Here is a 115343-nt window from a genome sequence, read left to right as displayed (position 1 = left end):
GGAGATCGGGGTGCTGGCGGCGGAACCGGCTGACGGCCTGGGGGAGCAGGGCGCTCGCGATGGTCGGGAACACGCCCATAGCGACGGTGCCGCGGCGCAGTCCCGCGAGTTCGGCGAGGTCGGCCTCGGCGGCGCTGAGCCTGCGCAGGACGTGGCGGGCGTGGCCTGCCAGCAGGGCGCCCGCCTCGGTGGGACGCACCCCTCTGGCCTGCCGGTGCAGAAGCGGCTGACCGGCCTCCACCTCGAGCCGGCGCAGCTGCTGGGAGACCGCCGACGGGGTGTACCCCAGCTGGTCCGCGGCGGCGGTCATGGAACCCGTGTCCACCACGGCCGCGAGCAGTGCCAGACGCCGGACGTCCAACATGGCCGCTCCTCTGCGAGAAAACTCAGGTTCGAAACTTCACTCATATGCACCTTCCGTGCAGCTTAGCTTCACGCTGAAGCGAGGCGTGCATCTGGGAAGTTCGCCGAGTCGACCTGTGCAGGCGCTTGTTTCGGGGCATCTGAGCGTGAAGCAAAGCTTCACGGGTGTCGAGTTTTCCGTGATTGTGTTCAAGGTCCGTGCGAGTCACCGTTGCCGTCGTCCCCTGGTTGTTACGGCGGTGTTGCACCGTCGCGAAGGAGTGGCTGTGCGAGAGATACCGGCGACCTGGATGCGCGGTGGTACCAGCAAGTGCTGGGTGTTCGAGCGCGAGGTGCTCGCGGTGCCCGGTCGCGACCTCGACGAGGTGCTGCTGCGGTTGTACGGAAGCCCTGACCCGCGCCAGGTCGACGGTGTCGGCGGGGCGACGTCCACGACCAGCAAGGCCGTCGTGCTCGCCAGGAGCGATCGGCCGGGCATCGACGTCGAGTACACGTTCGCCCAGATCGGGATCGCCGACGGGCGGGTGGACTGGACGAGCAACTGCGGCAACTGCTCGGCGGTCGTCGGGCCCTACGCGCTGCGGCGCGGCTGGGTGGTGCCCACCGGCGAGGTGACCACGGTGCGGATCAACAACACCAATACCGGCCAGCTGATCGTCGTGGACGTGCCGACGCCCTCGGGCCGGGTGACCGAGGAGGGCGGAGACCGCATTCCCGGGGTGGTCCAGCCCGGCCTCGGGGTGCGGCTGTGGTTCGTCGACCCGGCCGGCCGCACGACCGGGGCGTTGCTGCCCACGGGCAACGCGGTCGACGTGGTGGACGGGGTGCGCGTCACGCTGCTCGACGCCGGAGCGCCCGTGGTCCTCGTCCCCGCGGACGAGGTCGGGGTGGACGGCGAGGCGTCCCCGGCCGACCTGGACGCCCAGGAGGACCTGCTGGCCCGGTTGGACCGCATTCGGCGCGGCGCCGCGGTCCGCATGGGTCTCGCCGGCGATCCCGCCGGGGCCGCCCGCGCCACCCCCAAGCTCGCCCTGGTCAGCCCAGGCCGTCCGGACCGTTCCGACGTGACCGTGCGGATGCTGTCCATGGGACGGACGCACCCCGCACTGGCCATCACCGGCAGCGTCGCACTCACCGCCGCCGCGCACACGCCGGGTACCGTCCTGTCCGACTTCACCGCCGGTGAGCTGGAGGTGCTGCGCCTGGACACCCCGGCAGGAGTCGTGACCACGCGTGCCGGCACCCGCGACGGACTGCTCGCGATCGGGGTCACCCGAACCACCCGCCGCATCGGCGACGCGACCCTCGTGCTCCCCGACGACGCGCCGCTGGAGCCCTCTCTCCCGACACTGGCCGCCGCGGCCTCCTGACCCGTACCGTCCCGCCCGGACGGCAGCGTCGGGGCGGGCGCACGACCGAAGAGGACAATGATGTCATCACAGATGATCGCGATCCTGGTTCTCGGCGGCATGTTCGTGGTCGCCACGGTGCTGCCCATCAACATCGGGATCCTCGCGCTGGTCGCGTCGTTCCTGGTCGGCACGTTCGTGTTCGGTCTCGACGAGAAGGAGATCTTCGAGGGCTTCCCGGTCTCGCTGTTCATCACCGTCGTCGGGGTGACCTACCTGTTCTCCGTCGCCAAGCTGAACGGCACGATCGACCTGCTGGTGCAGGGTGGGATCCGGCTGGTGCGAGGCCGCGCGATCCTGGTGCCGTGGGTCCTGTTCGTCGTCGCCGCCACGCTGACCGCGCTGGGCACCTTCACCCCGGCGGCCGTCGCACTGCTGGTGCCGGTCGGGATGAGCTTCGCCTTCGCCTACCGCATCAGCCCGCTGATGATCGGCATGATGGTGATCTGCGGCGCCCACGCCGGGGCGTTCTCCCCGATGGCCGTGTCCGGGGCGCTCGTCTACGGCATCGTCGTCAAGTCCGGTCTGACGATCTCCCACGCCACGTTGTTCTTCGCGAGCCTCGGCTTCAACCTGTTGCTGGCCGCCGGCACCTACGCGTTGCTGCGCCGGCGCGGCGAGGAGAGCTTCGTCGAGCACCCGGACGACGCCGCGACCGGTGGTGCCGCGGGGAGCGCGGGTGGCGCACCTGAGCCGAGTGGCGGCGGAGTGGCCACCGCGGTCAAGCCGCAGGCGGTCGCGGTGGCCTGGCGCCAGCGCGCCACGCTGGCGGCGCTGGTCGTGCTCGTGGTCGGGGCGCTCGCCTTCCACCTGCAGATCGGGTTCCTGGCGCTGGCCGCGGGTGCCGTGCTCGCCCTGTTCGACCGGGAGAACCTCGGCAGGGCCGTCGAGGGCATCAGCTGGCCGACGATCCTCCTGGTCGCGGGAATGGTCACCTACGTGGGGGTGCTGGAGCACTCGGGCACCATCGACTGGGTCGCCCACGGCGCGGTCGGGCTGGGCGCGCCGTTGCTCGTGGCGCTGGTGCTGTGCGTCATCGTCGGCGTCACCTCGGCCTTCGCCTCCTCGACGGCGATCCTCACCGCGACCATCCCGATGGCGATCCCGTTGCTGCTCACGGACTCCCTGCCCGCTGTGGGGGTCATCGCCGCCATGGCCATCTCCACGACGATCGTGGACGTCTCACCGTTCTCCACCAACGGTGCACTGGTCCTCGCCAACGCCCGCGGTGTCGACCGGACCCGCTTCTACCGGCAGGTGATCTCCTACACCTGCGTCATCGTCGCGCTCGGACCGATCGCCGCCTGGGCGGTTCTCGTGCTGCCCGGCTCGTTCTGATCGTGGTGGCGGGACGACGGCGTTTGCCCCGTCCTCGCACGGGTAGGCCGTCCGGTTGAAGGCGCAGGAACCGGAGGAGGAGCCGTGGTGCGAGTCGGTGAGCCGACGTTCGGCGTCTTCGACGTGTTCCCCGGCGACACCGGTCGGAGACGGGACCCGGGGGTGCGCGGGAGAGGGGGAGTCCGGCCCGCGCCCGGTGACGAAGACGTCCAGTCCGCCCGCTGAGAGGAAGTCGCCGATGCCGTCCCTGCGCACCCGTCACCGCCTGCGAGGCGAGCTCTGGATCGTTCCCCTGCTCTGCGTGCTCGCCGCGATCGCGCTGTCCGTCGTCACGGTTGCGATCGACCGGGCGTTCGGCGACCGCATGATCCCGACCAGCATCACCGGCAAGCCGGACGCGGTGTCCACGATCCTCAGCACGATCGCGTCGGCCATGGTCACCCTGTTCCTCTACATGCACCACTCCGGGAACTCGCTGCGCGCCGCCGGCCTGATCGACCTGGTCGGCGACCACCTCCACGAACAGATCGACCGGCTCTACACGTCCGACGACTCGACGCCGGCCGCGCGTGACGTGGTCGTCTGCCCCGAATCCGGGATCGTGGACGACCTCGACCGCCCCGCCCTGGTCGCCGCCGCCCACGACGCCGGCTGCGTGCTCGAACTGGTTCCCATGATGGGTGACTTCGTGCCCGCGGGCGCGCCGCTGTTCCGGATCCGCGGCGACGCCGCCCGCCTGGACCACGGGCAGCTGGCCGGGCTCGTCGTCCTCGCCGCCGAACGCACCCACGGCGACGACCCGGCCTACGGCTTCCGCAAGCTCGTCGACATCGCCGAACGCGGCATCGCCCAGCCCTTCACCGACCCCACCACGACCGTCATGGTCATCGACCGCCTGCACGACGCCCTCCGCCAGCTCGCCACCCGGAGCTTCCCGACCGGCCGGCACGACGACGCCCACGGCGACGTCCGCCTCACCGAGCGCGTTCTCGGATGGGACGGCTACGTGCGACTCGCCTTCGACGAGCTCCGGCTGGCCGGAGTCGCCTCACCGCAGGTCCCGCGCCGGATCTTCGCCGCGCTGCACGACCTCAAGGCGGTCGCGCCACCGCAACGGCATCCCGCGCTCGACCGGCAACTGGCCCTCCTCACCTCCGCGGTCGAACACCACTACGACGACGGACCCGATCGGCGAGCCGCACTCGTGCCCGACCAGCAGGGTGTCGGATCCGGGGCCGACCTCAGCGGCCCGCCGCAGCCGGCCGGGCGTTCGGCGACTCCCGCACCGAACGGGAGAACCGGTTCGCGAGGGTGATCCGCCTGCAGATCTCTTCGCGGTCGTGCGAGGTGACCGGGACCCCGGCGGAGGGCGGTCCCGGCCCCCGCGGTCGTCATGCCACGGCCGTCCCTTCCAACTCCACCAACAGGTCCGCGAGCGCCAGCCTGTCGACCCCGAGCATCGTCGTCGGCGGGGCGACCCGCGCGGCGCCCAGCCGTGCCGCCAGCACGCCGTAGTGCTGGAAGAGCAGGTCGACGTCAGTGGTGTAGACGTTGAGCCGCACGAGGTTCGCCAGCGTCATCCCGGCCTTCGCCAGCACGGCCTCCAGGTTGTCGAGGCTCAGCGCGACCTGCGCCGCCATGTCGCCGGGGTGCTCGGGCTTGCCGTCGGCGTTCGTCGAGGTCTGCCCGGCGAGGTACAGCGTCCGGGTCTGCCCGGTCACGACCTCGCCCTGGTGGTAGCCCAGCTCTGCCGACCACGCCCACGGGTTGACGGGCGTTCGTTCCAGTGCCACTGCAGCTCCAATCTCGAGGTTGTCGCTGGTGAGCCTGCCAACGAATACGCGACATCCTCTGTCGTGTATTCCCGTAGGGTTTCCGCATGCGTGCCGACCGGTTGGTCTCGCTGGTCCTGTTGCTGCGGCGGCACGGGCGGCTGTCCGCCACCTCGCTCGCCCGCGAGCTCGAGGTGTCCACCCGGACGGTGCTGCGCGACGTCGAGGCGTTGTCCGCGGCCGGGGTCCCGGTCTACGCCGAACGCGGCCGGCACGGCGGTTTCGCGCTGCTGCCCGGTTTCCGGACCGAGCTGACCGGCCTGAACCACGACGAGGCGCTCGCCCTGCTGGTCGCCGGCTCGCGCCGCGGGGCGCAGGTGTTCGGTCTCGGTTCGGCGCTCGCCTCGGCGATGCTGAAGGTGGTCGACGCGCTGCCCGAGGGCTACCGGCAGACCGCGGCCGGTGCGGCGGAGCGCCTGCTCGTCGACCCGGAGATCGATCTGCTCGCCCGCCGTTCCGCCGAGGAGGAACTGCCGGACGCGGTCGTGGCGCAGGTGCGGCGCGCGGTGTTCGCGGGACGTCGGCTGCGCATCCGCTACGAGGCCTCGGGCAGCGCGGCGCGGTGGCGCACGGTCGACCCGATCGGCCTGGTCACCGCGCGGGGGCAGGGGTACCTGCTGGCGCGCAGGGCGGGGGAGGACCGGACCTACCGGCTGTCGCGGGTCCTGGCCGCCGAGGAACTGGACGAACCGGCGGAGCGTCCGGACCGGGTCGACCTCGACCGGCTCTGGCAGGAACGCAGCACGCGGTTCCGGACCGGCGGTGACCAGGTGGCGGTGGTGTTGCGGGTGGATCCGGCACGGCGCGAGGAACTGGTGAGGACCGCGTTGGCCGTGCTCGTGGAGGGACCCGACGGCGACCGGCTGCGGATGGAGGTCACGTTCCAGGACGCCCGGCACGCGGAGTGGGCGTTGTGGCAGCTGTCGACGGGGGCGGAAGCGCTGGAGCCGCAGTGGTTGCGCGACAGGGTGCGGGACCGGGCGGTGGCGGTGGCCGGCCGGTACGGGGAGGGATCGCAGTGACAGGAACCGAACACGACTTCCGCCGGTACCTCAACGCACGGGTGCTGTCGGTGACAGGTGCCGTGGTGTCGGCGGTGGCGCTGCCCGTCCTCGTCTACCAGCTGACGGGCTCGGTGGGCTGGACGTCGGCCGTCACGGCCGCGGAAGCGTTGCCGTACCTCGTGTTCGGGCTGCTTGCCGGTGCTCTCGCGGATCGGCTGGACCGCCGGCTGATGATGGTCGCGATGGACGTCACCGTCGCCGTGGTGTTGTTCAGCGTGCCGGTGGCCTGGTTGCTCGGCGGACTGACGGCGCCGCACGTCGTGGTGGTGGCGTTCGCGACGCAGACCGCGTTCGTGTTCTTCGACGCCGCGAACTTCGGCGCGCTGCCCACGTTGGTGGGCAAGGAGAAGCTGCCCGCCGCCTACTCGACCCTGTACGGGCGCACGACCGTCGTGGAACTCGTCGTGCCCGGCCTGACGGGTCTGCTCGTGGCGGTCGTCGCGCCGGCGGCACTGCTGGCGGTGAACGCGTTGACGGCGGTCGGGTCCGCGTTGTTGTTGCGCGCCATCACCAGCGTGCTGAGCACTCCGCGGCCGGTGCGCGGGGCGGGTGAGCTCACCGAGGACGTGAAGGAGGGGCTGCGGTTCCTCTGGCGCGAGCCGGTCATCCGGGTCCTCACCCTCGTCGGCGCCACGCACTCGGTGGCGAGCGGCGCGTGGATGGCGGTGCTCGTGCCGTTCGCCGACAAGGTGCTCGGGGTGGCGCCGAAGGGCGATCCGCGGCTCGCCGTGCTGTTCAGCTGCTGGGGCGTGGGCGCGGTCGTCGCCTCGCGGTTGTTCCCGAAGGTGACCCGGCGCTGGGGCAACGCGAAGGTGTCGCTCGCGACGCTGCCGCTGTCCCTGCTCTGCGGCTGCCTGGTGCTCGTCAGCGGGCACTGGACCGTCCTGTGCGTCACGGCCACGCTGTGGGGCGTCACCGGCGCCCTCGTCGTGATCAACGGGATCACCTACCGGCAGCAGGTCTGCCCGGAGGAGTTGCAGTCGCGGGTCAACACCACGGCGCGGATGGTCGCATGGGGTCTCGGCCAGCCCCTGGGGGCGGGGCTGGCCGGTGTCCTGTCGGTCGCCGCCGGTGATCCGCGGGCGGGACTCGCCGGCGGGCTCGCGGTGCTGTTCGCGGGAGTCACGACGGCCTGGGTGTCCCCCGTGCTGCGGCGTCAGAAGTACCGCAGCCAGACGTAGACCCACGCCATCGCGGTGCTGACCAGCGTCACGACGATGCCGTACCGGGTGAACTGCCAGAAGCTGATCCGGTGCCCGGCGCGGGCGGCGATGCCGAGCGCGACGACGTTGGCGCTCGCGGCGACCGCCGTGCCGTTGCCGCCGAAGTCCGCGCCGAGGGCGAACGCCCACCACAGCGACTGACCCGTCGCGGCGTCGGGGATCTCCGCGACCATGCCCTCGACCACCGGGGTCATCGTGGCGACGTACGGGATGTTGTCGAAGAACGCTCCGAGCACGCTCGAACCGAAGAGCAACGCGGTGGCGGCGGCGAAGTAGTTGTCGCCGAACGCCGAGACCGCCCACGTGCCCACGGTCTCGATCACTCCTGTGTGGACGAGACCGGCGACCATCACGAACAGGCCCATGAAGAACGTCAGCGTCGGCCACTCGACCTCGGCGAGCACGTCGTTCACGTCCGCCCGCGTCACGAGCAGCATCACGCCCGCGCCGACGAGGGCGACGATCGCGGGATCGACGTGCACCACCGCGTGCAGGCCGAACCCGATCACCACGCCGGTGAACACGATCAGGCACCGGCGCAGCATCGCCGGATCGGTGATCGCCCGCCGTTCCTGCAACGCCATCACGGCTTCGACGTTCTCGGCGTTGTACTGGAACGACCTGCGGAACAGGACTTTCGTGAGCAGCACGAACACCACGAACACGACGGCGACGATCGGCGCCATGTGCACCAGGAAGTCCATGAACGTCAGCCCGGCCCGGCTGCCGATGATGATGTTCGGCGGATCACCGATCAACGTCGCGGCGCCACCGATGTTGGACGCCAGCACCTCCGCGATCAGGTACGGCTGGGCGGCGATCTTCAGGCGGTTGCAGACCACGATGGTGACCGGCGCGACCAGCATGATCGTGGTGACGTTGTCCAGGAACGGCGACGCGATCGCGGTGATGATCATCAGCATGACCATCAACCGGTACGGGCGGCCGCGGGCCTTCTTGGCGGCCCAGATGGCCAGGTAGTCGAACACGCCGGTCTGCTTGACGATGCCGACGATGATCATCATGCCGAACAGCAGGAAGATGACGTTCCAGTCGATGCCCGCGTGTTCGGAGAAGAACACCTCCGAGCCCGGGACCAGCCCGAACACGGCCATCAGCCCGGCGGCGACGAGGACGACCTTGACCTTGTTCGCCTTCTCGGTGGCGATGAAGAAGAACGCGACGAGGAAGATCGTCAGGGCGAGTGCGGCGCTCACGGATCTCCCAACCCGATGGCTGTCACCGCCGGCGCGAGTTCAGCACGCCGGCGGTGACGGGGGACAGATGGTCCGGTGAACTCAGTCCTCGCCGGTGTAGACGGCGAGCGAGGTGATGAGGCGGTCGAGGGTGATCGCCCCGACGAGCACTCCCGCCTCGTCGACGACGGCGACGAGCGGGCTGTGCTGGCGTGCCATCAGCGCCGCGACCTCCAGCAGGGTCGCGTCGGCGCGGACGGTCGCGGGTTTGGCGCGCTGGTGCGGCGCCACGTCGCCGACGGTGCGGTCGCTCAGCTCCACCCAGAACAGGTCGGCGGAACCCTCGTCCAGGACGCGGGCGAGCGCCGGGTCCTCCTGGTAGGACTGGGGAACCGCGAGCCGCAGCACCTGGGTGCCGGGCAGCACCGTCCACGGCCGGGCGCGGTCGTCGACCACGATGAGCCCCGGCAGCCTGTTGACCGCCATCACCCGCACCGCCTTGGTGATCGGGTCGTCGACCGTCACGGTCGGGACGTTGATGGCGATGTCGCGTGCCTGCATGGCATCAGCCCGTTCGGTGCGTCCGGCCAGTCGTCCCGCTGTGGACATGTCGCCTCCCGTCTCCAGCCAGGTCGTGGTTCCCAGTCTGGGCGGGACGGCCGTCCGGAACTATCGGGTGCAACACCCATTTCGGACTTCGTGGACATGTAGTCAGGGCTTGCGGTGCAGGCCGATCAGACCGGCCAGGATGAGCCCGGCGGCGATCAGAAGTGCGTGCGGCGTGGCGATTCCAGCGATCAGCAGGGCCAGTGCGACCCCGAGCAGGACCCAGGGCAGCTGCCGTCGAGTGCGGGTGGTGTGGCCGGTGTGGACCATGGCGCCTCCCAGCGGCGGTCGGAGGGGTTGTGCCGTCCACGATGCCCGTCGCACGCTGTGCGGACGATCCGTCCGGGCACTCAACCTCCCGCCGTGGGCAGGGGTGGCGCGGGGCGGATTTGGGTGTTGCCACGGATTTACCGCGCGGCCGTGACACGCCAGCCTCGCAGGCGTGCTGGGCAGTGATCACAGAGCGGCGGAGCGGGCGCCGGGCCGGACCTATCGCGCGGAACTGCAGGGCCTGCGTGCGGTGGCCGCACTGCTCGTGGTCGTCTACCACGTGTGGCTGGGCCGCGTCTCCGGCGGTGTCGACGTCTTCTTCCTCATCTCCGGTTTCCTGGTGACGGGTCAGCTCGTGCGCGCCGCCGGACGCGGGCGGATCGACCTGCGCGCGACGTGGAGCAGGACGGCCAGGAGGCTGTTGCCCGCGGCGGTCGTCGTGCTCGGCACGACACTCGTGGCCGGTGCGCTGCTGCTGCCGGAGAACCGCTGGTCGCAGACCGTGCGCGAGGTGATCGCCTCCGCGTTGTTCGTCGAGAACTGGCAGCTGGCGTCGGATTCGACGGACTACTACGCGCAGCACGAGCACGCGAGCGTGGTCCAGCACTTCTGGTCGCTGTCGATCCAGGGGCAGTTCTACCTGCTGTGGCCCTTGCTCGTGCTGGTGGTCACGCTGCTGCGGGGCTCGCTTTCACGCGTTCTGCTCGCGGTTTTCGCTGTGTCGCTCGGTTTCTCCGTGTGGCTCACGGCCCTCGACCAGCCGCTGGCCTACTTCCACACGGCGACCCGGATCTGGGAGTTCGCCTTCGGTGGGCTCCTGGCGCTGGTGGTGTCGCGGATCGACCTGTCGCGTCCACTGAGGACGGTGCTGGGCTGGGCCGGGCTGCTGGGCTTGCTGGTCTGCGGACTGGTCCTGGACGTCGGCGCGGCCTTCCCCGGCTACCTGGCGCTGTGGCCGACGGCGTGCGCCGCCGCGGTGATCGTCGCCGGGGCCACCGGCAGCCGGTTCGGCGCGGACCGCTTCCTGTCCGCCGAACCGTTGCGGTACCTGGGGAACCTGAGCTACTCCCTCTACCTCTGGCACTGGCCGGTGCTGGTGGGGTGGCTCGTGATCAAGGGTCGCGGCGAGGTCGGCATGCTCGGCGGACTCGCCGTCATCGGCGCGTCGCTGCTGCTCGCGGCGGCCACGCACCACCTCGTCGAGGAACCCGTGCGCAAGTCGCGCTGGAGGGCCCGCACACTCGTCCCGCTGCTGCTCGTCCCGCTGCTCGCGGCGACCGCGTTCCTGCACCCGGCCGGCCCACGCGAGGTGGCCGCGCAGGTCGCCGCCACGGACTTCGCGGCGATCGACGGCCAGCACTGCGAGAGGTCACCGCGCAACCAGGACCTGGAGATCTGCCACGGCCCCGCCGGCGGCACCCCGGCCAAACGCGTCGTCCTCGTCGGCGACTCGCACGTCCAGCAGTACATCGCCGCGCTGGAGCCGATCGCGCAACGCCGGAACTGGCAGCTGGTCGCGATGCTCAAGGGCGCCTGCCCGTACTCCACGCGGTCGGAGAAGAACCCCGGCGACCAGTCGTGCGTGCGGTGGAACGAGGACGCCACCACCGAGATCCTCGACCTGCGCCCCGACTTCGTGTTCACCCTCGCCACGCGCAACGTCCAGGTAGGACTGACCGAGGTGACGCCGCCGGGCTTCGTCGAGCGCTGGCGCCAGCTCGACGACGCGGGAATCCCGGTCGTGGCGGTGCGGGACAACCCCCGCTACAGCTTCTCGGTGCTCGACTGCGTGCAGGTGCACGGCCCCGCGGCCCGGTGCGGCGCACCGCGGTCCGAACTGCTCTCGCCGGTGCCTCCCTACGCCCACCTCGACGTGCCGGGCAACGTGTCGTTCCTCGACTTCAGCGACGAGCTCTGCACCGAGGACCAGTGCCCGCCGGTGAAGGGCGACCTGCTGGTCAACTTCGACGACAACCACGTGAGCGCGACGTTCATGCGCTCGTTGTCGGAGGTGGTCGAGCAGGCGCTCGACGCCGTCACCGAGGCCCCGATCGAGTGAACCGACCGACTCAGTTCCCGAGCAGCTTCGCGACGCCGAACTCGAACCGTTCGTCGAAGGACTCCTCGGCGAGGAACGGCAGCGCGCGGCGCAGTGCCGGCCGTTCTCCCACGTCGAGCGTGGACGACCCGTTCGGCAGCGCCTGCTCCTCCTGCGCCAGGCCGAGAACGAAGTAGATGACGCCCCAACACGTCCACGCCGCGTCCTTGGCGGAGAGCCCGCCTTCGAGCAGTGAGGCGACAAGCGCCTCGGCGGTGTCCAAAGTGGCCGGTTCGGCGGCGTAGGTGCCCGCCACGAGCGCGGCGCCGTCGCGGTGGGCCAGCAACGCCCGCCGGTAGCGGCGGACGACCTCCGCCGCCCGCTCGCGCCAGTGCTCCGGCAGGCCGTCGAGGGACACGCCGGCCACGATCGCGTCGGCCATCAGCTCTTCGAGCCGCGCCTTCGTCTTCACGTGCCAGAGCACGGTGTTCATCCGCACGCCGAGCCTCTCCGCGATGGCCCGCATCGACACGGCCTCGGCGCCGCGCTCGTCGAGGATCTCCAGGGCGGTCCGCACCACGTCCGCTTGACTCTTGGTCACTGACCTAGTCTACTCGACGAAGTCGTATTGGTCAGTGACCAAGGGGAGTGGAGTCATGTTCGACGTCGTCATCGTGGGCGCGGGCCCGACAGGGCTGTGGCTGGCAGGGGAGCTGCGACTGGGAGGTGCTTCGGTCGTGGTCCTGGAGACGCGGCCGGCGCGCGACGAGAACTCGAAGGCGCTGACGATCCACCCGCGCACGATCGAGGTCCTCGACTGCCGGGGTGTCGTGGAGCCGTTCCTGGCGGAAGGCCTCCGGATCCCGAACGGGCACTTCGGGGGACTGCCCGACCGCATGGACTTCTCCGTGCTGGACACGCCGTACCCGTTCACGCTGGCCCTGCCGCAGGCCCGCACCGAGGAACTCCTGCAACGCCGCGCCGTGGAGTTGGGCGCCGTGATCAGGCGGGGCTGCCGTGTGACCGGCATGGCTCCGTCAGGCGTCGAACTGGCCGACGGCGAGGTCGTGGCCGGGCGCTACGTGGTCGGCTGCGACGGCACGCGCAGCACCGTGCGGGAGGCCGCGGGCATCGACTTCCCCGGCACCGACGCCACCACCTGGGGCTGGCTCGGCGACGTCGTCCTGGACTCCCCGCCCGGGCGGGGCTTCGCGAACGTCGCCGGACCCCGCGGCGGCCTGATGGTCGTGCCGCTGCCCGGTGGCGTGCACCGGATCGTGGGAGGTGATCCCGGGAGCACCCGCCCTGGCGAGCTGACCTTCGACGAGCTGCGCACGACGGTGCAGGCGATCGCGGGCACCGACTACGGCATGCGCGACCCGAGGTGGTTGTCGCGCTTCGGCAACGCCACCAGGCAGGCGGCGGTGTACCGGTCCGGCACCGTGCTCCTGGCGGGCGACGCCGCGCACATGCACTTCCCGACCGGCGGTGTCGGCATGAACGTGGGCATCCAGGACGCGCACAACCTCGGCTGGAAACTCGCCGCCGTCGTGACGGGCCGCGCCGACGACGCGTTGCTCGACACCTACCACGCCGAACGCCACCCGGTCGGCGCCGACCTGCTGCGGCACACCAGGGCCCAGACCGCGCTGATGACGGCCTACTCGCCGGAGGGGCAGGCGCTGCGCGCGGTGGTGAGCGGGCTGATCGCGTCCGCGCCGGACATGTCCCGCGAGCTCGCCGAACGGTTGTCGGGGCTGGACGTCGCCTATGCGACAGGTAGGCGGGTGCCGGAGCAGCGGCTGCCGGACGGGGGCACGCTGTTCGCGCGGCTGCGGGGTGGTGGGCACGTGGAGACGGAGGCGGGGTTGGTGCGGCCGGACGGGCACCTGGCGTGAGCTGTCCTCCCGACGGTGCGGCCTGACGGGCACTTCCTCAGTCGTGCTCCCCGAGCACCTCCAAGATCTCGTCCAACGCCTCCAGCCGAGCAGGACCGAGCCGTTCGAAGATCGACCGCAGCACCGCGTCGCCGGACGCCTCGCCGGCCGTGAGCGCGGCCAAGCCCGCCGGGGTGGCGGAGACCACCTTGGCCCGTTTGTCGGCGGCGTCGGAGGACCGCTTCACGAGCCCGTCCCGTTCCATCGCCTCGACGGCCTGGGTGATCGAACGCGCGGCCATCCCCAGTTCGGTGGCCAGCCGCGTCTGCTTGACCGGGCCCAGTCCGGCGAGGACCTGCAGGATCTTCGTCCGCGCGAGCGAGACCCCGCTCGCGGCCATGCGTTCGTCGACCGTCCGGCGGATCCTCGCGGACGTGGTCAGGTAGCGCAGGCCGAGCTCACCGGCGTCCATGAGCCTCCTTTGTGAGGTACCTCAGTTTTGTGTCATGCTGAGGTACCTCACGATATAGGAGAACCATGACCACCGCCGTCATCACCGGCGCGACGCACGGCCTCGGCAGGCTCGTCGCGCTCGACCTCGCCCGCCGGGGCTTCGACCTGGCCGTCATCGCCCGCGACGCCGCGAAGGTGGACGACCTGCGCGCCGAGATCGGTTCGGGCGTCACGGCGTTCAGGGCCGACTTGTCGTCGTTGGAGGACGTGCGCCGGGTGGCCGAGGAGGTCGACGCCCGGTACGACCGGATCGACGTGCTCGTCAACAACGCCGGCATCCACGCCTTCAGCCCTCGGGTCACCCCGGAGGGCATGCCCGAGATGACCGCGGTGAACTACCTCGCGCCGTGGGTGCTGACGAACGCCTTGCGCGACAAGCTGGTCGCCTCGGCGCCGGCCAGGGTCGTCATCGTCGCCTCCGAGGCGGCACGGCAGGTCCGTGAGTTCGACCCGGCGACGGCGCTCGCGTCCGCCGCCCACTACGGCCGGACCAAGCTGATGAACGTCATGTTCAGCCAGGAGTTGGCGCGGCGGCTGGAGGGCACCGGGGTCACGGCCAACTGCTGCGACCCCGGTTTCAACACCACGGGCCTCGGCCGGGAGCTGCCGTTCGTCGGACTGCTGGAGAAGGTGCTGCACGCGTTGCGCATCGGCGACCCCGCTCGTGGTGCCTCGATCATCACCCGGCTCGCGACCGATCCGGCCTTCGCGGACGTCACCGGCGGCTACTTCTCCGTGAGGAACGCCGCGCCCCTCCAGTGCCCTGGGCCGGGGCGCGGCGACGTGCAGCGCGAGTTGTGGGAGGCGACCGAGGAACTGCTCGTCAGCTGAGGTGGTGCACCTCCTGCAACCCGTACACCGGTGTCGGCACCCCCTCGAACCGCGCCTTCAGCTGCAGCGCCAGGAACAGCGAGTAGTACCGCGACTGGTGCAGGTTGCCGCCGTGGAACCACAACCCCGGCTGCCGGGTCGGCTTCCACATGTTGCGCTGCTCGCCCTCCCACGGACCGGGGTCCTTGGTGGTGCCGGACCCGAGGCCCCAGCACTTGCCGACGCGGTCAGCCATCTCCTGCCCGGCGAGGTCGGCGACCCAGCCGTTCATCGAGCCGTAGCCGGTGGCGTAGACGACGAGGTCGGCCTCCAGTTCGGTGCCGTCGGCGAGCACCACGGCGTTCCTCGTGAGGTGGTCCACCTGGCCGCGGACGAGCTTGATCTTGCCGTCCGCCACCAGTTCCGAGGCGCCCACGTCGATGTAGTAGCCGGAGCCGCGGCGCAGGTACTTGAGGAACAGGCCGGAGTCGTCGTCGCCCCAGTCGAGGTCGAAGCCCGCCTTCTCGAGGCGGTCGTAGAAGTCGGCGTCGCGCTCCCGGATCCGCTGGTACACCGGGATCTGGAACTGCGGCAGGATCCGGTAGGGCAGGGAGGCGAAGATCGTGTCGGCCTTGTCGGTCGTGACGCCGGCGGCCACGGCCCGTTCCGAGTAGAGGTCGCCCAGGGCTATGTCCATCAACGAGTCCGAGCGCACGATGTGCGTCGACGAACGCTGGACCATCGTGACGTCGGCGCCGTGCTCCCAGAGCGCCGCGCAGATGTCGTGGGCGGAGTTGTTGGAGCCGATCACGACGGCCCTGCGCCCGGCGTAGGCCTCCGGGCCGGGGTGCTTCGACGAATGGTGCTGGTCGCCCTCGAAGACGTCCGCGCCGGGGAAGCTCGGCACGTTCGCCTTGCCGGACATGCCCGTCGCGAACACGAGCTGCTTCGGGTGCAGCGTCACGGTTTCACCGTCCCGGTCGACCGTGACCGTCCACTGTGCACCGTCGTAGGTCGCCGACCTGACCTCCGACCGGGTCCAATAGGGCACCTCCATCACACGCGTGTACATCTCCAGCCAGTCCGCGATCTTGTCCTTGGGCGCGAACACCGGCCAGTTGTCCGGGAACGGCAGGTACGGGAGGTGGTCGTACCAGACCGGGTCGTGCAGGCAGAGGCTCTTGTACCGCTTGCGCCACGAGTCGCCCGGCCGGTCGTTGCGCTCCAGCACCAGCGCGGGCACCCCGAGCTGCCGCAACCGGGCGCCGAGCGCGATCCCGCCCTGGCCACCGCCGATGACCACGACGTACGGCTGTCGCGCGTACCCGAGTTCGGCCTGCTCGCGTTCGCGTTCCTCGGCCCACGACAGGCGTTCCTCGACCACGCCGTGCCGCACGCCCTTGGGTCGCGTCGCCTTCTTGCGCTCCTCGAAGCCCTTCAGCTCGTGCAGGCTCGTCAGCAACGTCCACGCGCCCTCGTCGTTCAGGCGCAGGTGCCCGCGGCAACGCCCGGCCGCCGTCTCGAACTCGAGCCACGCCTCCACGACCCCGTCGGCCTCGGCCGGCGGCTCGGTGGTGCGGAAGTGTCCCGGGTCGGTGCCGTCGAGGCACGCGCTGAGCAGGTCCGCGACGCCCTCACGCCCCTCGACGGTCTTGATGTTCCAGGTGAAGGCGACCAGGTCGCGCCAGTAGCTGTCCGTGGCGAACAGCCCGGCGGCCGCGTCGACGTCCCGTGCCCTGAGCGCGCCCTCGAACTCCCCGAGCCAGGCGTCGACCCTCGCCTGCGCCGTGCGGTCCATGGTCTGCGTCATCGCCGCTCCTCCTCGCTCGTCCTGCCCGCATTCACCTCCTTGCTCCAGGTCGGCGAAACCGTTGCACCGGATTGCACGCCTGGTTCATGCTCGTCCGGTGAGCGTGCCCAGGGCAGTGCCGCCCGGTCAGCACCTTCCCACGTATGCCCGTGAACTCGTGCGCATGCACGACGCGGTCATCGCGGGCAGCCGCTCCGCGCTGCGACCGCGGGCCCTGGTGTCGCGCTCCTGGAACCGCGTCCTCGGCCTGGGCCTGCGAGCCGACGACGTCAACACCCGCAACTGGCTCGGTGACGCCGAGATCGGCCGCCGCCAGGAGGCCTCACCACTGCGCGAGGTCGTCCCGGACCTGCGCGCCGTCGTCGGCTCCCTCGCCGACGCCTCCCAGCTGCTCCTGGTCGTGACCGACCCCGAGGGCGTCATCCTGTGGCGCTCCGGCACCCCCGCCGTCCGCCGCCGCGCCGACGCGCTGGGCTTCTTCGAGGGCGCCGACTGGACCGAACGCCGCGTCGGCACCAACGCCATCGGCACGGCGATCGCCGAGGCCGCCCCCGTCGAACTGCTCGCGGGCGAACACTTCGAGCAGGGCCAGCACCCCTGGTACTGCACCGCGACACCGGTGCACGACCCGCGCACCGGCTCGTTGCTCGGCGTGATCGACGTGAGCGGCCCGGCGCTGACCCTGCACCCCGCGATCGGTGCCCTGGTCGAGACCGGCCGCATGCTGGCCGAGTCGCGGCTCTGGCGCTACCACCAGGAGCGGTTGGAGCGGCTGCGGTCCGCGGTCCTGCTCACCGGCCCGTCGCTCGTCGTGGACGACCACGGCTGGGTCGCCGCATCGCACGGGGTGGCGGTGGGGTCGAGGATCGCGGTTCCCGTGGCGGGCCGGCCCGTCGCGGTGCCCGGCCTGGGAGCCTGCGTGCCGGAACGCCTCGCGGGCGGCTGGCTGATTCGTCCGTCCTCTGTGGACCGGACGGTGTCGCTGGAGCTCGACCTGACCCGCACCCCGCAGGTGCGGCTGTCCGGCGGCGACGCGGACTGGCGCCGCACGGTCACCCGGCGGCACGCGGAGGTCCTGGTGCTGCTGCACCGGGCCGGACGGGCGGGGATGTCCGCGGAGGCGTTGAGCAACGCTCTGTACGGGGACGCGGAGCACGTCGTGACGGTGCGGGCCGAGGTGTCCCGGTTGCGGCGGCTGCTGGGGGCGTTGGTGGAGACGCGGCCCTACCGGTTGTCGGGGGACGTGCGGATGACCGTGCTCGGCTAGCAGGTTCCCCTGGCGGCTCCGGACACCTGTTTCAGACCGAGCAGGGACGCCTTCGAGCCGTCCCAGTGGATCCGGCCGGTCCATTCGCGCAGGCAGAAGGACGCGCCCTGGTAGGAGTTCCAGGTGAGCGAGATGTCGCCGTCGGCGATGCTCATGCGGCTCACGACCGAGTGCTCGGCGTCGGTGATGACGTCGCCCAGGTCGATCGAGCCGAGGACCTTCGGGCCCGGTCCGTAGAGCACGACGTGGTTGGGCCAGCCGACCCCACCCCGGGAGCAGTCGAAAATCGCTGCCGCGTCCCGCGTGCCGTCACCGGTGAGGTCGCCCAGTTGGATCGTCTCGCTCTGGAGGCTGACGAAGCCGTCGTTCTCCGGGATCCCGGGAAGCTTGCCGTCGACGAGCTTCCCGGCGGGGTGCCGGCACATGCCCGGCACCGGCGCCGAGCGCAGATCGGCCGCGCTGACGGGCCTGCCGGTGCCGTTGAGAGCGATCTTGAACCTGTCGGTGCCCGTCAACGACATCAGCGCGCCCTGCAGCCCGCCGAACACCAGGGCGACTCCGCTCGACAGGACCAGCAGGACGAAGCCCGCCACGGCGGAAAGCCCACCGCCCAAGGCCTTCGCCACGGGTTCGAGGCACGTCAGCGCCGCCTTGGCGAGCGCGGCCACCGCGTCGGCACCGGGCTTGGCGTCCAGCTTCGCCGCCTCGACGGCGTCCCCGAGGCAGCCGAGCGCGGCGGCGTCGTCCGTCACGGCACCGAGGTCGACGTGGAACAGCGCCATGATCGCCTGCACCGCGAACACGAGGTCCATGACGAGCCACGTGCCGACGTCGACCTGACCTTCGACGGTCGCGGGCAGCGAGGACACCGGGAACGTGTGCTTCAGACCGCTGCCGGGGATCAGCAGACCCTCCGCGTAGGGGCGCTTGGTCGCCAGCGCGTGGTACCCGCCCAGTACCGCGGCCTTGGCGGGATCGATGGCGCCCTGGGGTTCCAGGGTCGCGGACGGGGCGGCGCGGACCCGCCACGGCAGCGGGGAGTTGCTCGTCAGCTCGACGGTCATCCGCCCGTTCTGGACGGTCACGCACGGCCACACGACGGGCTTCGCGGACGCCGAGTAGTCGCCGTCCATCGTGATCTTCATGCCGGACGGGTCGGTGGCGGGCGTTCCGGCGCACGCGGGGCGGGCGGAGGTGATCCCCAGCGCGTTGCCGACGACCTCGTCGACCACCCTGCCCGCCGCGCGGAGGTCGAGGAAGGCCGGCCAGAAGGAGCTGAGGTGGTCCGCTGTGGCGGTGATCGTGTTCCTGCCGGCGTCGAACGAGGCGGGCACCAGGCGCGCACCGGACCCGTCCGACGGCGTGGTGACGAGGACCGCGTGTCGGCCCTCCGGCGGCGTGCCGGTGACCGGGAACTCCAGCTCCAACGGCTTCTCGGGCTGCCGGCCGCCGAGCGAGATCTCGATGCCGGTACCGATGTTCGCGGTGATCGTCGAACTCAGGCCCGGCGCGGCGGCGGTGGTCGCGTGGGCGGTGAGGGTCGTGCCCTCCGGCGCGATGCCGGCCGGGCCGTGGATGCGCACACCGCCGACGGTGAGGTCGACGCCGTCCCTGCCGACCGCGGCCGAGTTCGCGTCGGACGAACTCGAGGCGAACCACCCCTGCCTGATCGCGACCACGGCGGTGGTGGCGCAGGCGAGCACCACGGCCAGCGCGATCCAGGTGGTCGTCCGGCGGCGGGACTTCGGTGTGCGGGGCGGCGTCACCCCTGCTTCATAGGACGGGACGGTCGCGCCGTTACTCCGTTGAGCCGATCGGGTGGCCGGATGCGATTGACCACCGCGTGGGCCGACTCGGGTCGTGCGCGGACAGTTGGTGTTGCGTTCGTGGAAAGGGTCGCGGCGCCCCGCGCTCGGACGGCGCCGCGACCCCCGATCAGCGGATCAGGAGTGCGGGCACGTGTCCCGGTACTCCTCGATCAGGGTGCTGCGCCCCGGCGCCGGGCAGAGGAACTGCTCGTACCGGGTGTCGTTGTCGATGAACCGCTTGAGCCACGAGATGCTGTACTTCGCGATCGTCGTGTTGTTCGAGTTCGGCGCGAAGTGCGACGCGTTGTTGAGCTCCAGGTACGCCTTGTCCAGGGTGGACGGCAGCGAGGTGTAGAACGGCTCGGAGTGCGAGGCGACCGGGGCGATGGAGTCGTCCTCGGCGCCCACGACCAGGGTGGGGACGCGGACCGAGGACCAGTTCTTCGTGGTGTGCCAGCCGGTGAGCGGGATCGCCGCCTGCAGGGCCGGGCGCTGGCTCGCGGCGCGCAGGGTGCCGCCGCCGCCCATCGAGTGGCCCATCACGCCGAGGCGCGACGAGTCGATCCTCGAGCGCACGCTGCTCTGGCCGGTGAGGTAGTCGAGCGCGGCCAGCAGCTGGGACGCGCGGCTGTCGGGCTGGTCGTAGATCGTGTTGGTGTCGATCGTGAAGACCACGAAGCCCTGGGACGCGAGGCGCGGGCCGAGCCACGAGATGCTCGACTGCGTGCCCGTGTAGCCGGGGGAGATGGCGACCGCGCCGAACGTGCCGGCGGAGGTGCTCGTCGGGTAGTAGATCGTGCCGCCGCCGAAGCCGCCGACCAGTGACGACACCGAGGTCTCCGACACGGCGAACGACCCGCGCAGTGCCTCGATGCTCGAGTTGGTGGGGGCGGGCCCGCGTTCGTAGGGGTTGTCGGCGGCCTGGGCGACTGTGCCGCCCAGGAGCGTCAGGGTCAGTGCGACGGGGAGCAGGGTTCGGAGTTGCACGGCGTTGTACACCTCATTCGACAGGGAGAACGGGGGGACGACCTCGACACTGCAACCCCGGTCACCGGGTGCGCATCGGTGCAACCACCGGTCTCGGTGAACAGCTTCGACCGAAAAACTAACGGTGGTAGGTGAATTTGCCCGTTCCCTCTTCCGGTGGAGCGGTTTCCGCCGTAAGACTGGGCCGATGTTGCGTGGCCGGGAGCCGCAACGCGTCGCCGTGGACGCGTTGGTGGACCGTGCGCGCGTTGGGCGCGGCGGAGTGCTCGTGCTGCGCGGAGAGGCCGGCTCGGGCAAGACGTCGCTGCTCAACGCCGTGAGGGGCACCTACGACGCGTTGTTGTGCGTAGAGGTGGCCGAAGTCGACGACGATCTGGTCGCGCTCGCTCGGGAAGTCGTCGACACACGGGCCGTGTTGCTCATCGCCACCGAGGGGGAGCCACGCGGGCTGCCGAGCGTCACGCTCGACCCGCTGGACGCCGAGACGAGCGTCCGGGTGCTGCACGACCTGAGGCCCGGACTGCCCTCCACCCTCGCCGCGGACCTGGCCGACCTCGCCTGCGGCAACCCGCTGGCGCTGGTCGAGCTGGCGGGATCGCTCACGTCCGCGCAGCTCGGCGGCATCGCGCCGGCGCCGGACGTGCTGCCGGAGAACAGCTCGCTGCGCCGGCGGTGGCGGGCCCGGTTCGAGTCGTTGTCGCCGCAGGCGCAGCACGTCGTGGCGCTGGCCGCGGTCGACGAGGAGGTCGACGCCGAGACGCTCGACCTGGACGCGGTGACCGAGGCCGGGCCGTTGTTCGACCGGCGCAGGCTCATCCGGTCCGCCCTCCAGCTCGACGTGCCGCTCCCGCAGCGGCGACGGGCTCACGCCGAGCTCGCGGAGACCCTGCCGCCGGGCAGCCGCCGCACCTGGCACCAGGCCGTCCTGACCCGTGACGCCGGGCTCGCGGACGTCCTCACCGCCCACGCCGAGCACGCCCGCCGGTGCGGCGACTTCGCGACGGCCGCCCGCGACCACGACCGCGCGGCCACCCTCACGACCGATCCCGAGCAGAAGGCGCACCACCTGCTCAGAGCCGCCGCCGACCACTGGGCGCACGGCGCGCCGCACCGGTCGCGGGCCGTCCTGCGCACGGCCACGAAGATGACCGCCACCCCGGAGCTCAGGGCGCTGATGGACCTCGTCGTCGGCGGCATAGACCTCGGCGAGAGCCTCCCGGACGTGGCCGCGGACCGGCTGATCCGCGCGGCGAAGGGCCTGGTTGGCACCCGGCGCGAGCTCGCGGTGGCCGCGCTCGGGTTCGCCGGTGAGGCGGCCAGCATCGCCGGGGACCACCGCCGCTACACCGCCGTCGCCGAGTTCGCGAGGGAGATCCGCGCGCACGACGAGCCGGCCGCGACCCGGCTCACGCTCGACCACCTCGTCGGGATGCTGGCGACGTTCGACGGCAGGCACGACGAGGCGTTGCCCGCGCTGCGCTCGGTGGTCGGCCTCGCCGACCAGGTGCCGGGACCGCAGGCGCGGATCTGGGGGAGTCAGGCCGCCTACGTGCTGGGGGACGCCACCCGGTCGTTCGAGATGGCGACCAGCGCGGTCACGGCGGCGCGGGAGAGCGGCTTCACCGCCCTCGTGCCGTGGGCGCTGGTGTACCGCGCGCTGTCCGCGTTGCTGCTGGACCAGCACGCGGCGGCGCTGACGGCGGCGACCGAGGGCGTGCACGCGGCGACGGCGATCGGCCAGCACAACGCCGTCGTCGACCACCTGACGATCCTCGCGCTGCTCGCGGCGCTGAGGGGCGACTCGGAAACGGCGCTCGACCGCATCGACACCGCGACCGAGCAGATCACCCAGCGCGGGCTCACGCGGCCCGGCACGTTCGGCGCGTGGGCCTTCGCGTGCGTCGACCTCGCCCGCGACCGGCCCGCCGACGCGCTGGAGCGGCTTCGGCTGAACCCCGGGCACGCGGGCATCAAGGTGATGGCCGCGCCGCACGTCGTGGAGGCCGCCGTCGCCTGCGGCAGACCGTCCACGGGGGACAGGGCGCTGGAGCCGTACGAGAGGTGGGCCGGGTCGACGGGGAGCACCGCGCGCCTGGCGTTGTCGCACCGCTGCCACGGCCTGCTCGAGAGCGGCACGGCGGACGAGCACTTCGAGGAGGCGATCCGGCTGCACCGGGCCAGCGGCACGGCGCTGGAGCTCGCCAAGACCGAGCTGCTGTACGGGAACCGGCTGCGGCGCGGGCGCAAGCCCAAGGCGGCGCGCGAACACCTGCGCGACGCCGTGCACATCTTCCAGTCCTACCAGGCAGACCACTGGGTCGACCGCGCCCGCGCCGAGCTGCGCGCTGCCGGTGACTCCACCGGCGAACCGAAGGACCACCCGAGCCTGACGCCGCAGCAGGCGCAGATCGCGCGGCTGGTCGCCGAGGGTGCCACGAACCGCGAGGTCGCCGCGCGGTTGTTCCTGAGCCACCGCACCGTCGAGCACCACCTGCGCAACATCTTCGCGCGGCTCGGCGTGCGGTCGAGGGTCGAGCTCACCAGGAGACTCGACGACAGCGTCTGACCTACGGCAGAGGATGGAAGCTTGCGCGAGAAGTACCGGCACTGGCAGCGGATTCCGACCCGGTGGGCGGACAACGACGTCTACGGCCACGTGAACAACGTCGTCCACTACGCGTTCATGGACACCGTGATCAACACGTGGCTGATCGGCGCCGGGCTGGACATCCAGGCCGGGCAGGAGATCGGGCTGTGCGTGGAGTCGCACTGCAACTACCGCGCCTCGGTCTCGTTCCCGGAGTCGCTCGACGCTGGCCTGCGCGTCGGGCACCTCGGCCGATCGAGCGTGCGCTACGAGGTCGGGTTCTTCTTCGACGGACGCGAGGACGTCGTGGCGGAGGGCCACTTCGTGCACGTGTTCGTGGACCGCGCGACCCGCAAGCCGGTGGAGATCCCCGCGACCCTGCGCACGGCGATGGAAGGACTGGTGGTGGCGTGAAGACCCGAGGCGCGGTGCTGACGGGTGTCGGCGGGCCGCTCGAGGTCGTCGACCTCGAACTCGACCCGCCGGGACCCGGTGAGCTGCTGGTGCGCGTGCACGCCACCGGCCTGTGCCACTCCGACCTGTCCGTGATTGACGGCTCGCGCATCCGGCCGCTGCCCATGGTGCTCGGCCACGAGGCGGCGGGCGAGGTCGTGGAGGCCGGTCCGAACGCCGAGTTCGCGCCGGGCGACCACGTCGTGCTGTCGTTCGTCCCCGCGTGCGGCGCCTGCCGCCGCTGTGCGTCGGGCCGCCAGGCCCTGTGCGAGCCGGGTGCCGCGGCCAATCGAGACGGAACCCTGCTGAGCGGTGCCCGCCGATGGACCCTTCCGGACGGCACGCGCCCGCACCACCACCTCGGCGTGTCGGGGTTCGCCGAGTACACGGTGATCTCCGACCGGTCCGCCACGAAGGTGCCGGACGACCTCCCCCTCGACATCGCCGCGCTGTTCGGCTGCGCGGTGCTGACCGGTGCCGGTGCGGCGTTCTACAGCGCCGACGTGAAGCCGGGCGAGAAGGTCGCGGTGTTCGGGCTCGGCGGTGTCGGCCTGGCCGCCGTGCTCGCCGCCGTGACGGCGGGCGCCACCCAGGTCGTCGCGGTCGACGTGGTCGAGCACAAGCGCGCGCTGGCCCTCACCCTCGGCGCGACGCACGATGCGGCGGGCGGCCCCGACGTGGTCGCGCAGGTCAGGGACCTGACCGGCGGCGGCGCGGACAAGGTCATCGACACCACGGGCGTGGCGGCCGTGCTCGAACAGGCCTACGCCGCGACGGCCGTCGGCGGCACCACCGTCACGGTCGGCCTGCCGCACCCCGACCGGACCGTCAGCCTGCCCGCGCTGAACCTGGTGGCCGAGGAACGCACGCTCAAGGGCAGCTACCTCGGCTCGTGCGTGCCGCGCCGGGACGTGCCGCGGTTCGTCGACCTGTATCGCGCGGGACGGCTGCCGGTCGAGGGCCTGCTGTCCGGGCGGCTCGGGCTCGGCGAGATCAACGACGGGTTCGCGAAGCTCGCGTCCGGGGAGGCCGTGCGCCAGGTCGTCGTGATGCGGTGATGCCCGTTTTCGCCCATTCGGTCAATTGTCGGGCAGGACAACTCCGGTAACAGGTGTTGACCACCGCTGCTTTCCTGCTGCACGGTGAGAGCGCTCTCATGTTCGTCGCTTCTCGCAACGGGGCGGAAGCGATCCCTGCACGGACAAGGAGAAGAGCATGCGCTTCACCGTGCCCAGAATCGTGCCCGCGCTGGCGCTCGTGCTGGTCGGGACGACGTTCACCGTTCCGGCCCAGGCGTCGGAGAAGGAACTGTCACCCGGCCTGCTCACCGCGATGAGCTCGGCGTTCGGGCTGACCGAATCCCAGGCGCGGCTGCGCCTGGACAAGGAGAACCGCGCGTCGCAGCTCGCGCCGCGCGCCGAAGGCGAGGCCGGTGCCGCACTGGCCGGCAGCTGGTTCGACGAGGCGACCAACCGCCTGGTCGTGGCCGTCACCGACCAGGCCGCCGCCCGCAAGGTGGAGGCCACCGGCGCCGACGCGGTCGTCGTCAGCCGCTCGGCGAACTCCATGGCGGCCCACAAGAACCGCCTCGACGCGCTGTCCGCGACCGGCTCCGTGCCGGCCGCGGTGGCGGGCTGGCGCCCCGACCCCCGCACCGGGACCGTCGTGGTGAACGTCGAGGCGGGCAAGCAGACCGCGGAAGTGGCTTCCTTCCTGGAGAAGGCACGTCAGTACGGTGCCATCACCGTGAACACCGAGGGCGTGCAGCAGCCGCAGACCTTCGCGGCCGGCACCGTCGGCGGCGACCCGTACTACACCGGCAACGTCCGCTGCTCCATCGGTTTCTCGGTGCACGGCGGCTACGTCACGGCGGGCCACTGCGGTGGCGGCGGCGCGGCGGTCTACGGCTGGGACCGTTCGTTCCAGGGCAACTTCGCCGGTTCCTCGTTCCCCGGCAACGACTACGCGTGGGTGCGCACCGGCGGCGGCTGGTGGACCGTGCCGGTCGTGCTCGGCTGGGGCACCGTGCCGGACGCGCTGGTCCGCGGCTCGTGGGAGGCGCCCGTGGGCACCTCCGTGTGCCGCTCCGGCTCGACGACGCGCTGGCACTGCGGCGTGATCCAGGGCCGCAACGAGACCGTGAACTACGCGCAGGGCGCCGTCTACCAGATGGTCGGCACGTCGGTCTGCGCCGAGGGCGGCGACTCCGGTGGTTCGTTCATCACCGGTGACCAGGCCCAGGGCGTCACGTCCGGCGGGTACGGCAACTGCTCGAGCGGCGGCCGCACCTGGTTCCAGCCGATCAACGAGATCCTGAACGTGTACGGCCTGAGGCTGCACACGGCCTGATGAGGAACTCCCGGCTGTCCACCGCTTCGCGCGGTGGACAGCCGGTGATCCATTAACGGGCGTTCACGTGCAACGCGAGCGCGGTTCCGGCGCCGAGCGTTGTGGTGAACCGGCCCTGCGAGTCGATCGTCACGCGCACGCAGCCGTTTTCCTGGACGTTGCAGTAACTCCCGGCCGGCAGCGCGGTCTGGAACGTGCGGGTCACCGCGAACGTCTCGCGGTTGATCGCGACGAAGCCCTTGTTGCCGCGGCCGAACGCGATCAGGTCGTACCCGTTGTCCTGCCAGTTGTTCACGTCCGTGCCCGCCACGGTGTTGCGGAACTGCACCATGTTCGCGATCTGCGTCCAGGCGTGCTGGCACTTCCAGCCGCTGTAGCAGACGTTGTTGCCGGGCGGGCCGGCGTCCTTGTCGCTGAACTCGTAGCCCGAGTACACCTGCGGCGCACCGTAGTTCCACGCCAGCATGAAGACGTTCGCGAGCGTGTAGGTCGAACCGTCCTTGTAGGTCAACGTGGAACCGTTGCGCTCGGTGTCCCAGTTGTCCACGAACGGCCGCGCCTGGCCGCTGGGCAGGAAGCCCCACGACTGCCCGAAGGTCTTCAGGTAGGCCAGGTTCTCGTTCTGGAAGATCCGCTTGACGTCGTAGGCGTAGCGGAACTCGTCCACGTCGCCCGAGCCCGTGTACTCGCCGGGCTGCACGGCCTCACCCGCGCCGTAGATGACCTCGTGCACCCAGAAGATGTTGGGGTTGCTCAGCTTCCCCTTGATCGCGGCGAGGTCGGCCGCCGCCATGTGCTTGGCCGCGTCGACTCGGAAACCGTCGACCCCCATCGAGATCAACCGGTTCAGGTACGCGGCGATGGTCGAACGCACGTAGTCGCTGCCCGTGTTCAGATCGGACAGGTTGACCAGCTCGCAGTTCTGGACGTTGTAGCGGTCCTGGTAGTTGCTGATGGCCGACCGGCACGAGTGGAAGTCCCAGTCGCTGTAGTAGCCGGGGTAGTTGTACTTGGAGTAGTTCGTGCCGCCGGTGCCCGTGCCCGACCCGGCGCTCATGTGGTTGATCACCGCGTCCGCGATGACCTTCACGCCCGCGTTGTGGCAGGTGGTGACCATGTTCCGGAAGGCGTTCTCGTCACCGAGGCGCCCGGCGATCTTGTAGCTGACGGGCTGGTAGGTGGTCCACCACTGCGGACCCTGGATGTGCTCGGTCGCGGGTGACACCTCGACGTAGCCGTAGCCCTTCGGGCCCAGCACGTTCGTGCACTCCGAAGCCACGCGGGCGAACGGCCATTGGAACAGTGTGACGGTGACGTCCTTCGCGCCCGGTGGCGCTGCAAGACTTTGCACCGGTGCGGACAGTCCGACGATCAGCAGCGCAGCCAGAATGGTGCGCAAAGCCGAGGAAACCACGTTGTCTCCTTGTTTGCAGGGTTCACCCATGTGGTAGCACCCGCGGACACACCGGGCAAAGCGTTGCAAGAACTTTCTGGCGCAATTCGGCCTAGTGCGCGCGGCGCGAGCGGACGTACGCCCATCCGGCGAGTGCCGCCGCCATCGCCGTCAGCGCCAGTCCGCCGACCGTGACCGCCTGCTCGAACCGCGCCGTTTGCCCGGCGCTCCAGCCCGGTTGCGCGATGCCGCCGGCGAACAGCACGGCGAGCACCGTCCCGCTGACGGCGACTCCCGCCGCCGACGTGACCTGCGACGCCGTGTCGACCAGGGCGGCGCCGATCGACGTCCGGTTCTCCGGCAGGCCTTTGAGGACGGTGACCCCCGCGACGGCGCCGACCACGCGGATTCCGATCGCGACCAGGACCAGGGCGGTGGCGACCGGCAGGTAGCCCAGGCGGCCGAACAGCGCGTACACGGCCAGTCCGGCCACGACGGCGAGAGACCCGAGCCGGACGCCGCGGTTCAGACCGGCCCACTCGACGAACCGGTTGACCACCGGACCGGCCGCGATCAGCACCACGACCTGCGGCAGCATCCCGGCGGCGGCGAGCGCGGGGGACCAGCCCCAGTCGAGCTGCAACTGGAGCGTCACCAGGTACGTGAGGCCGGCCGCCGCCAGCCCGGTCGCGGCCTTGTAGGCGAGACCTGCGGAAACAAGTGGATGCGCGACAAGCTTGAGGTCGAGCAGCGGATGGCTGGCCGTGCGTGCACGAACGACGTACGCCACCGCGGCGACGACAGTGAGCGCGGCGGCGGCCCACGCCAGCGAGGACCCCTCGACGAAGAGGGTCGGGACGGCGAGGGCGAGCACGATCGTCACGGTGCCGAGCACTCCGCCGAGGTAGTCGGCGGGCTCGCGGTGCAGGTCGGTGTCAGGCCCGACGCCACGACCGATGCCGGCGAACGCGAGCACCGCGATCGGCACGTTCACCAGCAGCAACGCCTGCCAGGGCGCGACGGCCAGCAGGAACCCGCCCAGCGGGGGACCGATCGCCAGACCGACCAGGCCGACGGTGGAGATGAGCGTCATCGCGCGGACGCGCAGATCGTCGCCCTGGAACAGGCGGAACGCCAGCGCGATCGAGCCCGGCGTGGTCATGGCGGCGGCGACGCCCATCACCGACCGCACGGCGATCAGCCCGCCCACGGACGTCACGAACAGCGTCGCGAGGCTCGCGGCACCGAGCAGCGCGAGCCCGGCGAGCATCACGCGGCGCCGCCCGAAACGGTCCGCCACGGCCCCGAACACCAGCATCAGGCCGCCGAACACGACCGCGTAGGAGTTCGACACCCACTGCAGAGCGGTCGTCGAGGCGTGCAGGTCGCGGCCGATCGTGGGCAGCGCGACGTTCAGGATCGAGTTGTCGAGCATCTCGAAGAGGAACACCGCGGACAGGCCGGCGAGGGCGATCCACGCCTCCCGCAGCGATCGCGGTGGGGTTACGACGTGAGTTGTCACGAACACTGTTCTACTCACGAACACTGTTCGGGTCAACTGGTAGGGTGGTGACATGAACAGGAAGGCCTCGTCCCGCGAGGAGTGGGCGACTCAGATCGCCTCGCTCGACCAGCAGACCCCGGCGCGCAAGGAACCGATCACGGTCGGGCGCATCGTCGCCACGGCGCTGGCGCTGGTCGAGGCGGAGGGGTTCGACGCGCTGACCATGCGCCGCGTCGCCGCCGCCCTGCAGACCGGCCCGGCCTCCCTCTACGCGCACGTGCGCAACAAGGCCGAGCTCGACGACCTGCTGATCGGCGCGCTGAGCAGGAACGTCGTCCCGCCGAAGCCCGACGCCGCCCGCTGGCGGGAGCAGGTCCTCGACGTGTGCGGGCAGCTGCGCGACCAGTTCCTGCGCTACCCGGGAATCGCGCGGGCGGCGCTGTCCGCGCCGCCTGCGAACCTCGACACCCTCCGGATCACCGAGGGCCTGCTGGCGATCTTCCTGGCCGGCGGCGTGTCACCGCGGGCGGCGGCGTGGACGATCGACGCCGTGCTGCTGTACGTGAGCGCGTACACGGTCGAGTCGTCGTTGCGCGGGGAGGTGGATCGGGGGGAGGTGCTGGAGCGGCTGCGGATGCTGCCGGCGAGCCACTTCCCGTGCATCTCCGCGCACGTGGACGAGCTGAACTCGGGTGAGGGGCACGAGCGGTTCGAGTTCGCGATCCGGTCGATGCTGGTCAGCGCCGGCTGACGACCAGGTAGCGCTCGTCCGCGATCGGCCGCCCCCACAGGTCCTCGTCCGTGAGAGGGGTGACCTCGGCCTCGGCGCGCACCCCGAGGACGAGCCTCCGGGTCTCGTCGGCGGTCAGCCCGGCCCCGGTCGACCACCGGCCCTCGACCAGCAGGAGGACGCCGCCGGTCCTCAGCACCGACACCCACCTCCCGAGCGCCGCGGCCGGGTCCGGCAACGCCCACAACAGGTGCCGCGCCAGCACCACGTCGAACGAGCCTCGCGGGTGGGCGGCGTCGCCGACGGCGAAGTCGATCGACAGGCCTGCCGCCGACGCCTTCGCCCGCGCGGCCTTGATCATCTCCTCGGACAGGTCCACGCCGTGCACGTCGTGACCCGCCTCGGCGAGCAGGACCGACAGGCTGCCGGTGCCGCACCCCAGGTCCAGCGCGGACGAGCCGGCGGGCACCAGCGGCAGGAGCAGGCGCGCCCAGGCGTCGCGCACCCGCGGTTCGCGCAGCCCGTGGTCCGGCTCGTCGTCGAAGGTCGCGGCGTGCCGGTCCCAGAACTCTCGCGTTGTCACGCTTGCAGTGTGGCTCAAGATCAACGGTAGCCCGGGTCCCGCGGAGCATGAAACGGTTTTGAGTCGATTTCGGGGGGTATCGCTGTCTTGTCACCCAGCAGCCAGGAGGAGAAGTCGTATGCCCCGGACCACCTGCTCGACGGCGGCCATGTCCGCATCGCCGACCACGCTCGCAAGTCCCACCGCGCCGGTGGGGGAGGTGGCGCGGTCATGAAGGCGCTGACCTGGCAGGGCAACGAGAAGGTCGAGGTCGTCGACGTGCCGGAACCCCGGATCGAGGAGCCCACCGACGCGATCATCAGGGTGACCTCGACCGCGATCTGCGGATCCGACCTCCACCTGTACGGGGTGCTCGGGCCCTACTTGAAGCCGGGTGACGTGCTCGGCCACGAGGCGATGGGCGTCGTCGAGGAGGTCGGCTCCGGTGCGAGCGGTCACCTGAAGGTGGGCGACCGGGTGGTGGTGCCGTTCAACATCTCGTGCGGTCACTGCTGGATGTGCGAGCGCGAGCTGTTCGCGCAGTGCGAGACGACGCAGGTGCGCGCCGAGGGCAAGGGCGCGAGCCTGTTCGGCTACACCTCGCTCTACGGCTCGGTTCCCGGCGGCCAAGCGGAGTACCTGCGCGTACCGCAGGCGCAGTTCGGGCCGATCGTGGTCCCGGACGGCACACCCGACGAGCAGTTCCTGTTCCTGTCGGACATCCTGCCGACGGCATGGCAGGCGGTGCGCTACGCCGACGTCCCACCCGGCGGCACCGTCGCCGTGCTCGGACTCGGTCCGGTCGGGCAGTTCGCCGTCCGGATCGCCCGGCGGCTCGGCGCCGGCCGCGTCATCGGCGTGGACCGGGTTCCCGAACGCCTGGCGCTGGCCGAGCGGCACGGGGCCGAACCCGTCGACCTCGACGACTTCGACGGCTCCGACGAGGTGGCGGCGGCGTTGATCGACATGGTCGACGGACGTGGACCGGACGCCACCATCGACGCCGTCGGGATGGAGGCCCACGGTGGAGGTCTGGTCGCCGCGGCGCAGAAAGCCGCCGGGCTGCTGCCCGACCGCCTCGCCCAGAAGGTGATCGACAAAGTCGCCCTGGACCGCCTCGACGCCCTGCACACCGCCCTGAAGGGTGTGCGCCGCGGTGGCACGGTGTCGGTGTCCGGTGTGTACGGCGGCGAGCAGGACCCGATGCCGATGATGGAGATGTTCGACCGCGGGATCCAGCTGCGGATGGGGCAGGCCCACGTGCGCCGGTGGACCGACGAGATCCTGCCGCTGGTGCTGGATCCGGCCGATCCGCTCGGCACGCTGGACCTGACCACGCACCGCCTCCCGCTCGCCGAGGCCGCGCGGGGTTACGACATGTTCCGCGCCAAGAGCGACGGCTGCGTCAAGGTCGTGCTGAGCCCATGACCGGCCGGGTGGTCCTCGTGGTGGGAGCGAGCAGCGGGATCGGGTTGGCCGCCGCGGTGGCGTTCAGCTCCCGCGGTGATGCCGTGGTCCTGGTCTCCCGCAGCGGTGAGGCGCTCGACGCCGCGGAGAAGGCGTGCCGGGAGACGGGAATCGCCGGGGTGGACGTCATCGTCGACGACATCGGCGATCCCGGCGGCGCCGGCCGGATCGTCGGTCAGACCCTCGAGCGCCACGGGCGGATCGACGTCGTCGTGCACAGTGCGACGACGATGGGTTATGGCAGCGTGGAAGGAATGCCACCGGATGTGTTCACCTCCGTCGTGGACACCGCGATCCACGGAACGCTGCACCTCGCACAGGCCGTCCTGCCGGTTCTGCGCCGCCAGCGCGCCGGTGTCTTCATCGGCGTGAACTCGCTGCTCGGCTCGATCACCGTGCCGCAGATGGGCGCCTACTCCACCGCGAAATGGGGACAACGCGCCGTGCTGCGCACGCTGCAGCAGGAAACGCGCGACGAGCCACAGGTGCACGTGTGCATCGTGAGTCCCGGCAGCGTCAACACGCCGGTGTACTACCAGGCCGCCAACTACACCGGTCACGCGGCGCGGCCGCCGGTCCCGGTCCTGAGTCCCGAACGGGTCGCCGCCGCGATCGTCCGGCTGGCCGACCGTCCACGGCGGAACGTCTCCGTGCGGGTCGGTCCGGGAAATCCGCTCGTCATCGCGGGATTCCGGTTCCTGCCCGGCCTGTACGACCTGCTCGTCGGGCCCCTTTTCCGCATCGCGGCGCTGACGAGGAAGGCTGTCGCGCCCACGCGGGGAAACGTGTTCGAGCCGCACCCGGCCGGAGAAGGGGCGCACGGGCGGTGGCCCGTCGACCAGTGAGCGCGCGCGACGGCGTCCGTCGAACAGCAGGCGTACACGGCCGTCCTTTTGGGTAGAGGTGGACATCGAGCAAGACGTTGTCACCGTCAGCGAAAGGGCATACCGATGACCGACAAGCACGTTCCCGCCGGTGCGGACGACCTGCGCGCCGAAGGCGCCCGGACGCGGCGGGATCTCGGTGACACCGGAAAGGGGACCGCTACCGGTTCGACCGTCCAGAAGGCGGCGGACGTCGCTTCCCAGGCCGCCGAGAAGGCCGCGCAGGTCGGCCAGAACGCGAAGACGATCGCCGGCCAGGTGAGCGAGAAGGCGACCGTCATCGCGGGTCAGGTCGGCGAGAAGGCGGGCGTTGTGGCGACCCAGGTCGGTGTGGCCGCGATCGAGGCGGTCGATGCGCTGCCCGAGCCCGTCCAGCAACGCGTGCACCAGGCTCGCCGGCACCCGGCGGTGGTCGCGGCCGGTGCCGCAGCGGTCGTGCTGCTGCTGTGGAAGCTCCTGCAGCGGAGGCGGTGACCGCGAACGTCACCGAGCTTGGTCAGCCACCGAGCAGACCGATCGACGTGACTCGGGCGCCACTGCGGCGGGAAGTCCGAAATGGAGTGTGCATCGAACCCACCCCGGACTTCCCGCCGCACTCGCCGGCACCGAAGCCGCCTCGTTCCGGGGGCGCTCAGAAAGGCGTCACAGCCCCACCCCGACCTGGCGCGCCAACTCGCCCGGATCCAGGTCGAGCCACCGGTAGTCGATGCTGCTCCACAGATCGCAGTGGTGCGCGGCGGAGAACTCCTCCGAGCTCACCGCCGAACTGCCACCGGTCCGCAGGACCATCACCTGCCCCTTCGGGATTCCCTGCCAGGCCGCGAGGCCCGGCGCGTCCGGGGTGCCCTGGCGGACGAACGAACCCCAGTACCGGACCATCTCGGCCGAGAGCCAGCGAGGTCGCCGAGCCCCTCCACCAGGACCTGCTCACACAGATCTTCGCGGAGGAGGCCGGCGTCACCGTGCCGCCCAGGGTGGCCCCGGTCGAGCCCGCGCCACCCTTCGACGTGACTCCACACGCGGGCGCCTACGAGCGCGCAGGCGTGCGCATCGACGTCACCGGAACCGACGACGGCCCCCGCCTGCGCATGACGGCGACCGGCGCGATGGCCGACCTGTACCCCGACCCCACCATCTTCGACGGCGAACTGCTGCCCGGCCCGGACGACCACTTCCTGGCGCGCCAGCGGTCCGGCACCTCCTGGCTGCCTGTGACGTTCTACCGGCTCCCCACCAAGGAGCCGTACGTCCACCTGGGCGGCCGCGCGACCCCGAAGGTCTGAGAGGTGGAGGGCGGCACCGGCTGCGGCGCGACGCCCGTGACCGCATGATCCGATCGAGTCGGCAGTCGACCGCGCAACTGCTCCGAACAACCCCCTGGATGATCTGTATGTATCGATCACTCTACGCTGAGTGGCGCAGCGACACCCAAGGGTGAGGACCTGAAATGCCTCGAATCGAACCTTTCCCCGTCCGCGTTCCGGAGCAGGACCTGACCGATCTGCGCCTCCGGCTCGATCTCGCCCGGCTCCCCACCCCGGAGCCGGTGGAAGCGGTGCACGACCGGCATCTGGACCGCCTCGAGATCCTCGTGGACGCCTGGAGGCAGCACGACTGGCGAAGCCTGGAGCAGCGGTGGAACGCGATTCCGCACTACCGCGCGCACATCGACGGGCTCGGCATCGCGTTCTGGCACGTGCCCTCCCCGGAGCGCACCGCCGTTCCCCTGGTCCTCACGCACGGCTGGCCGGGCTCCCCGCTCGAGTTCGAAACGCTCATCGGACCGCTCACCGACCCGGTGGCCCACGGCGGTTCCGCGGACCAGGCGTTCCACCTCGTGATCCCCTCCCTGCCGGGCTTCGGGTTCAGCGACCGGCCGCTGGGCCAGGACTGGAGTCCCTGCCGGACCGCACAGGTCTGGTCGGAGCTCATGACCGCGCTCGGCTACGAGCGCTTCGCCGCGCACGGAGGCGACTGGGGCGCGTTCGTCAGCATCGAGCTCGCCCGTCTCTTCCCCGAACGCGTGATCGGCCTGCACCTGACGATGCCCCTGGCCTCCGCGACCCCCGAGGACCGCGTCAACCCCCGGGACGCGGACCGCCGCGTGTTCGACCACCACCAGCGGCACCTGGTGGACGGCTTCGGTTTCGAGCCGATCCAGAGCATCCGGCCGCAGACGCTCGCCTACTCCCTGCAGGACTCGCCGGTGGGCCTGGCCTCGTGGCTCGGCGAGAAGCTCGTCGCGTCCTCCGACACACGGCCCGAGGCCGGCGGCGGCGTGAGCGTCGAGCAGCAGGTCGACAACATCGCCCTGTACTGGCTCACCGGCACCGCCGCCTCCACGGCCCGCTGCTACCGCGAGACGAAGCGGTGGGCTCCCGGCCTCGAGGACGACGAGACCGAGTCCCAGGTGACGGTTCCCACGGCCTGCACGCTGTTCCCGGCCGAGCCCTACCCGATCGCCCGGCAGTGGGCGGAACGGCGCTTCAGCAACCTCATCCAGTGGAACGAGGTGGACCGCGGTGGTCACTTCCCGGGATGGGAACAGCCGGAACTGTTGACCGGAGAGCTCCGGCGCGCGTTCCGCAGGGTCGACCGCACCTGCCCGCGGTACTCGTGGTTCGCGCTGAACGCGTCGTGAAAGCTTCGCCACGCCGGCGTCCCCCGGCGACGTGCACAAGCGGGACACCGACGTCAGGTCAGTCATGTGAAGGGATCTCACGGTGAACGCATTTCGAGGTTGGAGGCGGTGGGTCGTGGCGCCGTTGACCGCCGCTCTCACCGTCGCATGCCTGACCGCCTCGCCGGCGAACCCCGCGAGCGGTGCGGACCCGAGCGGGCCCGCCGTTGTGCCGCCACTGCCCGAGCGGTTCACCGGTCAGGCCGTCGAGTGGACGACGTGCTATCCGGCCGAGCCCAGGTTCCAGTGCGCCACCGTCGATGCGCCGATCGACCACCTCCACCCGCTGTCGGGCTCGATGAAGATCACGTTCTCCCGGTTCCCCACGGCCGTCGCGGCCAAGCGCCGCGGTGTGCTGTTCTTCAACCCGGGCGGGCCAGGACTCAGTGGTCTGAAGAATCCGTGGTTCTGGAGCAGCAACCTACCCCGGGACGTTCTCGACCAGTACGACCTGATCGGCTTCGATCCCCGAGGCGTCGGCCGCAGCTCACCGATCAGCTGCGGGCTGGTCGGGACCGAGGCGGTGTCCGACATCCCCTACGACGCGACGAAGTTCGCGCAGCACGCGGCCGCCGCGAAATCCGTCGCGGACAAGTGCGCCGCGGCCGGTCCTACCGCCGGTCACATCTCCACCCGTGCCACCGCCAGGGACATGGATCTGATCAGGGAGTTGCTGGGAGAGGACAGGATCTCCTACTTCGGCACCTCCTACGGCACGTACCTGGGCGCCGTCTACACCCAGCTCTTCCCCCAGCGGTCCGACAGGTTCCTGTTGGACAGCAACGTGGATCCCGCGAGGGTCTGGAAGAAGGTCTACGAGGAGCGAACCGCCGCGGCCGCCCAACGCTTCACCCACTTCACGGAGTGGGCCGCGGCACGCGACACGACCTACCGCCTCGGCGACACCCCGGCGGCCGTCGAGCGCACCTTCTGGGACATGGTGGACCAACTCGAGCGCACCCCGCTCATCGTGAAGGGGGCCAGGTTCACCGAGCAGCACGCCCGTTCCACCATGAACCTCCTCTCCGCGAGGGAGCCGACGGGTGCGAACTTCCTCCTCGACCTCAGGAGGGCCCTGGCGGGCGAACCCCATCAGCTCAGCGTCCCGACCGGGGCCGGCGAGGACGACAGCTACACCTCGGCGTTGACCTCGGTCCTGTGCAACGACACGACGACCTGGCCACGAGGAGAGCAGCCGTACCTCGACGACCTCGCCCGGCTGAGGAAGCTCTACCCGATCTCGTGGGACTTCGACGCCAACATCAGGGCATGCGCCTTCTGGTCGCTTCCGCCGACCGAGCCGGACCTGACCGTGGGCAACGACGTGCCGGCGTTGCTCCTGCAGAACGAGTGGGACGCATCGACCCCGCTCGCGCCGGGTGAGGGCATGCGCCGCGCACTGCGGGCGTCGCGCCTGGTGAAGGTCGAAGGCGCGCCTGAACACGGTGTCTACAAGGCCGGCAACACCTGCGCGACCGAGATCGCGAACACCTACCTGGCCACCGGCGTGCTCCCGGCAGCCGACGTGACCTGTCCCGCAAGGGCGGCCGTGCCTGGCCGACAGCGCGAGTAGCCGTTCCAGTACGTCCCATTTTCCAGTTTCGCTTAAGAGACCATCAAGCCTTCCCCAAATGAGATGCGGCGATCGTCGTACGGTCCCTAACCTCGATCCATGAGGCTTGTGCTCTGGATCACAATCGCCGGCGCGTGTGCGCTGAGCGGTGACCACGCGCTCGCAGCCGTCATGGCGATGCTCATCGTCGGCTGCGCGACGGACCGCGTCCGTCCTTGATCAGCCCTGGTCGCTGATCGGCTGGCAGGCGGCGGAAGTCGCGGGCCACGCCCAGTTGCAGCACGCGGATCATCAGGCCGTGCGCGAGGATCCGGTGCGTGCGAGTCGTCGTTGTCTCCGGGGGAGACCCCGGCCATGTGGTGCCGGCCATCGCGTTGTGCCTGCGGTTCGCGGAGGCCGGGGACACGCCGGTCCTGCTGACCGGGGACCGCTGGGTCGGGGCGGCCCGGTCCGAGGGGATCGCGGCCTCGCGCGTCACGGGTCTGTCGTTGGGGGACCTGAAGGACGCGCCGGACCTCGGGCTCGCGTTGCACGACCAGGCGGGCGAACTGGCGATGGCGCTCGTCCCGCACCTCACCGCGCTGGAACCCGACCTGGTGGTGTGCGACGTCCTCGCGCTGGGGGCGGGCATGGCCGCCGAACTCGTCGGGGTGCCTTGGGTTCAGCTGTCGCCGCACCCGCTCTACGAGCCGTCGAGGTGGCTGCCGCCGATGGGCAGCGGGCTGGAGCCCGGCACCGGCGTGCGCGGCAGGCTGCGGGACGCGGTGCTGCGGGCGTTGACGGCGCGGTCGTTGCGGCAGGGCGCACGGCAGCGTGCCGTTGTGCGGCGGCGGATCGGGCTTCCCGGCGAGGAGCCCGGCCCGGCGGCGCGGCTGATCGCCACGTTGCCCGCACTGGAGGTGCCGCGCCCGGACTGGCCGCGCGACGCGCACGTCGTCGGGCCGTTGCTGTGGGAGGCGAGCCGGGAGGCCCTGGAGCCGCCGCCCGGTGACGCCCCACTGGTGGTGATCGCCCCGTCGACGGCGTGGACCGGGGCGCGGGGGATGGCCGAGATGACGCTGGAAGCGTTGCAGGGACGGGACTTGCGTGCCGTGGTGTCGACCTTCGCGCCCGCGCCGGCCGGGCTTCCCGGGTGGGCGCGGTCGGGGCCGGGCAAGCAGGACGAGCTGCTCGGCCAGGCGTCCGTGCTGGTGTGCGGTGGCGGGCACGGGATGCTCGTCAAGGCGTTGCGCGCCGCCGTTCCCGTCGTGGTGGTGCCCGGCGGTGGGGACCAGTGGGAGATGGCCTGCCGGGTCGCGCGGCAGGGGAGCGGCCTCGTGGTCCGGCCGTCCACTGTGGAGGGTCTGCGGAACGCCGTGACGCGGGTGCTCGACGAGCCGGGGTTCGCCCGCTCGGCGGCTCGGGCGGCCGCGACGATCGCCGATGTTCGATGTCCTGTCGAGGTGTGTCGGACTTTGTTGGGTATTGCGCGTTGAGAGCGCTCTCAGTTCAATGAGCACATGCGCGTGTCAATGACGATGCTCGTGGTGGCGGCGTTGACGATCTCAACGACCCTGCCTGCGACGGCGGGCCTCGACCCGGTGACGGAGCGGGAGGCGCTCGCGGCGGACCTCTACCCGTCCGTCGGCGCGGGCACGAACTTCCTCAACCACGCCGAGCTGCTCGGAAACGTCCCGGAGTCGGCCTGGTACGAGGCCAACATCCCGTTCGTGGACCTGCCCGACCGCGAGATCCGCGACACCTACTACTACCGCTGGCGCACTTACCGCGAGGCGCTCAAGTACACCGGCCCGAAGGACGGCTGGATCGTGTCCGAGTTCCTCGGCCCGGTCGGCTACTCGGCACCGAACGGCGGCATCGTCGCCGCGGCGGGCCACCACGTCTACGAGGGCCGCTGGCTGCGCGACCACCGCTACCTCGACGACTACGTCGACTACTGGCTGCGCGGCTCGGGCGCCGGTCCCAAGCCCGCGACCGACTTCCTCAACGAGAACACCACGGACTGGGCGCACCAGTACTCGTTCTGGGCCGCCGACGCCGTGGCCGCGCGCGCCGCGGTCGACGGCCGCCAGCGGTTCGCCACCGACCGGTTGCCCGAACTCGTGCGGCAGTGGCAGCGCTGGTCGCCGCAGTTCAACCAGGACCTCGGCCTGTACTGGCAGACCCCGGTGTGGGACGCGATGGAGTACACGGCCAGCTCCTACCAGAGCCCGGACCCCTACCACGGCGGCGACGGCTTCCGGCCGACCCTCAACGCCTACCAGTACGGCGACGCACGGACCATCGCCGAGCTCTACCGGGCCCGCGGTGACGCGAACGCGGCACGTCAGTACGACCAGGCCGCCGACGCGCTCAAGGCCAACCAGGAGAAGTGGCTCTGGGACGACGCCGGCAAGTTCTACAAGCACGTCATGCGCGACGACAACCCGAACCGCGCGAAGCTCGCCGACCGCGAGTCGATCGGTTTCGTGCCTTGGTACTTCCACATGCCCCCGGCGGCGAACAGCGCGGCGTGGGCGCAGCTCACCGACCCGCAGGGGTTCGCGGCCGTGTACGGCCCGACCACCGCGGAACGGCGCAGCCCGTGGTTCATGAAGGACGCGCTCAACGGGTGTTGCCGCTGGAACGGTCCCAGCTGGCCGTACGCCACCAGCCAGACGCTGACGGCGCTCGCGAACCTGCTGATCGACTACCCGGCCCAGTCCTACGTCGACCGCGACGACTACCTGTCCGTGCTGCGCGGCTACGCGCTGACCCAGCGCAAGAACGGCCAGCCGTACGTCGCGGAGGCCCACCACCCCGACGAGAACCGCTGGATCTACGACGGCAAGGGCCACAGCGAGGACTACAACCACTCGACGTTCAACGACAACGTCCTGTCCGGACTCCTCGGCATCCGGCCGCAGCTCGGCAACACCGTGCGGATCGCGCCGCTGGCCCCGAGTTCCTGGAGCCACTTCGCCGCCGAGAACGTGCCGTACCACGGTCACAACCTCACGGTGCTGTGGGACAGGGACGGCAGCAAGTACGGCAAGGGCGCCGGCCTGCGCGTCTGGGTCGACGGCACGCTCAAGCACACCCAGACCGGGCTCACGGCCGTGAACCTGACGATCCCCGCGCGGACCGGTGCGGACCTGCAGGAGCAGGTCGACGACTTCGCGAACGTCAGCCGCACCGGGTTCCCCACGGCCCGCGCCTCGTACAGCTACAGCGCCGACCCGCCCACCAAGGCGATCGACGGCCAGGACTTCCACCTCGACGTGCCCGGCACGCGCTGGACGTCGTACGGCAGCCCGAACGCGGCCGACTGGCTGGAGGTCGACCTCGGCGCGCCGACGACGATCTCCGATCTGCGCGTGGCGTTCTACGACGACGGCGGAGGTGTGCGCGTGCCGACGACGTTCGACCTCCAGTACTGGGACGGCCAATGGCGTGACATTCCCGGTCAGCAACGAAGTCCCGCGCAACCGGTGGCCCGCCAGGTGAACCGCGTCCTGGTGCAGCCAGCGCTGACCACGTCCCGCGTGCGGATCCTGCCGCGCCGGGCGGACGGCGGGGCCGTGGGCATCACCGCCTTCTCGTCGTGGCGGTCACCCGTCACCGGACTGACCGCCGTCGTGCCGGACGACCTCGCGATCCGCGGCGGCGCCGTCGAGACGACCACGACCCTGACGGCACAACGACTCCTGCGCGGGGTCCAGGCCGCGCTCGCCGTGCCGCCGGGCTGGACGGCCACGCCGCTCACGTCGGCGTACGCGGCACAGCTCGCGTCCGGCCAGAGCCTGGTGACCCGGTGGCGCGTCACCGCACCCGGTCTGCGGCTGGGTGAGCGGGCGCCGATCCGGTTGCTGGCAACGGCTTCCGGTGAGAGCGGTGCAAGCTCCGCGGTGGGGTCGGCGCAGAGCGTGTTCGATCCCGCCGACTACGGCAGGGTGCTCTGGGACGACACGTTCGACACCGACCGCGGCTACCGGGTGGACGGCCCGTTCGGTGAGCCGGCACCGGCGTTGGGGGTGGCGAACGGGGTGCTGACCGCGAGCGCCGGGTCGCGTGCCGGCGCGGTGCTGGCCGCGCCGGTGGCCGGGGACGCGCGCGGGACCGCCGTGGTCGTCGAACCCCGGTCGTTCGCGGGGTCGGCGCCCGAGGACAGCCTGTTCCTCGGCCAGACCGCCGGCAACCGGGACTTCGCCCTGGCCTGGTTCAACAACGCGGGCAAGGCCTCGGGGGTCGACGTGACGGTGGGCGGTGTCCGGCGCGGTGACGAGGCCACCGGCGGCTGCTGCGCGACCCTGAACTGGGCGGCGGGCGACCGGCTCGCCGTCGTGGTCGAGGGCGGTCAGCTGACCAGCTGGCAGCAGCACGACAACCGGTGGACGCTGCTGCGGGCAGCGCCGATCGGTGCTGTCGTGGACCCGGCGGTGGTCGCGGGCTGGGCACCGGGTCTCGGCCTGCGCCTGGACGCGGGCGCGCTGACGATCGACCGCTTCACGGTGCGCGCCAGGAACTAACCGCAGACGCGCTCGACCAGCACGGTCCAGCCGGTGATCAGATCGGTCACCACGGACCGCTGGTCGAGCGCGTTCTCGTCCTGGCTGCGCAGGTAGAACAGGATCGGACCCTCCAGCGCCGCCACCAGCTGCACCGCCAGCGCGCCGCTCGCCGCGTCGGCGGGGCAGGCCTCGCTCAGCAGCATCTGCACGTGGAACCGCGAAGGGCTGTCCCCGGCGGGAACCGGCTGGCCGGGGTCGAAGGACGCACGGGCCAGCACGGTGTGCCGGACGAGGAACTCGATCCGCGCCCGTCCGAACGCGACCAGCCGCTCGACCGCGGGCGCTCCCGGCCCGAGTGGCGGTGGCCCGCTCATCAGCTGCTCCTGGAAGCGCGTCTCCTCCTCGTCGAGCAACGCGAGGAAGATGCCCGCACGGGTGCGGAACCGCCGGAACACCGTGCCCTTGCCGAGCCCGGCGCGTTCGGCCAGCCCGTCCATCGTGACCTTGTCGGCGCCGAGCTCCGCGACCATCTCCCGCGCGACCTCGATCAGGTGGGCGCGGTTGCGCGCGGCGTCGGCCCGCTCCTCGCGAGGACGGCCCAGCGGCAGCGCGACAGGTTCCACGACTCCGAACGCTACCGGGCCTGTCACAAAGCGCAGCGCCACCTCGTCCCCCTGGTGACGACGTCAGAGGAGGAGCAGCGATGCGCGTGGCAGTGGCCGGAGGAACGGGTGCCGTCGGCAGGCACGTGGTGGCGGAGCTGGAACGGACCGGTCAGGACGCCGTGGTCCTGTCCCGGTCGACCGGCGTGGACCTCACCACCGGGGCCGGTCTTGCAGAGCGGCTGAAGGGGTGCGACGCGATCATCGACGTCAGCAACCGCGTGGCGTTGCGGGAGAAGGCCGCGGTCGAGTTCTTCGGCACGGTCACGCGGAACCTGCTGGACGCGGGCGTGCGGGCCGGCGTCGGCCACCTCGTCGCCTTGTCGATCGTGGGCCTCGACGAGGTCGACACGGGCTACTACAAGGGCAAGCGGAAGCAGGAGGAGCTGGTCGGCGGCGGTCCGCTGCCGTGGACGATCCTGCGCGCCACCCAGTTCCACGAGTTCGCCGAGCCGTTGCTCGACGGGCGCGGGCCGTTCGTGGTGGTGCCGAAGATGCTGTGCCGCCCGGTCGCGACCCTCGACGTGGCGGCGAGGCTCGTGGAACTGGTGGAGCGGCCGGGCGGTCTGGTGCAGCCGATCGCCGGGCCCGCGGAGTGGCGGATGGAGGAGATGGCGAAGCGGATCGCCCGGGCTCGTGGGGACCGGAAGGTGCTGATCCCCGTGCAGCTGCCCGGGCGGGTCGGCAGGGCGATGACCGGTGGGGCTCTGCTGCCGCAGGGGCCGTTCAGCGAGGCGCCTCGGACGTTCGAGGAGCACCTCGCCGACCTGGAGGCCCGCGTCAGCTCCCGGCGTTGAGCCGTTCCCGGATCTCCGCCTTCAACACCTTGCCCACCTTGGACCGCGGCAGGTCCGGCCAGATCTCCACCTGCTTCGGCGCCTTCACCCCGCCCAGCCTCTCCTTGACGAACGCGATCAACGCGGCCGGGTCGGTGTGCCCGGCGGCCCGCAGCTGGACTACGGCGGTCACCCGCTCGCCCCACTTCGGGTCCGGCAGGCCGACCACCGCGCTGTCCTGCACCGCCGGGTGCGCCTGCAACGCCTGCTCGACCTCGGCCGAGTACACGTTGAAGCCGCCCGTGATGATCATGTCCTTGGCGCGGTCGACGATGAACAGGAAGTTGTCCGCGTCGAGGTACCCGATGTCGCCGGTGTGGTGCCAGCCGTGCGCGCTCACCTCGGCCGTGGCCGCCGGGTTCTCGTGGTAGCCGGCCATCACCAGCGGCCCGCGCACGACGATCTCGCCGCGTTCGCCCACCGGCAGCAGCTCCCCGTCCGGCGCCATGATCGCGACCTGCGTGAACGGCGTCGGCCGCCCCGCCGAGGACAGGCGTTCGGTCGCGATCGAGCCGTCGGGCCGGAAGTGGTCGGCGGGGGACAGGGTGGCGATCATGTTCGGGGCCTCGGTCTGCCCGAACAGCTGGCCCATCACCGGGCCGATCCGCTGCAACGCCTCCGTCAGCCGCACCGGGGACATCGGCGCGGCGCCGTACCAGAGGCATTGCAGCGAACTCAGGTCCGTCGAGTCGAGCGCGGGGTGGTCGAGCAGGCCGTAGATCACGGTCGGCGGCAGGAACGCGTGCGTGATCCGGTGGTGCTCGATCAGCCGCAGGAACTCGCCGAGGTCCGGTGCCGGCATGATCACCGTCTCGCCGCCCCGCGACATGATCGGGAACGTGAGCACGCCCGCCGTGTGCGTGAGCGGCGCCAGCGCCAGGTAGCGGGGCCGGTGGCTGATCGGGTACCCCATCAGGGTCAGGGCGGTCGCGGTCTCCAGGTTGTGCCCGGTCAGCCGCACGCCCTTGGGGCGCCCGGTCGTGCCGCCGGTTCCGGCCAGCACGCAGAGGTCGTCGTCGGACACCTCGACCGGCTCCGGCTCGCGTCCGTGCCGCGACAGCCAGTCGGTGAAGGTGACGGCGCCCTCCACCTCGCCGTCCAGGCACACCAGCGTGGTCAGCGCGGGCAGGTCGCCGCGGATGCGCTCGACCAGCGGCGCGAACTTCGCCTGGAAGAACAGGCACCGGCACCCGAACAGGTCGAGCAGCTCCCGGTTCTCCGCCGCCTCGTTGCGCGGGTTGACCGGGCACCACACCGCCCCGGCGCGGGAGATGGCGAACACGCAGGTGAGCGCCAGCGGGTCGTTCGCGGACAGCACCGCGACCCGGTCTCCCACGGCGATCCCGCTGTCCTGCAACGCCCCCGCGACGAGCGAGGAGCGCCGCTGGACCTCGGCGTAGCTGTGGGAGACGCCGTCGAAGGTGAGACAGGGCGCGTCGCCGCCGAGCGACGCGCCCTTGTCGAGGTAGTCGCTGAGACGCATCAGCGGTGCACTTCGACGATCGGGTCGAGGACCAGACCGAACGAGCGCAGCGCGCCCAGCAGTTCCCGGTGCCCGAACGCCTGGCAGCCCGAGGCGAACCCGACGCGGCGGGGCGCGTCCTGCAACAGGTGCACGGCGGCGTGCACGTTCAGCAACGCCGTCTGCTTGTAGTTGCAGTTGCCGTGGATCACGCAGGACGCACGGCCCAGCGGGCCCGACGCGTGCACGGAGTCGAGGGAGATGTTGATCCGCGGGTTCTCGCGCGGCGGCATCTCGCTGCGCACCTGGGCCGAGAACGCGTCGACGATCTGGTACTTCTCCTCGTCCGTCTTGCCCTCCATCTCGGCGAGCGCGGCCGTGACGATCTGCGGCACACCGAGCATCAACGGCCGGTTGAACACGCCGCCGAGCGCCCGCACCGACGCGACGCGCGGATCCCTCTTGAACCACACGGGATGCGCCGTCCCGCCCCACGGCAGCGCGAGGCCCAGCTCGTGCTGGCCGGGCACGACGAGCTCGTAGAGGCCCGCGTCCGGCGGCCATTCCACGTACTCGTTCTGCTCCAGGTAGTACGCCTTCGCGAACGCCGCGTTCGTGAGGATCGTGTTCGTGGAGGCGACCGTCGGATAGCCCTTCCAGAACACCCCGATGTCCAAGGTGTCCAGTCCGGGCTGCTCCAGACAGATCTGCGCCGCGATCTCGCCGACCGTGTACATCTGCGCGATGCCGGGGGAGAGCAGCAGGCCTTCCTTCGCGAACGCGGCGCCGTACTGCGCGTCGGCGTCGATCATCCAGTCCTGCTCGCCGTTGGTGTCGGTGTAGTGCGCGCCGACGTTCAGGCTCGCCTTCACCGCCTCGTGGCCGTAGCGGGAGAACGGGCCCACGGTGTTGAGCACGACCTTCGCGCCGGTGAAGGCCTCGGTGAGCGCCTCCTCCGAGTGCTCGACCTCCGCGACGTCGTAGGAGACCGTCTCGATGCCGGGCACCGCGTCGACGGCTTCCTTGACCCTCTTGCCGTCACGGCCGACGGCGAGGAACTCGATCCCGTACTCGCGCAGGTACTCGCAGATCAGGCGTCCGGTGTAGCCGGAGGCTCCATATACGACGACAGGCTTGTCCGTAGGCACGGTCACATCCCCATTCCGCCGTCGACCGGAAGCCCCGCTCCGGAGATGAACTTCGAGGCGTCGGACGCGAGGAACACCACCGCGTCCGCCATGTCGTCGACCTGCCCGAGCCGGCCGAGCGGCGTGAGTTCCACGACGGCGCCGACGGCGGCCTCGACCGAGGGGAACAGACCCAGCTCGGCGCAGTCGACGGCCAGCTGGTTGCCCATCGTGGTGGGCGTGAGGCCGGGGTAGATGCAGTTGACGCGCACGCCGTAGCCGAGCTTGCCCGACTCCGCCGCCGCGACCCTGGTCAGCCGGTCGATGGCGGACTTGGTCGCCGAGTAGACGCTGATGCCGGGGAAGGCGATGGTCGCCGCGACCGACGCGATGCTGATGATCGAGCCGCCGTTGCCCGCCGCACCGCCGGGGCGCATCGCCCGCAGGCCGTGCTTCAGGCCGAGCGCGGTGCCCAGCACGTTGACGTCGAGCATCTTGCGGACGTCGGCGGGGACGAGCTCGGTGATCAGGCTGGTGATCTCGATGCCCGCGTTGTTCACGAGGATGTCGAGCCCGCCGATCGCGTCGACCGCCGTGCTCACCGCGGAGGCCCAGCTCTCGTCGTCGGTGACGTCCAGCGGCACGAACTCCGCCGTGGCGCCCGAGTCGCGCAGGGCTTGGGCGGTCTGCTTGCCCTCGTCCTCCAGGACGTCGCCGATCAGGACCGACGCCCCGGCGGCCGCGAGAGCCGCGGCCATGCCCGCGCCCAGACCTCGTGCACCCCCGGTGACCAGCGCTTTTCGGCCTGTCAGCTGATAACTCGTCATTGAGTCGCCTCCTCGGTGAGATGGCTCACACACTAGCTATTCCTTGACAGTCGTCAAGTTTTTCCTTGACGACTGTCCAAGATTTTTTGGACGGGTGGTCAAGCTTTGTCGCAGTGAGCGGTAGGCTGCGAGGCGTGACAGAAGTCGCTTCGCGCAAGCAGGACCGCATCGCCCGCCGGCAGGTCGACAAGTTCGACGCCCGGCGGACCGAGCTCGCCGTGGCGACGCTGCACACGCTGGCCGAGCTCGGGTACGCGCGGACGAGCCTGCGGGAGATCGCGCAGAACTCCGAGTTCTCCCACGGCGTCCTGCACTACTACTTCGAGGACAAGCGCGACCTGATCACCGAGGCGGTCCGCCAGTACGAGGTGGTCTGCGTGACGCGCTACGACGAGGTCGTGGCCCGCGCGAAGTCCGCCGAGCAGCTGCGCGACGAGTTCGTCGCGATGTTCTTCGAGACCCTGGAACAGGACGCGACGCTGCACCGCCTCTGGTACGACCTGCGCAACCAGAGCCTGTTCGACGCGTCGTTCCGCGCCGCCGTGCTGGAGATCGACGGCCACCGCGAGGCCATGGTGTGGCGCGTGGTCCACCGCTACGCCGAACTGCTCGGCGGCACGCCCGCGGCCTCGGCGTCCATGATCTACGTGACGCTCGACGGCATCTTCCAGCGCGCTCTGTTGCACCACCTCTCGGGCAACGCCGAGACCGTGGCGCGGCTGCGGGCCGAGCTGCCCGAGGCGGTCGGCCTCATGGTCACCGTCGCCGAGTAGGAGCCCTGTCGTTCGCGTATCCGAAAGCGGATACGCGACGGCAACGCCGTGTTCCCTTGACTGGGCGCATGGCAACAGGCATCACGATCTACGGGTGCGGGCAGGACGAGGCCGCGCTGTTCCGGGACAGGGCGCCCCGCTGCGGGGTGACGCCGACGATCACCGGCGCGGCGGTGTCCGAGGCGAACGTCGGCCTGGCGTCCGGGAACCGGTGCGTCAGCGTCGGCCACCGGACCCCTGTGACCGCTTCGGCGCTCGTCGGGCTCAGCCAGGTCGGCGTGCGGTACCTCTCGACCCGCAGCGCGGGCTTCGACCACGTCGACGTCGAGTGCGCCGAGAGCCTCGGCATCACCGTCGGCACCACGGCCTACTCGCCGGACGGCGTCGCCGACTACACCGTCATGTTGATCCTCATGGCCGTGCGCGGCATGAAGTCGTTGCTGCGGAGGGCCGACCGGTACGACTACCGGCTGAACCCGGTGCGCGGCAGGGAGCTGCGCGACCTGACGATCGGCGTGGTCGGGACCGGGCGGATCGGCGTCGCGGTCCTGGACCGGTTGCGCGGCTTCGGGTGCGGCGTGCTGGCGTTCGACAGCCGGCCGCGCGACTCGGCGGACCACGTACCGCTGGACGAACTGCTGCGGGTCAGCGACGTCGTCACGCTGCACACGCCGTTGAACTCGGGAACGCACCACCTCCTCGACCGCGCCCGCATCGGGTCGATGAAGAGCGGTGCGGTCGTCGTCAACACCGGTCGTGGTGCGCTCGTCGACACCTCGGCGCTGGTCGAGGCGCTGGAGGGCGGCAGGCTCGGCGGTGCGGCGCTGGACGTGCTCGAAGGTGAAGAAGGGATCTTCTACACCGACTGCCGCGCAAGGAAATTCGACGACGAACCGGTGCGGCGGCTGCAGGAGATGCCGAACGTGGTCGTCAGCCCGCACACCGCCTACTACACCGACCACGCGCTGAGCGACGTCGTCGAGAACACGCTCATCGACTGCTTGAGCTTCGAGAACCGGGGGACGGCATGACCGAGGTGAGGATCGGGATCATCTTCGGCGGGGCGTTCGAGGAACATCCCGTGTCGGTGAAGTCCGCGCGGGAGGTCGCGCGGCACCTCGACACCACGAGGTACGACCTGTACTGGATCAAGATCACCCGCGGCGGCGACTGGAGGCTGTGCACGGGGCCCGACGCCGGGGACGGCCGCCCGGTCGTGCTGTCGCCGGAGGGGCTGCTCGTCCTGGACGGCGGCCGGTTCGAGGTGGTCGAGCTGGACGTCGTGTTCCCGGTCCTGCACGGCAGGCTGGGCGAGGACGGCGCGGTGCAGGGACTGCTGGAGCTGTGCGGCATCCCGTACATCGGTTGCGACGTGCAGAGCTCGGCGCTGTGCATGGACAAGGCACTCACCTACGTCGTCGCGCGCGGTGCCGGGGTCGCGACACCGAACTTCTGGACCGAGGTCCCCGCGGACCCGGCGTACCCGGTCTTCGTGAAACCGGCCCGGTCGGGGTCGTCGTTCGGCGTGACGAAGGTGTCCGCGGAGCACGAGCTCGGCGTCGCCCTGGAGGTGGCCCGCCAGTACGACTTGAAGGTCCTGGTCGAGGAAGCCGTGGTGGGCAGCGAGATCGGCTGTGCGGTGCTCGGCAACGGTGACGACCTCGTCGTCGGCGAGCTGGACAGGGTCGCGCTGACCCACGGGTTCTTCCGGATCCACCAGGAGGCGACGCCCGAGACCGGTTCGGAGAACTCGGCCTTCGTCGTGCCCGCGGACATCCCGGCGGAGTCGCGCGACCTCGTCCGGGAGACCGCGAAGACCGTCTACCGCGCGCTGGGGTGCTCGGGCCTGGCGCGGGTCGACCTGTTCCTGACACCGCGGGGGGAAGTGGTGCTGAACGAGGTGAACACCATGCCGGGCCTCACCTCGTACAGCCGCTACCCGAGGATGATGGCGGCCGCCGGGCTGCGCTTGGCCGACGTGATCGACCGGCTGGTGTCGTTGGCGCTGACGGGAAAGCTCAGGTGAACGCCGACTTCGCGTTCGTGGACGTGCCGGGGATCCGCTGGGACGCCAAGTACGCCACGTGGGACAACTTCACCGGCAAGCCCGTCGACGGCTACCTGGTCAACCGCGTCGCCGGCACTCGCGCGCTGGTGAACGCCCTCGAAATGGCGCAGGAGAAGGCCGAGTCGCTCGGCTTCGGCCTGCTGCTGTGGGACGGCTACCGCCCGCAACGCGCCGTCGACCGCTTCGTGCGCTGGGCCGCGGAACCCGACGACGCCCGGACCAAGGCCCGGTTCCACCCGCGCATCAGCAGGGCCGAGATGTTCTCACTGGGGTACGTGGCGGCCAGGTCCGGGCACAGCCGCGGCAGCACCGTCGACCTCACGCTCTACTGTTCGGCGACTGACGAGCTCGTGCCGATGGGCGGCGGCCACGACCTGATGGACCCGCTCTCGCACCACGGCGCCGCCGGGATCGGCGAGGCGGAGACGGCGAACCGGCAGCACCTTTGCTCGATCATGGAGGCGTGCGGGTTCCAGCGCTACGACAGCGAGTGGTGGCACTACACGTTGGTCGACGAGCCGTACCCGGACACCTACTTCGACTTCCCGGTCGCCTGAACGAGGTCGGAGACGACGTTGCCCTGCTCGTCGAGCACGCGGATGCCCGGCACGTCCTGCGCGTCCACCGAGATCACGATGCGCGGCCTGCCCTTCGAGTCGTTCAACGCGAGCACCGCGCCGTCCGCCGTCGACCAGACCAGCTCGACCCTCGTGGGCGTCGGCGGCGTCTGCTCGACGGGCAGGCTCGGGTCGGGCATCTGCTTGAAGAACAGGGCGGTCGCGCCGTGCTCGCCCTGCCAGCGGGTGGCGAGGGTGAGCGCCTGCGCGTTGGCGTAGTCCAGCGAGAGGCTGGCCTCCGACGCGCCCGCGACGATGCCGCCGCGTTCGGAGCCGTTCTCGTCGTTGAAGACGAGGTACGTGCCGTGCTCAGGTCCCTGGCGCTGCTCGGCGGGGATCACCTTGCCGCCGATGAGGATCGGGGGCCGCCGCGTGTCTGCGAGCAGCCGTTGCCTGCCCCTGTTGTCGCGCACTGTGAACGAGTGGTGGTTCGCGGTCGTTTCGGCGGCGTGGGCGGGCACGGCGACCGCACTCGCGGCGGCGGCGAGGGCGGCACCGCGCAGGGCGGTGCGCCGGGACAGGGGTGAGGTCATGCGGGCAGTCAACCGGTGATCGCCGTGATGATCACTGGGGCGGACCGGAGTCGTCGTGGTGGGGCTCGCCCTACGGCGCCGGGTGCAGGCCCGGTCCCGGTTCGGCGCTCGGGGCGATGGGGGTGGGGCTGAGCGCGGTGTCGTCCTCACCGTCCTCGAGCAGCGTGGCGGCGGCACCGACGACGCGCACGTCCGGCGTGCCGACCACGTCGGGATCCTTGTCGTCGTAGTCGAAGCGTGCCAGAACACTGCGCATGGCCTCGATGCGGGCTCGCTTCTTGTCGTTGCTCTTGACGACCGTCCACGGCGCGATCTCCGTGTCCGTGGAACGCAGCATCGCGACCTTGGCCTCGGTGTAGTCGTCCCAGCGGTCGAGCGACTTGATGTCGTTGGGGCTGAGCTTCCACTGGCGCACCGGGTCGATCTGCCGGATGACGAACCGGGTGCGCTGTTCGTTGCGGGACACGGAGAACCACAGCTTCACCAGCAGCACGCCGTCCTCGACGAGCATGCGCTCGAACTGCGGGGCCTGCTTCATGAACAGGTCGTACTCGGCCTGCGTGCAGTAGCCCATGACGTGCTCGACCACGGCCCGGTTGTACCAGGACCGGTCGAACAGCACGATCTCCCCGGCCGTCGGCAACTCGCGGACGTAGCGCTGGAAGTACCACTCGCCGCGCTCCCGCTCGGTGGGCTTGTCGAGCGCCACCGTGCGCGCGCCGCGGGGGTCGAGGTTCTCGGTGAACCGCTTGATGGTGCCGCCCTTGCCGGCGGCGTCCCGGCCCTCGAAGAGGATCACGATCCGCTGCCCGGTCTCGGCGACCCAGTGCTGCAGCTTGAGCAACTCGATCTGCAGCAACCGCTTGAGCCGCTCGTACTCGGGCCGCGCCATCCGTTCGGTGAAGGGGTAGTTCTCCTGCCACGTCAGCACTTCGCGGCCGTCGGCGTCACGGAGAACGGGCTCGTCGGCGTCGGGGAACTCCGCCGTGTAGCCCTCGACTAAGAGGTCCGCGGGGTCAACAGTCACGTCGGTCACGAAAACGTACATACCCGACGTAACGAGACCGAAAACTACGCCGAACGCGAGGCCGCGGCGCGGCCGGCGCGGGCAGGTCCGCCGGGCTCTGTCGTGCCGTTCCCGGCCCTGCCCCGACGGCATCGGCGGCGAGCTGTCATCCGAACTCGCGGGCGGGCGTCGCGCCGTCGATCCCGTTGTCGCCGAAACGCGCCGGGCCTCGCCGAAACCCGCCGGGCCTCACCGAAAGGCGCCGGGCCTCGCTGAACAGCACCGAACCCCGCTGGGTCTTGCCGAACCCGACTGAACCCCGCCGACGACGCTCATTCACCCCCCAGCCACCACCACACCGCACGCTCCCGCCGGACCGGGGCGCCGTCCGATCAGTCCCGTGTGGACGTCGCCGCCGCGATCAGCGCGATCAGCTGCCGCCGGAAGTGGTCGTAGTCCTCCACGGCGCCCAGCAGCGTGTCGGACTCGCGCTCCTCGCGGCGGGCGGCGGCGAGGGCGCGGCGGCCCGCCGGGGTGATCTTCACCGAGGTGCGCCTGCGGTCCTTGGGGTCCTGGCTGCGCACGACGTGGCCGCCGCGGTCGAGGTGCTCGATCGTGCGGCTCATGGTCTGGTCGGTGACGCGGCTGAGCACGGCCAGTTCCCGTTGCGAGCGCGGGCCCTCTGCCAGGTGGTGCAGGGTGATCATGCCGGCGTGGGTGAGGCCGCGGGTCGCCAGGAAGTCCTCGAAGCGCTTCTCGACGACGCGGGCCGCGACCGAGAGGAGCCTGCCCGTGGGCCAGGAGGCGACGTCCGCGCCCACCTGGTCCGGGCGGTCGGCCACCGCCAGCTCGTCTCCCTCGGCCACGGTCCCATCATCCCAGACCCACCCCGTCACCCCACGTCGGCACCGAAGGGCATGCCGGTCACCGGCGTGTCGCCGCTGATCGCCGCCGCGATGGCCGCGGCCGCGGGCGGGTAGGCCAGCTCGCCCAGGCCGCCGAGCGGGGCGGTCGACGGCACGATCGTCACGTCGACGTCCGGGGTCTGGCCGATGCGCGCCCACCGGTAGTCGCCGAACGAGGACTGCGCGACCTGTCCTTCCCGGACGGTGATCTGCGCGCCGAGCACCGTTGACAGCGCGTCGACCACGCACCCCTCCACCTGGGCGCGGACGCCGGACGGGTGCAGCGCCACGCCCACGTCCACGGCCGCGTGCACGCGCAGCACCCGGCGGGACGACGGCTCGGCGACGGCGATCACCGCGATCGCGGATCCGTACTCCTCCAGGCAGGCCACGCCGCGGGCCGTGCCGGGAGCCGGTGGCCTGCTCCACCGGGCGCGCTCGGCGACTTTGTCGAGCACCTGGTGCAGCCGCGAGCCCGCGGGCAGCAGGGACCTGCGCAACGCGACCTGGTCCAGGCCGGACCGCCTGCCGATCTCGCTGAGGAAGTTCTCCTCGGCGTACACGAACTGCCCCGCGTAGACGGACCGCCAGAACCCGGTGCGCAGGGGAGCGGGTCGTACCGCGACCGTGACGTCGCCGGGCACGGAGTAGGGGAAGTGGTCGCCGCTCGCCTTGATCAGGGCCGGGTTCGAGAAGATCGGCAGGACCGTCAACGGCCAGGTGACGACCTCGTGCGCCCTCCGGATGGGCAGACCATCCGGACCGATCTCCGCGGACAGCCGGTGCACCGACATCGGCCGGTAGGAGTCGTTGCGCATGTCGTCGGCGCGGGTCCACAGCACCTGCACGGGCGCTCCGGCCCTCCGCGAGCACGCCACGGCCTCCAGCACGGGGTCGGGCTCGATGCGCCGCCCGAACGCGCCGCCGGACGCCGTCGTCTCCACCCGCACAGAGCTGGCGGGCAGGCCGAGCTGGCGGGCCAGCTGGGTGCGCAGCGAACCGGGGTCCTGCGTCGGAGCCCAGATGGTCACGCCATCTGGACGGACGTGCGCGGTGGCGTTCATCGGTTCCATCGGCGCGTGCGCGAGCAACGGCATCTCGAACACCCGTTGCAGCCCGTCGACGGGGCTCTGCGCGGGCAACGCCGCCCTCAGGTCCGCGAGCCAGGCGCGGCTGTCCGCGGTGGGGGTGCCGCCACGCCACGTGACCCGCAACGCGTCGCGTCCGCGCAACGCCTGGTGGGTCGACCTCGCGATCACCGCCACACCGCCCTGCCCCTCGGCGGGCGCGATCAGCGGCAGCACGTCGACGACTCCGGGCAGCGCACGGGTGGCCGCGTCGTCGATCGTGTCGGGCACCGCGCCGATCCACGGCGGCCGCGCGACGACCGCGACCAGACCGCCGGGCGGTCGCGAGTCGATGCCGTACCTCGTGCGGCCGGTCGTGATCGCGCGGGCGTCCACTCGTCCGCCGCGGGTCTTGCCGAGCAGCCGCCACCGGTCCTGCGGGGTGAGCTCGACGGGCACGGTGGCGGGGTCGAGTGCGGCCGCGGCGCGCACGAGCGAACGGTAGGGAGCCCGTCCCCGGCGCGGGTGGTGGACGGCGCCGTCGCGCGCCGTGCACTCGGCGACCGGCACGCGCCAACGCTCCGCGGCGGCCGTCACGAGCAGGCAGCGCGCGGTCGCGGCGGCGGTGCGGATCGGGGTGGAGAGCTGCCGCACCGAGGTCGAGTTGGCCACGCCCTGCGCGCCGAAGCGTTCGGTGTCGCCGTGCGCCTGCTCCAGGGCGACGTCGCCGGGATCCACGGCCAGCTCCTCGGCGACCATCAGCGCGACCACCGTGCGCACGCCCTGGCCGGTGTCCGGACGCGGCACGGTCGCCGTGATCCGGCCCGCGGCGTCCATCCGCACGAAGACGTTCGGCACGAACCCCTCGGCGGCGAGCGCGGGCACCGGCACCGCGACCACCAGCGCTCCGATCCCCGCGCCGCGCAGCAACGTCCGCCTGCTGATCACCGTTCCTCCCTCATGATCCGGCTCGCCCGGCGCACGGCCGCGCGGATGCGGGGATAGGTGCCGCACCGGCACACGTTGTCCCGCAGGGCCTCCTCGATCGCCGCGTCGTCGGGGTCCGGGTCGCGGGCGAGCAGCGCCGCCGCGGCCATGACCTGGCCGGGCTGGCAGTAGCCGCACTGCGCCACGTCGAGCTCCCGCCACGCCCGCTGCACCGGGTGGTTCCCGTCGCGGGACAACCCCTCGATCGTCGTGATCGGGGTCTTCGCGCCGTCGGCCGCCGTACGCACGCAGGGGCGTGCGGCCTGACCGTCCACATGGGACGTGCAGGCGCCGCACAGGCCGACCCCGCACCCGTACTTGACCCCCGTCAGCCCCAGTTCGTCGCGCAACACCCACAGCAGGGGAGTGTCGCCCTCGACGTCGACCTCGTGCCGTTCACCGTTGACGCGCAACAGATATCGGGCCACCGCAATGCCTCCTGATTTGTTCAGTGCGCTGAACGTATCACGACGAACCGTGCATAATGCTCAGCATGCTGAACGAACTGAGGCGGTCCCGTCACGGCGTGGTCGTCTGGGGTGTGGTCGCGAGCGCGCTGCTCACCGGCCTGGTCTGGCTGCTGGGTCAGCGGCTGCACGGCGTAGTGCTGCTGCCCGATCAGGGGGCCTCCTGGTACTACTGGAAGCTGCCGGACCCCACCTTCTGGACCAGGGCGTCCGCCTGGGTGGGCTACGCCGCGCACCAGCTCGTGTCGTGGGGCCTGATCTACTACGCCCAGACGCGGATCCGGCGCTACACCACCGGCCTGCACCGCCTCAACGTCGTGGCGCTCGCCGCGAACGGCGGGTTCATCGCGCTGCACGCCCTGCAGACCCAGCTCTTCTACGACGGCCTGGCCCAGGACGTGTCGATCTTCAGCTCGCAGGGCTCGGTGGTCCTGCTGCTGGTCGTCGTCCTGCTGATGGAGAACCGCCGCCGCGGCCTGGTCCTGACCTGGTCCGCGCCGATCTCCGCGCAGGTCGTCGACTTCGCGCGCCGCTACCACGGCTACCTGTTCAGCTGGGCCGCGATCTACACGTTCTGGTACCACCCGATGGAGTCCTCGAGTGGCCACCTCATCGGGTTCTTCTACATGTTCCTGCTGCTCGTGCAGAGCAGTCTGATGTTCACGACATCCCACACGAACCGCTGGTGGACGCTGACCCTCGAACTGCTCGTGGCGGTGCACGGCACGCTCGTCGCCGTGATGAACTCCGGGCCGAACGGCATGTGGCCGATGTTCTTCTTCGGGTTCGTCGCGATCTTCGTGCTCACCCAGATGCACGGCGTCGGTCTGAGCACCACCACGCGGTGGTGGATCGGCGGCACGTTCGTGGTGGCCGCGCTCGCGGTCTACTCCTGGCGCGGGCTCGGCAGGATCGACGAGGTGGTGCGGATCCCGTTGATCGAGTACCTGCTGGTGGGAGTGCTCGCCGTGCTGATCTGGGCGGGGCTGAGGCTGGCTCGCGTGGGACGGTCGTGACCGGCGCGGGTCACCGCCCGCGCCGCCTCACCCCGAGGAACGCGTCGCCGAGGCGAGCAGCTTCGCGGCGACGTCGCGGAGCTTCGTGTTCGCGCGCTGCGACTGCTCCACGAGCATGTCGAACGCGTCGTCCGCGCTGCACGTGTGCACCGCCATCAGGACTCCCTTGGCCTGCTCGATGACGGCACGCGACTCGAGCGCCCGCTCGAGGTTCTCGACCTGGCGCTGCGAACGCTTCCACCGCTGCGCGTTGGTGATCGTGGCGGACGCCGCCGTGGTGAAGAGCCGCATGAGGCCTTCGTCGAACGGGTCGAAGGCCTTGGCGCTGTAGCTGTAGATGTTGAGCGTGCCGATGTGCCGCGCCTCGGCGTTGTTCGACGCGGGCAGCACGACCGGTACCGACAGGTGGGCGCGGACACCGGCGGCCTCCGCCGCGGCTTCGAACTCAGGCCACTGCTCGCGGTGCTCACCGATCACCGCGCGCACCGGGGTGAGTTCGTGCGCCGACTCGAGGCACGGCCCGCGGCCGGCGTCGTATTGCGTCTGGTCGAGGACGACGAGCGTCTCGTCCGTCGCCGCCACCGTGTATGTCTTTTCGTCCGTGACCACGGACACGGTCACCACGTCGGCGTCGGGCACGGCCCTCGACGCGGTGTGCGCGACCCGCTGCAGCGCGTCCTCGATCGACTCCTCGCCGGTGAACGCCTCGTGCAGCTCCGTCAACGCCTCGGTGGTCTCGTCCAGGCGTGCCACCGCGTCCGGGCGGTCCTCGTCGACCGGTCTCACGGATCCTGCCTGCACGTAGTCGGCCATGCCGCGGTGCCCCTTCGTCAGCTGTGGAGTCCACGGCGCCGGCTGCTCGACGCACGTGCAGCAGATCGTACGGCCACCCGCAAAGCGCGGTCGGATCCCGCGCAGGAACCGACGCCGGCGCCGGGCCGCTGCGATGTCTCAACAACCCGGTGCCGACGCCGGCCGGACCACCCGAGGGAGGTCCTCCGTGCGAACACACGCGCGTGTTCGGCGATCTCTCAGTACCCAGGCGAGGCAGAACTCACACCGCCCGGCGTGAGCCGGTGAGCCGGAGTGGAACCGTCCGGGTCGCGACCGCCGGACGCGAGTGTCGATGTGCACCTCGGAAACACCGACCTCACCGATCCGCGTGTGCCAGCCCACCACGTTCCTCGCGCGAGCCGGCCGCCCACGTCCGCGCGCCGAACCAGCGAGTCAGGTGGTCGTCCAGGTCCCGCTGGTCCTCGCCGATCCAGGCGACGTGGCCGTCGGGGCGCAGCAGGAGCGCGGGGGCGTCCACCTCCGCGGCCGGGTCGGCGACGAGGTCGACCCGGTCCGACCACTCCCCGGCGGACAGCGACCCGGTGCGGTCGAGCACCAGGCCGCGGCCGCGGTGGAGCCGGTCGTACAGGCGGCCCTGCCCGAGGGCGGCGTCGGGCAGCCGGCGGCCGAGCAGGTCCGGGCCCTCGCCGAAGTCGTAGCGGACGCCGATCGCGGTGATCTTCTCGATCAGGTGCCGGTTCACCCCGTCGAAGTCCATCAACTCGGTGAGCAGCCGGCGGACGGCGCGCGGGCCCGCCTCGGGGGAGGCGAGCAGCACCTGGGCGCGGGTGTTGTCCAGCACGTCCTCGGCGACGGGACGGCGTTCGGCCTCGTAGGTGTCGAGCAGCGTTCCCGGCGCCCAGCCGCGGATCTCCGCCGCGAGCTTCTAGCCGAGGTTGACCGCGTCCTGCAGGCCGAGGTTCAGGCCCTGGCCGCCGGCGGGCGGGTGGATGTGCGCCGCGTCACCGGCCAGCAGCACCCGTCCGGCCCGGTAGCGCTCGGCGAGCCGGGTGGCGTCGCCGAAGCGGGAGAGCCAGCGCGGCGAGTGCACGCCGAAGTCGGTTCCGGCGACGGCGCGCAACGCCCCCGAGAAGTCGGCGAGAGTGGGCGGCGGTGCCGCGCGGTGCTCCCTGACTCCTGTCGCGGGGACGATGACGCGGTAGACGCCCTCGCCGAACGGCCCGAAGGTGAACACCCGGACCGTCCGCTGGACTTCGGCCACCGCGGCGGCGATCTCCTCCGGTGGCGCGGTGGCCTCCATCTCGCCCATCAACGTGTCGTTGCGCGAAGGCTCGCCGGGGAAGCCGACGCCGAGCAGTTTGCGCACGGTGCTGCGCGCGCCGTCGCAGCCGACGACGTACCGCGACCGCAGCCGTTCCCCGGTGGAGATCACGACGGTGACGCCCTCGTCGTCCTGTTCCAGACCGGTCACGGCGGCGCCGCGGCGGACCTGCGCGCCCAGTTCGGCCGCGTGGTCCTCGAACAGGCCGTTGGCGACCGGCTGCGGGATGCCCAGCAGGACGGCGGACTCGAGACCCGGCGGTGCCGGTTTCGGGATGGCGGCGAACACACCGCCGACCGGACGCCGCCTGCCGCGTTCGAGGAAGCGGTCGAGCAGTCCGCGCATCGCCAGGATCTCGAGACTGCGGACGTGCAGGCTCACCACCCTGGCGAACGACGGCACGGGTCCGGTCTCCGCCTCCAGCACGAGCACCCGCACGCCGTGCAGCCTGAGCTCGGCCGCCAGCACCGCGCCGGTCGGCCCGCACCCGGCGATCACCACGTCGAACAACGAACCACCTCGTCCTCGGTCCCCGATGTCGGCCGCCCAGTGTGGGGAGGTCCTCCGAAGGGCCGCAAGCGATATACGTCGGGTGGCGGACGGTGTTTCCGTTTCGCCCGAACGGGTATTCGGCGGTTCCCCTAGCTGCAGGACGGTGAGACGTGGCAACAACGCCATCGAAGGACCGGTGGAGTCCGACGGTCGGTGTGGAGGAGGAGTTCCTCCTCGTGGATCCGCAGACCGGCGCTCCGGTGAACCTGGCGGACGAAGTCGTTGCCATCGCGCGGGAACAGCTCGGGCTCGAACTGGAGCACGAGCTGACCGGGGCGCAGGTGGAGATCAACACGACGATCTGCCGCGACGTCGACCAGGCTCGTGGTGAACTGCTGGAGCTGCGCCGCAAGGTGGCGAGGGCCGCGCGCGCCGCGGGGTGCCGGGCCATCGCCGTCGGGGCGCCTCCGCTGGGCGAGGCGACCGGAGAGGTCACCGACAGCCTGCGGTACCGGCGGATCGCCCGCGAATTCGGTGCCCTGGCGGAACAACAGCTGATCTGCGGGTGCCACGTCCACGTCGAGGTGCCCGACCGCGAGACCGCGGTGCAGGTGTGCAACCACGTGCGGCCGTGGCTGCCCGTGCTGGCCGCCGTGACCGCCAACTCGCCGTTCGCCGGTGGTGAGGACACCGGCTTCGCGAGCTGGCGTTCGACCGTGTGGTCGCGCTGGCCGGTTTCCGGGCCACCGCCGGTCTTCGACTCGTGGGAGCACTACGAGGAACTCTGCGACACCATGATCACGGCCGGCACGGCGCTGGACAGGGCGATGGTCTACTGGGACGTGCGACCGGCCACCGAGCTGCCGACCGTGGAGGTGCGGGTCTCGGACGTCGCGGCGACCGTGGACGAGGCGGCCCTGCTGGCGGCGCTCGTCCGGGCACTCGTGGCGCAGGCGGTCGTGGACGTCGAGCGCGGTGTGCACGCCGAGCCGGTTCCCCAGGAGACGTTGCGGCAGGCCTGCTGGAGCGCGGCCAACGAGGGACCGCGCGGCACCGTCCTCGACGTGCTCAAGGGCGAGCCCCGGCCGGTGCGCGAGCAGCTGGACGACCTGGTGCGGCGGCTGACCCCGGTGTTCGAGGCGAACGGTGATCTGCCTGCGGTGCAACGAGGTCTGCGGCTGCTCGACGGCGAGGGCGGTGGCGCCGAACGGCAGCGCCGGGCGTTCCGGGGCGGCCGGGTGGAGTCGTTGCTGGGCCTGCTCGACGTCGACAACGCGGACCGCGCCGATCCACAGGAGACCACTGCCTGCTGAGACCCGCGTTCCCGTTGCGTACCATGTCTTGTACTCGCCGGGGAGCGAGCACAGGAACAGCGTCCGAGGCCAAACAGCGCGCCTGCGACGCATGGCAAGAAGGTGGCCATGAGCGCGTTCGGCGTGCAGGAGCAGACTCCTGACGATGACCTGAGGACCCTGTTCGGCCAGTCCTCGGCTGTTTTCGCGACTTTCACCGGACCGGAGCACGCGGTGGAGGCGGCCAGTCCGGCCTTCCTGGCCGCCTTCGGTGAGGAGCGCGAGCACGGTTTCACGGCCCTGCTCGACGAGACCTACCGCAGCGGTGAGACCCGCACCCGCCGGGACGTGCGGGTCGTGCGGGGCTCGGGCCCGCACGAGCGCGAGGCGTTCTTCGACCTCACCTGCGAGCCGCGCCGCACGGCCGCCAGGGACCTGCTCGGCGTGCAGGTGATCGGCGTGGAGACCACCCAGGTCAAGCACGCCCAGCGGCTGACGGCCGAGCACCGCGCGCTGCTGGAGCAGATCGCCCGGCAGGCACCGCTGTCAGAGGTCCTCGACGGGATGGCCCGGTGCATCGAGGAACTGGCACCGGAGGAACTGCTGGTGTCGGTGCTGCTCGCCGACCCCGACGGGCGTCACCTGCGGCACGGCGCCGCGCCGAGCCTGCCCGCCTTCTACAACGAGGCCATCGACGGGATCGCCACCGGCGAAGGGGTCGGCTCCTGCGGAACGGCGGCCCACCGCCGGGAACCGGTGATCGTCACCGACATCGGCACCGACCCGTTCTGGGACGACTTCCGCGACCTGGCGCAGCGGGCCGGTCTCGGCGCCTGCTGGTCCACGCCGATCCTCGCGCGCGACGGCGGCCTGCTGGGCACGTTCGCCATGTACCACCGAACCGCCCGCGTCCCGCAGGACACCGACCTCGCGCTGATCCGGCTCTTCGCGGGCACCGCGGCGCTGGCCATCGAGCGCCACCACCTCGAGGTCGCGCGCCAGGCCGCCGACGCGCGGGCGGAAGCCGCACGGGAGGCGCTCGCCCTGGCCGTGGAGGCGGAACGGGAACTGCGCGCCGAAGCCGAGCGCCGTGCCGACGCCGCCGCGGAGCTCGCCGCGCAGATGCGCACCGCGGCGGCCGAGCAGGCGCGGTCTCCGCATCCCGAACTGTGCCAGCTGGGCGGCAGGGCCGGGTGCGCCGAGCCGGCCGAGATCAAGGTCGCCGACTCGTGGGGCGACTCGGCCTGGGGCTGCGCCGTCCACGTCGAGGAGGCCCTCATCCACGTGCGGTCGGTCTTCATCGCGGGCGAGGAGCTCGGCGGGCTGGGCGCGTACCTGAACCGCTGATCCGGGTCAGCGCCCGGTCGTGTGCGTGAGCCCCGACAGGTCGAGCGCCCGCGCCGGAGCGCCGGTCGCCACCAGGGACAGCGCCCGGCCGTGTTCCCTGGCGCACACGATCGCCTGCAACAGCAACGCGATGCCGGAGCTGCTCAGGTAGCCGACACCCGTGAGGTCGACCTCGACGGGCTTGTCGTCCCGCGCGCGGACCCGTTCCAGCAGTGGCGGGCGCAGGTCGTCCACAGTGGAGACGTCGAGGTCGCCGGACAGCAGGATCACCTGCCGGTGCGCGTGCTCGCGTTCGGACAGTCCACTCGCGACGTCCGCCGGTCGCGGCGACGCGGGCTCGGTGCGGGTGTCGGGCGAGGCGGGCACGTGGAAGCGGATGGTGGTGCCGTCCTCGCCCGCCTGCAGGTCGTTCTCGTCGGAGACGGCGCGGATCATGCTCAGACCGCGACCGCGGTGCCCCTTGTCCTCCGGGGGCGGCCGCCACCGGCCCTGGTCGGTCACGGTCACCCGCACGCCGACGCCGGTGCTCTCGAGCGTCACGTCGAACGTGCCGGCCCCGTCCGGGTAGGCGTGGTCCACGACGTTCGAGGCGGCCTCGCCGAGCGCGAGCTCCAGGTCGTAGGAGGCGTCCTCCGACAGCCCGGCGAGCCTGGCCCAGCCCGTCGCGGCCCGGCGCAGCGGTGCCAGCTGGTCGGCCGTGGCGGGGAGCCGCACCCGCAGCGGGGGAGGCAGGTGCCGTGCCACGACGAGCGCCACGTCGTCGGACTGGCCGTCCGCGAGCATCGTGTCGATGACGCGCCGGGTGAGGGAGGCCGGGTCGAAGTCGGAGGTGCCCTCCGCCGTGGCGGTCAGCCTGCGCAGCCCGTCGTCGAGCACCTCGTCGCGGCGTTCGACGAGGCCATCGGTGTAGAGCAGGACCGAGGCGCCGGGTGGGAAGGCGGCCGTGTGCTGGCCGGGCGGCACCCGTCCTCCCGCGCCCAGCACGGGCCCGGTCGCGGTCGTCAGCAGGCGGGCGCCCGACTCGTCGACGACCACGGGCGGCGGGTGGCCGGCGGACGCCCAGCACAGCTCGCCGTCGTCCCAGTCGAACACCAGGCACGCGCAGGTGCTGCCGGCCGCGCCGTGCACGCGCGCCGCGAAGGCGTCGAGCCGCCGCAACGACTCCGCGGGGGAGTGGCCGTCGAGCAGGTAGCTCGTCAGCGCGCTGCGCAGCTGGCCCATCACGGCGGCCGCGGTGGGGCCCTTGCCGACGACGTCGCCGACCGTGAGGGCGACGCGGGTCTTGCCGATCAGCACCACCTCGTACCAGTCGCCGCCGATCTGGGAGTGCTCGGCGGCCGGCAGGTAGCGCGCGGCGGTGGCGAGGCGGGGCAGGGCCGGGAGCTCGCGGGGCAGCAGGCTCTCCTGCAGCGCGGCCGCGATCTCGTGCTCGCGCTGCAGCCGCAGCTCGCGTTCGGCCTCGACGCGCTGGCGTTCGGTGACGTCCCTGCCGATCGCCTGCAGGCCGGTCGGCGTCGACTGGACGCTGAGCTCCAGGGCGATCTCCGTGCCGTCGGCGTGGCGCATCGCGACGACCTGGGAGACCGAGAGGTCCTCGGGCAGACCGCCCACCAGCAGGTCGGCGATCGGGGTGCCGATCAGCTCGTCGGAGCGGTAGCCGAGCAGGTGGCCCGTGGCCGGGTTCGCGGCCACGAACCGCAGGTCGTGGTCCAGCAGCCAGATCGCGTCCGTGGCGCGGTCGACGAGCAGGCGCAGGCGCTCCTCGCTGTCGCGCAACGCCCTGTCGGCGTGCACCCGCTGCATCGACTCCCAGCAGCGGTTCACCACGACCGACACCAGGTCGACCTCGTCGGGGGTCCAGTGCCGCGGGGTCGCCTGGTGCACCGCCATGGCCGCGACGAACCGGCCGGCGCGGAACAGGGGCAGGCAGATCACCGCGCGGATGCCCGTCACCCGGTAGGCCGCGTGGTCCTCGGCGTCGAGCCGCGGGTCGTGCAGGGCGTCGTCCACCACCCACGGCTCGCCCGCGCGCATGGCCGCCAGCGCGCCGTTGCCGAACTCCCGCATCGCGAACCGGCCGGGCAGCGGCGGCAGGCCCGTGGCGTGGTCGCCGCTCATGACGAAGTGGTCCTCGTCGGCCTCCGTGCGGGCATAAGCGCACCTGTCGACACCCATGTGCTCACCGAGCAACCGGGTGGCCAGCGCCATCAGCTCCTCCGCGTCGTCGAGCCGCTGCGACTCGCGGTCGAGCACGTCGAGGAACCGCTGCCGTTCCTCCGCGGCGCGCCGGGCCGTCACGTCGATCAGCACGCCGCTGCGCAACGCGCCGTGCACCCGTGCCGTCTCCGTCAGCCACACGAGGGCGCCGCCGGCCGTGCGGACCCGGTAGACCGACTCGTAGTCGGCGTCCGAGGTCCAGCGCAGCCGCTCGCTCTCCTCGCGGTCGTCGGGGTGGGTGATGCCGGTCCAGAAGCCGGGGTCGAGCCACCGCTGCCTCGGGTGGCCGAGCACGCGCTCGACTGAGCCCGACATGAACGTGACGGCACGGCTGTCCGCGTCGCCGCGCCAGACGACCAGCGGCAGGTCGTCCACGAGTCCGGGTTCCGGTTCGTTCATCTCGCACCGCCTCCAGCACGGCTCCCGGAGTTCTGAGCCATACCGCGGTGCTCCCTCGTTCGTCGGACCGGAGGCCACGGCGCCGGCTGCTCGACGCGCGTCAGCCGCATCGTACGGCTGCACTGTCATTACCCCGGAGAGGCTGGTTCCAAGCCCTCCGCCGGTTGAGACGCCCGGCCGTGGGTATGCGCAGCGCATGCGTCTTGGTGTGCTGGACATCGGGTCGAACTCCGCACAGCTGCAGGTCGTCGACGTGCGCCCTGGTGCGCCGCCCCTGCCCGCCCACTCGGTGAAGGAGCCGACGCTTCTCGGCGAGGAGATCGAGCCGGACGGGTCGATCAGCCCGGCCGGGGTCGAGCGGGTGGTCAGGGCCGTGGGCGGCGCGGCGGCCGCCGCCTACCGGCACGGAGTGGACCAGCTGTACCCGTTCGCGACCTCGGCCGTGCGCGACGCGGCCAACCGCGACGAGATCGTCGACCGCATCGAGGCCGAGGTGGGCCTGCGCCCGCAGTTCCTGTCGGGCGAACACGAGGCGCGCCTCACCTACCTCGCCGCGCACCGCTGGTACGGGTGGTCCGTCGGCCGGTTGCTGGTGCTGGACATCGGCGGCGGGTCGATGGAGATCGCACTCGGACGGGACGCCGATCCCGAGCTCGCGCTGTCGCTGCCGCTCGGCGCGGGCCGGTTGACGAGGGCGTTCCTCCACCACGACCCGCCCCGGCGCGGGGAGCTGAAGGCGTTGCGCCGGCACGTGCGCGAGACGCTGGGAGAGGTGGTGGACCGGCTGCGGTGGGAGAGCGTGCCGCGCCGGGTCGTCGCCACGTCGAAGACGTTCAAGCAACTCGCCCGGCTCGCGGGCGCGCCACCGCAGCGCGAGGGCCCGTTCGTCCCGCGCCACCTCACCACCGACGACGTCCGCTGCTGGATCCCGCGGCTGGCTGCGATGTCCGCGGCGCAGCGGGGGCGGTTGCGCGGGGTTTCGCAGTCGCGTGCTCGGCAGATCCTTGCCGGTGCTGTGGTCGCGCACGCCACTATGAGCGCCATTGGGGTGGAGCGGCTGCGGGTTTGTCCTTGGGCGTTGCGTGAGGGGATCATGTTGCGGCACTTGGAGACCACAGTGGACAGTGCTGGGGAGTTGCCTTTGCAGCCGTTGGTGCGCATGCCTGAGGAGGGGACGGTTACCCAGTTGCATCAGCGGTGAGGGTGGGGCTTGTTGTTGTGAGGGTGGGCTGTTTGTGCGGGCGCGGCTTGTGCGGGTGGTTGTTTTGCGTGCGGCCTGTTTCTGGTGCGTGCTTCCCCTGGGGCTCTGCCCCAGACCCCGGCAATCTGATCAGGGGGTTAGCGCTGTGGGCAGGTAGATGGCACGCCTGTTGCGTAGAGCGGCTGCCTGTTTCGTAGTTTGGTTGCGGTGGCGGTGGGGTCCCATCCCAAGCCGCACCAGGAGCGAGCCACATGCGAGGAGGGGTGTCAAGCGGACGAAAAGCGTGTCCGCTTGACACCTCTCCTCGCATGCAGCAAGAGCTGTGGCGCGACTCGTGATGGGACCCCACCGCCGGTACCTCTTTGCTCAGGACGGCTCGCCTTCGGCTTCGCACCGATCACACGGCTCGCCTTCGGCGTCGCGGTGATCGGGCGTGCCCTGCCGGTCCCGCTGCGGTGCGGGGGAGTCGCCTCCCCCGCACCCGTTCCGCTCAGCCCGGGATGTTGCGCGGGTCGCGCTCGCGCGGGTACGTGTTCCGCTCACCGATCGTGCCGTCCTGCTTGCGGATGATGTGCTCGACACCGTGTTCGGCGGCCATCTCGCGGCCCTTGGCGCTCGCCTCGTCCTTGGTGTCGTGCGTGCTCGACGCCTGGGAGTTGCCTTCGACCTTGTTCTTCCAGGTCCCGTTCTCGTGGTAGGTCTCGACATCGCCCTTCATCGCGGCCTCCTCGCCGGTGGGGATCGTGGTGACGCGGGGAGGGTGCCCACGATCAAGATCTTCGACACCCGGTCGTCGGTTCGCGGTGCGCCGCTGAAACGCCGCGCACGTGATCGGCACCCATCGGGTGATCTTGCCCGCCTCCGGTCGTGCGGATCCGCCGGAGCGTCCTTACGGTCCAGCCTGCGGTCGTCAGGCCGCTGCACCACCAGGGCATGCCGCCCGCTCACCTGTCCAGCGGCGCGCCCTGTCCACGTCACGGACGAAAGCCCCCGCCGGACAGGCGCTGCTGCAGGCGAGAGCGAGGCGGTGTGCGAAAAGGGACATGCGTCATCTTCGTGGCAACTTCGCCGGTCGTGCCGTTCTCGTCGCCGTCTCCGCGACGGCCTTCGCCACCGCGGCGGGCACCGCCTCCGCCTCGGCGCCGGTCGACTGGGATCGGATCGCGCAGTGCGAGAGCGGCAACAACTGGTCCACCAACACGGGCAACGGCTACTACGGCGGACTCCAGTTCAGCCAGTCGACCTGGCAGGCCAACGGCGGGGCGGGCCGGGCCGACCAGGCCTCCCGCGAGGAACAGATCCGAGTCGCCGAGAACGTGTTGCGCACGCAGGGGATCGGGGCCTGGGGGACGTGCGGGCGGCGTGCCTCCGCAGGTGCCCCGCAGCCGGTCCGCCAGGGGCAGCGGCCGGTCTCCGGCCGAGCCGTGCCGCGCGCGGTTCCCGTGGCACCGGCGGCCGCGCCGTCCACCAGCAACCCCGACGGCGACTACACGGTGAAGGACGGCGACACGCTCAGCCGCATCGCCGAGGAGCTGCGGATCGAGGGCGGCTGGCAGGCCCTGGTGGCGAAGAACGCCAAGTTCCTGACGAACCCCGACCTGATCAGGCCGGGCGACAAGATCGCGACGAAGTGACGCCGGTCGGCGGGTAGTGCCGCAGGGCTTCGGGCGCGGGACCTCAGCGGGGTCTCGCGCCCGAGGTGTCGGCGAGACGTGCGGCCCCGGAACCTCGTCCTGCTGAGACGACCGGGGGACATCTCAGGTGGAGGTCAGGGGGAAACCCTGATGGCAGGGCGCCCGGACACGGGCAGGCTGGAGTCTGTCAGGGGAGATCCGCAGTACGAGGAGAGCAATGACTGAATCCAGGTCCGAGACCGCCCGCACCGCCGTCGACTCGGTGGTCGACGCCGTTCGCGGGCTGGTCAGCGAGGGCATCAACCGTCGCGTCGTCGTGCGCGACAGCAAGGACGACGTGGTGCTGGAGGTGCCGGTCGCGATCGGGCTGGTCGCGGCGCTGGCCGCTCCGGTGGCCACGACGATCGGTGCCGGTGTCGCGCTCGTCGGCAAGTGCGGGATCACGCTCGAGAACCGCGAGCAGCCCGCCGCGCCCGGCGACCAGCCTGCGACGACGGTCGAGGCCGAGCGGGTGTGACCGGGGGCCGCGCTTGATCGCGGCGGGGGATCGGCGGCAGCGGCGGCACTTCGGTGCCGCCGCTGCCGTTCGTCTGCGGGAGGTGTTGTCGCGCCCGCGGCGGCTCAGGCGGGCATGTGGCGTTCGAACCACGCCAGCACCCTCGTGAGGAAGTCGATCTGCGCGGGGTAGCCGCGCACGCCGTGTCCCTCCTGCGGGTAGACGACCAGCGCCGACGGCACGCCGTTCGCGCGCAGGGCGCGGTGGAACTCCAGGGCCTGCCCGGGCGGTGTGCAGTTGTCCAGGGCGCCCGCCACGTTGAGGCACGGGGTGCGTGCCTTGCCCGCGTGCACCACCGGGCTGCGGTCGAGGGTGCGGGCCTCGCGGTCGTCCGGGCTCGGGCTGAGGAAGCGGGCGCCCCAGGCGGCGATGTTGCTCGTGAGGTTCTGGCTGCGCCAGTCGGTCACCGGGGCGACCGGCACGGCCGCGGCGAACCTGTCGTCCTGCGTGACGAGCCAAGACGACATGAAACCGCCGTAGCTCCCGCCGATCAGGCCGATCCTGGTGGGGTCCGCGACACCGCGGTCGACCAGCGCGTCGATCGCGGACAGGATGTCGTGGGTGTCCGCGCCGCCCATGTCACCGGCGACCATGCCGGCGAAGGCCTGGCCGCGGCCGGAACTGCCGCGCGGGTTCGGGTTGAGCACCGCGTAGCCGCGCGCGACCAGCAGCGGGACCCACTGGGAGCGCATCGACCACATGTCGCGGAACTGCCAGATCGGGCCGCCGTGGATGTTCACGACGAGCGGGAACGGCCCGTCGCCGTCCGGGGTGCACAGGATTCCCTCGATCTCCAGGCCGTCCGGCGCGCGCCAGCTCACCGGTGCGGAGGTGCCGGCGACCGAGAGCAGGTGGTCGGTACCGGGGTGGGACGTGGAGGCGAGCACCCGGTCGCCGCCCTCGCCCGACAGCACCAGCTGCGGCGGGAGCCGGTAGGAGTCGTGGACCGTGCACACGCGGCCGTCCGCGGTGAAGGCGCCGTCGGTGTGCATGCCCGTGCTCCCGCCGCAGGCGACGGGCGTGTCGAAGACCTCGGACACGCCGCCGCTCGTGGTGTCGAGCACCCCGGCGACCGAGTTCAGGTGGCGTTGCCCGAGGTAACCGAGCCGCACGTCGTCGATCCAGTCGAGGCGGGTGACGTCGACGCCGCGGGTGTCGATGCGGCGCGTCTCGCCGGACTCGACGTCGAGCAGCAGCAGGTCGCCCGCGACGAGCCAGCGGTCGCTGCACACCGCCTCCACGACCGCGACGACCCGGCCGTCGGGGGAGCCGGCCGGGAGACCGAGCTGGACCTCGCTCGTCAGCAGGGTCCGCACGCCGCCGCCGAGGTCGATCAGGGTGAGGGCCGCGTCGTACCAGTCGTCCTCGCCGGGGGCCGTGGAACTGATGGCCGCGACGCGGTCCGGTCCGCTCCAACCCGCCTCCCAGCAGTTGAGGCCCTCCGGCGACAGCCGGTGCAGCACGCCGGTCGCCGGGGTGTACACCCACAGGCTCCGCCACGCCTCGTCGCCCACCTCGTCCTCGACGTGCGGGAACCAGGGCTCGGCCCGGTCGGCGGCGTGGTTGGTGCCGGAACCCTGGCCGCCGGAGAGTTCGGCGCCGAGTCCCGCCACGCCGAGCAGGACCCGGCGGCCGTCGGGGGACCAGTGCAGGTACTCGACGGTGCCGGGCACGGCCGGCGCGGGCTCCGCCTCGCCGAGGTCACCGTCGGCGCGCAGGTGCAGCTGGAACACGCCGGGCACGGCCCGGTCCGCGAGGAACGCCAGCGTGCGCCCGTCCGGGGAGAACCGGCCGGAGCGCGCCGAGCCGCCGAGCGCCGAGACCTGCCGGAAGCGGCCGTCGGTGGCGGTGTAGAGCGCGGTGCGCGGCCTTCCTCGCAGGCCGTCCAGGACGTCGGCGGTCACGACCGTGCGGGTGCCGTCGCGGGTCACGTGCGGTTCGCGCAGGTTCGACGGCTTGCCGAAGCCCGGCTCGTGCACGGCGAGCAGGTGCCCCAGCACGAAGTCGCCCTGCTCGGTGTGCGCCGTTTCCCTGGACGAGGCCATCCTGGACACTCCCTTCCCCCGGCGGACGCGCGTCTCCCGGCCGGGGTTTCCGGTCAGTTCGGGTAGGTCTGGCCGCGGTAGGCCGCGGCCAGGGTGCGCAGCTTGAGGCCGAGGTGCAGCACCAGGCGGTCGTCGCCGTTGTCGAGGCTGCACCCGGTGATCTGCTCGATCCGCTTGAGCCGCTGGTACAGCGTGGCGCGGTGGATGGTCAGCGAGTCGGCGGTCCGCTGGATGTTGCCCGCGTGGTCGAAGAACGTCGTCAGCGTGCCGATCAGGACGGCGTGGTTGTCCGCCTGCTCCAGCGCGGCCACGGCGGGCGTGAGCGCGGTGGTCAGCAGGTCGTCCGCCGGCAGCTTCAACAGCAGCTCGTACGGTCCCAGCTCGCCCCAGCGGGCGAGGTCCCCCGTGCCCGGCAGCAGCAGCGCGGCACGGGCGGCCAGCGTCGCGTGCTCGTAGGACAGCGCGACCGACCTGAGGTCCGTGACCGTGTTGCCGAGCCCGAACGCGAGGCGGGCGGCGGGGTCGCTGAGGCGTCGCAGCCTCGTGGTGACGCGGTCGGCGATCGTGTCCACGAGCGCCCTCGCGGGCGGGTGCCGCTGGACGAGCAGGATCCAGCCACGAGCGCGGTTCGCGACCATGAGCGCGACGTCGTCGGTGACCGCGCGGACACCTTCTTCCAGCGCGGCTTCGAACGCGACCTGGTGCGCGGCGGCGTCCTCCGTCGTGCGGCGCTGGACGGAGAGCACGGTGAAGTGGCCGAAGTCGTCCCCGAAGAGCTGCTCGGCGTGCAGGTCGGCGATCGCGAGCCCCCGCACGGCGGCGTCCGGTGAGACCAGTTCGCGGAGGATGGCCTCCTGACGTGCCTTCGAACGCTCGTGCAGCAGCAACCGCCGGTACAGCACGGTGCCCGCGGTGGCCGCGGCCTCGTCCGCCGCGGCGATCTCCGCCTCGGTGAACGCGTCGCCGGCGTCGATCAGCCACAGGTAGCCGAGCAGCATCCCGTTGCACCGCACGGGAGCGCAGAGGCGGGGCAGGGCGTTCTCGACCGCGACGACGCCGGGACCGGTCCAGCGGGCGATGCCCTGGGCGAAGAGGTGTTCGACGACGGCGGGCTCGATGGCCCGGTCCAGCACCGACCGGATGCGGAGCGCGTCCTCGTCGCCGAAGTGGCGACTCGCGGCGATCAGGCGGATCGACGGGTCGTCGATCGCCACGGACCGCTGGAGGCGTTCGGCGAGCTCATCCACAATGGACTGGAGATCGGCATCGCTCACGACGCTCCCCTTCTGCCGATGCGTGGCGATCATCCCACCACGGTGTCGGGGCCGCTGGTCCTCTCGCACTCGCGGGGGAGGAGGGCGACCGGTGGTCGTACGCACAGTCGTTCGCCCTCCGCTCGTCCGGCAGATGCCCAGTCTGGTCGACGGGCCGAGGTGGCGGCAGTCGGCAAATGTCGCGTCGCGAGGTCTGCGGGAACGGCATTTGTCGATCGGGTCCCGCCGCCGTCAGCGAACCGGGGTGCCCGCGCCCAGCAGTTCGGTGTGCCAGCGTTCGAAGAGGCTCACCACGTGGGTCTCGCCGGTGCGCATTACGGTTCCGTCGAACCCCGACGTCCGGGAGGCGAGCCAGCCGAACCAGACCTCCTTGGTGCCGTCGCGCTGCTCGACGACGATGAAGTTCAGGAACGGCGACGGGAGGTGGCGGACCACCGCGGCCTCGTAGACCCCGGCGGACCCGGCGATGGCGGCCCTGCGGGAGCGGGCGAGGTCGGCGTGGTTCGGGCTGACCACCTCGCGGTAGGCCAGTCCCGCCTGCAGGGCGGCGAGCAGGGCCCGGTCCCACGCGGATCCGGCGCCGTGGCGGGCGGCGACCTCCACCTTGGACGGTGAGATCCTGGTGTTCGCAACCGAACGAGCGGTGGCGACCAGGCCGGTGAGCGTGGCCATGGCCTCGTCGCCGGTCTGCCGGGTGAGCAGGCCGAACGCGGGCAGCCCCGCCTCCAGGCGCGCCGACTCCGCCCGCAGCGACCGTTCCAGCTCCGCCTTGAACTCCTCCTGCTGGAAGTACTGGGCGACGAGGAAACCCAGGCACAGGAACAGGATCGCGAGGCCGGTGCTGTGGCCGGTGCGGAGGTCGCGCGCCACTCCCAGGGCGGCCCACAGCGCGTCGACGGACGGCAACGCCATGCTCGCGACGCCGAGGAGGATCCCCACCGCGACGGACACCAGGCCACGCCGGGACCGCTTCCGGTCGGGCAAGGCGCTCACCTCCCGATCGTCGTCGACCTTCCCATCGCCCTACCGCCGCATGTCGCTACACGGCACCCATTCGTGCTTTCGATGGACGAACCGCCCTCGTCGCTTGATCCCTTCGCGTCCAGTTGTTAACGTGCACAGCCGCTTGTGGCGCGGGTCACACGAGAACCGCGTCTTCGGCCTGCCTCGAGAACCGTGGCGACCGTCAACAACGTTGTTGATCCGCGCGAGGAGCCGGGATGCGATCGAAGTTCGTGGTGTCCGTGATCGTGTTGCTCGTCGCCGCGTGCGGCGCGCCCGCGACCGGCCGGGAGACCAAACCGCCTGAGAGCGCTCTCGTGGGCGTCACGATGCCGACGACGACGTCGCAGCGCTGGACGAGCGACGGCGAGAACATCAAGCACAACCTCGAATCGCGCGGCCACCGGGTCGACCTGCAGTACGCGGAGAACGACGTGCCGACCCAGGTGAAGCAGGTCGAGAGCCAGATCGCCGCCGGCGCGAAGCTCCTGATCATCGCCTCGGTGGACGGCTCGGCGCTGACCAAGCCGCTGCTGATGGCGGCGGAGGCCGGGATCCCGGTGATCGCCTACGACCGGCTCCTGCGCGGCAGCCCCAACGTCGACTACTACGCGACGTTCGAGAACTTCCGCGTCGGGATCTACCAGGCCGAGTCGTTGCTGACCGGGCTGGGCCTGCGCAACGGCGACGGCAGTCCGGGCCCCGCGGCGGGACCGTTCAACATCGAGCTGTTCGCGGGCTCCGCGGACGACAACAACTCGGCGTTCTTCTTCAACGGCGCCATGTCCGTGCTCAAGCCGCTCATCGACGACGGCAAGCTGGTCGTGCGCAGCGGGCAGACGGACTTCCAGGCCGTGACGACCCTCCGGTGGGACGGCGAGACCGCCCGCAAGCGCATGGAGGAGATCGTCACGACGGCGTACCGCCGCACCAAGGTCAACGGCGTGCTCTCGCCCTACGACGGCATCTCCCTCGGGATCCTGACCGCGTTGAAGAACAACGGCTACGCCCCCGGCCAGGGGTTCCCGGTCGTGACCGGCCAGGACGCCGAGCTGGGGTCGGTGAAGTCCATCATCGCGGGGGAGCAGTACTCGACGATCTACAAGGACACCCGCGAGCTGGCGACGGCCACGGCGTCGATGGCCGAGGCGGTGCTGAAGGGCCGGACCCCGCCGCAGCTCAACAACCTGAACGACTACGAGAACGGCGTCAAGATCGTCCCGGCCTTCCTGCTGAACCCCGTGAGCGTCGACAAGTCGAACTACCACAAGGTTCTGGTGGAGTCGGGGTACTACAGCGACGACCAGCTTCGCTAGGGCGTGTGTCGAAGCCCGATCCGCGACAGCCGGGCCCGAGGCGGCCCCTGGCGGCACGGCCGGATCGGCCACGTACAACACCGGTACGCGGCCGATCCGGCCGCACCACCAGGAACCACCTCAAGCGCGACTCTCATCGAACCGGACTTCGACACACGCCCTAACCGGCGATCGGGAACCGCCCGCGCCGCCACTGCCAGTGGCGCCCGGCCTGGAGGTGGTCCACGATGGCGCGCTGCAGCACCGTCGTGCGCGGCAACCGGTCGAGCGGGGTCGTGAGGGTGCGGAACACGAACCGCAGCACCTCGACGTCCGCGTTGATCCCCTCCTGCTCCTCGTGCGGTTCCAGTTCGAACCTCCGCTGGAACCGGATGATGTTCGACTCGTCGGGCAGGTACTCCCGCAGTTGCGGGTCGAGCAGCCACGATCCGCACGAGAACGCCGTGTACCGCTCGTCGGGGAAGTGCCGCGGGAAGAACGAACGCGCCTCGTCCAGTGACGCCGACACGGACTCCGGCGTCAGCGGGCCGGAGTCGGGGATGTGCAGCGAGAGCGCGGAATCACCCCGGTGGTGCTGCAACCGGCCGAGCTCGTAGAGGCCCCCGCGCGAGTGCAGCGTGAGCCAGCTCTGCATGACGGGCCAGCCCTCGCCGCGCATCCGCCGGTCGACGGCGAGGTTGCGACCGAGGTCCGCGAGCGTCGTCCACGAGACGGCCTCGGCGATGCCGTGCGCCCGGTGGTACTCCAGCGCCACGTCGACCAGGGCCAGGTACGCGTACACGTAGAGGTGGCGCCAGGCGGGACCCCGCTCGCGCGGCAGCGCCGGGCCCGGCGACAGCCAGCCGTGGCCGCCGAGGTCGGCCCGCACCAGGGCCGTGGAGCGGTCCAGCAGCCAGCGCAGCTCCGGAGTCCACAGTGGAGAGTCCGGGTCCGGCCAGGCCGCCACGACCTCGGCGGCGTCGTCGGGCGGTACGGCGAGCCGGTCGAGCATCGCCGGCGCGTCCGCCTTGGCGGGCAGGGGAACCGGGGGCCGGTCGCCCGCGAGGCGGTGCACTCGTTCGACTTCGGGAAGCGGAACTCCGAGCCGGGCCGCGGTGTCCTCCAGGTCCACGTGACCGACCCTACCGGGAAGGTCGCGGTGGTGTCGGCCCGTTCGGCGACCTGCCGCGACCAGGCCGGCTCACCCCACCGCGTTCATCAGGTCCACCGCGCTGTGCTGACGGGCGGCGTCGCTGCGCTGGAACGGCCCCGCCCAGGGCTGGTCGTAGGAGTCGGCGCTCGACCGGTCCCGCGCGTGCGCCGTGTCGGCCTGCCGCCGCAGGTACGAGGTGTACGGCCGGTCCGCGAGCGCTCGGTTCAGCGCCGCCAGCCCGCGCACGTAGACGCCCTTGAACGACGGCACGTCCCCGCCGCCCCCGTCGTCGAACAGGATGCCGCCGGGGTTGAGGAACGTGCTGGTGGTCGACGCGTCGGCGAGGGCGCGGGCCCGGGTGAGCAGGCTCGCGTCGCCGGTGGCCCGGTGCAGTTCGACCAGCGCGGCGAGCGGGACGCCCTGGTTGTAGCTCCACGGCGTGAGGTTGTTGTTGGCGCAGCTGGAGTTCAGGCCGTCGTTGACGAGGTTCGCGCTGTTGATCATCTTGCTGCCGAGGAACCAGGTCCAGCCCGCCCTGGCGCGTTGCAGGAAGGTGGTGTCGCCCGGGATCCTGTTGTGCAGAGCGGCGTTGAGCTGGACGTAGAGCGAGTTGGCTATCGCGTTCTTGTAGTTCTTGCTGGAGCTCCACCAGATCCCACCCCCGCACACCGAGTCCCAGAACCGGTGGATGTGGTTCGCGCCCGCTCTGGCAGTGGTGAGGTACCTGCTGTCGCCGGTCAGGTCGTAGGCGGCCAGCCACGCGAGGCCCCACCAGGCGACGTCGTCGTTGTAGTCGTTGATGAAGTCGCCCTGCCAGGCCGCGCGGTTGAGGTCGTAGGTGCGGGCGATGGCGTAGCGGTAGCTGTTCATCCCGGTCACCCGGATGTTGTCGATGACCGCCGTCAGGGCGTTGGCGGAGTTCCACCAGCCGGTCGTGTCGAACAGGCCCGTGCCGAGGTTGTAGCGCTGCATCAACGCCGTCGCGGCGGCGGTGCGGCGCTCGCCCGCGTTCCACGTCGTGCGGTACCAGCTGGTGCACGCGATCGCGGACGAACCGGCCGGGCGACCGCAGGCGCGCAGCAGACCGACGCCGAGACCGGTCCAGTCGTCGACGTTGAACATCATCGTGCGCCAGGTGCCGAAGCCCGCCGGGGCCGCCGTGTTGCCTAGCCTCGACCCGGAGCCCCAGCTGACACCGGCGTCGAACGAGCGGTCCAGCCAGACCTCGTCGCCCTGCTGGGCGCTGGACACGACCGCCCAGCCCATCGCGTCGGTGTCGTTGAACCGCAGGGAGATCTGCCGGCCTCCGACGGAGACGGTCTGGGCCAGGCGGTCCGCGGGGGCGAGCGCGGGATCGCGGGCGTCGCAGTACCTGTTGCAGACGACGGCCGATGCGGCAGGTGGGACGCCGCCGGTCGAGGGCGGGGCCGTCGGCGGCGGGGTGGTGCCGGGACGGTACGCGGAACGCCGCGCTTCGAGGGGGAGTGAGGGATCGCGGTCGTCGCAGTAGTAGCCGCAGTCCACAACGGACTCGGCCACGGCCGGCGGGACGGCCACGAGGACTCCGGACACCATCAGGGACGCGAGAAACGCAGCTCTCAGCATGAGAACCTCCCGGTGCAGGGTGGGCGGCTCGGTGATGGGTGAGAGCGCTCTCAAGATGAGGCTAGAGTTCGGGCGATTCGGTCGTCAATGCTTCTGTCCGGTCAGATTTCTGTTCTGCGCAGCTGTTCTCCGTCACAAACTCGAACAGTCAGCTTGTTGACTTAGTCGATTCAGAGCGCGGATTTTTGGTGTTTTTTGGCGCTCTCCATTGAGTTACGATCTCGTGAACGCCCAGCAGGGCGTCGTCGCCACCTCTTCCCACCCACGTGCGCTCCGGTCAGGGCGCTGAGCCGTCGTGCCCACCTCCGGTCCCTGCCTGAAGGAGTTCGATGCGTTCCCTCGTCGCCTGCGCGGCGGCCGTGCTGGCCCTCGCCGGTGGCATCGTCGCCACCGCGTCCGGCCCGGCGTCCGCCGCCGTCGTCCCGAAGACACCGCCGCTGACCACCCCGTGGACGAGCCAGGTGTCGACCACCAACCCGCTGCCGGAGTACCCGCGCCCGCAGATGACGCGGCCGGACTGGCAGTCCCTCAACGGGGAGTGGGAGTTCCTCAACCCCGCCACCGACGGGGCGGGGAACGTCAACCGGTACGCCGCGCCGCCGCTGGGGCAGACGCTGCCCGAGCGCGTGCTGGTGCCGTACCCGATCGAGTCGGCGCTGTCGGGGATCATGCGCAACGACAACCGCGACCTGATGTTCTACCGGCGCACCTTCACCGTGCCGCCCGCGTGGAACGGCCGGCGCGTGCAACTGCACTTCGGCGCGGTCGACTACGAGGCGACGGTCTGGGTCAACGGCTCCCAGGTCACCACGCACAAGGGCGGCTACGACCGGTTCGAGGTCGACGTCACGCCGCAGCTCAACGGCGGCACCAACGAGATCGTCGTGCGCGTGTACGACCCGACCGACGGCCGCGGCGAGAAGCAGCCGGTCGGCAAGCAGGTCAACGACACCAGCCGGATCTTCTACACGCCGTCGTCGGGCATCTGGCAGACGGTGTGGCTCGAACCCACGGCGCCGACGTCGATCTTCTCCGTCGACGTGTACCCGAACCTCTCCAACAACACCGCGAGGGTCCGCGTCTTCACGCGCGGCAACACGACCGGGCACACCGTGCTCGCGGAGGCGATGGCCGGCACGACCGTCGTGGGCAGCGCGACCGGTGGCTTCACCGAGTTCTCCGTGCCGGTGCCGAACGCGCGGCGGTGGTCGCCGGACGACCCGTACCTGTACAACCTCCGGGTCTCCCTGCGGAACTCCTCCGGCGCCACAGTCGACCAGGTCGTGAACTACTTCGGCATGCGGGAGGTCGGCACGAAGCTCGTCGACGGCGTGCTCCGGCCGACCCTCAACGGCGAGTTCGTGTTCCAGATCGGCACGCTGGACCAGGGTTTCTGGCCCGACGGCCTCTACACGGCGCCGACGGACGCGGCGCTCGCGTCGGACCTGCAGAAGCACAAGGACCTCGGCTTCAACATGGTGCGCAAGCACATCAAGGTCGAACCGGCCCGCTGGTACTACCACGCCGACCGCCTCGGACTGCTGGTGTGGCAGGACGTTCCGTCGACGCCCGCGTTCGACGCGAACCGCACGGCGGCGCAGATCGCGCAGTTCGAGACCGAGGCGCGCGAGATCGTCGACGAGCACCGGTTCTCGCCCGCGGTCGTCACCTACGTGCCCTTCAACGAGGGCTGGGGCGAGTGGAGCCTCGCCGACACCCGGCGTGTCACCACGGACTTGAAGAACTACGACCCGACCCGGCTCGTGAACGCCCACAGCGGCTACAACTGCTGTGCTTCCAAGGGTGATCCGGGCACCGGTGACATCGTCGACTGGCACGTCTACACAGGACCGGACGCGCCGCGGCCGTCGTCGACCCGCGTCTCGGTGCTCGGCGAGTTCGGCGGCATCGGCCTGCGCACACCCGGCCACGAGTACAGCCCGAAGAACGACTTCTTCGCCTACGAACAGGTCTTCAGCGCAGCCCAGCTCAACGACCGCTACACCGGCATGGTCCGCGACGTGAAGCAGCTGATGACGACGAAGGGCCTGTCCGCCTACGTGTACACGGAGATCACGGACGTCGAGGGCGAGTACAACGGTCTGCTCACCTACGACCGGCGCGTGCAGAAGGTCGACACGAACCAGCTGCGGGCCGCGCACGGCGACCTGATCGCCGCGTCGCGCAACCCCAACTCGCCGGTCGACTTCACCCTCGGGCACGTCCGGTCGTTGCGCGTGACCACGCCGGGCTTCACCGACCGCTACCTGCGGCACGCGAACTCGGTGGCCCGCACGGACGTCCTCAGCGCCACCAGTGCCGACGGCGCCCGCCAGGACGCGTCGTTCCGCACGGTCGCGGGTCTCGCCGACGCGCGCTGCTACTCGTTCGAATCGGTGAACTTCCCGGGACGTTTCCTCAGGCACGCCAACAGCACCGCGCGCGTCGAGGCGTCCACCAGCGGGACGTTCGCGGCGGACGCGACGTGGTGCGCCCGGCCGGGTCTGGCGTCGGGCGGCACGTCGTTCGAGTCGCTGAACTTCCCGGGCTCCTACCTGCGCCACTACGCGGACAACGTCTACCTGGCCCGCAGCGGTGGCACCAACGCCTGGGACACCGCGACCGGCTTCGCCGCCGACTCCACCTGGGGCACGGCGGATCCGGCGCTGTGGCGCAGCTCGGCACGGCTCACCACGGACGTCCGCCAGTCGCTGCAGGTCGCGACCTGGGGTCACACCGACCGCTACCTGCGGCACTCGAACAGCCTGGCGTACACGGAGATCGTGAACGGCGGCAGCAGCGCCACGCTGAAGGCCGACGCCACGTACACGGTCCGCCGCGGGCTCGCCGACTCGTCGTGCTACTCGTTCGAGTCGGTGAACTTCCCGGGCCAGTTCCTGCGCCACGCCGACAGCCGGGTGCGGAACTCGCCGAACGACGGCTCGGCGCTGTTCCGCGACGACGCCACGTTCTGCGCGCGCCCCGGCCTGAGCGGCACGGGCGTGACGCTCGAGTCGATCAACAAGCCGGGCTCGTACCTGCGGCACTTCGAGTCGCAGGTGTACGTCGCCTCCGGCAACGCGGAGACCGGTTTCGACCGGCCTCAGACGCTGACCGCCGACAGCACCTGGACCATCGCGGCGCCCTGGGCGCCGTAGCTCCCCCCCCCCCCCCCCCCCCCGGCCGGGGTGGTCGCGCGACCACCCCGGCCCCTCTCCCCACAGCAAGGAGTTGGACATGGTGCGACGACGCACGGCCGGCCTGGCGGCAGCCCTCCTGACGCTGGGAGTGCTCGTGCCCGCGGGTGTGGCGACGGCGGCGGAGAGCAACGGCGGCACGCGAGTGCTCGCTCTCGGCGACTCGATCACCGACGGGTTCAACGTTCCCGGCGGCTACCGCATCAACCTGTGGCGCAGCCTTGCCGCCGCGGGCCACCTGGTCGACTTCGTCGGCACCCAGTCCAACGGACCGGCCGACCTGCCCGACCACGACCACGAGGGCCATCCCGGCTGGCGAATCGACCAGATCGACGCCATCGTCACCTCGGTGCTGCGCGAGAGCACACCGCGCACGGTGCTGCTCCACCTCGGCACGAACGACATCGCGCAGAACCACGATCTCGCGGGTGCTCCGGTGCGGCTGAGCGCGCTGGTCGACCACATCCGTGCGGCGGCGCCCAACGCCGATGTGTTCGTCTCCTCGGTCGTCCCGCTGACCGACCCCGCCCTGGAGTCCAGGGCGAACGCCTACAACGCGACCATCCCCGACATGGTGCGGAGCAAGGGATCCCGCGTGCACTTCGTCGACATGCACGTCGCCCTCACCACCGCGGACCTGGCCGACGGCGTGCACCCCAGTCGTACGGGGTACGACAAGATGGCCGCTCGGTGGGCCTCCGCGCTCGCGGCCGTGCCCGGATCGGCGGGGAACGATGGCGCTCCCGTCACCCTGCCCTCCGGCCTGCGTTCGCTGCGCGTCACGACCCCCGGCTTCACGGACCGGTACGCACGGCACCAGAACTCGTTGGGGTACACCGCACACGTCGACTCGGGCAGTTCCGCACTGCTCAAGTCCGACGCGACCTGGCGGGTCGTCCCCGGTCTCGCCGGCGGCTGCCACAGCCTGGAGTCGCGCAACTTCCCCGGCTACTACCTGCGCCACCAGGACAGCCGGGTGAAGATCAGCCCGGACGACGGCACGGCGCTGATGCGCGCCGACGCCACGTGGTGCGGCCGGTCCGCGCCGACCGGGATGCGGCTGAGCTCCTGGAACTTCCCCGGTTCCTACCTGCGGCACATCAACAGCGAACTGGGGCTGGCCACGCCGGGCGGGTCCGGTGCCGACGACACGGCGTCGAGCCTCGTCCCCGACATCGCCTGGTCGTTCGACGCGCCCTGGGCGCCCTGAGGCGTCACCCGCCGAACGACTCGACGGCCTTGGTCAGCTCGCCCACGGTCTCCACGAGCGGCGCGACGGGCTTGACCATGGTGTTGAGCCGCTCCAGGACGCGCGCGATCACACCGCGGTCGGGTTCGGGCGACTCGAGCTCGTCCTGGAGCTCCTCGGCGACCTCCGTGGCCTCGTCGGGGAGCTCGGCGCGGTGGCGTTCGAGCAACGCCATCAGCTCCGCCACCAGTTCGTTGGTCGCCGGTGAGGCGGTGAACTGGAGGCCGTGGCTGGTGGCGCGGGCGTTCTGGCCGACCGCCTGGTTGCCGACGTTGCTCACCCCGCCCGACTGCTGGATGCCGTAGTTCGGTGAGTTGTCCGGCACGGTTTCCCCTTCGGTCACTGCGGTTTCCCGGCTGCGGGTTCGGGCGTGGCGAAGTGGGCCGTCGCGGTGGCCTCACTGCCGACCGCCTGGTTGCCCACGTTGCTGGTGCCGCCGGTCTGGATGATGCCCTGGTTGAGGATCGTCATCTGGCGGTTGCGGAACTCGGTGGTGTCCACCCCGCGTTCGTCGAGGAAGTCCAGCAGCGCCGCGAGCACGTGCCGTTCGATCAGCTTGAGGTGCTTGGCGGCGTCGGTCTTCTGGAAGTAGTTGTGGTAGTTGGCGTCCGAGGCCTCCTCGCGGACGCTGAACCGGGCGCCGTAGCTGTACCCGAGGTCCTGCTCGGCGATCGCCCGCTCGATTGTGCGATGCCGCTGCCAGCGCCAGTGGAAGGTCGCGTCCCGCAGCACGCGGAACGGCGCGCGGGGCACGGCGCCGGCGAGCCCGCTGGCCGCCCTGGCGAGCAGGCGGCCGACCGCACCGGCCGTGAGCACGGGGCTGATGCGGTCGACGTCGTGGTACTGCTGCCACAACGGTCCCAGCACCGTCCGGTCGCACTGCAGGTAGAGCAGCCGCCCGTCGGTGGAGAAGTGCAGGAACGTGCTGGCGACCACCTCGCCGCCCCAGGAAGGGACCTGGGCGCAGAGGTAGTGCCGCGCCGAGCCGTGGGGCCGCGCGGCGAGCCGGGCCAGTTCGTCGTCATCCAGGTGCTGCAGGGGCGCCTGGTCGCGCTCGGGCAGCAGGGCCGGGTGCAGGACGAGCGCGTTGCCGCTGACGAACGCCCGCTCGGTGAGGACGAGGCCCGGCAGTTCGTCGGGCTCCACGCCGATGCCCGCCAGCCGGGCGCGCACGTGGGTCACGAGCTCGGCCACGTCGAGCGGCACCACCGCGTCGGAGTCCTCGCGCAGCGAGGGCAGCGCGAACGACCACGTGGACACCAGTGGGCCGTGGCCGATGAACGGGGTGAAGCCGTCGTAGACGGTGACGTTGCCGCCTTCGGCGACGTCGATCGCCTCCAGCCGGTCGGACAACCAGGCCTGGCTCGCGGGCAGTTCCGGCGCCTCCTCCGGCCGGAACGCGGACCGCGTGAGCTCGCTCAGCAACGTCCGGCGGATCCGCCACTCGGTCCACACCACCAGCCCGTACATCAGGAGGCCGACCAGCAGCGCGACCCACGGCAGGCCGACCAGCCAGTCGTCGACCGGCGGCTCGGGCCGGGGACGGCTCCGCGTCGGTTCCGGTGCCGTACCGAGCGCGGACACCATCGACACGGTCACGAGCACCAGGCCCGCGAGCGTGATCAGCGCGAAGACGATGTCGCGCAACCGGCGGGACTCGGCGGCGCGCCTGGCGAGGCCACCGGCGACCGGCAGCACCACCAGCAGGGCCAGGACAGTCCACAGTGGAGAGATCACGAGCGCCAGCGCCGTGGCGGCGAGCAGGAACCAGTCCCGCACTCGGCGTTGCCGGATTCCCGCCAGCGCGTGCAGCAGCACGGGCCGCAGCGAGAACCCGACCGACGGCGCCGTGGCGTGCAGGTCGTCGTGCAGCAGCGCCTTGCTCATCCGCTCGGCGAAGCCCTCGTCGGTCCGCGCCGCGACGCACAGGTATCGGGTCGTGTCGTCGGGGGAGAACGGCAGGCTCATCGAATCCCCTTCACCACAAAGACTTCGGCGCGTTCGCGGGACGTTCGCGCTTCTCGGGTTCACGACGTTTCGCGGCGGCCACGACGGCACCGAGCACCGAGCCGAACAGCACCCCGAACGCCGCCGACGAGCTGAGCTGGACGAGGAAGAACTCCTCGGGCCGACCGGGGTTCAGGTAGGGGAGCGTGGAGCGGTCGTCGACCAGCACCATCGTGACGAACCCGGACGCCAGCCCCGCGACCACCGCGCTGAGCGTCGTCGCCCCCGCGGTGGTGACGAACAGCGCCTTGCCGCCCGCCGTCCCGCTGACCCAGCCCGACACCTTGTTCAGCCCCACCACGGCCAGCGCCACGAACAACGCCGTCCGCAGGTTCCCGAACCAGAAGTAGAACGGGCCCGCCTGGTCGATGTCGACGAACCAGGCCGGGTACGAGAGCAGGACGGTGGCGACGCGCAGGGCCGAGTCGGAGTCGGCCAGTGCGAGGTCGAGGTCGAGCCACGGGTTGCCGACGAGCGCGACGAAGCCCAGCAGCACGGCGACACCGGGTGCGAGCAAACGGTGTGAGTGAGGTTCCCCCTGCCCTGTCACACCCGCAAACCTAGATCTCTCCGGGGTTCGGTGGCGACGGCCGATCGGCGTACGGCTGGTGGCAGGGGAGGCATTGCGCGCTAACCGCGGCGACTAGCGGCCTCGGTGTGGTGGAGGGTCGCGGGTTCGTGGCGGCCGGGCGTGGGCCGTCCCGCCGCGTTCGAAGGCAGGCGGGGCCGAACCCCGGGCGCGTCCGTCACCCCGTGCGCGCCGAGCTGGCCCGCACCGCCAACTCGAACCCGGCCACGTGCAACCGCCCCGGCACGTCCGCCCCCTGCACCCGGTCGATCAACCGGCTCACCGCCAGCTCGGCGATCTGCCGCTTGTCCGGTGACACCGACGTCAGCGGCACCAGTCCGTACGCGCTGTCGTCGATGTCGTCGAACCCGACCACGGCGATGTCGTCCGGCACCCGCAGCCCGGCCTGGTTCAGCGCGTGCATCGCCCCGAGCGCCACCGGGTCGTTGGCGCACAGAAGGCCGTCGACAGGGCCGGATCCCTTGGCCGCCAGCAGTTCCGTCACGGCGGCGAAGCCGTTCGCGCGGTGGTACCCGTCCACCTCCACCACCTGGCGGAACGGGAGGGCGGCCGCGGTCAGTTCGAGCTGGTAGCCCTCGATGCGCTGCTCCGCCATGTCGGAGCGGAAGTCGCGGGCGCGGCCGATGAACGCGATGCGGCGGCAGCCCTGTTCGACGAGGTGCCGGGTGGCGGCGCGGGCCGCGGCCACGTTGTCGATCGCGATCCGGTCGATGCCCGGGATGTCGTGCTCTCCCAGCAGGACCAGGGGGCCGGTGTCGCTGTTCTCGATGTCCTCCGGTTCGCACGCGGACGCGCTGAACAGCAGGCCGTCGACGAGCTGGCGGTCGATGCGTTGCAGCAGTGCGGCTTCGCGGCCGCGCTCGCCGAGAGTTTGCATGACCAGCACGGTGTAGCCGCGGCGTTCGGCCTCGTGCACGACCAGGCGGGCCAGTTCGGCGAAGTAGCCGACGTCGAACTCCGGGAAGGCCAGGGCGATCAGGCCGCTGCGGCCGGTGCGCAGGCTGCGGGCCGCGCGGTTGGGGCGGTAGCCGACCTCGTCGATCGCGGCCAGCACGCGGCGGCGGACGTCCTCGCTGATGTGCCGGTAGTCGTTGACGACGTTCGACACGGTCCGCGTCGAGACGCCCGCCCGTAGCGCCACGTCGCGCTGTGTAGCCGCCACGGTCAGTTTCCTCCAGAGCCCTCGTGTCCTTGTCCAGCCAGTTTGCCACGTGGTAGGAATGTGCCACGTGGCAAACGGGGTGTGTCGCCCAGATGGCGTGAGCCGCGGACCACCTACCGACCTCAGCGTGGAGGCGTTCGACGGTGACGCTCAACAGGAGGCAGGCGCTCAAGGCGATGGCGCTCGGCGGGACCGCTCTGGCCACCGCCGCGTGCGGCAGCCCACTGGCGAGCGGGCTCGTGGCGACGCCGCTGGAACCGGAGAAGGTCGCGTTCTGGAACCTCTGGTCCGGCGGTGACGGCGCTCGCGCGCAGCAGATCTTCGAGCGGTACCGGACCGCCCGCGGTGCCGGGTCGCTGGAGGCGACCACCCTCGCGTGGGGCAGCCCGTACTACACGAAACTCTCGCTCTCGATCGTCGGCGGACGGCCGCCGGACGTGGCGGTCTGCCACCTGTCGCGGCTGTCCAACTTCGCCCGCGCGGGCCTGCTCACCGAACTCACCCCGGCGATGCTCCGGGGCGCGGGCATCGACGGCGCGCAGTTCGACACCTCGGTGTGGCGGTCAGGTCTGGTCGACGGCAGGGCGTACGGCCTGCCGGTCGACATCGGCGCGCTCGTCCTCTACTACAACACCGAGATCTGCGGCCGCGCCGGACTGCTGGACGCCTCCGGGCGCCTGAAACCGATCACCGGCGAGGCCACCTTCCGCGCCGCGCTGGCCGCCACACGCGAGGCCGGTGCGCGGTGGGGGCTCGTGTCCCCGGTCATCGCGGACCCGTCGTCGAACTGGCGGATCTTCGACACCGTCTACACGCAGATGGGCGGCCAGGACGTGCTGGGGGACAACGGCACGCGGGTCACGATGGACGACCGGACCGCCGCGGAGAGCCTGCGCTGGCTGCGGGAGCTGACCACGGCGGGGTTGAGCCCGGACACCGCCACCGACGTCACGTCCGTGTCGCTCTTCGCGGCGGGACAGAGCGCCTTCCTCGTCCACGGCGCCTGGCAGACGCCGACGATCGTCGACTCGAAGGTCCCCTTCTCGCTCGCTCCCGTGCCGCAGCTCTTCGAGCGCCCGGCCGTGTTCGCCGACAGCCACGCGCTGGTGTTCCCGCGCACCGACTCGGGCGACGGTCCGGGCCGTGCGCTCGGGTTCGCGAAGTTCTTCCTGGAGAACACGGACGTCTGGGCCCAGGGCGGCAGCCTCCCGGTCTACCGGCCGGTGCTGGAGGGCTCCTGGTTCCGCGACTACGAACCGGTGGCGAGCACGGCGCCGACCAAGGACATCGCGATCTACGACCCGCCCGCCTGGTACTCGGGCGCCGGCTCGACCATGCAGACATCGGTCGGCGCGCAGGTGGCCCTGGCGCGGCAGGGACTCGCGAGTCCGGAGGACGCGGTCCGCGCCATCCGGGACGCGCTCACCGGGTACGCCGCCACCCCCAGCCCCCTGTGAACCGGAGGACCACCATGACCGCCGCCACGGTGGCGCCCCCGCGCACACCACCATCCACAAGCGACACGACGACCACACCGCGCACCCGCGGCGACGCCGCACCCTGGCTGTTCCTGGCGCCGTTCGGCGTGCTGTACCTGCTGTTCGTGCTCGGGCCCACGGCCTACGGGTTCGTGCTGTCCTTCTTCGACACCAGCCTCGTGCGGCCGGGACTGGGCGACGCCGTCGGCTTCGGCAACTTCACCGCCCTCCTCGCCAGCGCGGACTTCTGGTCCTCGCTGGGGAACACCGTCCGGTTCACGCTCTTCACGACACCGGTGCTGGTGGTGCTGAGCCTCGTGCTCGCGGTGCTGGTGAACCGGGTCGGGCGCGGCAACCGGGTGTTCCGCTTCGCCTTCTTCCTGCCCTACGTCCTGCCGTCGGCGACCGTCGCGCTGATCTGGATGTTCATCCTCACCCCGGACAGCGGCGGGCTCGCGACCGTGCTGGGCGCCGTGGGCGTCGACGCGCCGTCGTGGCTCGGCGACCCGGACTGGGCGATGCAGGCGATCGCGGGCGTCACGCTCTGGTGGACGCTCGGCTTCAACTTCGTGCTGTACCTGGCCGCGCTGCAGGACATCCCGCGCGAGCTCTACGAGGCCGCCGCGATCGACGGCGCCGGCCCGTGGCAGCAGACCGCCCGGATCACGTTCCCGTTGCTGCACCGCACCACGGCGCTCGTGACGGCGTTGCAGCTGATCGCGTCGCTGAAGGTGTTCGACCAGATCTACCTGATGACCATGGGGGCCGCGGACACCCGGCCGGTGCTGGAGTACGTCTACGACACCGGGTTCACCGACTACCGCGTGGGCGCCGCGTCCGCCGCGTCGATGCTCTACTTCCTGCTGATCCTGCTGGTGTCCGGGCTCTGGCTGCTCGCCACCCGCCGCCGCGACCGCGAGGTGATCCGATGACCGCGCTCAGCGCCGCGGCGCCCGGCCGCAGGCAGGCCTCCACCGTCTCCGCCACCAGGGTGTTCGACACCCTGTGCCTGGTGGTCGTCGTGATCTTCGCGGTGCTGTGGGTGCTCCCGACCGCGTTCGCGGTCCGGACCTCGTTGGTGGAGAACACGACGGCGGCCCAGGGCGCCACGGCGATCGCCGGGAGCGGTGACCTGACGCTGCACTCCTACCTGGCGCTGTTCGCCCAGGGCGACGTCCTGAACTGGTCCCTGTCCAGCGCGATCACCTCGGTCGTCACCGTCGTGCTGACGCTCGTCACCGCGAGCATGGCGGCGTTCGCCCTGTCCCGGCTGCGCTTCCGCGGCAAGCGGGCGGTGTTCCTGGTGGTGCTCGCCGGGATCGTGATCCCCGGTCAGGTGCTGATCGTGCCGTGGTTCCGCGAGCTCGGCGCGTTCGGGCTGCTCAACACCTACTGGGCGGTGATCCTCCCGCAGGTGCCGTCGGCGATCGCGGTGTTCGTCTTCAAGCAGTTCTTCGACGGTCTGCCGCGCGAGATCGAGGAGGCCGCAGTGGTCGAGGGCGCCGGGCCGTGGACGCTCTACCGCCGGATCGTGCTGCCGCTCAGCCGCCCGGCCATCTCCGCAGTCGCGATCTTCACCTTCGTCTGGACGTGGAACAACCTGCTGTGGCCGTTGATCGCGGTGTCGAACCCGGCGCTGATGACCGTCCCGGTGGGACTCGCGACCGTGCAGGGCTCCTTCGGCGAGCGCTACGCCGACGTGATGGCATCCTCGATCCTCGGCGCGCTGCCGCTGGTCCTGCTGTTCCTGTTCTTCCAGCGCCGCATCGTCGAAGGCGTCACCAGCACCGGCCTCAAGGGCTGAGCCGGGATCCGAAGGAGCTGACCGATGACCCACCCCCGTCCCCAGCTGACGCGGGCGAACTGGACCGACCTGTGCGGCGAGTGGGAGTTCACCCACGACGACGCCGAGGCGGGCCTCGACGAGAACTGGCACGTGATCGGGGCGGTGTTCGACCGCGCGATCACCGTGCCGTACCCGCCGGAGTCCGCCGCGAGCGGCATCGGCGACAAGGGTCTGCACCCGGTCGTCTGGTACCGCCGCACGTTCGCCGTCGAGCCCGGCGGCAACCGGGTGCTGCTGCACTTCGGCGCCGTCGACCACCGGGCGTCGGTCTGGGTCAACGGGCAGCTGGTCGCCACGCACGAGGGCGGCCACACGCCGTTCTCTGCGGACATCACGGCGGCGTTGCGCGACGGCGCCGAGCAGGTGCTGGTCGTGCGGGCGGAGGACCGCAACGACCCCCACCAGCCGCGCGGCAAGCAGGACTGGCGGCCCGAACCGCACGACATCTGGTACCACCGCACCACCGGCATCTGGCAGCCCGTGTGGCTCGAACTGGTGCCACTGGTGTGGATCGACTCGGTGCGCTGGACTCCCAGGCCGTTCGACGGCGTGGTCGAGCTGGAGGCCGGGTTCGGCGGCGTGCCGGACGGCCACCGGCTCGACGTCCGGCTGCGGCTGGGCGATGAGGTGCTCGCCGAGCAGTCGGTGTACGTGCGGGGCGAGCGAGCGCGGCTCACGATCAGCCTGCCGGTGGCGGAGAACCGCCAGGAGCTCGGCCGGCTGCTGTGGTCCCCGGAACGGCCCACGCTGATCGACGCCGATCTGGAACTCTCCGGCGCCACCGGGACCGACGCCGTGCGGAGCTACCTCGGGCTGCGCACGACCGGTGTCCGCGAAGGCCGCTTCACCCTCAACGACGCGCCGTACTTCCCGCGCATGGTGCTGGCCCAGAACTACTGGCCGGAGAGCCACCTGGCCGCGTCGGACGACGAGCTGCTGCGCGAGGCGCGGCTGGTCAAGGAGCTCGGGTTCAACGGCGTGCGGATCCACCAGAAGGTCGAGGACCCCCGGTTCCTGCACCACTGCGACCGGCTCGGCCTGCTCGTGTGGGGCGAACTGCCGAGCGCGTACGCGTTCTCGGCCACGTCGGCGGGCCGGCTCAGTCGCGAGTGGACGGAGGTCGTCCTGCGCGACGTCAGCCACCCCTGCGTCGTGGCGTGGGTGCCGATCAACGAGAGCTGGGGCGTCGACCACATCGCCACCGATCCGGCGCAGCGCGCGCTGGCGACGGCCCTGTACCACCTGACCAAGGCTCTCGACCCGACCCGGCCCGTGATCTCGAACGACGGCTGGGAGCACACGACCAGCGACATCTACGGCCTGCACGACTACACGCCGACCGCCGCGGGGTTGCTGTCCCGCTACGGCGACACCGCCCGCGTCGAGTCCACTTTGGCCGGTTCCGGTCCGGCCGGGCGCAGGCTCCTGCTGGAAGGCCGCATCCCGGGCGTACCGGTGATGCTCTCCGAGTACGGCGGCCTGAGCTTCACCCCGCAGGCGGGGGAGGAGTGGCACGGCTACGCCACCCTCGCCGACGCGGACGCGTTGCTCAAGCGCTACGACGAACTCACCTCCGCGCTGCTCGAAAGCCCTGCCGTGGCCGGGTTCTGCTACACGCAGCTCACTGACACCCTGCAGGAGACCAACGGTCTGCTCACCGCCGACCGGCAGCCGAAGCTGCCCGTCGACGAGGTGCGCCGCATCAACCGCCGCCCCGCAGCCGCGATCCCCGTCGAGGAGGTCGCGCAGGAGTACGACCAGGCAAAGCGCCGCTCCGGCGGCGAATGACCGATTCCAGGAGGCGACAACGATGCGTCTGCGAGCGATTCTGGTTGTTCTGATCAGCGCGTTGTCGGTGGCCGGTGCCGTCACACCGGCACAGGCGGCCGCGGGGACCGAGGTCGGCGCGGGCATGTACCCGCGAGTGGTGCGGTTGCAGCACTCCGGCGCGGCGAACGGGACCTACGTGTCCAGTTCAGTCGCGTTTCCGGCCGACCGGCCCCACGGCGTCGCGAGGATCTACTCGAGCACGGACGGCCGCAACTACCGCACCATCGCGACCATCTCCGACTCGACCGCGTCGCGCGGCATCTGCTGCGGCACGCTGTACGAACTGCCCGCTCCCGTCGGCACCCTCCCGGCGGGCACCCTGCTGTGGTCGGCGTCGTTCGGCGGAGACGACCACAGCGCGAGCCGGCCGATGGTGATCCGCGTCTGGCGCAGCACCGACCGGGGCAGGACCTGGCAGTTCCTCAGCACCCTCGCCACGGCGCGCAACGCGGGTGGCCTTTGGGAACCCGAGTTCTCCATCGCGGCGAACGGGCGCCTCGTCGCCCACTACGCCGACGAGACCGACCCGGACCACAGCCAGAAGCTCGTCCAGGTGACGTCCGCGAACGGCGTCGACTGGACGGCCCCGGCCGACGTCGTGGCCGTGTCGAACCGCGCCGACCGGCCGGGCATGCCCGGCGTGCGCAAGCTGCCCGACGGCACCTTCCTGATGACGTACGAGATCTGCGGCCCGACCTACAGCTGCGCGACGTTCCTGCGCACGTCCCCCGACGGCCTGCGCTGGGGCGCGGTCACCGCGGCGGGCACCCGGCCCGCCACGGCCGACGGCACGCACTTCCGCCACACCCCGACCATCGTCCTGAAAGGATCGACGATCGTCCTCATCGGACAGGTGCTGGTGAACGCCGGCGGCACCGCCCAGAACGGCAACGGCGGGGCGATCCTGGTGGGCACGCTGGGCGGCACGTGGACGCAGCGGGCCGCACCCGTCACCGTCGCCGGGCCCGTGGTCGGGTCACCCGGCCCGGTGCAGAACTACAGCCCGTCGCTGGTGTTCTCGGCGGACGGCCGCACGCTGGTCGAGGTGACCACGGCGGACAAGGCGGGTCTTAGCACGGTCTACGCGGGCACCGCCGCGTTCTGACCTGGCACAAGGATCGTGGGACGCCCATCGGTCGCCGGTGGGCGTCCCCGCGTCAGCGGGCTGACGCCCGGTCGTCGTACTCCCGTTGCGCGGCCATGACTTCGCCGCTGTGCTCGACCGTCCACTCGTACAGGGCGACGAAGGGCGCGCGGAACGACTCGCCCAGCGGCGTGAGGGAGTACTCCACGCCGATCGGCGAGGTCTCGAGCACCCGGCGCCGGATCAGGCCGTTGCGCTCCAGCCTGCGCAGCGTCTGGGTCAGCACCCGCTGCGTCACGCCGTCGAGTTGCCGCTTGATCTCGTTGAACCGCGTCGGTCGTTCGAGGACCGCCAGCGCCATCATCGACCACTTGTCGGCGACCTGGTCGAGGATCGGCCGGCTCGGGCAGTCGACGCTGAACCGCGGGGCGTCGGTGGTGTCCATGGGGATCCTTAGTGCTCGGAAAGTGCGTTATTGATCATTCGCGGGGCTCGGACCAGTGTGGGTATGCATCGCAAACCTACTGGCCCGTCGAACACCTAGGAGCACCCGTGCACCCGTATCGAACGCTGAGCGTCGGCATCGACGACGGAATCGCGCGGATCGCGCTGGACAACCCGCCCGTCAACGTGCTGAGCGGAACCCTGATCCGCGAACTGCACGACGTGCTCGGCGCGCTGCGCGACGACCGCTCGGTCCGCGTCATCGTGTTCTCCAGCGCGAACCCGGAGTTCTTCCTCGCCCATGTCGACATCCACATCCTCGACGAGTTGGACGGACTGCAGGAGATCGCCGACCGCAACCCCGGCGCCAACCTGTTCCAGGGCGTCGGCGAACTGCTGCGCCACCAGCCGCAGGTCACGATCGTCAAGCTGGCCGGCAAGGCTCGCGCCGGCGGAGCCGAGTTCGTCGCGGCGGCCGACCTGACCTACGCGGCGCGGGAGACGGCCGGTCTCGGCCAGACCGAGGTGCTGATGGGCATCGTCCCAGGCGGCGGCGGGACCCAGTACCTGCGCGAACGCGTCGGGCGGAACCGCGCCCTCGAACTGCTGCTCACCGCCGACCTGGTGGACGCCGACACGGCCGCCGCCCACGGCTGGATCAACCGCACGGTGCCGGCGGCCGAGCTCGACGCCGTGGTGGACGACGTGGCGGGCAAGATCGCCGCGCTCTCACCGGAGATCATCGCCGCGGCGAAGCGGCTGGTGCCGCCGGCGGACCTCGCGGACGGCCTGAAGGCGGAGCACGCCGCGTGGGCCGAGCTGGTGAGCGGGCCCCTGCCCCTGCAGCTCATGACGCGCGCCTTGGAGCACGGCGTGCAGACGCCGGAAGGCGAACGCGACCTGGAGGCGGTCATGCGCACGGTGGCCGCCGGCCTCCAGGCCTGAGGGTCAGGCGCCCGTCGAGGCGAGCCCGTTGCGGAACCACTCCGGCATCGTCTCGTCGGCGCGCGGGAACCACTTCTGCTCGGTGGCGAAGTTCTCCGGCGACGGCGCCTCGTCGAACTCCGGGGCCTCGTCGCGGTTGTAGCGGATGCTGAACCTGCCCGGCGGGTCCAGGACGTACTCGAACTCGATCCACGAACCGAGCCCCTCGGCGTACATGCCCTTGCGCAGCTGCTGGAACTTCCGCCACACCTCCGGCGGGAAGGACCAGCCGCGCACGGAGCCGTCGCCCATCCTCACGCCCGTGTAGGCCTCGCTGTGCGGGCCGATCATCTTGGCGCGCACCACCAGCCGCGACCACCCCTGCGGAAGGGTCGGCAGGATCTCCTGGGTGATCTCCGCGAGCTTCTCCTGCTGCTCGATCGGGCTGAGTTCCGGCCAGTTCGCCATGCTCGTTCGCTTCCTCCTAAATCGCCGTCGGGCGTCGATCAGCCTATTGACCGGCCTCGTGTGCCCGCTGCACCCGAGCCCGCGTTCGACGGTCTCGCGCAGCAGGCCCGGAACGTGCTCGGCCCGCCGGCGTGCAGAACAGCGCCGCCGCGACTACCGGTCCGGCTGGATGATCAACAGGCGGAACGTCGTCGACGGGGACTCCCGTCCGCACGTCTGCAGGATGTGCCAGGCCAGGTTGCCGGGGCCGTTGTCGTGCTGGGGAAGCCGTTCCCGGCTGATCCCGAGGACGCCGTCGGGGCTCTCGTCGAGGAGGTCGGGCGTGCCGACGAGCACGGCGAGGCCGAACGACAGCACGTCCGCGCGCAGGTCGTCGTCGAGGTCGTCGGTGAGCCCGATCATGCAGCGCGGCTCGCCGGCCGCGTCCGAGCCGAGGCCCACCAGGCCCGCCAGGCCCGCGCTGTGGGCGGCGGGCACGTCGAACACGCGGACGTTCGTCTCCATCGCGAGCGCCATCAGCCTCGCCACCGGGGTGGTGAGCAGCGGGTCGTTGACGGAGGCGTCGGGATCGTCCGCGGGTTCTCCCATGATGGTTCGATCGTATGGGCATCGGCGCCCGCCCGCGCGTTCGCGCCGGGCTCAGTCGTGCACCGGGTACGGCGAGAACGTGCTGTGGTTCTCGTCGATCGCGAGCGTGCGGCCGACCTGTGGGAAGGCGCGCTGGGCGCAGCCGATGCGCGGGCAGGTCTTGCAGCCGGGACCGATCGGCACGGCGGCGTCGTGGTCGTCGAGGTCCAGCCCGGCCGAGTAGATCAGCCGCGAGGCGTGCCGCAGTTCGCAGCCGAGGCCGACGGCGTAGGTCTTGGTCGGGGTGCCCCAGCGGTTCGGCCTGCGCGTGACGGTGCGGGCGATCCAGAAGTAGCCGCGGCCGTCCGGCATCACCGCGATCTGGCGCAGCACCCTGCCCGGTGCGCTGAAGGCCTCGTAGATGTTCCACAGTGGACACGTGCCGCCGGTGCGGGAGAAGTGGAAACCCGTGGCGGACTGGCGTTTCGACATGTTGCCGGCGCGGTCGATGCGGATGAACGAGAACGGGACGCCGCGCGACCGCGGTCGTTGCAGGGTCGACAGCCGGTGGCAGATGGTCTCGAAGCCGAGGCCGTAGTGGTCGGTGAGGCGTTCGACGTCGTAGCGGAAGCTTTCGGCGGTGGCCAGGAAGTCCTTGTACGGCAGGATGAACGCGGCGGCGAAGTAGTTCGCGAGGCCGATCCTCGTCAGGGTGCGCGACTGCGGGTTGCGCACCTCGGCGGCCAGCGACGTGAGCAGGTCGCCGTGTTCGGCGTAGGCGACCTGCACGGCCATCCGGAACGCCTGCTGGCCCGGCCGCAGCCCGGTGGACAGGTGCAGCACCCGTGCGGCCGGGTCGTACCGGTGCCGCTCGTCCGCCGTCTCCAGGCGAGCGACGCGGATCCCGTGCGCCGCAAGGCGTTCGGTCAACACCGCGCGCACCTCGCCGCGGCGCAGCCGGCACTCCTGGGCGAGCAGCTCCGCCGGTTCGTCCAGCACTGCGATGTAGTTCTGGCGCTCGTAGAAGAAGTCGCGGGCGTCCTCGTGCGGCATGGTCACCGACACGGCGTCCTCGCGGTCACCGGTGAGCAGCGTGAGCTGCTCGGACGCCTCGCGGTAGCGGCGGTGCAGCGCGATGACCGCCCTCGCCGCGTCGGGGGAGGAGGCGGCGAGCTCCGTCGGGACCGGCGCGCCCAGGTCCGAGAACACCTCGCGCAGCTCGGCGAGCAGCCGGTGGGCGTCGTCGTGGGCGAAGAAGCTCGCGTCGACGCCGAACGCCTCGGTGATCTTCAGCAGCACCGGCACGGTGAGCGGGCGAGCGTTGTGCAGCAGCTGGTTGAGGTAGCTGGGGGAGATCTCCAGCAACCTCGCGACCTCCACCTGGCTGAGCGCGCGATCGGCGATCAGCTGCCTCAGCCGGGGTCCGACGAAGGTCTTGTCCATGGGCGGACTATAGCCAACGAATGGCTTCGCAACGTTCGCAAATGCGTGCGGAAACTTGGCAGAACTTCGCTGATTTCGGCCCTCGACCAGCGTTGAAGCGCCGACCTAGGTTCATTCGCAACGGACCGACCGGTGTTGGCAAGGAGAACCACGATGACCGAGGCGAACGAGCAGGCCCAGCAGCTGGCGCAGCAGTGGTCCACCGACCCGCGGTGGCGCGGCATCGAGCGCACCTACAGCGCCGAGGACGTCGTGAAGCTGCGCGGCACCGTCGTCGAGGAGCACACGCTGGCCCGGCGCGGTTCCGAGAAGCTGTGGGACCTCATCAACAGCGAGGACTACGTCCACGCGCTCGGCGCCCTCACCGGCAACCAGGCCGTGCAGCAGGTCAAGGCCGGCCTCAAGGCCATCTACCTCTCCGGCTGGCAGGTCGCCGCCGACGCGAACCTCTCCGGCCAGACCTACCCGGACCAGTCGCTCTACCCGGCGAACTCGGTGCCGCAGGTCGTGCGCCGCATCAACAACGCCCTGCTGCGCGCCGACCAGATCACGCACGCCGAGGGCGACCACAGCGTCGACTGGCTGGCCCCGATCGTCGCGGACGCCGAGGCGGGCTTCGGCGGCAACCTCAACGCGTTCGAGCTGATGAAGGCCATGATCGCGGCCGGCGCGGCGGGCGTGCACTGGGAGGACCAGCTCGCGTCCGAGAAGAAGTGCGGCCACCTCGGCGGCAAGGTGCTCATCCCGACCGAGCAGCACGTCCGCACGCTCAACGCCGCCCGCCTCGCCGCCGACATCGCGGGCGTGCCGTCCGTGATCGTCGCCCGCACCGACGCCCAGGCCGCCACGCTGATCACCAGCGACGTCGACGAGCGCGACCGCCCGTACATCACCGGCGACCGCACCGCCGAGGGCTTCTACCGCGTCACCAACGGCATCGACCCGTGCATCACCCGCGGTCTCGCCTACGCACCGCACGCCGAGCTGCTGTGGATGGAGACCTCGAAGCCCGACCTGGAGGTCGCGCGCCAGTTCGCCGAGGCGATCAAGGCCGAGTACCCGGACCAGCTGCTGGCCTACAACTGCTCGCCGTCGTTCAACTGGCGCAAGCACCTCGACGACGCCACGATCGCGAAGTTCCAGCGCGAGCTCGGGCACATGGGCTACAAGTTCCAGTTCATCACCCTCGCGGGCTTCCACGCGCTCAACCACTCGATGTTCACGCTGGCCCAGGGCTACGCCGAGACCGGCATGACCGCGTACGTCGACCTGCAGGAGCGCGAGTTCGCGTCCGAGGCGGACGGCTACACCGCGACCCGGCACCAGCGCGAGGTCGGCACCGGCTACTTCGACCTGGTCAGCACCGCGATCAACCCGGCCAGCGACACCACCGCGCTGAAGGGCTCGACGGAGGAGGAGCAGTTCTGATGCTGAACCACCGCATCGAGGTCGTCGGAGACGCCGACCCGGTCGTCCTCACGCCCGAGGCGCTCGACTTCCTCGCCCAGCTCGACCGCGAGTTCGCCGGCCGCCGCGCCGACCTGCTCGCCGCGCGCCGCCACCGCAGGGAGGACCCCGCGCCGCTCGGGTTCCTCGAGGAGACCAGGCACATCCGCAACGCGGACTGGTCCGTCGCCGGTCACGTGGCGGGCCTCGAGGACCGCCGCGTCGAGATCACCGGCCCGCCCACCCGCAAGATGACGGTCAACGCGCTGAACTCCGGTGCCAAGGTGTGGCTCGCGGACTTCGAGGACGCGACCGCGCCGACGTGGGAGAACGTGATCGGCGGGCAGCGCAACCTGCTCGACGCCGTCACCGGGAAGCTCGACTTCACCGAGAACGGCAAGCGCTACGCCGTGGGGGAGGAGCCCGCGACCATCGTGGCCCGCCCGCGCGGCTGGCACCTCGTCGAGAAGCACCTGGTGTCCGACGGCCGCCCGATCGCCGCCGCGCTCGTTGACTTCGGCCTGTTCCTCTTCCACGCGGGCCGCGAGAAGCCGTTCTTCTACCTGCCGAAGCTCGAGAACCACCTCGAAGCCCGGCTGTGGAACGACGTCTTCGTGCGGGCGCAGGAGATCCTCGGCATCCCGCGCGGCACGATCCGCGCGACCGTGCTGATCGAGACGATCACCGCCGCCTTCGAGATGGACGAGATCCTCTACGAGCTGCGCGAGCACTGCGCGGGGCTGAACGCGGGCCGCTGGGACTACCTGTTCAGCGTCCTGAAGAACTTCCCCGACCAGCCGCTGCCCGAACGCGCGCGGCTCACGATGACCGTGCCGTTCATGCGCGCCTACACCGAACTGCTGGTGAGCACCTGCCACCGCCGGGGCGCGCACGCGATCGGGGGCATGGCGGCGTTCATCCCCAGCAAGGACCCCGAGGCCAACGCCGTCGCGTTCGACAAGGTCAGGCAGGACAAGGAACGCGAGGCCGCGGACGGGTTCGACGGCTCGTGGGTCGCGCACCCCGGCCTGGTCCCGGTGTGCCGCGAGGTGTTCGACGACGTGCTCGGCGGCTGGCCTCACCAGCTCGGCCGCCTGCGTGAGGACGTGCGGGTCACGGCCGCCGAGCTGCTGGACTTCTCCAGCGCGGGCGACGAGGTGACGGAACCGGGGCTGCGCAACAACATCGCGGTCACCGTCCGGTACCTCGACGCGTGGCTCGACGGCACGGGCGCCGTCGCGATCTTCGGGCTGATGGAGGACGCCGCCACCGCCGAGATCTCCCGCTGCCAGGTGTGGCAGTGGTTGCGGCGCGGCCTGTTCACCCTGGAGCTCGTCGAGAAGATCCTGGACGAGGAGCTCCTCGGGCTCACCCACGCCGACGCGGTGCGCGAGCTGTTCACCGACGTGGCACTGGGGGAGGCCCTGCCCCCGTTCATCACCCCGCGCGCCTACGCGCACCACCTCACCAGGGTCGCGGTGGGATGAGCGAGATCGAGCGGGTGGGCGTCGTCGGAGCCGGTCTGATGGGCTCCGGCATCGCCGAGGTCTGCGCGCGGGCGGACCTGGACGTGCTGGTCTGCGAGCAGGACGCGGAGACCGCACGGGTGGGCCGCGAGCGGATCCGGGCGTCGCTGGAACGCGGTGTCCGCAGGGGGAAGCTGACGGCGCGGGAGCGGGAGGCGGCCGAGTCGCGCCTCCGCTTCACCTCCGACGCGGACGACCTCGCCGACCGGCAGCTCGTCGTCGAGGCCGTGGTGGAGCGCGAGGACGTCAAGATGGGCGTCTTCGAGGTGCTGGACAAGGTGGTGGAGGACCCGGACGCGATCATCGCGTCCAACACCTCGTCCATCCCGATCATGAAGCTCGCCATGGCCACCGGCCGCGCGGGCAACGTGATCGGCCTGCACTTCTTCAACCCGGTGCCGGTGCTGCCGCTGGTCGAGGTCGTCACCTCGCTGCTCACCCGGACCGGGACGCGCGACCGCGCCGAGGCGTTCGTGACCCGCGTGCTGGGCAAGCAGATCATCCGCTCGACCGACAGGGCGGGCTTCGTCGTCAACTCCCTGCTGGTGCCGTACCTGTTGTCCGCCATCAGGATGGTGGAGTCGGGGTTCGCCTCGGCGTCCGATGTGGACGACGGCATGGTGCTCGGCTGCGCGCACCCGATGGGCCCGCTGCGGCTCGCCGACCTGATCGGCCTCGACACGGTCCAGGCGATCGCCGAGTCGATGTACGCCGAGTTCAAGGAGCCCCTGCACTCGCCGCCGCCGTTGCTGCTGCGGATGGTCGAGGCCGGACTGCTGGGCGAGAAGTCCGGGAGGGGTTTCCACACTTACCCGCGTGCCTGAGCGGCGTGGCAGCGTGGGAAGGGGAGGCGGTGCCCCCGGCCGAGAACCCGGCCGGGGGCATCGCTGTGCTGTGGCTGTGTCAGCAGGCGAGCGTCGGGGCCTGTGCCTTGCCGCCGCTGGGGAGGTTCGCGGACTTCACCCCGGTAAGCCCGAGGACCGCCTGGGCCGTGGCGCGCCGTGCCGTGGCGGCGTCGAAACCCGTTGCGTCGTAGGAGATCGTGCCGCGGTTCGCGGCCGGTGCGGAGCACCCCTGCTGGAGCGACCTGAGGAACCTCTTGGCCTTCACCGCCGCGACCGGGCGGTGCCCGGCCAGCGCCTGGGCCGCGAGCCCGGTGCTGTTGGCGTTCGAGGCGGCCGTCCCGAGCGGGAACCCGCCGTCCGCGCACTGCGTGCCCGCCAGCCACGTCGTGCCCTCGGCGGCGTTCGTGGTGTCATCGGTGGGGTGCAACGCCTGCACCACCACGGACGTCGAGTCGACGTCGCTCACGCACGGTGTCTGCCCGAAGTCCTGCGGGAACCCGCCGTCCGCGCACTGCGTGCCGGCCAGGAACGCCGTGGCGGACGTGGGCGCGCCACCGGACGTGCGGTCCAGCGCGATCAACGCATCTGACCGCGGGCACCGGATCAGGGGAGCCGGCGCGAGATGGCCAGGGCCGCGCGCCGCAGCTCCGCCCCCAGCTCCGCCACCCGGTCCTCCGGCACGTCGGCCGCCGTCCCGGCCACCTGCACGGCGGCGGTCGCCCCGCCGTCCGGGACGGGGACCGCAGCGGCGACCGAGGCCATGCCGGGTTCGCGTTCGCCGCGTGCGTGGGAGTAGCCGAGGGAACGGATGGTGCCGAGCTCGGCCAGGAAGTCGTCGCGGCTGACGGTGGCGCCGTCGGCGTAGGTGTGGTCGGTGAGCTGGTCGAGGAACTCGGACAGCTCGTCGTCCGGCATGTGCGCGGTGAGCGCCTTGCCGGCGCCCAGGTGCAGCGGGAGTCGTTCGCCGATCGGCAGTTCGTAGCGCAGGGGAGCGGCACCGCTCACCCGTGCCAGCACGACGCGGGACCAGCCGATGCGCTTGAACAGGGAGGCGGTGAGGCCGGTCGCGGTGGCCAGGTCCTGCAACACCGGGCGGGCGGCGTTGAGCAGCGGGTTGGTGGTCAGGTAGGCGTGCGCGCCGAAGACGAGGCCCACGCCGGGGCGGTAGCCGCCCGCGTCGCGTTCGACGCGCCCGCGGGCTTCCAGCACGCCGAGGATCCGCTGCGTGGTGGGGATGGGCAGGCCCGCTTGACGGGCCACGTCGGTCAGGCGCAGGGCGTGGTGGCTGCTGTCGATGACCTCGAGGATGTCGATGGCGCGTTCGAGTGACCGCATGCTGGTCGCGGATTTGGCCGGCTCCGGCATCACGCCTCCTGCGAGAAGATCGTTGTCGGCCACATCCTTCCACACAGTGGTAAGAGCTTCCAGGAACGGTTAGCGCAGCGCGGTCGCATTGGGCGGCGAGCCGACACCACCCACGAGGTGCAACGGCTTGACGACGACGAACGCGTCCCAGCGGCCGTGCTGACGGCTGTCCGCCACCAGCTCGGTCAGGTTCCAGAGCTCGCCCAGGGGAACGCCGAGCTTGGCGATCAGCTCCTGGTGCATCATTCCGGCGTCGTCTGGCGCGTCCGCGAGGAACACGTCCGTGGCCACCGGCAGCACCTCGACCGCGAAGGTGTCGGTGGCGAAGACCGCGACCCGGTGGTCCCACAACCAGGTCGGCAGGTCGCGGGTCTGGCGGAAACCGGTGGCGCGGCGGGCGTCGCGGACCTCGGCGCGCACGGACGGGTCCGCGTCGAGGAACCACCGCGCCCACCCGGTGTGCACGAGCACCAGGTCACCGGGACGGACCTCCTCGCCCTGCGCGCGCAGGGCGCGGTCCAGCACGTCGACGTCCAGCGCGGGGCCGGCGCGGTGGTCGAGCGGGGTGCCCTCGGCCGCGAGCAGGCCCTCCACGTCCACGACCACCGCGCGGCCCGCGATCGGCTTCTCCGCCCACCGCTGCACGCCGAGCGCGGGGTGTCCGGCCCGTACGTGGTCGTCCGGCACGCCGTTGTAGAAGCCGTGCCCGGTGGCGCGGCGGTGGCGCAGGCCGTCGAGCTGCGAGGTGGCCTGGAGGTAGAACTCGCGCAGGACGTCGTCGCGCGAGTTCTCGTGCGCGGACAGGATCTCGTGCCTGGGAGCGGACCTGGCCCGTGCCATCGGCGGGTCGAACGCGTCGAGCGCGTGGTCGAGGCTGAACACCGCGCCCCGCGTGACGGTCGCGGCCGCCCCGGCGACCTCGGACGGGCCCGCGAAGTTCGCCGTGCCGCGTTCCGGGTCGCGGGCGAAGACCCCCCAGCTCGCGCCGGGAGGGTCGCGGTGGAGCAGTTCCGCGTAGGTCGGGTGGTCGTCACTCACTTTTGTGGTTCTCCCCGTAGGACAGGGCGAACGACAGCAGGCCCGCCACGGAGGCGCCGCCGAACGCGAACGGGGCGAGCGCGGTCGCCCAGTGCCGCGCGGCGGTGGCGTCCCCCGCCACCAGCGTCGCGGCCTGCCCGAGCACGATCGCCAGTCCGGCCAGGAGGAAGAACACCACGGACACTCCGAAGAGGATGGTGACGGCGCTGCTCTTGGTGGTGGAGGCGGTTTCCATCGTTTCTCCTTGTCGGTGAGCGGGTCAGACGGGGAGAGCGCCGACGGCGATCAGCACGCCGAGGCCGAGGATCGGCAGGCAGTAGTACTTGAGCAGCGGCAGGAAGGTCTTCACGGGGTCGACCCGTGCGATGCCGGCGGCCACGTAGATCGGCGCGCCGGACGGGGGAGACGCGCCCTCGGTGGAGGCGAAGATCAGCACAGCGGCGGCCGCGACGGGAGCCGGGATGCCCACCCCGGCGAGCGCGACGACGGCGACCGGGCCGATGGCGGCCATGGTGGCGCTGGCGGTGAGCGGCACGGCGGTCGCCACGACGATCACGCCGATCGCGACGGCCATCAGCCACGCCGGGGCGTCGAGCCCGGTCAGCACCGACTCGAGCTGTCCGGCCAGACCGAGGTCTGCCAGCACGTTCGACGCGGCGAACGCGGCCACGATCGTCACGCCGATGACACCGAACGACGGTGCGGCGCCCGAGATCGTCGTGCGCCAGGCCGACGCCGTGCGGGGCAGGTGCCGGCGACCCAGCACGAGGACGAGCGCGATCATCAGCACCGGGATCCAGGTGACCAGGCTGATCACGTCCGGCATCCCGTACGGCTGGGCGGCGAGGCTGGTGCCGTCGGCGAGCTGGACGGGCTTCTTCACCTGGTCACCGACACCGGAGTACGTGCCGAGCGCCTCGGCGAGCGGACCGCGCGTGAGCAGCAGCGGCACCAGGATCGGCAGGAACAGCAACAACGACGTCCACCCGGTGCGCAGGCTCTGCCGCAACGGCAACAGGTCCGACGGCGACATGGGCTCGATGCCGTTGCGCCGCACCAGGAACCACGCCAGCACGATCCGGTAGCCGAGGCACCACAGACCGGCGAACGCGAGCGGCGCCACGATCTCGTCAGGTTGCATGACCCCCTGCGCGGCGAGCCCGCCGACGAGGATGAACATGGTGGCGGAGAAGGGGAAGCTCACCCCCATGCCGGCACCACCGGCGACGACGGTGGCGGCGAGCTCCGGCTTCACCCCGGACCTCTTCATCCACGGCACCGTCACCGACCCGACGGCGGCCGTCACGGCGGCGCCGACGTGGGCGATCGCGCCGAACACGCCGCCCGCGACGGTGGCGGTGTAGACGGAACCGCCGCGCAGCCGTCCCAGCACCGAGTTCAGCAGGTCGATCAGCCGGTCGAGCACGGGCGTCCGCGCGAGCAGGTAGGACATGAACACGAACGCGAGCCCCGCGAACGTGACCTCCTCCTGCATCGCGTCGAGCACGGCCTCGCTGATCGAGTGCCACGCCGAACCGCCCTCGACCCCGCCTGCGAGCGCGAAGCCGCACACCGCGGCGAACCCGAGGATCATCGCCTCACCGATGTTGCGCTTGACCACCGCGTTCCAGAAGATGATCACGCCGACGAACGTCAGCAGCGCCCACACGCCCGTCATCAGGCTGTCCCGGCGAGGATCGCGGTGCGGCGGCGGGCCTCGTCGGCCTCGACGGCGCGCCCGGCGAGCAGGCTCGCGGCGGCCTCAGCGGCGGGCACGACGACCACGCCGTCGTCGTCGCCCACGACCAGGTCACCGGGGTGCACGACCACCCCGCCGACGGCCACGGGCACGTCCACCTGCCCCGGACCGTGCTTGTACGGGCCCGCCGCGCAGACGCCGCGCGCCCAGACCGGGAACCCGATCTTCTCCAGTTCGACCACGTCGCGGACCGCGCCGTCGACCACGATCCCGCGCACGCCCCGCCGCTTGGCCCGCTCCGCCATCAACTCGCCGAGCAGGGCGCGGCTCACGTCACCACCACCGTTGACCACGAGCACGTCGCCCGGCTGAGAACCCGCGATCGCCCGGTGCAGAGCCAGGTTGTCACCGTTGCGCACCCAGACCGTGCGAGCCCGCCCGACCACCCGCGCGCCGCGCCAGAGCGCCCGCACCGCGCCGTCGAGCATGCCCATCCGGTCCCGCGCGTCGCCGATGTTGGCCACCGCGAGTCCGTCGAACGCCGACAGCAGGTCGCCGGAGGGCCGGAGCGCGGCATCGGCGGCGCTCCGGTGCACCTCGGCGGCCGCTCGCGTCATCACGGGCCTCACCCCCAGAGTGTCGAGCAACTCGGCCGCGGCCGCCGACTCGCCGGCGCGCCGTGCCGCGTGCTTGACCGTGCCCTCGTGCAGCCGGTCCAGCGCGGTGTCACCGCCGGACAGTTCGCGGGCGACCTGCTCGCGCACCCACCGCTCCTCGCCGGCCGCCCGTCCCGCCGCGACCGACTCGACGATCAACGCGCCGAGCCCCTTCATGAACGTGCTGCGCAGCAACTTCCGCGCCGAGGCGTCCCCCGCGGCCCCGCCGATGTCCTCCGCCTCCGCGCCGAGCGCCGCGAACACCTCCGCCGCCCGCGCCGACGCCGCACCGCTCACGACCACCGAGGTCGCGGCACCGCGCGCGGGCACCGACCCGACCACCGCGACGTCGGCGAACCTCGTGTCACCGACCACGTCCGCGATCCTGCGCTTGACCTCGCGCGCCGCCGTGTTGAGGTCCGCGTACACCGCGTCGGCGGCCAGGTGCGGCGCCACCGACGCGGCGGCGTCCTCGGCGGCCTTGCCGCCGACCAGGCTCACCACGAGGCCCGCGCCCTGCACCGCCGCCTGCGGGGTCGTCGCCCGCACGACCCCCGGCGGCGTGGTGCCGGCCACCGGGTCGTAGCCCGTGACCGTCCACCCCTGCTCCACCAGACCGGCCGCGTACAGCGCTCCGGCCTCACCCAAACCCAGTACGGACGCCCGCATGCCGTCTCCCGAGGATTTTCATACAGTGGTAATGGCTCTCGCTAGACGGATACTATTGCCGTGAGATGAGAAGTTCGTCAACCCTCTGTGTGCGGTGGGGTCATTTCGGGCATGCGAAAACGCCCGGCGGGGGTGCCGGGCGTTCGGGGGGTGTTCCAGGGTCGCGGAAGGTTGCGCTCGGGCGCTTGGTTCGTCGCGGCCGGCGGCAGGCCGCTGCTGGTGGACGGCCGGGTCGGCTCCGGGTGGCGGGCCGCGGGTGGTGGGGAGTCGGGGCGAGGGCCGCGGAAGGGTGAACCGGAGGTGTCGGGTGGGAAGGCGAGATCCGGGCCGGCCCGGATCAGCGCCGTCCCGGCGTCCCCGCCGGCGCCCGGCTACGGCAGCAACGTGTCCGGCGGGATCTGCAGGGCGATCGTGATCAACGAGTGCACGCGCGTCGCGATGACCGCGAGCAGGCCCTGCATCTCGGGGGCCGCGCCGTCCGCCGCCGTCTGGAGGGTCTGCAGGTCGACGTCGATGCGGTCCAGGATGGCCGCGACGTCGGCCTGGCGGGCCGTCAGCGCCGTGGAGATCTCGTCCAGGGGAACACCGTGGACCTCCAGACGTTGAACCAGGTGGATCCTGTCGATGTCGGCGGGGGAGTAGAGGCGGTAGTTGGACGCGGTGCGCTGGGCGGGGCTGATCAGGCCCAACGTCGTGTAGTAGTCGACGGTGCGGATGCTGACGCCGGCTCGTGCGGCGAGTTCACCGATCTTGAGCAACGCTTCGCTCACGTGCACCTCCTCTTCGGCAACCATACAGTGCCACGTGCTACTGTTGGAAACATGCCTGATGAAGCCGACGTTGACGGCTGCAGTAGTACGCCGGGGCGAGCCCGGCGAACCGTCTCGAGTGCCGCGGGTGCGGCATGTTGATCCTCTCCGGCCTGCTGGCGATCGTGGCGCTCACCGCCGCCACCGGCTATTTCGTCGCCCAGGAGTTCGCGTACATGGCGGTCGACCGCGGTCGGCTGCAGCAGATGAGCGAAGCGGGTGACAAGGCCGCCGACCGCGCTCTGCGGGTGACGCAGAAGCTGTCGTTCATGCTCTCCGGTGCCCAGTTCGGCATCACCGTGACCGCGCTGCTGGTCGGGTACGTGGCCGAACCGCTGCTCGGCACGGGCCTCGCGAACCTGCTCGGGCTGCCCGAGTCGTTCGGGGTGCCGCTGGCGATGGCCGTCGCGCTGATCTTCGCGACCGTCGTGCAGATGGTGCTCGGTGAGCTGCTGCCGAAGAACCTCGCGATCGCCAAGCCCGAGGCCCTCGCGAAGTGGCTCAGCTCGTCGACGCTGGTCTACCTCAAGATCGCCGGTCCGGTCATCCGGCTGTTCGACGCCGCGGCCAACAGGCTGCTGCGCTCGATCGGCATCGAGCCCGTGGAGGAGCTTCCCCAGGGTGCGACGCCGGAGGACCTCAAGCAGATCGTGGGCGACGCGGGGGACCAGGGTCACCTGGACCCCGAGTTGGCCCAGCTGCTCGACCGCGGTCTCGACTTCCGCGAGCTCGTGGCGGAGCAGGCCATGACGCCGCGCGTGAACGTGCACTCGGTGCGGTTCGACGAGCCCGCGTCCCGCGTGGTCGAGCTGCTCGACACCGGTCACTCGCGGTTCCCCGTGGTGGGCAAGGACCTCGACGACATCCAGGGTGTCGTGGGCCTCGCCGAGGTGCTGACGCTCACGCCCGAGCAGCGGCCGGTCACGCCGATCGGCCAAATCGCCTCGACCGCGCTGGTCGTGCCCGCGACGCTGCCGCTTCCCGCCGTGCTGGAACGCCTGCGCACCGAACGGCGCCAGCTCGCGTGCGTGCTCGACGAGTTCGGCGGGTTCGCCGGGATCGTCTCCCTGGAGGACCTGGCGGAGGAGCTCGTCGGGGAGATCCACGACGAGGACGACCTGGTCGAGGACGCGATCGAACGCGTCGACGACACGAAGTGGCAGGTGCCCGGCCGGATGCGGCTCGACGAGATCGAGGACGCGACCGGCGTGGAGCTGCCCGAGGACGACGCGTACGACACCGTCTCCGGCCTCGTGCTGCACCGGCTCGGCCGGACCGCCGAGGTGGGCGACGAGATCCAGCTGGACGGGGTCACGCTGCTCGTGGGTGCCGTGACGCGCAACGTCCCGGAGACCGTCGTGCTGACCGTGCGGGTCAGGGAGGAGGCTCGATGAGCATCGGAACGGCACTGGGGATCTCGCTGGTCCTGTTGGCGCTCAACGCCTTCTTCGTCGCGGCCGAGTTCGCGCTGATCGCGGCCAAGCGGCACCGCCTGGAGCAGGACGCGGAACACTCCCGCGCGGCGCGGGCCGCCGTGGCGGGCGTGCGCGAGCTGTCGCTCATGCTCGCGGGTGCGCAGCTCGGCATCACGCTGTGCACGCTGGGTCTCGGCGCGCTGGCCAAGCCGGCGGTGGCGGACCTGTTCGACCCGCTGCTGCAGCTGGCCGGTCTGCCGGACGCGGTGGCGTACGGCATCGCGTTCACGCTCAGCCTGGTGCTGGTCGTGTTCCTGCACATGGTCGTCGGTGAGATGGCGCCGAAGTCCTGGGCGATCTCGCACCCGGAGAAGTCGGCCCTGCTGCTGGCGCTGCCGTTCCGGGCGTTCGCGCACTCGGTCCGCTGGATCCTCAGCGGCCTGAACTCGACGACGAACGGCCTGCTGCGCCTGATGAAGGTCGAGCCGCAGGACGAGCTGGCGCAGGCGCACCGGCCGGACGACCTGCGCATGCTCGTGCGCCAGTCCGGTGAACACGGCCTGATCCCCGAGGGCCAGCAGAGGCTGCTGACCCGCATGCTCCAGGTGCAGAAGACGACGCTGCGCGAGGTGATGGTGCCGATCGGGGAGACCTCGACGGTCACCGAGGACACCACCGCGCGGGAGATCGAGCGCAACAGCCTCCACTGTGGACGTTCGCGCTTCCCGGTGAAGGACCTGGGCGGCGGGTTCGTCGGCCTGGTGCACATCCGCGAGGCGATGCGCGCCACCGCCGCGGGCGGCGACCCGAGTGCGCGGGAGCTGATGGCCCCCGTGCTGACGCTGCCCGCCTCGATGCCCGTCGCCGCCGCCGTCACCGCGATGAAGGCGGACAGGGCGCAGCTCGCGCTCGTGTCCGGCGACGACGGCGTGGCCGGCATCGCGGCACTGGAAGACCTGCTCGAAGAGCTCATCGGCGACTTCGACGACGAGACCGACGCACCGCGCGCCGCGGTGCGGAACTGACAACCCCAGTCCCCGCAGGAGGAGACTTGTTCAAGCGGATGCTCAGCGCGTTCGGCGTCGGCGGACCGTCCGTCGACACCGTGCTCGACTCGCCGCACGCCGCCCCCGGCCAGCTCGTCACGGGCCAGGTGCGGATCCAGGGCGGCAGCGCGGACGCTGAGATCGGCCAGGTCGTGCTGTCGCTCGTCACACGTGTCGAGGTGGAGCACGGCGACCACGAGTACGGCGGTGTCTCGGAGTTCTTCCGGATGGTCGTGCAGCAGGGCGTGCGCGTGCCGGCCGGTCAGCTGCAGGCGATCCCGTTCCAGCTGCCGATCCCGTGGGAGACCCCGATCACCGCGGTCGGCGGCGGCCAGCTGCCGGGCATGACCGTGGGCGTGCGGACCGAGCTCGTGATCGCGGGAGCCCCGGACAAGGGCGACCTCGACCCCGTCCTGGTCCACCCGCTGCCGTCGCAGGACGCCGTCCTGAACGCGTTCGGGCAGCTCGGCTTCCAGTTCCGCAGCGCGGACGTCGAGGCCGGCCGCCTGCACGGCGTGCCGCAGGAGCTCGGCTTCTACCAGGAGATCGAGTTCTTCCCGCCGGCGCAGTTCGCCGGGTCGGTGAGCCAGGTCGAGCTGACCTTCGTCGCCAACCCGCACGAGCTGTACGTGATCCTCGAGGCCGACAAGCGCGGCGGCATGTTCTCCTCGGGCGGTGACGCGTTCGGCCACTTCCGCGTCTCGCACCAGGAGGCGCAGGGCACCGACTGGGCGTCGGCGATCAACGGCTGGCTCGCCCAGGTCGCGCAGCGCGGCCACGCGAACCCGGCGTTCGGCGGCGGCCACAACCCGGCCTTCGGCGGTCACAACCCGGCGTTCGGCCAGCCCGGCTACGGCCACCAGCAGCACGGCTACGGTGGTCACCACGGCTACGACCAGCACGGCCACCACGGCCACCGCAGCGGTCCCGGCATCGGTGGCGTGGTCGCCGCGGGTGCGGCGGGCGTGGTCGGCGGCATGGTCGTCGGCGAGGTCCTGGAAGAGGTCTTCGAGGACGACGGCGGCGGCGACTTCGCCTTCGGCGAGGAGTGATCTGACGCGTTCCGGGTCCGGCGCCCTTGCTGGGGCGCCGGACCGGGAGCGATAGTGGAGAGGCAGCACGGCAGACCAGGAGGCCCGCAATGGCGCTGGCAGACCACGAGAAGCGCGAGCTCGAAGAGATCGAGCAGCGCTTGTTCGCCGAAGACCCGAAGTTCGCGGCCAAGCTGACGAAACCGTCCGTGCTGGCGTTCCTGTCCGGCCGGACCGTGCGCCTGCTCGGCGGTCTGCTCGTCTACCTGTGCGGCCTGCTGGTGGTGATCGCGGGCGTGAGCTGGTCTTCCGTCGCGGTGATCGCCCTCGGTGCCGTGGTGTGCGCGGGCGTGTTCGCGGGCCTGGTGTTCCAGACCTGGCGCTCGCACCGCGAGTAGCCGGGCCTCAGAGGCCGGGGACCAGCACGGTGCGGTCGAACGGCCCGCCGTGCTTCGCCGCGTGGGCGACGGCCTCGTTGACCTGGTCGAGTCCGAACCGGGTGACGCGTTCGGGCGAGAGGTCCAGGGCTCCCGTCGCGACGAGGCGGATCATGCCGGTGTTCGCCGTGCGCGGGAACATCCACTGGCCGCGCACCGTCACCGAGTTGCGCATGATCCACGGGTAGGGCAGGGCCAGGTCGGCGCCGCCCAGCATGCCGACGCCGCCCATCAGCACGACCCGCCCCTGCTCGCGCACCACCATGGCCGCCGCGCGCGCCGCCGCACTCGGTGCACTGGGCGGCAGGAGGTCGAGCACGAGGTCCACGGGGCCGCCGGCGGCCTTGGTCATGGCGGTGCGGTCCGTGTCCTCGTCCCCGGTGAGCTCGACCGGGCTCACGCGTGCGCCGAAGCGGTTCGCCAGGAGGTCGAGGGCCGCCCGGTTGCGTCCTGGGGCCACCACGTGCCCGGCGCCCATGGCGAGTGCCACGGCTACCGCGCTGCTGCCGAGGTTGCCGGTGGCGCCGCTGATCAGGACCGTCTCCCCGGCCGCGAGCCCGCCGGCCAGCAGTCCGCCGTACGGGATCGTGTGCACCGCCAGTGCGGACCAGCGCGCGGGATCGGCGGTGGAGGGCAGGTGGTAGGCGTTCTCGGTGGGGACGCGCAGGAGTTCGGCGAACGGGCCGTCGTGCAGGTGGCGGGCGAGGCGTGCGCCGCCCTCGCCGCGGGAGCTCCAGCCCTGCAACGCGATGTCCGGGGTCAGGGCGTCGTCGCGGGCGCGGACCGTCGAGTCGCACCACACCAGGTCACCCGCCTCCAGCCTGGTCGCGTCCGGTCCGACGCGCAGCACCCGGCCGATGCCGCCGACCCCCGGCACGACGGGGGGTTCGAGCGGGTAGCGCCGTTCGCCGCCGAACACCTCGGCCGCGTACGGCGGCACGCAGGTCGCCAGCACCTCGACCAGCACCTCACCGCCGCCGGTCACCGGGTCGGGGACGTCGCCCACCACCAGGGGAGAGCCGAACGCCGTCAACGTCGCTGCACGCATGGGAAAGCCTTTCCGGGTCGGGTCTTCTCCCTCACGCTAGGGACGGCCCGGGGCATGCGGGAAGCGATGATCCGGCATCCCTGGTATGCCTGGTAGGCATGGACGTCTCGAGCGCGAACCTCCGGGTGCTCTGCCAGATCGCCGAGTCGGGCAGCTTCACCGCGGCCGCCACGGAGCTGGGCTACACGCAGTCCGCGGTGTCGCGCCAGGCGATCGCACTCGAACGCAGTGCCGGCACCACCCTGTTCGAGCGGCGGACCGACGGGGTGCGGCTCACCCGGTCCGGGCTGACGCTGCTGCGCCACGCCCGCGCGATCCTGGCGTCGGTCGACGCGGCTGAACGCGACCTCACCGGGGAGCCGCCCCGCACGGAACAGGTGCGGCTCGGGCTCGTCCCCAGCGCCGGGCCGGTGGTGCTGTCCGCCGCGCTCACCAGGCTCGCGAGGACCGCTCCACGCGTCCGGGTCACCACCCGCGAGGGCACCACGCCGAGCCTCGCCCGCGCGCTGCGCAGCGGTGCGATCGACGTCGCCGTGCTCGTCTCCCGTCCGCCGCACCGCCCACCCGACGCGGAGTCACCCCGCTTGCACGTCACGACCGTCGAGGACACCGAGCTCGTCGTGGCGGCGCCCGCCACCGGGGTGTTCGCGGGTCGCACGTCCGTGCACGTCGACGAGCTGGCCGACGTGCCCTGGATCGCGAGTCCCTCGTCGGGCGCGGAGCCGCTGCTCGGGGTCTGGCCCGGTCTGGGACGGGCCCGCGTCGTCCACGCCGCGCGGGACTGGCTGACCAAGCTGCACCTGGTCGCGGGCGGCTTCGGCGTCACGACGATCCCCGCGCGCTTCTCGGCTCTCGTCCCCGCGGGCGTGACGTCCCTGCGGGTCGAGGGCGCGCCACCCGAGATCCGCCGCGTCCTCGTGGCCCACCTGCCCGGTGCCGCCACCCCGGCCGTCGCGGCGGTCGTCGAGGCGATCACCGCGAGCTTCGGACCCTGACGGGCGTCAGTCGTCCCGCCATTCGGCCGGGACGCCGCCGGGCAGCGCCTCCGCCAGTTCGCGCAGCAACGGCAGCGGAACGGTGGAGTACTCGGGGAACCGGTGGTACGGCTTGACCATCGGGTGGAAGCGCTCCGGCAGCCCGCCCGACCGCGCCAGTGCCGCGAGCGCCGTGCCGATGCGCTCACCGGGCACCCGGAACGCGAGGTCGTAACCGTCCACTTCGGACACCGTCGGCAGCCACCCGTCCAGGAACGCCTCGGCCTGCGCGCGGTGGCCGGCGAGCGCGTCGGCGAAGACCGAGCACAGCGCGAACGTCAGGGCGGTCTCGCGGCCGTCGCCGAGGAAGTGGCGCGTGGTGAGGCTGATCGACTCCTCCGTGCCGCCCGGCTTCAGCGCGGTGAACACCTCGCCGAGTGCGGCCCACGCGTCCACTTCGGCCAGCGCGGCGAGTGCGGACTCCCGGTCGTCGCGCGCGAGCAGGTCGTCCTCCAGCACGAACCACAGCAGGCCGCGGGACGTGCGCCGGGTGAGTTCGCCGGTGGCGGTGCCGAGCAACCGGTGGGCGGCCTCCACCGTGCCCGGGACGTCGATCCACAGGTAGTCGACGTCCGCGCCGGTGATGGCCGACGGCGACGAGCGCAGCGCGGTCTCCAGGGTGGCGCGCTGGGCCGCGGTCAGCTCCTCGGGCGCCAGCGGGCGGTAGGTCCTGCCGCTGGCGCGGAACTGCCGCGCCATCCGTTCGAGCAGGCGGGAGTGCAGGTTCGGCCGGGAGTTCCCCGGCGCCGTCAGCAGCCCGTCGTCGTCCGTGCCGAACGTCCACGCCGAGGCGGCCAGATCGGCGAGGTCGCCGGTCCACACGTCGTGCACCGGGTACTCGCCCTGGGCGAGGTGGTGCAGCAACGCCAGCGAGTCGTCGTCGCCGAACCCGGAGTGGACCAGGCACACCGCGGCCGCGCACCGCACGTGCAGCGATGGGCTTCCAGTCATCAGATCCCGCGCAGCCGCGACGTGGTCGACTCTCGTGTCGGTGCGCCTCGGCAGACCCGGTGCGACGCCGTTGTCGCGTGCGGCGAGGAAGCCGTGGGCCAGGCAGAGGCCCGCGGTCGCGTCCTGGGTGAGCGCGGGCAGCCCCTTCGGTTCCCTGCCCAGCAGCACGAGCAGCCGCAACGCCTCGTCGTCGCCGGTGCGGGTCCACATCTCCTCGACGTCGGCGGCGAACTCCGCGACGGCTCCCGCGTACTCGCTCGTGGCCTTGGCGACGTCGTCCGGCCGCGCCACGAAGTGCGTCTCGCCGACGGCGATCCTGGCCAGGAACATCAACGCCATCGTGTTGTCCCGGCGCACCAGGTCCGCCAGGAACGGGATCGCGGCCCCGGACGCCGAGTACACCGAACCCTGGTGCGTGGTCGCCGAATGCAGGCCGTAGGCACCGAAGATCTGGTCGCCGTCGTCGTCGCTGGTGAGCGCCTCGATGAACAGCGGCGTGTCCTCGGCCGTGTCGTAGGCGTCTTCGAGGGATGCCCAGTCGACGTCGCGCAGTCCCGCGGGGGGTGTCGTGGTGCCGCGCAACGGCGGCCGCTCCTCGCCGTCCTCGCCCTCGGGCTGGTCGAACTCGGGCGGCTCGAAGGCGGGCAGATCATCAGCGCTGAACACCCTTGTCACTATTTCTTCAGTGTTGACCAAAGTCAATCTCACCCCATCCGGCGGTTTCGGCGTGAGCACACAGGATCGGCGACGACGGGGAGAACCCGGTCCGCATGAGCCGGGCTGGGATGAAGTGGATCAGCGCGTCGTGCGTGGCGCTCACGGTGGTGGCGGCCTCCGCGACGCCCGCGGCAGGCGTGCAGGACGTGTTGCTGGCGGAACTCCTGCGTGAGGCGGTCGTCGCGCAGAACTTCAAGGACGTCCTCGACCTGACTCCACCGCAACCCGGCGAACCACCGGCGGAGCAGCGGGCCGAGCACGATCCCTCGCCCGCCGAGCTGGCCGGACGAGCCCTGGCGCGGACCGGCGGCACCCCGCTGCACCAGACGCCGAACCTGGACGTGGCGGTGATCGAGCTCGACCCGGCGGGCCGGCCGGCGACCGTGGCGAACGTGCTGCTCAGCCCCCAGCACCCGACCGGTGTGGTGGTGCCGGTCAAGACGCCGTCGCTGTCCACCGACCAGGTCCGCTACCGCTGGTGGAACGACCACGAGTGGGACACCGGCGGTGGCGTCGGCACCCGCGACGTGCTGCCGGGCAGGGAGAGCGCGCCGATCGACTTCTCCTCGCCGTACCCGGCGTCGGTGCTCAAGCTGATGGTCGGCTTCGGCGTGCTGCGGATGGCGGACCAGGGCAGGACCGGCCTCGACGCCGAGTACTCCTACGCCCCGGAGCCGGCCCGGGAGGTGTGCGGCGGGCCGGTGGTGAAGACGGTCCGCGTGCTGTTCGACGAGATGATCACCAAGTCGCAGAACGAGTCCACGTGCGCGCTGGTCAAGCTGCTGCACGACCTGAACGCGTGGGACGAGGTCAACCGGACGTTCGCGGACCTGGGGATGCCGACGCTGATGCTCACCGGGTCGGTGCCCGGCAACGGCGGCAACTGGGGCGGCGCGAACATGAGCGCCCTCGACACCGCGAAGCTCCTGCTGCTGGTCAACGGCGGCGCGGACGTGCTGTGGACGACTGACGCGGGCAAGCCGGTCACCGCCGCCGAGCTCTCGCCCGCGTCACGGGCGTTCTTCCTGGAGGCGCTGGCGGGTCAGGGGCACAACGAGATGCTGTCCACGCCGAACTGGTGCGGGCGCGAGCACCCCGTGCAGGGCATCCCGCAGCAGGTGCCGGCGCGCTGGATCGAGCCGGACGGCACCGTGACGGTCGGCGACGCCGTCTACGACCGGGACGTGCGGCCGTGCAACGCGGCCGCGGAGGTGGCGTTCGCGCACAAGACCGGCTGGACCAGCACGTCCGGTTCGGACGCCGGCATCGTCAAGTCGTTGCCCGGCAAGGGGGACCGGGCGTACGTCGTCGTGGTCTTCGGCAACCTGGGCATGGACTACGTCGACGTGGCCCGCCCGGCCGACCCGCCCGGGGTGTTCCCCGTGCTGTACACGCAGAAGTACGCGCAGCTCGGCAAGGCGATCGACACCATCATGAAAGGCCCGTGAGCCCTCACCACGGGACGTCGCGGTGCACGGGCGCGTCCTCGTCGAGGCCGACGAGGACGCGGTGCAGGTGCTCGGCCGCCGAGGCGAGCACGGACTCGTCGACGGTGCCGAGCGCGCGGGCGATCGCCTCGCTGACGGCCGCTCCGGTCTCCAGCGCTATTGCCTTCCCCTGGTCGGTCAGGCGCACGATGCTGCTCCTCGCGTCGGCGGTGTTCGCCTCGCGGGTGATGTGCCCGTCGGTCTGGAGCCTGCGCAGGATGTTGCTCAAGCCGCCCGTGGTCAGCAGCAGCTGCGAGGAGAGCTCTTGGGGGCGTGCGTCGCCGTTCGCGGCCAACGCGCCCAGCACGTCGAGCTCGCCGCGGGACAGCCCGCGTTCCTTGAGCACGTCGACGACCACCCGCTCCAGCAGCGTCTGGAGCCGCACGGCGTGCTGGGCGAGGGAGAGCGAGGACAGCTCGCGGGGAGACGGCACGGGAGGAGCCTACCCGACTGCTTTCGTGATAGCTTTCGCGAAAGGTAAATCGGGGAGGCTTCGTGACGACGGCGATCGAGAACGTGCGGGTGTTTGACGGCTCGGCCCTGGGCGCGCCACGCCGGGTCGTGTTCGGGGAGACCATCGGCGGCGCGGGAGCGGTGGCCGACGAGGTGGTCGACGGGACCGGGAAGGTGTTGCTACCCGGCCTGATCGACGCCCACGTCCACGTGGTGCGCGGCCGGGCCGACCTGGAGGACCTCGCCCTCGCGGGCGTGACGACCGGTCTCGACATGGCCGCGTGGCCCGCCGGGTTCGTCGACGGGATGCGACGGCAGAAGGGTGTGGCGCAGGTCCTGAGCGCCACGGTCCCGGCGGTTGGACCGGGTGGGCACCACGCCCGGATGCCGGGCTTCCCGGCGGAGGGGATCGTGACCGGCCCGGACGAGGCGCGGGCGTTCGTGGCGCGACGGGTGGCCGACGGCGCCGACTACGTCAAGGTCGTGACGGAGGCCGCGTCCCCGCAGGGCATGGACCAGGCGACGGTGAACGCCCTCGTCACAGCCGCGCACGACCACGGTCTGCTCGTCGTCGCGCACGCGGTGACCACGGGTGCGTTCCGCGTCGCCGTGGAGGCCGGGGTGGACGTCAGCACGCACGCACCGCTCGACGCCGTGCTCGACGACGACACGATCGCCCGGATGCGGGAGGCCGGGATGGTGTCGGTGCCGACGCTCACGATGATGGAGGGCACCGCCAGGGTGTTCACGGGCGCGGGGTTCCGCTACGAGCACGCGCGGGACACGGTGACGAGGTTCCGCGAAGCCGGTATCCGGGTGCTGGCCGGGACGGACGCCAACTCGGCGCCGGGAGCGCCGTTCGCGCCGAAGCACGGCGAGTCGCTGCACCACGAGCTCGGGCTCCTGGTCGCCGCCGGGCTGACCCCGGCCGAGGCGCTGGCGGCGGCGACGTCGCTGCCGGCGCGGACGTTCGGCCTCGACGACAGGGGAGTGGTCGCGCAGGGCGGGCGCGCGGACCTCGTCCTGGTCGGCGGCGACCCGGTGGAGGACATCACGGCCACCCGGAACACCACCGCCGTCTGGATCGCCGGAGAGCGCGTTCGCTGAGCCGCACGCCTGGCGCGAAACCCGTTGGCCTCAAAGGGTTCACACGGTCAGGTGAATGATTTGATCTTGGCCCCCGCTGTGCCCCACTCTGCCGCAATCCGACGAGGTGCGAGCGAGAGGTGCCATGGAGCACGAGGCGAACTGGTTCAAGGGCGCGGTCTTCTACGAGGTGCTGGTCCGCGCCTTCTGCGACTCCAACGGTGACGGCACGGGCGACCTCCGCGGCCTGGCGTCCAAACTGGACTACCTGCAGTGGCTGGGCGTCGACTGCCTCTGGCTGCCGCCGTTCTACGGGTCACCGCTGCGCGACGGCGGGTACGACATCAGCGACTTCCGCGCGGTGCTGCCGGAGTTCGGCACGGTCGAGGACTTCCAGCACCTGCTGGACGAGGCGCACCGGCGCGGGATCCGGGTGATCACGGACCTGGTGCTCAACCACACCTCCGACGCGCACCCGTGGTTCCAGCAGTCGAGGGAGGACCCGGACGGCCCGTTCGGCGACTTCTACGTGTGGAGCGACGACGACTCGGCCTACAGCGACGCCCGGATCATCTTCGTCGACACCGAGACGTCGAACTGGACCTACGACCCGGTGCGCGGGCAGTTCTTCTGGCACCGCTTCTTCAGCCACCAGCCGGACCTCAACTACGACAACCCGGCCGTCCAGGACGCGATGCTCGACGTCCTGCGGTTCTGGCTGGAGATCGGCATCGACGGCTTCCGCCTCGACGCCGTGCCGTACCTGTTCGAGCGCGAGGGCACGAACTGCGAGAACCTCCCCGAGACGCACGACTTCCTGCGCAAGTGCCGCAAGGTCGTCGACGACGAGTATCCCGGCCGGGTGCTGCTGGCGGAGGCGAACCAGTGGCCGTCGGACGTGGTCGAGTACTTCGGTGACCAGGCCGTGGGCGGGGACGAGTGCCACATGGCGTTCCACTTCCCGTTGATGCCGCGGATCTTCATGGCGGTGCGGCGGGAGTCGCGGTTCCCGATCTCGGAGATCCTGGCGCAGACGCCGGCGATCCCGGAGAACGCCCAGTGGGGCATCTTCCTGCGCAACCACGACGAGCTCACGCTCGAGATGGTCAGCGACGAAGAGCGCGACTACATGTACTCCGAGTACGCCAAGGACCCGCGGATGAAGGCGAACATCGGCATCCGCCGACGGCTCGCCCCGCTGCTGGAGAACGACCGCAACCAGCACGAACTGTT

103 protein-coding genes and 1 pseudogene (1 of these 104 running past the window's edge) are annotated in these 115343 nt (G+C 71.3%); 54 read left to right on the top strand and 50 right to left on the bottom strand.

Annotated features, from left to right (window positions below; genetic code table 11):
• Positions 1-364, bottom strand: partial view of a LysR family transcriptional regulator gene (locus tag BMY74_RS37435; protein ID WP_089924754.1) — the start only. It extends 548 nt beyond the left edge of the window; the window shows 364 of its 912 coding nt (coding positions 1-364); its start codon is at positions 362-364; its stop codon lies off the left edge, out of view.
• 265 nt (positions 365-629) lie between these two features.
• Here BMY74_RS37435 and BMY74_RS37430 point away from each other — a divergent pair, with 265 nt between their 5' ends.
• The 4 genes from BMY74_RS37430 (at position 630) to BMY74_RS37420 (ending at position 4425) form a co-directional block, all read left to right on the top strand.
• The gene (locus tag BMY74_RS37430) at positions 630-1733 is read left to right on the top strand and encodes a PrpF domain-containing protein (protein WP_218159873.1); all 1104 of its coding nucleotides are present in this window, start codon (positions 630-632) and stop codon (positions 1731-1733) included.
• A 72-nt stretch (positions 1734-1805) separates the two neighbouring features.
• Complete coding sequence (locus BMY74_RS37425; protein ID WP_089924747.1) at positions 1806-3110, top strand: SLC13 family permease; 1305 nt, start codon at positions 1806-1808, stop codon at positions 3108-3110.
• Positions 3111-3194: 84 nt separating this feature from the next.
• Positions 3195-3335, top strand: coding sequence for a hypothetical protein (locus BMY74_RS45450; RefSeq protein ID WP_177230113.1), 141 nt, complete (start codon positions 3195-3197; stop codon positions 3333-3335).
• Positions 3336-3348: 13 nt separating this feature from the next.
• A complete protein-coding gene (locus tag BMY74_RS37420) occupies positions 3349-4425 on the top strand; it encodes a DUF2254 family protein (protein WP_089924744.1) in 1077 nt (358 codons plus the stop codon).
• A gap of 76 nt (positions 4426-4501) precedes the next feature.
• On the opposite strand, the gene BMY74_RS37415 is transcribed toward BMY74_RS37420, so the two are convergent.
• Positions 4502-4897: a RidA family protein gene (locus BMY74_RS37415; protein WP_089924949.1), complete on the bottom strand. Its 396-nt coding sequence runs from the start codon at positions 4895-4897 to the stop codon at positions 4502-4504.
• 92 nt (positions 4898-4989) lie between these two features.
• On the opposite strand from BMY74_RS37415, the gene BMY74_RS37410 reads away from it, so the two are divergent.
• The gene (locus BMY74_RS37410) at positions 4990-5964 is read left to right on the top strand and encodes a helix-turn-helix transcriptional regulator (protein WP_089924742.1); all 975 of its coding nucleotides are present in this window, start codon (positions 4990-4992) and stop codon (positions 5962-5964) included.
• The gene (locus BMY74_RS37405; RefSeq protein WP_245786583.1) at positions 5961-7187 is read left to right on the top strand and encodes an MFS transporter; all 1227 of its coding nucleotides are present in this window, start codon (positions 5961-5963) and stop codon (positions 7185-7187) included. The genes BMY74_RS37410 and BMY74_RS37405 overlap by 4 nt, the downstream gene beginning before the upstream one ends.
• On the opposite strand, the gene BMY74_RS37400 is transcribed toward BMY74_RS37405, so the two are convergent.
• The 3 genes from BMY74_RS37400 to BMY74_RS45445 all read right to left on the bottom strand — a co-directional run bounded on the left by BMY74_RS37400 (position 7163) and on the right by BMY74_RS45445 (position 9301).
• Positions 7163-8446: an ArsB/NhaD family transporter gene (locus BMY74_RS37400; protein ID WP_089924740.1), complete on the bottom strand. Its 1284-nt coding sequence runs from the start codon at positions 8444-8446 to the stop codon at positions 7163-7165. The genes BMY74_RS37405 and BMY74_RS37400 overlap by 25 nt on opposite strands.
• Before the next feature lie 81 nt (positions 8447-8527).
• Positions 8528-9034, bottom strand: a complete 507-nt coding sequence (locus tag BMY74_RS37395; protein WP_218159871.1) for a CBS domain-containing protein — start codon at positions 9032-9034, stop codon at positions 8528-8530.
• A gap of 102 nt (positions 9035-9136) precedes the next feature.
• A complete protein-coding gene (locus tag BMY74_RS45445; RefSeq protein ID WP_177230112.1) occupies positions 9137-9301 on the bottom strand; it encodes a hypothetical protein in 165 nt (54 codons plus the stop codon).
• Positions 9302-9473: 172 nt separating this feature from the next.
• Between BMY74_RS45445 and BMY74_RS37390 the strand changes: the two genes are divergently transcribed.
• Positions 9474-11360 (top strand): acyltransferase family protein, encoded by a 1887-nt coding sequence (locus BMY74_RS37390; protein ID WP_245786582.1) that lies wholly within the window; start codon positions 9474-9476, stop codon positions 11358-11360.
• A 10-nt stretch (positions 11361-11370) separates the two neighbouring features.
• Here BMY74_RS37390 and BMY74_RS37385 read toward each other — a convergent pair whose 3' ends face one another.
• Positions 11371-11940, bottom strand: coding sequence for a TetR/AcrR family transcriptional regulator C-terminal domain-containing protein (locus BMY74_RS37385; protein ID WP_245786581.1), 570 nt, complete (start codon positions 11938-11940; stop codon positions 11371-11373).
• Positions 11941-11995: 55 nt separating this feature from the next.
• On the opposite strand from BMY74_RS37385, the gene BMY74_RS37380 reads away from it, so the two are divergent.
• Positions 11996-13237, top strand: a complete 1242-nt coding sequence (locus BMY74_RS37380; protein ID WP_089924731.1) for an FAD-dependent monooxygenase — start codon at positions 11996-11998, stop codon at positions 13235-13237.
• Between the two features lie 37 nt (positions 13238-13274).
• Here the strand turns inward: BMY74_RS37380 and BMY74_RS37375 are convergent, their stop codons facing one another.
• Positions 13275-13688, bottom strand: coding sequence for a MarR family winged helix-turn-helix transcriptional regulator (locus BMY74_RS37375; protein WP_089924728.1), 414 nt, complete (start codon positions 13686-13688; stop codon positions 13275-13277).
• A 65-nt stretch (positions 13689-13753) separates the two neighbouring features.
• Between BMY74_RS37375 and BMY74_RS37370 the strand changes: the two genes are divergently transcribed.
• Positions 13754-14560: an SDR family NAD(P)-dependent oxidoreductase gene (locus BMY74_RS37370; protein WP_089924726.1), complete on the top strand. Its 807-nt coding sequence runs from the start codon at positions 13754-13756 to the stop codon at positions 14558-14560.
• Here BMY74_RS37370 and BMY74_RS37365 read toward each other — a convergent pair.
• On the bottom strand, positions 14553-16349 hold the full coding sequence (locus BMY74_RS37365; RefSeq protein ID WP_089924723.1) for an NAD(P)/FAD-dependent oxidoreductase: 1797 nt from the start codon (positions 16347-16349) through the stop codon (positions 14553-14555). The two genes, BMY74_RS37370 and BMY74_RS37365, sit on opposite strands and share 8 nt — an antisense overlap.
• Before the next feature lie 97 nt (positions 16350-16446).
• Here BMY74_RS37365 and BMY74_RS37360 point away from each other — a divergent pair, with 97 nt between their 5' ends.
• A complete protein-coding gene (locus BMY74_RS37360; protein ID WP_089924717.1) occupies positions 16447-17616 on the top strand; it encodes a diguanylate cyclase in 1170 nt (389 codons plus the stop codon).
• Here the strand turns inward: BMY74_RS37360 and BMY74_RS37355 are convergent.
• Together BMY74_RS37355 and bdeA are read right to left on the bottom strand one after the other, a co-directional pair.
• The gene (locus tag BMY74_RS37355) at positions 17613-19382 is read right to left on the bottom strand and encodes a hypothetical protein (protein ID WP_089924710.1); all 1770 of its coding nucleotides are present in this window, start codon (positions 19380-19382) and stop codon (positions 17613-17615) included. The genes BMY74_RS37360 and BMY74_RS37355 overlap by 4 nt on opposite strands.
• A gap of 177 nt (positions 19383-19559) precedes the next feature.
• Positions 19560-20396 (bottom strand): bis(hydroxyethyl) terephthalate hydrolase, encoded by an 837-nt coding sequence (gene bdeA / locus BMY74_RS37350; RefSeq protein WP_245786587.1) that lies wholly within the window; start codon positions 20394-20396, stop codon positions 19560-19562.
• Positions 20397-20598: 202 nt separating this feature from the next.
• On the opposite strand from bdeA, the gene BMY74_RS37345 reads away from it, so the two are divergent.
• The 4 genes from BMY74_RS37345 to BMY74_RS37330 all read left to right on the top strand — a co-directional run bounded on the left by BMY74_RS37345 (position 20599) and on the right by BMY74_RS37330 (position 25800).
• Positions 20599-22977: a helix-turn-helix transcriptional regulator gene (locus tag BMY74_RS37345; protein WP_089924707.1), complete on the top strand. Its 2379-nt coding sequence runs from the start codon at positions 20599-20601 to the stop codon at positions 22975-22977.
• A gap of 21 nt (positions 22978-22998) precedes the next feature.
• Complete coding sequence (locus BMY74_RS37340; protein WP_089924703.1) at positions 22999-23412, top strand: acyl-CoA thioesterase; 414 nt, start codon at positions 22999-23001, stop codon at positions 23410-23412.
• Positions 23409-24509: a zinc-binding dehydrogenase gene (locus tag BMY74_RS37335; RefSeq protein WP_089924700.1), complete on the top strand. Its 1101-nt coding sequence runs from the start codon at positions 23409-23411 to the stop codon at positions 24507-24509. The genes BMY74_RS37340 and BMY74_RS37335 overlap by 4 nt, the downstream gene beginning before the upstream one ends.
• A gap of 157 nt (positions 24510-24666) precedes the next feature.
• Positions 24667-25800, top strand: a complete 1134-nt coding sequence (locus BMY74_RS37330) for a S1 family peptidase (protein WP_089924697.1) — start codon at positions 24667-24669, stop codon at positions 25798-25800.
• Between the two features lie 52 nt (positions 25801-25852).
• Here BMY74_RS37330 and BMY74_RS37325 read toward each other — a convergent pair whose 3' ends face one another.
• Positions 25853-27214 carry an alpha-amylase gene (locus tag BMY74_RS37325; protein WP_245786579.1) on the bottom strand — a complete coding sequence of 454 codons (1362 nt, stop codon included), beginning with the start codon at positions 27212-27214 and terminating at the stop codon, positions 25853-25855.
• A gap of 91 nt (positions 27215-27305) precedes the next feature.
• Positions 27306-28715 (bottom strand): MFS transporter, encoded by a 1410-nt coding sequence (locus BMY74_RS37320; protein ID WP_281245035.1) that lies wholly within the window; start codon positions 28713-28715, stop codon positions 27306-27308.
• 52 nt (positions 28716-28767) lie between these two features.
• Here BMY74_RS37320 and BMY74_RS37315 point away from each other — a divergent pair, with 52 nt between their 5' ends.
• Entirely contained in the window at positions 28768-29448 is a 681-nt protein-coding gene (locus tag BMY74_RS37315; protein ID WP_089924688.1) for a TetR/AcrR family transcriptional regulator, read from the top strand.
• On the opposite strand, the gene BMY74_RS37310 is transcribed toward BMY74_RS37315, so the two are convergent.
• Positions 29435-30010, bottom strand: a complete 576-nt coding sequence (locus BMY74_RS37310) for a class I SAM-dependent methyltransferase (protein ID WP_218159869.1) — start codon at positions 30008-30010, stop codon at positions 29435-29437. The genes BMY74_RS37315 and BMY74_RS37310 overlap by 14 nt on opposite strands.
• Positions 30011-30220: 210 nt before the next feature.
• Here BMY74_RS37310 and BMY74_RS37305 point away from each other — a divergent pair, with 210 nt between their 5' ends.
• The 3 genes from BMY74_RS37305 to BMY74_RS37295 all read left to right on the top strand — a co-directional run bounded on the left by BMY74_RS37305 (position 30221) and on the right by BMY74_RS37295 (position 32814).
• Positions 30221-31417: a zinc-dependent alcohol dehydrogenase gene (locus BMY74_RS37305; protein WP_089924931.1), complete on the top strand. Its 1197-nt coding sequence runs from the start codon at positions 30221-30223 to the stop codon at positions 31415-31417.
• Entirely contained in the window at positions 31414-32301 is an 888-nt protein-coding gene (locus BMY74_RS37300) for an SDR family NAD(P)-dependent oxidoreductase (RefSeq protein ID WP_089924685.1), read from the top strand. Before BMY74_RS37305 ends, BMY74_RS37300 begins: the two co-directional genes overlap by 4 nt.
• Positions 32302-32406: 105 nt before the next feature.
• The gene (locus tag BMY74_RS37295) at positions 32407-32814 is read left to right on the top strand and encodes a hypothetical protein (RefSeq protein WP_089924682.1); all 408 of its coding nucleotides are present in this window, start codon (positions 32407-32409) and stop codon (positions 32812-32814) included.
• 168 nt (positions 32815-32982) lie between these two features.
• Here the strand turns inward: BMY74_RS37295 and BMY74_RS37290 are convergent, their stop codons facing one another.
• Positions 32983-33219: a hypothetical protein gene (locus BMY74_RS37290; RefSeq protein WP_089924679.1), complete on the bottom strand. Its 237-nt coding sequence runs from the start codon at positions 33217-33219 to the stop codon at positions 32983-32985.
• An 83-nt stretch (positions 33220-33302) separates the two neighbouring features.
• Between BMY74_RS37290 and BMY74_RS37285 the strand changes: the two genes are divergently transcribed.
• The 5 genes from BMY74_RS37285 to BMY74_RS37265 all read left to right on the top strand — a co-directional run bounded on the left by BMY74_RS37285 (position 33303) and on the right by BMY74_RS37265 (position 41101).
• Positions 33303-33623, top strand: coding sequence for a hypothetical protein (locus tag BMY74_RS37285; protein ID WP_143091856.1), 321 nt, complete (start codon positions 33303-33305; stop codon positions 33621-33623).
• 164 nt (positions 33624-33787) lie between these two features.
• The gene (locus BMY74_RS37280) at positions 33788-34981 is read left to right on the top strand and encodes an epoxide hydrolase family protein (RefSeq protein WP_089924674.1); all 1194 of its coding nucleotides are present in this window, start codon (positions 33788-33790) and stop codon (positions 34979-34981) included.
• A 115-nt stretch (positions 34982-35096) separates the two neighbouring features.
• Positions 35097-36593, top strand: coding sequence for an alpha/beta hydrolase (locus BMY74_RS37275; protein WP_089924671.1), 1497 nt, complete (start codon positions 35097-35099; stop codon positions 36591-36593).
• A gap of 317 nt (positions 36594-36910) precedes the next feature.
• Positions 36911-38068, top strand: a complete 1158-nt coding sequence (locus tag BMY74_RS37270; RefSeq protein ID WP_089924668.1) for a glycosyltransferase — start codon at positions 36911-36913, stop codon at positions 38066-38068.
• 24 nt (positions 38069-38092) lie between these two features.
• Positions 38093-41101, top strand: coding sequence for an MGH1-like glycoside hydrolase domain-containing protein (locus BMY74_RS37265; protein WP_245786578.1), 3009 nt, complete (start codon positions 38093-38095; stop codon positions 41099-41101).
• Here BMY74_RS37265 and BMY74_RS37260 read toward each other — a convergent pair.
• Positions 41098-41706 (bottom strand): TetR/AcrR family transcriptional regulator, encoded by a 609-nt coding sequence (locus BMY74_RS37260; protein WP_089924663.1) that lies wholly within the window; start codon positions 41704-41706, stop codon positions 41098-41100. The two genes, BMY74_RS37265 and BMY74_RS37260, sit on opposite strands and share 4 nt — an antisense overlap.
• 80 nt (positions 41707-41786) lie before the next feature.
• Here BMY74_RS37260 and BMY74_RS37255 point away from each other — a divergent pair, with 80 nt between their 5' ends.
• Positions 41787-42542 (top strand): SDR family oxidoreductase, encoded by a 756-nt coding sequence (locus BMY74_RS37255; protein WP_089924661.1) that lies wholly within the window; start codon positions 41787-41789, stop codon positions 42540-42542.
• Here the strand turns inward: BMY74_RS37255 and BMY74_RS37250 are convergent.
• From BMY74_RS37250 to BMY74_RS37240, 3 genes are read right to left on the bottom strand one after another with little or no spacing between them, the layout of a single operon-like run.
• A complete protein-coding gene (locus BMY74_RS37250; RefSeq protein ID WP_089924658.1) occupies positions 42526-44064 on the bottom strand; it encodes an acyl-CoA synthetase in 1539 nt (512 codons plus the stop codon). The two genes, BMY74_RS37255 and BMY74_RS37250, sit on opposite strands and share 17 nt — an antisense overlap.
• The gene (locus BMY74_RS37245; RefSeq protein ID WP_089924928.1) at positions 44064-45191 is read right to left on the bottom strand and encodes a DUF5938 domain-containing protein; all 1128 of its coding nucleotides are present in this window, start codon (positions 45189-45191) and stop codon (positions 44064-44066) included. The genes BMY74_RS37250 and BMY74_RS37245 overlap by 1 nt, the downstream gene beginning before the upstream one ends.
• 2 nt (positions 45192-45193) lie before the next feature.
• Positions 45194-45997, bottom strand: coding sequence for an SDR family NAD(P)-dependent oxidoreductase (locus BMY74_RS37240; protein ID WP_089924655.1), 804 nt, complete (start codon positions 45995-45997; stop codon positions 45194-45196).
• A 134-nt stretch (positions 45998-46131) separates the two neighbouring features.
• Between BMY74_RS37240 and BMY74_RS37235 the strand changes: the two genes are divergently transcribed.
• The 4 genes from BMY74_RS37235 (at position 46132) to vanX (ending at position 49395) form a co-directional block, all read left to right on the top strand.
• Positions 46132-46770, top strand: coding sequence for a TetR/AcrR family transcriptional regulator (locus BMY74_RS37235; RefSeq protein ID WP_089924652.1), 639 nt, complete (start codon positions 46132-46134; stop codon positions 46768-46770).
• 68 nt (positions 46771-46838) lie between these two features.
• A complete protein-coding gene (locus BMY74_RS37230) occupies positions 46839-47801 on the top strand; it encodes an NAD(P)-dependent oxidoreductase (RefSeq protein WP_089924650.1) in 963 nt (320 codons plus the stop codon).
• On the top strand, positions 47798-48796 hold the full coding sequence (locus BMY74_RS37225) for a D-alanine--D-alanine ligase family protein (RefSeq protein WP_089924647.1): 999 nt from the start codon (positions 47798-47800) through the stop codon (positions 48794-48796). The genes BMY74_RS37230 and BMY74_RS37225 overlap by 4 nt, the downstream gene beginning before the upstream one ends.
• Entirely contained in the window at positions 48793-49395 is a 603-nt protein-coding gene (vanX, locus tag BMY74_RS37220; protein ID WP_089924644.1) for a D-Ala-D-Ala dipeptidase VanX, read from the top strand. The genes BMY74_RS37225 and vanX overlap by 4 nt, the downstream gene beginning before the upstream one ends.
• On the opposite strand, the gene BMY74_RS37215 is transcribed toward vanX, so the two are convergent.
• From BMY74_RS37215 to BMY74_RS37195, 5 genes are all read right to left on the bottom strand, one after another.
• Entirely contained in the window at positions 49371-49988 is a 618-nt protein-coding gene (locus BMY74_RS37215) for a hypothetical protein (protein WP_089924641.1), read from the bottom strand. The two genes, vanX and BMY74_RS37215, sit on opposite strands and share 25 nt — an antisense overlap.
• A gap of 70 nt (positions 49989-50058) precedes the next feature.
• Positions 50059-51015 carry a polyphosphate kinase 2 gene (ppk2, locus tag BMY74_RS37210; protein ID WP_245786577.1) on the bottom strand — a complete coding sequence of 319 codons (957 nt, stop codon included), beginning with the start codon at positions 51013-51015 and terminating at the stop codon, positions 50059-50061.
• 371 nt (positions 51016-51386) lie between these two features.
• Positions 51387-51860 carry a MarR family winged helix-turn-helix transcriptional regulator gene (locus BMY74_RS37205; protein ID WP_245786576.1) on the bottom strand — a complete coding sequence of 158 codons (474 nt, stop codon included), beginning with the start codon at positions 51858-51860 and terminating at the stop codon, positions 51387-51389.
• Positions 51861-51886: 26 nt separating this feature from the next.
• Positions 51887-53914 (bottom strand): xanthine dehydrogenase family protein molybdopterin-binding subunit, encoded by a 2028-nt coding sequence (locus BMY74_RS37200; RefSeq protein ID WP_177230111.1) that lies wholly within the window; start codon positions 53912-53914, stop codon positions 51887-51889.
• Positions 53911-54381: a (2Fe-2S)-binding protein gene (locus BMY74_RS37195; protein ID WP_089924920.1), complete on the bottom strand. Its 471-nt coding sequence runs from the start codon at positions 54379-54381 to the stop codon at positions 53911-53913. The genes BMY74_RS37200 and BMY74_RS37195 overlap by 4 nt, the downstream gene beginning before the upstream one ends.
• A 65-nt stretch (positions 54382-54446) precedes the next feature.
• Here BMY74_RS37195 and BMY74_RS37190 point away from each other — a divergent pair, with 65 nt between their 5' ends.
• Entirely contained in the window at positions 54447-55436 is a 990-nt protein-coding gene (locus BMY74_RS37190; protein WP_218159867.1) for a hypothetical protein, read from the top strand.
• Between the two features lie 27 nt (positions 55437-55463).
• Here the strand turns inward: BMY74_RS37190 and BMY74_RS37185 are convergent, their stop codons facing one another.
• Positions 55464-56249, bottom strand: a complete 786-nt coding sequence (locus BMY74_RS37185; RefSeq protein ID WP_089924628.1) for a GAF and ANTAR domain-containing protein — start codon at positions 56247-56249, stop codon at positions 55464-55466.
• A 337-nt stretch (positions 56250-56586) separates the two neighbouring features.
• Positions 56587-58062: pseudogene (locus BMY74_RS37180) on the bottom strand (FAD-dependent monooxygenase).
• 152 nt (positions 58063-58214) lie between these two features.
• On the opposite strand from BMY74_RS37180, the gene BMY74_RS37175 reads away from it, so the two are divergent.
• A complete protein-coding gene (locus tag BMY74_RS37175; protein WP_089924917.1) occupies positions 58215-59357 on the top strand; it encodes a carboxylate-amine ligase in 1143 nt (380 codons plus the stop codon).
• A gap of 108 nt (positions 59358-59465) precedes the next feature.
• On the top strand, positions 59466-60683 hold the full coding sequence (locus BMY74_RS37170; protein WP_089924625.1) for a GAF domain-containing protein: 1218 nt from the start codon (positions 59466-59468) through the stop codon (positions 60681-60683).
• Between the two features lie 6 nt (positions 60684-60689).
• On the opposite strand, the gene BMY74_RS37165 is transcribed toward BMY74_RS37170, so the two are convergent.
• Positions 60690-63299: a SpoIIE family protein phosphatase gene (locus BMY74_RS37165; protein ID WP_089924622.1), complete on the bottom strand. Its 2610-nt coding sequence runs from the start codon at positions 63297-63299 to the stop codon at positions 60690-60692.
• Between the two features lie 196 nt (positions 63300-63495).
• On the opposite strand from BMY74_RS37165, the gene BMY74_RS37160 reads away from it, so the two are divergent.
• Positions 63496-64500 carry a Ppx/GppA family phosphatase gene (locus BMY74_RS37160; RefSeq protein ID WP_089924619.1) on the top strand — a complete coding sequence of 335 codons (1005 nt, stop codon included), beginning with the start codon at positions 63496-63498 and terminating at the stop codon, positions 64498-64500.
• 490 nt (positions 64501-64990) lie between these two features.
• On the opposite strand, the gene BMY74_RS37155 is transcribed toward BMY74_RS37160, so the two are convergent.
• On the bottom strand, positions 64991-65218 hold the full coding sequence (locus tag BMY74_RS37155; protein ID WP_089924617.1) for a DUF2188 domain-containing protein: 228 nt from the start codon (positions 65216-65218) through the stop codon (positions 64991-64993).
• A gap of 325 nt (positions 65219-65543) precedes the next feature.
• Here BMY74_RS37155 and BMY74_RS37150 point away from each other — a divergent pair, with 325 nt between their 5' ends.
• On the top strand, positions 65544-66134 hold the full coding sequence (locus tag BMY74_RS37150; protein WP_089924613.1) for a LysM peptidoglycan-binding domain-containing protein: 591 nt from the start codon (positions 65544-65546) through the stop codon (positions 66132-66134).
• 217 nt (positions 66135-66351) lie between these two features.
• A complete protein-coding gene (locus tag BMY74_RS37145) occupies positions 66352-66651 on the top strand; it encodes a DUF4342 domain-containing protein (RefSeq protein WP_089924610.1) in 300 nt (99 codons plus the stop codon).
• A 104-nt stretch (positions 66652-66755) separates the two neighbouring features.
• On the opposite strand, the gene BMY74_RS37140 is transcribed toward BMY74_RS37145, so the two are convergent.
• The 3 genes from BMY74_RS37140 to BMY74_RS37130 all read right to left on the bottom strand — a co-directional run bounded on the left by BMY74_RS37140 (position 66756) and on the right by BMY74_RS37130 (position 71002).
• Positions 66756-68735 (bottom strand): S9 family peptidase, encoded by a 1980-nt coding sequence (locus tag BMY74_RS37140; protein WP_218159866.1) that lies wholly within the window; start codon positions 68733-68735, stop codon positions 66756-66758.
• Positions 68736-68788: 53 nt separating this feature from the next.
• Entirely contained in the window at positions 68789-70042 is a 1254-nt protein-coding gene (locus BMY74_RS37135; RefSeq protein WP_245786575.1) for a PucR family transcriptional regulator, read from the bottom strand.
• A 198-nt stretch (positions 70043-70240) separates the two neighbouring features.
• The gene (locus tag BMY74_RS37130) at positions 70241-71002 is read right to left on the bottom strand and encodes a hypothetical protein (protein WP_089924605.1); all 762 of its coding nucleotides are present in this window, start codon (positions 71000-71002) and stop codon (positions 70241-70243) included.
• 227 nt (positions 71003-71229) lie between these two features.
• Here BMY74_RS37130 and chvE point away from each other — a divergent pair, with 227 nt between their 5' ends.
• Positions 71230-72327 (top strand): multiple monosaccharide ABC transporter substrate-binding protein, encoded by a 1098-nt coding sequence (gene chvE / locus BMY74_RS37125; protein ID WP_089924602.1) that lies wholly within the window; start codon positions 71230-71232, stop codon positions 72325-72327.
• A 160-nt stretch (positions 72328-72487) separates the two neighbouring features.
• On the opposite strand, the gene BMY74_RS37120 is transcribed toward chvE, so the two are convergent.
• The gene (locus BMY74_RS37120) at positions 72488-73438 is read right to left on the bottom strand and encodes an acyltransferase domain-containing protein (protein WP_089924599.1); all 951 of its coding nucleotides are present in this window, start codon (positions 73436-73438) and stop codon (positions 72488-72490) included.
• A gap of 69 nt (positions 73439-73507) precedes the next feature.
• The gene (locus tag BMY74_RS37115) at positions 73508-75064 is read right to left on the bottom strand and encodes a glycoside hydrolase family 76 protein (protein ID WP_245786574.1); all 1557 of its coding nucleotides are present in this window, start codon (positions 75062-75064) and stop codon (positions 73508-73510) included.
• Positions 75065-75393: 329 nt separating this feature from the next.
• On the opposite strand from BMY74_RS37115, the gene BMY74_RS37110 reads away from it, so the two are divergent.
• Entirely contained in the window at positions 75394-78222 is a 2829-nt protein-coding gene (locus tag BMY74_RS37110) for an AbfB domain-containing protein (RefSeq protein WP_089924591.1), read from the top strand.
• A 79-nt stretch (positions 78223-78301) separates the two neighbouring features.
• Entirely contained in the window at positions 78302-79471 is a 1170-nt protein-coding gene (locus BMY74_RS37105) for an AbfB domain-containing protein (protein WP_089924588.1), read from the top strand.
• A 4-nt stretch (positions 79472-79475) separates the two neighbouring features.
• On the opposite strand, the gene BMY74_RS37100 is transcribed toward BMY74_RS37105, so the two are convergent.
• The 4 genes from BMY74_RS37100 to BMY74_RS37085 form a co-directional block, all read right to left on the bottom strand.
• Positions 79476-79853, bottom strand: a complete 378-nt coding sequence (locus tag BMY74_RS37100) for a hypothetical protein (RefSeq protein WP_218159865.1) — start codon at positions 79851-79853, stop codon at positions 79476-79478.
• The gene (locus BMY74_RS37095) at positions 79850-81478 is read right to left on the bottom strand and encodes a hypothetical protein (RefSeq protein WP_089924585.1); all 1629 of its coding nucleotides are present in this window, start codon (positions 81476-81478) and stop codon (positions 79850-79852) included. Before BMY74_RS37095 ends, BMY74_RS37100 begins: the two co-directional genes overlap by 4 nt.
• Positions 81479-81488: 10 nt before the next feature.
• Positions 81489-82034, bottom strand: a complete 546-nt coding sequence (locus BMY74_RS37090) for a hypothetical protein (RefSeq protein WP_089924582.1) — start codon at positions 82032-82034, stop codon at positions 81489-81491.
• 229 nt (positions 82035-82263) lie between these two features.
• Positions 82264-83268 (bottom strand): LacI family DNA-binding transcriptional regulator, encoded by a 1005-nt coding sequence (locus BMY74_RS37085; RefSeq protein ID WP_089924579.1) that lies wholly within the window; start codon positions 83266-83268, stop codon positions 82264-82266.
• Between the two features lie 143 nt (positions 83269-83411).
• Here BMY74_RS37085 and BMY74_RS37080 point away from each other — a divergent pair, with 143 nt between their 5' ends.
• The 5 genes from BMY74_RS37080 to BMY74_RS37060 are packed head-to-tail and all read left to right on the top strand — an operon-like array spanning position 83412 to position 89527.
• On the top strand, positions 83412-84725 hold the full coding sequence (locus BMY74_RS37080; RefSeq protein ID WP_089924575.1) for an extracellular solute-binding protein: 1314 nt from the start codon (positions 83412-83414) through the stop codon (positions 84723-84725).
• A gap of 14 nt (positions 84726-84739) precedes the next feature.
• Positions 84740-85678, top strand: a complete 939-nt coding sequence (locus BMY74_RS37075; RefSeq protein WP_089924571.1) for a carbohydrate ABC transporter permease — start codon at positions 84740-84742, stop codon at positions 85676-85678.
• Positions 85675-86550: a carbohydrate ABC transporter permease gene (locus BMY74_RS37070; protein ID WP_089924568.1), complete on the top strand. Its 876-nt coding sequence runs from the start codon at positions 85675-85677 to the stop codon at positions 86548-86550. Before BMY74_RS37075 ends, BMY74_RS37070 begins: the two co-directional genes overlap by 4 nt.
• A gap of 24 nt (positions 86551-86574) precedes the next feature.
• Positions 86575-88380, top strand: coding sequence for a glycoside hydrolase family 2 protein (locus BMY74_RS37065; RefSeq protein WP_089924565.1), 1806 nt, complete (start codon positions 86575-86577; stop codon positions 88378-88380).
• Positions 88381-88402: 22 nt separating this feature from the next.
• Positions 88403-89527, top strand: coding sequence for a glycoside hydrolase family protein (locus BMY74_RS37060; protein ID WP_089924561.1), 1125 nt, complete (start codon positions 88403-88405; stop codon positions 89525-89527).
• 52 nt (positions 89528-89579) lie between these two features.
• Here the strand turns inward: BMY74_RS37060 and BMY74_RS37055 are convergent, their stop codons facing one another.
• Positions 89580-89951, bottom strand: coding sequence for a winged helix-turn-helix transcriptional regulator (locus tag BMY74_RS37055; protein ID WP_089924557.1), 372 nt, complete (start codon positions 89949-89951; stop codon positions 89580-89582).
• 107 nt (positions 89952-90058) lie between these two features.
• On the opposite strand from BMY74_RS37055, the gene BMY74_RS37050 reads away from it, so the two are divergent.
• The gene (locus BMY74_RS37050) at positions 90059-90895 is read left to right on the top strand and encodes an enoyl-CoA hydratase/isomerase family protein (RefSeq protein WP_245786573.1); all 837 of its coding nucleotides are present in this window, start codon (positions 90059-90061) and stop codon (positions 90893-90895) included.
• 3 nt (positions 90896-90898) lie between these two features.
• On the opposite strand, the gene BMY74_RS37045 is transcribed toward BMY74_RS37050, so the two are convergent.
• From BMY74_RS37045 to BMY74_RS37035, 3 genes are all read right to left on the bottom strand, one after another.
• On the bottom strand, positions 90899-91342 hold the full coding sequence (locus BMY74_RS37045) for a hypothetical protein (RefSeq protein WP_089924554.1): 444 nt from the start codon (positions 91340-91342) through the stop codon (positions 90899-90901).
• A gap of 153 nt (positions 91343-91495) precedes the next feature.
• Entirely contained in the window at positions 91496-91930 is a 435-nt protein-coding gene (locus BMY74_RS37040; protein ID WP_089924550.1) for a hypothetical protein, read from the bottom strand.
• A 51-nt stretch (positions 91931-91981) separates the two neighbouring features.
• Positions 91982-93352 (bottom strand): short-chain fatty acyl-CoA regulator family protein, encoded by a 1371-nt coding sequence (locus BMY74_RS37035; protein WP_089924547.1) that lies wholly within the window; start codon positions 93350-93352, stop codon positions 91982-91984.
• A 153-nt stretch (positions 93353-93505) separates the two neighbouring features.
• Between BMY74_RS37035 and aceA the strand changes: the two genes are divergently transcribed.
• The 3 genes from aceA to BMY74_RS37020 are packed head-to-tail and all read left to right on the top strand — an operon-like array spanning position 93506 to position 97148.
• Positions 93506-94780 carry an isocitrate lyase gene (gene aceA, locus BMY74_RS37030; RefSeq protein WP_089924543.1) on the top strand — a complete coding sequence of 425 codons (1275 nt, stop codon included), beginning with the start codon at positions 93506-93508 and terminating at the stop codon, positions 94778-94780.
• Positions 94780-96285 (top strand): malate synthase A, encoded by a 1506-nt coding sequence (gene aceB / locus BMY74_RS37025; RefSeq protein ID WP_089924539.1) that lies wholly within the window; start codon positions 94780-94782, stop codon positions 96283-96285. Before aceA ends, aceB begins: the two co-directional genes overlap by 1 nt.
• Positions 96282-97148 carry a 3-hydroxybutyryl-CoA dehydrogenase gene (locus BMY74_RS37020; RefSeq protein ID WP_089924535.1) on the top strand — a complete coding sequence of 289 codons (867 nt, stop codon included), beginning with the start codon at positions 96282-96284 and terminating at the stop codon, positions 97146-97148. Before aceB ends, BMY74_RS37020 begins: the two co-directional genes overlap by 4 nt.
• A gap of 79 nt (positions 97149-97227) precedes the next feature.
• Here the strand turns inward: BMY74_RS37020 and BMY74_RS37015 are convergent, their stop codons facing one another.
• From BMY74_RS37015 to BMY74_RS36985, 7 genes are all read right to left on the bottom strand, one after another.
• A complete protein-coding gene (locus BMY74_RS37015) occupies positions 97228-97749 on the bottom strand; it encodes a prenyltransferase/squalene oxidase repeat-containing protein (RefSeq protein WP_089924532.1) in 522 nt (173 codons plus the stop codon).
• Between the two features lie 23 nt (positions 97750-97772).
• A complete protein-coding gene (locus BMY74_RS37010) occupies positions 97773-98534 on the bottom strand; it encodes an IclR family transcriptional regulator (protein WP_143091855.1) in 762 nt (253 codons plus the stop codon).
• 69 nt (positions 98535-98603) lie between these two features.
• Positions 98604-99572, bottom strand: coding sequence for a cyclase family protein (locus tag BMY74_RS37005; protein WP_089924522.1), 969 nt, complete (start codon positions 99570-99572; stop codon positions 98604-98606).
• Positions 99565-99807 (bottom strand): hypothetical protein, encoded by a 243-nt coding sequence (locus BMY74_RS37000; protein ID WP_089924518.1) that lies wholly within the window; start codon positions 99805-99807, stop codon positions 99565-99567. Before BMY74_RS37000 ends, BMY74_RS37005 begins: the two co-directional genes overlap by 8 nt.
• A 24-nt stretch (positions 99808-99831) precedes the next feature.
• Entirely contained in the window at positions 99832-101250 is a 1419-nt protein-coding gene (locus tag BMY74_RS36995) for a TRAP transporter large permease subunit (protein WP_089924512.1), read from the bottom strand.
• Complete coding sequence (locus BMY74_RS36990; RefSeq protein ID WP_089924509.1) at positions 101250-102596, bottom strand: RraA family protein; 1347 nt, start codon at positions 102594-102596, stop codon at positions 101250-101252. The genes BMY74_RS36995 and BMY74_RS36990 overlap by 1 nt, the downstream gene beginning before the upstream one ends.
• 371 nt (positions 102597-102967) lie before the next feature.
• The gene (locus BMY74_RS36985; RefSeq protein WP_089924898.1) at positions 102968-103366 is read right to left on the bottom strand and encodes a MerR family transcriptional regulator; all 399 of its coding nucleotides are present in this window, start codon (positions 103364-103366) and stop codon (positions 102968-102970) included.
• A 134-nt stretch (positions 103367-103500) separates the two neighbouring features.
• On the opposite strand from BMY74_RS36985, the gene BMY74_RS36980 reads away from it, so the two are divergent.
• From BMY74_RS36980 to BMY74_RS36965, 4 genes are all read left to right on the top strand, one after another.
• Positions 103501-104799, top strand: a complete 1299-nt coding sequence (locus BMY74_RS36980; RefSeq protein ID WP_089924503.1) for a hemolysin family protein — start codon at positions 103501-103503, stop codon at positions 104797-104799.
• Entirely contained in the window at positions 104796-105845 is a 1050-nt protein-coding gene (locus BMY74_RS36975) for a hemolysin family protein (RefSeq protein WP_089924500.1), read from the top strand. The genes BMY74_RS36980 and BMY74_RS36975 overlap by 4 nt, the downstream gene beginning before the upstream one ends.
• Positions 105846-105871: 26 nt before the next feature.
• Positions 105872-106918 (top strand): sporulation protein, encoded by a 1047-nt coding sequence (locus BMY74_RS36970; RefSeq protein WP_089924497.1) that lies wholly within the window; start codon positions 105872-105874, stop codon positions 106916-106918.
• Positions 106919-107007: 89 nt separating this feature from the next.
• The gene (locus BMY74_RS36965; RefSeq protein WP_089924494.1) at positions 107008-107295 is read left to right on the top strand and encodes a DUF3040 domain-containing protein; all 288 of its coding nucleotides are present in this window, start codon (positions 107008-107010) and stop codon (positions 107293-107295) included.
• Between the two features lie 7 nt (positions 107296-107302).
• On the opposite strand, the gene BMY74_RS36960 is transcribed toward BMY74_RS36965, so the two are convergent.
• The gene (locus BMY74_RS36960; protein WP_177230109.1) at positions 107303-108382 is read right to left on the bottom strand and encodes a zinc-binding dehydrogenase; all 1080 of its coding nucleotides are present in this window, start codon (positions 108380-108382) and stop codon (positions 107303-107305) included.
• Between the two features lie 98 nt (positions 108383-108480).
• Between BMY74_RS36960 and BMY74_RS36955 the strand changes: the two genes are divergently transcribed.
• Complete coding sequence (locus BMY74_RS36955) at positions 108481-109377, top strand: LysR family transcriptional regulator (protein ID WP_177230108.1); 897 nt, start codon at positions 108481-108483, stop codon at positions 109375-109377.
• 6 nt (positions 109378-109383) lie between these two features.
• Here BMY74_RS36955 and BMY74_RS36950 read toward each other — a convergent pair whose 3' ends face one another.
• Positions 109384-111033, bottom strand: a complete 1650-nt coding sequence (locus BMY74_RS36950) for a hypothetical protein (RefSeq protein ID WP_089924492.1) — start codon at positions 111031-111033, stop codon at positions 109384-109386.
• A 104-nt stretch (positions 111034-111137) separates the two neighbouring features.
• Here BMY74_RS36950 and BMY74_RS36945 point away from each other — a divergent pair, with 104 nt between their 5' ends.
• Entirely contained in the window at positions 111138-112532 is a 1395-nt protein-coding gene (locus BMY74_RS36945; protein WP_089924488.1) for a serine hydrolase, read from the top strand.
• A gap of 4 nt (positions 112533-112536) precedes the next feature.
• Here the strand turns inward: BMY74_RS36945 and BMY74_RS36940 are convergent, their stop codons facing one another.
• Positions 112537-113004: a MarR family winged helix-turn-helix transcriptional regulator gene (locus BMY74_RS36940; protein ID WP_089924484.1), complete on the bottom strand. Its 468-nt coding sequence runs from the start codon at positions 113002-113004 to the stop codon at positions 112537-112539.
• 62 nt (positions 113005-113066) lie between these two features.
• Here BMY74_RS36940 and BMY74_RS36935 point away from each other — a divergent pair, with 62 nt between their 5' ends.
• Both BMY74_RS36935 and BMY74_RS36930 read left to right on the top strand, forming a co-directional pair.
• Positions 113067-114131 carry an amidohydrolase family protein gene (locus BMY74_RS36935; protein WP_089924481.1) on the top strand — a complete coding sequence of 355 codons (1065 nt, stop codon included), beginning with the start codon at positions 113067-113069 and terminating at the stop codon, positions 114129-114131.
• 124 nt (positions 114132-114255) lie between these two features.
• A partial coding sequence (locus BMY74_RS36930; RefSeq protein WP_245786572.1) for an alpha-amylase family glycosyl hydrolase occupies positions 114256-115343 on the top strand: 1088 nt, incomplete at its 3' end.

Origin of the sequence: Lentzea albida, from assembly GCF_900111005.1 — a bacterium.
In the GTDB taxonomy this organism is placed as follows: Bacteria; Actinomycetota; Actinomycetes; order Mycobacteriales; family Pseudonocardiaceae; genus Lentzea; species Lentzea albida.
This window is presented reverse-complemented; position numbering and strand designations above follow the sequence as displayed.

Coding starts and splice junctions, on each gene's coding strand:
- BMY74_RS37035 (WP_089924547.1), bottom strand. CDS start 93,352: ATGGACAAGACCTTCGTCGGACCCCGGCTGAGGCAGCTGATCGCCGAT.
- BMY74_RS37000 (WP_089924518.1), bottom strand. CDS start 99,807: ATGGAAACCGCCTCCACCACCAAGAGCAGCGCCGTCACCATCCTCTTC.
- BMY74_RS37135 (WP_245786575.1), bottom strand. CDS start 70,042: ATGATCGCCACGCATCGGCAGAAGGGGAGCGTCGTGAGCGATGCCGAT.
- BMY74_RS36945 (WP_089924488.1), top strand. CDS start 111,138: ATGAGCCGGGCTGGGATGAAGTGGATCAGCGCGTCGTGCGTGGCGCTC.
- BMY74_RS36965 (WP_089924494.1), top strand. CDS start 107,008: ATGGCGCTGGCAGACCACGAGAAGCGCGAGCTCGAAGAGATCGAGCAG.
- BMY74_RS37105 (WP_089924588.1), top strand. CDS start 78,302: ATGGTGCGACGACGCACGGCCGGCCTGGCGGCAGCCCTCCTGACGCTG.
- BMY74_RS37375 (WP_089924728.1), bottom strand. CDS start 13,688: ATGGACGCCGGTGAGCTCGGCCTGCGCTACCTGACCACGTCCGCGAGG.
- BMY74_RS37280 (WP_089924674.1), top strand. CDS start 33,788: ATGCCTCGAATCGAACCTTTCCCCGTCCGCGTTCCGGAGCAGGACCTG.
- BMY74_RS36995 (WP_089924512.1), bottom strand. CDS start 101,250: ATGACGGGCGTGTGGGCGCTGCTGACGTTCGTCGGCGTGATCATCTTC.
- BMY74_RS37380 (WP_089924731.1), top strand. CDS start 11,996: ATGTTCGACGTCGTCATCGTGGGCGCGGGCCCGACAGGGCTGTGGCTG.
- BMY74_RS37365 (WP_089924723.1), bottom strand. CDS start 16,349: ATGACGCAGACCATGGACCGCACGGCGCAGGCGAGGGTCGACGCCTGG.
- BMY74_RS37095 (WP_089924585.1), bottom strand. CDS start 81,478: ATGAGCCTGCCGTTCTCCCCCGACGACACGACCCGATACCTGTGCGTC.
- BMY74_RS37190 (WP_218159867.1), top strand. CDS start 54,447: ATGCTGAACGAACTGAGGCGGTCCCGTCACGGCGTGGTCGTCTGGGGT.
- BMY74_RS36975 (WP_089924500.1), top strand. CDS start 104,796: ATGAGCATCGGAACGGCACTGGGGATCTCGCTGGTCCTGTTGGCGCTC.
- aceB (WP_089924539.1), top strand. CDS start 94,780: ATGCTGAACCACCGCATCGAGGTCGTCGGAGACGCCGACCCGGTCGTC.
- BMY74_RS36980 (WP_089924503.1), top strand. CDS start 103,501: ATGTTGATCCTCTCCGGCCTGCTGGCGATCGTGGCGCTCACCGCCGCC.
- BMY74_RS37160 (WP_089924619.1), top strand. CDS start 63,496: ATGCGTCTTGGTGTGCTGGACATCGGGTCGAACTCCGCACAGCTGCAG.
- aceA (WP_089924543.1), top strand. CDS start 93,506: ATGACCGAGGCGAACGAGCAGGCCCAGCAGCTGGCGCAGCAGTGGTCC.
- BMY74_RS45445 (WP_177230112.1), bottom strand. CDS start 9,301: ATGGTCCACACCGGCCACACCACCCGCACTCGACGGCAGCTGCCCTGG.
- BMY74_RS37345 (WP_089924707.1), top strand. CDS start 20,599: ATGTTGCGTGGCCGGGAGCCGCAACGCGTCGCCGTGGACGCGTTGGTG.
- BMY74_RS37065 (WP_089924565.1), top strand. CDS start 86,575: ATGACCCACCCCCGTCCCCAGCTGACGCGGGCGAACTGGACCGACCTG.
- BMY74_RS37040 (WP_089924550.1), bottom strand. CDS start 91,930: ATGGGAGAACCCGCGGACGATCCCGACGCCTCCGTCAACGACCCGCTG.
- BMY74_RS37315 (WP_089924688.1), top strand. CDS start 28,768: ATGAACAGGAAGGCCTCGTCCCGCGAGGAGTGGGCGACTCAGATCGCC.
- BMY74_RS36955 (WP_177230108.1), top strand. CDS start 108,481: ATGGACGTCTCGAGCGCGAACCTCCGGGTGCTCTGCCAGATCGCCGAG.
- BMY74_RS37010 (WP_143091855.1), bottom strand. CDS start 98,534: ATGCCGGAGCCGGCCAAATCCGCGACCAGCATGCGGTCACTCGAACGC.
- BMY74_RS37165 (WP_089924622.1), bottom strand. CDS start 63,299: ATGAACGAACCGGAACCCGGACTCGTGGACGACCTGCCGCTGGTCGTC.
- BMY74_RS37215 (WP_089924641.1), bottom strand. CDS start 49,988: ATGACCTCACCCCTGTCCCGGCGCACCGCCCTGCGCGGTGCCGCCCTC.
- BMY74_RS37240 (WP_089924655.1), bottom strand. CDS start 45,997: ATGACGAGTTATCAGCTGACAGGCCGAAAAGCGCTGGTCACCGGGGGT.
- BMY74_RS37060 (WP_089924561.1), top strand. CDS start 88,403: ATGCGTCTGCGAGCGATTCTGGTTGTTCTGATCAGCGCGTTGTCGGTG.
- BMY74_RS37300 (WP_089924685.1), top strand. CDS start 31,414: ATGACCGGCCGGGTGGTCCTCGTGGTGGGAGCGAGCAGCGGGATCGGG.
- BMY74_RS37255 (WP_089924661.1), top strand. CDS start 41,787: ATGCGCGTGGCAGTGGCCGGAGGAACGGGTGCCGTCGGCAGGCACGTG.
- BMY74_RS37055 (WP_089924557.1), bottom strand. CDS start 89,951: ATGGACACCACCGACGCCCCGCGGTTCAGCGTCGACTGCCCGAGCCGG.
- BMY74_RS36960 (WP_177230109.1), bottom strand. CDS start 108,382: ATGCGTGCAGCGACGTTGACGGCGTTCGGCTCTCCCCTGGTGGTGGGC.
- BMY74_RS37230 (WP_089924650.1), top strand. CDS start 46,839: ATGGCAACAGGCATCACGATCTACGGGTGCGGGCAGGACGAGGCCGCG.
- BMY74_RS37110 (WP_089924591.1), top strand. CDS start 75,394: ATGCGTTCCCTCGTCGCCTGCGCGGCGGCCGTGCTGGCCCTCGCCGGT.
- BMY74_RS37020 (WP_089924535.1), top strand. CDS start 96,282: ATGAGCGAGATCGAGCGGGTGGGCGTCGTCGGAGCCGGTCTGATGGGC.
- BMY74_RS37305 (WP_089924931.1), top strand. CDS start 30,221: ATGAAGGCGCTGACCTGGCAGGGCAACGAGAAGGTCGAGGTCGTCGAC.
- BMY74_RS37330 (WP_089924697.1), top strand. CDS start 24,667: ATGCGCTTCACCGTGCCCAGAATCGTGCCCGCGCTGGCGCTCGTGCTG.
- BMY74_RS37265 (WP_245786578.1), top strand. CDS start 38,093: ATGCGCGTGTCAATGACGATGCTCGTGGTGGCGGCGTTGACGATCTCA.
- BMY74_RS37225 (WP_089924647.1), top strand. CDS start 47,798: ATGACCGAGGTGAGGATCGGGATCATCTTCGGCGGGGCGTTCGAGGAA.
- BMY74_RS37425 (WP_089924747.1), top strand. CDS start 1,806: ATGATCGCGATCCTGGTTCTCGGCGGCATGTTCGTGGTCGCCACGGTG.
- BMY74_RS37295 (WP_089924682.1), top strand. CDS start 32,407: ATGACCGACAAGCACGTTCCCGCCGGTGCGGACGACCTGCGCGCCGAA.
- BMY74_RS37070 (WP_089924568.1), top strand. CDS start 85,675: ATGACCGCGCTCAGCGCCGCGGCGCCCGGCCGCAGGCAGGCCTCCACC.
- BMY74_RS37250 (WP_089924658.1), bottom strand. CDS start 44,064: ATGCGTCTCAGCGACTACCTCGACAAGGGCGCGTCGCTCGGCGGCGAC.
- BMY74_RS37290 (WP_089924679.1), bottom strand. CDS start 33,219: ATGGTCCGGTACTGGGGTTCGTTCGTCCGCCAGGGCACCCCGGACGCG.
- BMY74_RS37395 (WP_218159871.1), bottom strand. CDS start 9,034: ATGTCCACAGCGGGACGACTGGCCGGACGCACCGAACGGGCTGATGCC.
- BMY74_RS37170 (WP_089924625.1), top strand. CDS start 59,466: ATGAGCGCGTTCGGCGTGCAGGAGCAGACTCCTGACGATGACCTGAGG.
- BMY74_RS37370 (WP_089924726.1), top strand. CDS start 13,754: ATGACCACCGCCGTCATCACCGGCGCGACGCACGGCCTCGGCAGGCTC.
- BMY74_RS37420 (WP_089924744.1), top strand. CDS start 3,349: ATGCCGTCCCTGCGCACCCGTCACCGCCTGCGAGGCGAGCTCTGGATC.
- BMY74_RS37045 (WP_089924554.1), bottom strand. CDS start 91,342: ATGGCGAACTGGCCGGAACTCAGCCCGATCGAGCAGCAGGAGAAGCTC.
- BMY74_RS37140 (WP_218159866.1), bottom strand. CDS start 68,735: ATGGCCTCGTCCAGGGAAACGGCGCACACCGAGCAGGGCGACTTCGTG.
- BMY74_RS36990 (WP_089924509.1), bottom strand. CDS start 102,596: ATGCGGGCGTCCGTACTGGGTTTGGGTGAGGCCGGAGCGCTGTACGCG.
- BMY74_RS37075 (WP_089924571.1), top strand. CDS start 84,740: ATGACCGCCGCCACGGTGGCGCCCCCGCGCACACCACCATCCACAAGC.
- BMY74_RS37115 (WP_245786574.1), bottom strand. CDS start 75,064: ATGCTGAGAGCTGCGTTTCTCGCGTCCCTGATGGTGTCCGGAGTCCTC.
- BMY74_RS37145 (WP_089924610.1), top strand. CDS start 66,352: ATGACTGAATCCAGGTCCGAGACCGCCCGCACCGCCGTCGACTCGGTG.
- BMY74_RS37410 (WP_089924742.1), top strand. CDS start 4,990: ATGCGTGCCGACCGGTTGGTCTCGCTGGTCCTGTTGCTGCGGCGGCAC.
- BMY74_RS37185 (WP_089924628.1), bottom strand. CDS start 56,249: ATGGCCGACTACGTGCAGGCAGGATCCGTGAGACCGGTCGACGAGGAC.
- BMY74_RS37155 (WP_089924617.1), bottom strand. CDS start 65,218: ATGAAGGGCGATGTCGAGACCTACCACGAGAACGGGACCTGGAAGAAC.
- BMY74_RS37150 (WP_089924613.1), top strand. CDS start 65,544: ATGCGTCATCTTCGTGGCAACTTCGCCGGTCGTGCCGTTCTCGTCGCC.
- chvE (WP_089924602.1), top strand. CDS start 71,230: ATGCGATCGAAGTTCGTGGTGTCCGTGATCGTGTTGCTCGTCGCCGCG.